The sequence below is a fragment of the Rhodococcus sp. C1 genome, from assembly GCF_020809065.1.
Lineage (GTDB): Bacteria > Actinomycetota > Actinomycetes > Mycobacteriales > Mycobacteriaceae > Rhodococcus_F > Rhodococcus_F qingshengii.
Map to the genome: position 1 here is coordinate 57672 of NZ_CP078080.1, position 114357 is coordinate 172028.

Sequence of the window (114357 nt, forward strand, 5' to 3'; positions counted from 1 at the left end):
ACGAGCAGTCCGGCGAGGGCGATCCGGTCAAGGGCGGCACCCTCACGTTCAGCGGGTACTCCGCCGTCACCAATCTCGATCCGGCGAAGACTCAGATCGCCGGTTCGGTCGCCGGTTCGGAGTTGGGCGCGATCTACGACACGCTCCTGCGGTACGACCCGGCGTCCAAGGAATTCGTTCCGAAGCTCGCAGAGTCGATGGAGCCGAGTTCCGACTTCAAGACGTGGACCCTCGAACTGCGTGACGGTGTGAAGTTCAGCGACGGGACGCCGGTGGATTCGGCGGCCGTCTCGGCGAGCCTCAATCGCTACGTCACCAACAAGGGACCGCAGTCGAGTCTGTACGCGTCGAAGGTCGCGTCGGTAGACACTCCGGATCCGTCGACGGTCGTCTTCAATCTCGTCGACCCGTGGACCGGTATCGAGTCACTGCTCTCCACCGGCCCCGGCATGATCGTCGCGCCGAGCGCCCAGCAAGGTGATCAGTTCACCCCGATCGGCGCGGGTGCCTTCACCCTCGAGAAGTTCGCTCCCAACGAGGAATTGATCCTCGACGCTCGGGAGGACTACTTCGACGGTGCCCCGAACGTGGACAAGCTGCGGTTGATCAGCATTGTCGGTTCGCAGTCCACCACTGAATCGCTCAAGAGCGGCGGCACGGACGTCGCATACATGCGTTCGCTACCGAACGTGCTGGATCTGATCGACTCCGGCTACCCGGGCTTCGTCGACATCCCCTCGCTGTCCTACCTGTCGCTGGTCAACACGGCACCCGGTCGTCCCGGTGCCGACGTGCGCATCCGTCAGGCATTGGCGCTCGCAACCGATCCCGTCGCACTCGACAACCGACTCAACGAGGGCAAGGGTCTGCCCGGGCAGGTCATCTTCCAGGACACCTCTCGCTGGCACAACGACGTCGCTCCGATCGGCGTCGACACGGCCAAGGCGAAGCAGCTTCTCGACGAGGCCAAGGCTGACGGTTACGACGGCAAGATCACATACCTGACGCTGCAGGAGAATTCGGCGCAGGCGATGGCTCTGGCACTGCAGTCGATGGCCAACGCCGTCGGTTTCGATTTCCAGATCGAGTACGTCAACTCGGTTGCCGACGTCGTCAAGCGTTTGTACGCCGACCGCGACTTCGACATGGCAACAGGTTCCGCCAGCCTCGCGGAAGCCGATCCTTTCGAGCGTCTGTACTCGAATCTCAAGTCGGGTGGACGGAACAACGCCACGAGCTTCTCCGACCCCGAGATGGATACGCTGCTCGACCAGTTGGGTGTAGCGACGTCGAACGACTCGAAGATCGAGGTGCTCGCCAAGATTCAAGAGCGCGCCAATGAGGTTGTGCCGTGGCAGGTTTACGGCAACACCCCGTGGCTCGGTGTGTGGGGACAGAACGTCCACGGCATTCAGCAGAGCCTGGACGGAATCATGTTCTTCGACAAGGCCTGGAAGAACTAGACACCTGAATGACTGACTAGACCCGAGAAGCGTCCCTGCGGGGACGCTTCTCGGCATCAGAGAGTGTAATTGGTCAAGAAGTGAGATCGAGGGCAGCGCGGACGATGCTGTCGGAGTCGAGGCCGTGGTACCGGTAGACGTCCTCGAGCGAACCGACCTGACCGAACCGGCTCACTCCGAGCGCAGCACCCGGAACGTTGTTGATTCCCGTCAGGAACGCGAGGGTGTGCGGGTGCCCGTCGAGAACGGTGACCATCGGCGCGGACCGGCTGCTCGGAAAGACCTGATCCAGGATCCACGACGGACCGTCCGCGAGACCGCGCCGAGACTGGAGCGCTTCGAAGAGCAAGCCGGGGCTGGTCACGCACACGACGTCGGCGGAAATATTTTGCTCGCCCAGTCTTTCGGCTGCGACCAGTGTTTCGGTGACGGTGGCACCCATGCCGACCAGGGTGACGGCCGGATCAGGATTGTGTCGCAGTGTGTATGCCCCGGCGACCACCTGACGTCGACGGCGTTCTCGCGCAGCCGGATCCGTCGGTACCGCGGCCAGGGCCTGATCGACCGGACGGGTCGACAGACGCAGGTACGACGAGCTGCCGTCCGGGCGACCGAGGCGTCCGATGCTGTCGAGGAGCGTCCACTCCACGTCGACGGCGAATGCCGGTTCGAAACTGATGCATCCCGGCTGTTCCAGTCCGATGGACGGGGTCTTGATCGATTGGTGCGCACCACCTTCGGCAGCCAAGGTGACGCCCGACGGAGTGCCGACCATGATCGACTGTCCACCGGCGTAGATGCCGTACGACCACGGTTCGAGGGCCCGCTCGATGAAGGGGTCGTACATCACGCCGATAGGGAAGAGTGGCTGGCCCCAACGACTCCACGTCGCGCCGAGTTCGCCCATCAACCCGACCAGGTTGGTCTCGGCGATACCGAGTTCCATGTGCTGACCGGTGGGCTTCTCACGCCAGTGCATGATCGTTTCGGCGTCGTCGGCAAACCAGTTGTGCCGCTCGTCGGGGGACCAGACCCCGACCTTGTTCAGCCAGCCTGCGAGGTTGGTGGTGGAACTGACGTCCGGGCTCAGTGTGACAACACGTTTCGCGGCGTCCGGCGCTTCGCGGCTGAGGTCGAGTAGTACCCGGCCGAGAGCTGCCTGAGTGGTGGACGTGCCGGAGGGCGTACGGCCGATGTCTTTCGGAACTGCCGGGGGCACCAGATGCTCCACCTTCGGGCGAGTCAGGCGCCCAGCGGTTTCGGCGCAGATGCGGCCGGACGGGCTGTCGGTCTCGAACCGTTCCCAGGGCTTCGACGGATCCATGCCGAGTTCCGCCGCCAGGTGCTCGAACTGCTCGGCGGTGAGCAGCGACGAGTGGTTCTGCGGATGACCCTGCGTCGGCAGACCCCGACCCTTGATCGTGTACGCGATGATCACGGTGGGACGGGTGTCGTCGATCTGTGCGTACGCCTCTCGCAGAGCGTCGAGGTCGTGGCCACCGAGATTGCGGATGGCCTCGAGCACCGTGGCGTCGTCGAGGTCGTCGATCAGCGCCGTGATCGCGTCGGCGTCCGCCGCGTCGCCGGGCAGTCTCAGACGTACCTCGTCGGCCGTGCATCGCAGCAGGCGCTGGTACTCCGGATTCGGCATGTCCAGGATTCGTTCGCGCAACGCGGTGCCGCCCGGCCGGGTGAACAGTGATTCCAGCAGCGCACCGAACTTCACGGTGATGACCTGCCAGCCGGCACCCGAGAACATGCGCTCCAGGCGGGTTGCCGCGATGTTCGGCACCACCCGGTCGAGTGATTGGCGGTTGAGGTCGACTATCCACACGATCTCACCCAGTTCGGCAACCGAATGATCGAGAACTGCTTCCCACACCGCGCCCTCGTCGAGTTCGGCGTCACCGACCAGGGAGTACTGACGCCCGGTTCCGGCGCCGCCGAGGGAGGCGTCGACGTATCGGCGAGCGATGGCGCCCCAGATGGGAGCCGTCGCGCCGATACCCACCGAACCGGTCGAATAATCCACCGGATCAGGATCTTTCGATCGACTCGGGTAGCTCTGCAGGCCCCCGAATTCGCGCAGAGTCGTCAGGTAGGACTCGTCGAGTTCGCCGAGCAGATAGTTGATGCCGTGGAGCACCGGCGCCGCATGCGGCTTGACGGAAACCCGGTCGCCGGAACGAAGTTGGCCGAACCACAGCGACGTCATGATCGAGACCATCGACGCGCACGAGGCCTGATGGCCGCCGACCTTGAGCCCGCTGGGATTCGGACGGACACGGTTGGCGTGATGGATCATCGCGGTCGACAACCACAGAACGCGCTTCTCGATCTCCGCCAGTGACTCGGGAGCGTTCTGGTCGATGTTGGGGCTGTTCACGGCCGGTCCTGCCTTCAGTAGTGGACATCGATCACCGCACCGCCCGTACCCCAGATCGTGGGGCCGACGATGTGGTTGTGATGTTTGGCAGGACTTCCTGAGGCCGAACCGTTCGGTGCGGCAAAGTCCAGCCGCACCTGTCGATCTGTTGTGCAGATTCTGCGTCAAAGTCCATCATCGGCATACAGATTGAGCAATAGCTACCCGGTGGATTGAGCAATGTGCGCAACACCGAGGGCTGTGCGCCGTGACAGGTGGGCACTATGCGCAGTGCACCGCCAGTCGCGCGCGGTCAGTCCATCAGGTCGTGGACGTAGCACCAGCGCCAGGATTCGCCGGGCTCGTGTGAGCGCATGACCGGGTGCCCGGTTTCGCGGTAGTGTTTGGTGGCGTGCTGATGAGGGCTGGAATCGCAGCATCCGACGTGGCCGCAGGACAGGCACATGCGCAGGTGAGACCAGTTATCCTCGCCCAACTCGGCGCACTCCTGGCAGACGCCGGGCGTAAGCGCCGCCGGGTCCGTTTCGGGCGCATTGGTTAGTTCCTCGCAACCGGTGGGAGCGGGTGCGGGCTGCTGTGTGCGAGCTGCTGCTCGCTTCAGGATTTTCTTCATCGCCTTCCATACTGCATGCTGCCAGGGTGAACGGCATATTACTGGGGGTTGTAGTAGCGGCGTTGCTGGTGGCGGCGGTCGCGCGAAGGTTCGGGCTGTCTTCGCCGCTGATCCTCGTCCTGGTCGGTTTGATCGCCTGTCAGATACCGGGTGTTCCGGAATTGGAACTCGATCCAGACCTCGTCCTGTTCGTCGTGTTGCCTCCACTTCTGTACTCGGCAGCACTGGACAGTTCATACCTGGCTTTGCGCTCGAATCTGCGTCCGATCGGATTTCTCGCGGTGGGGCTTCCCCTGGCGACGACGGCTGCGGTGGGCTTTGTCGCCTACCTGATCGTGCCGGAGTTCTCGATAGCGGCTGCTCTGGTTCTCGGCGCGATCGTGGCGCCGCCGGACGCGGTGTCCGCGAGCGCAATCGGACGCAAGCTCGGCCTGCCGCGCCGGATCATGACCCTGCTGGGCGGGGAGAGCCTGCTCAACGACGCCACCGCTCTGACGGCGTACAAGGTCGCTCTCGCGGCTGCCGTCGGTACGGGTGCGACGCTGATCGGCGGCTTCGAGACCTTCCTCGTCGCGGCGGTCGGTGGAACGGTGATCGGCCTCGCGGTGGGGTTCGTCATCTCGAAGGTTCGCGGCAAGCTCCAGGATCCGGTGATGGAGAGCGGAATCGGATTGGTGGTGCCGTTCTTCACCTACCTGGCTGCGGAAGAGGTCCACGCGTCGGGCGTCATCGCGGTCGTCGTAGCCGGATTGTTCCTCGGCCAGCGCTCCACCCGCGCGAGTTATGCGACGCGTTTGCAGGACACGGCAGTGTGGAGGGCCGTCGACCTGATCCTGGAGTCGTTCGTCTTCCTGTTGATCGGTCTCCAATTGCCCAGTGTCGTCAACGGATTGCAGGGGTACAGCACTTCGATCGTCGTCTGGGCGTCGGTTGCCGTTCTCGTGACCGTCGTGGTGGTCCGAATCGCCTGGGTGTTCCCGTTCACGTACGTACCGCGCTGGCTGTCGCCGCGTATTCGAGCGAGGGAGCCGGAGATTTCGGCGCGGGCGGTGTTCGTCGTGTCGTGGGCCGGTATGCGAGGGGTCGTGTCGCTGGCAGCTGCCTTCGCCATTCCGCTGACGGTCAACAGTGGGGAGGACTTCCCGGGGCGGTCGCTGATCCTGTTCCTGACGTTTGTCGTCGTGGTCGGCACGCTGTTGCTGCACGGCCTGACGTTGCCGTGGGTGATCCGTGTCCTCGGCGTGCAGGGGGACGAAGAGCAGTCCGACGCCCGCGCCGAGGCGGCCGCTCAGGACAAGGCTGCACGGGCCGCTGCGGCGCGGCTGGACGAGTTGGTCGGAGCCGACGCCGACGACGTCCCTCAGGTCCGCAATCGTGCCGCGGACATCTTGCGAAGCTGGAACACCCACCGCGCGAACTCGGCGTGGGAGCGACTGGGACGCAGCGACGAGGATCTGGGGGAGAGCCCGTCGAACGCCTTCCGCTCGCTGCGCCTCGAGATGATCGATGCCGAGCGAGACGTCTTCATCGCCGAACGCGATGCCGGCCGGATCGACGACGAGGTCCTCCGGAAGGTACTTCGCGAGCTCGATCTCGAGGAAGCGACGCTCGACCGGGACTAGACCGGCTGGTCTGCTGTCCACGAAGGTAACCGCTGGCCAGGGTCGGTTTACCTGACTGTTGAGGCCTGCAACTTAACCGATTCCACTGAGCGAGACTCGATCCAATTTTCTGTGCCTCCCATCACAGACTGTTTCGTGTTCAACATCACGTCACGGTCTTACCCCGCCTTGGAGGCATTCGAATGAGTCGTAGTTCCCGCCGCGGAAGTCGCAGATTGGCTGCGGCTGCGCTGGCGATCACCGCAAGTATGTTCCTGGCGTCGTGCGCCGACAACGGCTCGAGCAATGGCGGCGGCGAATCCGCTGATTCCGGTTCCTCACTGAAGATCGGCATGGTCAACGAGCAGGCCGATCCCGGCACTCCCACCAAAGGCGGCACGCTGACGTTCAGCGGCTACTCGGCGGTCACGACTCTCGATCCCGCGAAGGCTCAGGTTGCCGGCGCCACCGGTGGCAGCGAGCTCAGTGCCATCTACGACGTGCTCATGCGTTACGACCCCATCGGGCAGAAGTTCGAGCCCAAGCTCGCTCAGTCGCTCGAAGCGAGTTCGGACAGCAAGACCTGGACGCTGAAGCTCCGCGACGGTGTGAAGTTCAGCGATGGCACAGCTCTCGACTCGAAGGCCGTCGCCGACAGCATCAACCGCTACGTCACCAACAAGGGACCTCAGTCGAGCCTGTGGGCTTCCAAGGTTGCCTCGATCGACACCCCCGACGCGACGACCGTAGTCTTCAACCTCGTTGATCCGTGGACAGGCATCCAGTCGATGCTCGCCACCGGACCCGGCATGATCGTCGCCCCGAGCGCCCAGCAGGGTGACCAGTTCACCCCGATCGGCGCCGGCGCCTTCACCCTCGAGAAGTTCGCTCCCAACGAGGAACTGCTGTTGGCTGCTCGCCCCGACTACTACGACGGCGCACCGAACATCGACAAGCTCAAGCTGATCAGCATCGTCGGCGCTCAGCCCACCGCCGAAGCACTCAAGACGGGCGGCATCGACGCCGCGTACATGCGTACGCTCACCCCGATCCTGGATCTGATCGAGTCGGGTTACCCCGGCTTCGTCGACATCCCGTCGCTCGGTTACATCGCCAACGTGAACATGGCCCCGGGCCGCCCGGGCTCGGATGTCCGTGTCCGCCAGGCGATGGCGCTGGCCGTCGATCCGGAGACGCTCAACACCCGCGTCAACAACGGCAAGGGACTGCCCGGCCAGGAAATCTTCCAGGACACCTCGCGCTGGCATAACGACGTCGCACCGATCGGCGTCGATCCCGCCAAGGCGAAGGAACTGCTCGATCAGGCCAAGGCCGACGGCTACGACGGAAAGATCACCTTCCTCTCCATTCAGGAACCGTCCGCACAGGCAACGGCTCTGGCCATCCAGGCGATGCTCAACGCAGTCGGCTTCGACGCTCAGATCGAATACGTCACCGGTGCAGGTGATCTGGTCAAGCGGATGTACGCCGATCACGACTACGACATGAGCACCGCAGCACTGAGCCTCGCCGAGGCCGATCCCTACGAGCGTCTGTACACGGGCATCAAGTCCGGTGGCCGTAACAACGCGACCGGCTACTCCGACGCCGAAATGGATGCTCTCCTGGACAAGTTGGGCGTCGCAACCACCGACGAGGACAAGAAGGCAGTCCTGGCACAGATCCAGGAACGCGCCAACGAGACCGTCCCGTGGCAGGTGTGGGGCAACGTCGCCGCACTCGACGTGTGGAACCAGAACGTTCACGGACTCGAGCAGAGCCTCGACGGAATCGTGCTCTTCGACGGAGCTTGGAAGTCCTAGAGAGCCTGAAGTTCACAGCCGGCCCCGCGCCCGTATTGCAGCGGATCGGGGCCGGCTGCGAACGAAGAAATGAAATCAGAGGAACTGCTGTGTATTGCGAGCTCGCTGTCCGAAGGAGACGAAATCGATGAACATCGGCGCAATAGGTAAGAAATTGGGCCAGCTCGTCATTGTGATCCTGATCGTCAGCTTCGGAACCTTCGTGCTGGCATCACTGATCCCCGGCGATCCCGCTGTCTCCGTTCTCGGTGAAGGCCGAACGCCTGCCGAGTACGAGGAAGTTCGGCAGCAGCTCGGACTCAACGATCCACTCCTGGTTCGCTATTGGGACTGGCTGACCAGCGCTCTCCAGGGCGACCTCGGCAACTCGCTCGTTCCCCCGCAGCAGGACGTCCTCACCGCGATCAGTTCCGCTCTCCCCGTCAGCGTTCAGTTGGCAGTGATGGGTCTGGTCATCGCACTCGTCGTCGCAGTTCCGCTCGCACTCTGGTCGGCGCACCACGAAGGCGGCGTCATCGACCGCGTCATCAGCGCCGCGACGTTCGGTGTTCTTTCCGTCCCGAGCTTCCTCGCCGGTCTGTTGCTGATCATGGTCACCGTCAACTGGCTCGGCTGGTTCCCGCGATCACAGTGGGTGCGCATCGGCGACAGCCTCTCCGGAAACCTCTCACACGCAATACTTCCCGCGATCACCATCAGCCTCCTCGAGATGGCGATGTTCACTCGCGTTCTCCGATCCGACCTGGTGACGACGCTCCGTGAGGATTACATCCTCGCGTCGAAGGCCAAGGGAATGCCCACGCTGCGAGTGCTTTTCAGTGACGCGCTCCGCCCGTCGTCGTTCTCGCTCATCACGATGATGGGTCTGGCTCTCGGCGGCATGATCGGCAGCACCGTGATCGTCGAGACGCTGTTCTCGCTGCCCGGAATGGGCACGCTCATCGTCCGCGCAGCGCAGCAGGGTGATTCGCCGATGCTGCTCGGCGCGGTGGTCGTGATCGCGGTCATCTACGTCCTCGTCAACAGTGCGATCGATGTTCTGTACACCTATCTTGACCCGAGGAGTCGTCGTGTCCATGTCTGAAGTGACGCCAGACGGAGCGGCCCCGTCGCCGGCCCCGTCCGAGGTGATGACATACCGGCAGCAGACAGTCCTGCTGGCTCCCGGTCCCGTCGAGACGCTGGAACAGCCCAAGAATCTGGTCCTGATCGGATCGATTCTCACAGTGGTCGGCGTTGCGCTGCTCGGCACCGCACTCTTCGGTTCAGCGATCATGATGACCGTCCGCATCGTGCTCGCGCTCGTTGCCCTGGTTTTCCTCTTCAAGGGGCTCGGCAAACTCGGTACGTCCAAGTGGGGCAGTCAGTTCGATCTCTCGTACTGGTTGGCGTGCATCTGGCTGGTCGCGCTGATCCTGGCCGCGATCTTCGCGCCGCTGCTGCCGCTCGGTGAGTACAAGGACACGGTCAAGACCTTGGCCGAGCCGGGCTTCGCATCGCCGAGCCTGCTCTCCGATCATCCGTTGGGTACCAACAACTTCGGTCTCGACCTGCTTGCCCGCGCCCTGTTCGGTGCTCGCGCCTCCTTGACTGTCGCCATCTGCGCCGTGCTGATCGGCATGATCATCGGCGGCACCATCGGCGTCATGGCCGGCTATTTCCGTGGCAAGGTCGACGCCGTGGTCGGAATCCTGACCAACTCGCTGCTGGCCATTCCTTCTCTGGTGCTGCTCATCGCACTGGCCGCGGTGCTCACGTCGAACCTGCGCAACATCACCCTCGCACTGTCGATTCTCTGCATTCCCAGCATGGTTCGAATCGCCAGGGCAAACACCATCGTCGTAGCCCAACGCGAGTTCGTGCTTGCCGCGAGAGCCATGGGCGCCACCAAATGGCGCGTCATCTGGCGCGAGCTGGTTCCCAACGTCCTCGTTCCCGTCGCCGCGCTCGGCCTGGTGGCCGTCTCCGGCCTGATCGTCGCGGAAGCATCACTGAGCTTCCTCGGACTCGGTATCGCACAACCTGATCCGACCTGGGGCAACATGATTGCGGAAGGTCAGGGCGGGATCGTGGAGAAGCATCCGTTCATCGTCCTGGTACCAGGCGTCTTCCTCTTCCTGACGGTGTTCTCCTTCAACCTCATCGGCGAGAAGTATCGGAGTAAGCTGTGACCACTTCAGCTCAGAACGGCGTTCCGCTGCTGCAGGCGGACAACATCAGAACCGTATTCGCCACTCCCCGTGGCCAGTTGCGAGCAGTCGACGGTGTCTCGATCCACGTCTCCGCCGGCGAGACTCTCGGCATCGTGGGTGAATCCGGTTCCGGCAAGTCGGTTCTCGGGCGCACCATCATGGGGCTGCTCCAGAAGGGTCCGGCTCTCGACATCAGCGGGACGGTGACGTTTGCCGGCCGCGACATGTCGACGATGAAGAAGTCGGAGATGAAGCACTTCTGGGGACCCGAGATCGCCATGGTCTTCCAGGATCCGATGACCTCGCTCAATCCGTTCAAGCGCATCGGTACCCACATCACCGAATCCTTGAAGTTCCACCTGGGTCTGAAGAAGGACGCGGCCCGCGATCGCGCAGCGGAACTCCTGTCGATGGTGGGTATCCCCGAGCCCAAGCGTCGGCTCGACCAGTACCCCCACGAACTTTCGGGCGGTATGCGACAGCGCGTGGTCATCGCGATGGCCCTGGCCTGCGAGCCGAAACTGCTGATCGCGGACGAGCCGACCACCGCTCTCGACGTGACGGTGCAGAAGCAGATTCTCGATCTGCTCGCCTCACTCAACGACAAGCTCAACATGGCCGTCATCCTGATCAGCCACGACCTCGGTGTGGTCTCGGGCCGATCCGATCGTGTCGCCGTCATGTACGCCGGTTCCGTCGTGGAAACGTCGGCAACCGAAGAGTTGTTCACTCGTCCTCGCCACCCGTACACCGAAGCGCTGATGGCCGCGATTCCGCGACTCGAGTCACCGACGCACACAGTGCTGCAGACAATTCCGGGTGGACTCCCGGACATGACGAAGCCGATCACCGGTTGCCGCTTCGCGGCTCGCTGCCGTTACGCCCAGGACGACTGCCTGACCGGCGACCCGGCCCTGGCTCCCGGCGGACCGGGGGACAACACAACCGAAAGCCACACGTTCGCGTGCCACTACCCGGTCGACACCCCTGAAGGCACAACGGCATTGGTCGCCAACGAGAAGGCCGGCACTACCGCAGCGGGCCTGACGCTCGCGGTGAAGGAGATGGTCTGATGACTGCAGCAACCGATACCAGGCAGTCCGAGACGGTGGACGCGGCCTTGACGGTCGAGGACTTGGTTGTCGAATTCAACGTCGGCAAGGGGCAGACGGTTCACGCCGTGTCCGGAATCAGCTTCACCGTCGCGCCGGGCGAAACCTTGGGCGTGGTCGGTGAATCCGGCTGTGGCAAGTCCACGGCGGGCCGGGCGATCATGCAGTTGCCCTCACCGACGTCGGGCTCGATCCGCCTCGGAGAGACGGAAATGACGGCACTGGGCGCGGAAGAATTGCGTCGCAGCCGTACTCAGCTGCAGATGATCTTTCAGGATCCCATCTCCTCCCTGAATCCCCGTCGCAAGGTCAAGGCTCTCATCACCGAGGGTCCGTCGATCTGGGGTGGAAAAGACAAGGCCGCCATCGACGCTCGGGCACGCGAGGTTCTTGCCGAGGTCGGGCTGGACCCGGACATGGTGTGGGATCGAACCCCACGCGAACTCTCGGGTGGTCAGTGCCAGCGCGTGTGCATCGCCCGCGCATTGATGCTCGACCCCAAGGTCCTGATCTGTGACGAGCCGGTCTCGAGCCTCGACGTCTCCGTGCAGGCGCAGATTCTGAACCTGCTCGAGGACGCGAAGAAGCGTCACGGGCTGTCGCTGCTGTTCATTGCGCACAACATGGCCGTCGTGAAGAACATCAGTGACCGCGTGATGATCATGTACTTGGGCCGCGTCTGCGAAATCGTTCCCGCAGAAGAAATGCAGAACCGCGCGCTGCACCCGTACACGCAGCTACTGCTGGCGTCGATTCCCGATCCCGACGCCACCGTCACTGCGGCGCAGAACGTCGAGCAGAAGGTCATCGAACTGCCCTCGCCGCTCAATCCGCCCAGTGGCTGCCGCTTCCGCACGCGGTGCCCGCTGGCTACTGATCTCTGCGCCGAGGTAGTTCCCGAGCTGCGTCTCGTCGAGGGCGGCCATCAGGTGGCGTGCCACAACGTGTGACTACACGCGAAGCATGTTGCGTACGTGACCGGTTTCGTTGATCGACCCGACCCTGCGGCTTCCGTTTCGCGACACGAGAATGCGCGTGACGGACACGTACTCGATCGGGAAGGTCAACGGGCGCTCCAGTCCGAGCAGTTCCTGCAGAACGATGTTGACGACGCCGCCGTGGCAGAAGATCGCCACGGTGGCGTCGTTGTCCGTTGCCGCGACTATCTCGTCGATCGCACCGAGGACTCGCGCACGAAAGGCGTCGCCGTCCACCGACTCGGGGAGCCAGCCGGCTTTGATTCGCGCATAGGTTTCCGGCGCCCGCTCCAGGACCTCGTGCATCGGGATGTAGTGCGGCTGCTCGTAGTCGTATTCCGCCAGACCCTCGCGCTGGGTGACCGGAAGGCCCAATATCTGCGCTACCGGGGCTGCGGTCTCGAGTGCGCGCTTCTGCGGGCTGCTGAAGAGTCCGGTGATCCGGTACGGCGCCAGTGCTGCGGGCAGCCGTAGTGCCTGGGCACGACCTTCGTCGGTCAGCGAGGGATCTGCGCGGCCTTCGGTGACCTCGGCCAGTTCGGGGAGCGCGTGTCGGATCAGGAGTAGTTGCACCTACGTCACCTTGCCATGTAGAGATCGAACGCCACCACGAGGTTTCGGCCGTCGCGTTTTGCCTGGTACATCGCGTTGTCGGCGATATCGAGCAGAGTCTCCATGCCCGGCATCGCGCGATCGGCCCAGGCGACGCCGATACTGACCGTTCCCGCGAAACCGCGAATGGATCGCGCGTGGGCCTCTTGCGCCTCTCTGATGCGCTCCGCGAGCTGGATGGCTTCCTCGAAGGTGCAGTCGGCGGCGGCGACGGCAAATTCCTCACCACCCAGTCGGCCGGAGAGTCCCAGCCCTTCGGTAGCGGCGAGGAGGGTGTTTCCGAACTGTTCGAGGACCGAATCGCCGGTGAGGTGGCCGAGGTTGTCGTTGATCGATTTGAAGTGGTCGAGATCGAGCATCATGACGGCGATCGGTCGTTGTGCCGCGTGCTGGGCGTCGAGGAGTTCCTGCGATTGGGTCCAGAACGCGTGGCGACTCAGCGTTCCGGTGAGGGCGTCGCATTCGGCGATGCGTTGGAGTTCTCGCTCAGCGCGCCGCTGTGCGCCAGTGGCGACGGCTACGGCGATGGGGGAGAGTGCCATCAAGATGACGGAGATCCGGGTGGTCACCCCCTCACTGAGTAGGTGCACCGGATCTGCCAGTGCCAGACGTCCCTTACCCGCCATGACCAGTGCCCACGCGCTCCATCCGGCTGCCAGGAGCGAAGTGCTGAACAGTGAGACACGCATTGCGCACCACAGGAGCGCCGGCATCGGCAGCAGCAGCGCAAGGGCTCCCTGGACCTCCAGGGCGAGTGGCAGACAGGCCAGGAGAGCGGCCAGAGGTGCCAGGATCTGTGCGAGCCGCCTCAAGCGCAGACTCTGCCGCACGGACGGCCCGCAGGTTCTTCGAATGTGTTCGAGCGTCGGTGCCGACAGAACGATCGGCAGCACGATCAGATACGTACACAGGTCGGCGAAGAACCACCCCACCAATTCCGTTGCCGCACCGCTTCCTTCGTGGAGTTGAGTGCGTAGTGCGCTGGCGGACCCGGCCGTGAACGACGCCAGAACCGAGATGAGGAAGATTCTGGCCGTGTACTTCGTCTCGGAGATTCGCCGTGGAAAGCAGCCGAGCAAGTTCGCGGCGATCAATCCTGTCGTGACGCCGACCAGATTGATCGCATTCAGTTCGAAGGCCCTCTGCACGGGGCTTCCGGTCGCAAGATCCGCCGTCAGCAGCGCTGCGCCGCCGACAGCGAGTCCGATCGGCGCAAACGAGCGTGGGTTACGGAGGAGAATGCCCAGAAGGATCGCGTTGGCGGGCCAGAAGGTCGACAGAAAACCGGGCGGACGGGCGGCGATGCCCGCCAGGGCGACAACGAGGATCGCCACGAAAATCAGGCACGAGCGCACCCGACGTGTCGAACGGTCCATGGTCAGCCTGTCGTAGAAAGCAGAAGCTGTCCGAGACTAGCAATGATCCGGCTACTGTCCGAGTTGTAACTTTAAGTGTCATCCCCGACGGTTCGGCTGCGTGAGGCGCCGAATCAAGTTCGCCAACTCCTCGGGCTGATCGATCATCGCGTGGTGATGCGCCGGGCGCAGGACGTGAAAACTCCCGCCGAGGTAGGTGGCGAGTTTCTGCTGCTTTGCCATCCAGGCGATGGACCAGGGAGTGGTGTGGCCAGTGTGTGCAGCAACGACGCTGAGGTCGATGTCGGGCAGTGGATGCTTGCTCGAGCGTCGTAAAGCGGTGAGCTCCAGCGCCATATCGGTGTACGCGACGTATTCGATCATCGCCGCTTCCAGATAATGAGGCTCGCGGTAGATCTTCCGCACCCATTCGAGAGTGGCTTCGGACGACCCGCTCGGCGGCACGGACTGGTTGAGGATTTTGCGCGTCGTCGTACCGAGGAGTCGTTGGAGCCCGGTGGTGCTGAACGAAGCCGCGGCGGCTCGGGAGGCGATCAGCAGCAGGTCGCGGGGGAAAAGACGTTTCGGCTCCTTCTCGGCACTGGAATCGAGGAGGAGCATCCCCGCCGCCCGATCGGGGAACAGGCGCGCGAAGCCTTCGACGTAGAAGCCGGCGATGGAGTGGCCGACCACCACGGCCGGACCACTCAGTCCCAGAATGTCGAGCACGTCGCGGATCCGCTCAGCTTCGCCGCGGACGGTCGGAACTTCGGAAGTAGGCTCGCTGAGCCCGAAGCCCGGGCGATCGAAGCGGACGACGGTGTGGTCCGACTGAAGATGACGCGCGCAGTCATCCCAGTCGAACCAATTGCCCGCCAGCCCACCGCACAGGACGACGACGGGGCCGTCGCCCTCGGCAAGAACATGCAGTCGGCTCTCGCCGACCTGCAAGATCTCGCCCGGTGGTTTCACGTGGAACAATTCCGGCACGCGAGAATCCGGACTACTGACGCGGTTTCGCGAGGGGGAAGGCCAGCGTCTCGCGGATGCTGCCACCCGTGATCAGCATGACGATTCGGTCGACGCCCATCCCGAGACCACCCGTCGGCGGCATCGCGTGTTCGAGGGCTTGGAGGAAGTCTTCGTCCAATTCCATCGCTTCCGGGTCGCCGCCTGCCGCGAGCATCGACTGCTCGGTGAGCCGGTTGCGCTGATCCACAGGGTCGGTCAGCTCGCTGTATGCGGTTCCGAGTTCGACGCCCCACGCCACCAGGTCCCACTTCTCGGCGACGCCGGGGATGCTGCGGTGCGGCCGGGTGAGCGGCGACATCGAGGTGGGGAAGTTGGTGTAGAACGTCGGGAACTCCGTGTAGTCCTCGACCAGGTGCTCGTACATTTCCTGCGCGATGGCGCCGGTATCCCAGCTGGACTGGTACGGGATCTCATTGGCGTCGCACAACTTCTGCAGGTCTTCGAGACTTGTCTCGGGGGAGACGTCGACACCAAGTTTTTCGGCGACGGCGCCGTGCATCGTCTTCACCGGCCACTCACCGGAGATGTCGACCTCGACCAGTTCGCCGTCCGGGCCGGGACGCATGATGATCTCGCGACCGAATGCTGCGACGGCCGCCGCCTGGATCAGCTCGCGGCACATCCGCATCATGCCCTCGTAGTCGCTGTGGGCTTCGTATGCCTCGAGGATCGTGAACTCGGGATTGTGTTTGAAGTCGACGCCCTCGTTGCGGAACACGCGGCCGATCTCGAACACCTTCTCCATACCGGCGACGCACAACCGCTTCAGGTACAGCTCGGGTGCGATGCGGAGATAGAGGTCGAGGTTGTACGCGTTGATGTGTGTCAGGAACGGAGCGGCATTCGCGCCGCCATGCACCTGCTGCAGAATCGGGGTCTCGACTTCGAGGTATCCGCGACCACCGAGTGAATCGCGCAGCGACTTCACGACGGCGCTTCGGGCCTCGAGCAGTTCGCGGGCCTTCTGGTTGAGGGCGATGTCGAGGTACCGCTGGCGGACGCGGGTCTCGGGATCCGAGAGGCCTTTCCACTTGTCCGGCAGCGGGTGCAGGCACTTGCCGTTCATGCGCCACTCGACGGCAATGAGCGACAGCTCGCCCTTGCGGCTGCGCCCGATGGTTCCGCTGACTTCGATCAGGTCACCGAGATCGAACTCGGCAGCGAACTCCGCCAGCTTCTCGCGGCCGACGTTGTCCTGGTCGACCAGGACCTGAATGTCGCCGGACCAGTCGCGCACGTCCGTGAACACCACTCCGCCGTAGTCGCGGACCCGCAGGAGGCGTCCCGCGATTCGCACGCGGGTGCCCTCCGGTGACTTCGCTGCGGCCGCGATCGTGTGCGTCGGTGGATAGGCGACGGGGTAGGCGGCGATCCCTTCGTCGGCCAGTTGCGCGAGCTTGTTCATGCGCACGCGGACCTGCTCGGGTCGACGCGGACCGTTGGTCGTGAACGTCGGCGCCGAGTCCGGCGGGCTGCCGTCGGCGTGCAGTCCTTCGGAAGTCACCAGAGCTGCGGGCACTGCCGCATGCGTACCGGTGTGCTTGACGACCTGGCTGGACTTGCGCCCGAAACTGGGCAGCACCACAAAGCCTTCGGCGATGGCCGACGCGAATCCGACGCGCGGCAGTTCGCGGTTGTCCTCGAAGCAGAGGAAGCGCGGTGCCCAATCCGGCTGGTATTTCACGTTCGAGCGGTACAGCGCTTCGAGCTGCCACCAGCGGGAGAAGAAGACGAGCACCGAGCGCCAGATGCGGAGGATCGGGCCGGCGCCGATGCGCGAACCTTCCTCGAACACCGAGCGGAACACGGCGAAGTTGAGCGAGACTCGCACGACGCCGATCTCGTCCGAACGTGTGGCCAACTCCGAGACCATCAATTCGACGACACCGTTGGGCGCCGTCGGCTTACGGCGCATCAGGTCGAGCGAAACACCGTTCGGTCCCCACGGCACGAGCGAGAGCATGCCGACGACGCTTTCGTCCTCGGTGCCTTCACCCATGACGGCTTCGACGAGGAGGCAATCGCCGTCGAGGTGATCGCCCAGTCGGCCGAGCGCCATGGAGAAGCCGCGCTCGGTGTCGGTGTCGCGCCAGTCGTCGGCGCGGATGATGACGGCTGCCATGTCCTCGGGCGGGATGTCGCGATGGCGTCGCATCCGCACGGTGACGCCGTGACGCCTCACGCGAGTGACGGCCTGGCGCACCGGGCGCATGTCGCGTCCGTTGAGATTGAACTCGCGGGTGCGCAGGATCGCTTCGTCGCCGAGCTGCAGGACGCTCAGGCCCGCCTTCTTGTATGCCGTCGCCCCGGTTTCGCTGGCGCCCATGACGGCCGTCGCCCAGCCGTACTGCGACGCGAGCCCCTGCCACGCTTCGATGGCGTGCGGCCACGCTTCGGGATCACCGATGGGATCACCACTGGCGAGGCAGACGCCGATCTCGACGCGGTACGTGATCGCGGCCTTGCCGCTCGGCGCGAAGATGACCGCCTTGTCGCGGCGGGTGGCGAAGTAAGCGAGAGAGTCGTCGGCACCGAAGTTCTGGATCAACCCGCGGATCGCGGACTCGTCATTTCCGGTGAGGGCGTTGTTGGAGCGTTGCGCGCGGAAGAGCGTCATGACGGCGGCGAGGAGCGCGATGGCGCCGAGCAGACCGAGGACCGTGTTGACGAAGACGCGCGGGTGGCCGTCGAACACCTCGTTGTCGACCGAAGCCGCCGCGGTGACGCGGTTCAGGGCCCACAGGAATCGCTGGTTCTGCGGTAGGTCACCTGGGAAGAGTTCGACAAGGCCCCAACCGATCACGGTCGCGACAGCCATGCCGCCGATCAGCACGCCGAGTGCTTTCCAGCCGGCGCCGCGCCGTACGCGTGTGTAGAACTCGGGCCTCGCCGCGATGAGGATTCCGATCACGACAAGCAGAACGACAACCGCCACGGCGTTGTTCGGGTTCTTGTCGACGATCGCGGAGGCGATGTTGGTGAGGGTGATCAGTGACAGGTAGATCGTCAACAGCCACCAGGCGATGCGCTTGCGGCTCGCGAGGGCGGCGGCGAGCAGGGCGACGACGAGCGCCCACGACAGGCTCGTATCCGGTGCGTCGAAGTAGTAGCTGTCGATGTATTCGCGTGGGACGCGGAGGATGTGCCGCAGTACCGGCGAGATGCTCCACAGGAACACCAGTACGGAGAAGACTCCGAGGATCAGTCCCGAGATATGGGGAACCTGGCTGAACCGCCCTTTGCGGAATCGACGCGCCTGGCGCGGATTTTCGGGTGGCGATTCCACCAACTCTGCAGTGGTGTCCGATACCTCGGTCAATGGTGCCATCGAGCTTCCTCTCCTACCGGTCGATCAGATCCTCACGCTAAGTGTGGTCTGTCGTGTCCAGTTTTGTGGGAGGAGGAAGATGATTGACATGACCGACAACATTCCAGCAGTACCCATCCGCGACGAAATGATTCGGCTCGGTCAGTTTCTCAAGCTCGCGAACCTCATCGAATCGGGCGCGGAGGCCAAGGAAGTGATCGCCGACGGCATGGTTTCGGTCAACGGTGAGGTCGAAGATCGTCGGGGCCGCCAGCTTCGTGACGGCGATGTCGTCGAGATCGGCGGGATGGCCGCCAAAGTGGAAGCCCCCGCCTGATCCCGCGACTTCTGACTAGCTCTCGCGAACGACGACGCCGTCCGGGTCGCTGTAAACGATCTCGCCGGGGTTGAAGGTGACTCCGCCGATTTCGATCGGCACGTTCTTCTCGCCCGAACCGGTTTGCGTGCTCTTGCGCGGGTTGGTGCCCAAAGCCTTGACGCCGATGTCGAGGGTGCGCAGGATCGCGGAGTCGCGGACAGCTCCGTTGACGATGACGCCGGCCCAGCCGTTGTCGACGCCGCGGCCGGCAATGATGTCGCCGACCAGGGCGGTGTGGATGCTCGCGTCACCGTCGACGACGAGGACTCCGCCGTTGCCCGGTTCGCTGAGGGTCTGCTTCACGAGCAGGTTGTCCTGGAAGCACTTGATGGTGGTGATGGGGCCGGCAAAGACTTCACGTCCACCGAACTGGGTGAACTGCGTGTCGCAGCTACGGATGTCGGGTCCGATCTCGTCGGCAAGGTCAGCGGTCGCTACAGGCTCGGTCATGCCCCACAGGATAGTCGGCGGGGCTCGGGCCTAGTTGTCGTCGGGGAGTATGCCGTTCAGCACTATGTCGGCAAGAGAATCGGCAAACGGTCCCGGGTCCGAGACGTCACGAACCGACAGCGCGAAGATGGCTGCACCCGCCATGATGTCGAGAAGAGCGTCGGCGTCGACGCCGCTTCGGATGTCGCCGCGCTCTCTCGCCGCCTCGAGTCGACGGTTCAGCTCGACGCGGACTCCGGCCAGTTGCCGCACCACGAGAACGTCGCGTAATTCCGCGTTTGTTCGCACTTCGCCCATCAATCCGGGAGCAGCGGCTCGCGTGGCGGGAGCTGCGAACAGAGCAACCGCGCCGTGCACCAGCGCGCGAATCTGATCCGTGATCGTGCCCTCGGTGCCGAGTTCGGTGTCGATGTCCGCGCCCTGTTCGACGTCGAGTACGGGATAGATCGCGTCGTTGACGATGTGTGCCTTCGACGGCCACCGACGGTAGATGGCTGGACGTCCTACTCCCGCACGCGTGGCTATGGCGTCGATGGACGTGCCCGCGTACCCCTTTTCTTCCAACAGTTGCCTGGTCGCGTCCAGTACTGCGTCGTCGATTGCAGGGTTTCGCTGCGGGCCCAGGCGGTGCTGAGTTTCGGAATCTTTGGACATTTTGGGCAAATCCCTTGCGGTATCGCTGTGATGGCCGTTACATTCTGTCACGGCTTTAGTCGATACATATTGTATCGACAATCGGCACGTGCGCATCGGCGCCACCGAACCACGAGGAGTGGTGATGAACCTTCGAACCGAAACAGAAACCTCCGGCGAAGATCCCGACTACGCCGAATTTGCCAGGCCCGGCGAATCCCGCAACGACCCGGCGGAGATGCGGCGCAGCCTCGAAGGCTGGCTCGCGACCGTGCTGTGGCGAGGCTCGAAACCTTCCGTGACCTCGGTCGAGGTGCCGGCCGCGAACGGCATGTCCAACGAAACTGTGCTTTTCGATGCGACGTGGATCGAGGACGGGATTCGAGCCGAGCATCGCTTGGTCGCCCGTATCGCCCCGCGGGACAGTGCGGTACCGATCTTTCCGTCTTACAACCTGGACCAGCAGTTTCGGGTCATGAGCGCCGTCGCCGCTCACACGTCGGTGCCAATCCCGCGGGTGTACTGGTCCGAGAGCAACCCGGACGCGCTCGGCGGCGAGTTCTTCGTGATGGAACGGCGTGAGGGCGAAATCCCGCCCGATGTCATGCCGTACACGTTCGGATCCTGGCTCTCGGAAGCTTCGGCCGACGACTGTTCTCGACTCCAGCAGTCATCGGTCCGGGTGCTCGCCGAGCTACACGCTATGGCCGATCCGCACCTCGCACTCCCCGAGTTGTGCCGCGATGGTGCCGAACCGACTGGGGCAGAAGCACTTCGCGCGCACCTCGAGGACCAGCGGCGCTATTACGAGTGGGCAACAGCCGACGGACCAGGATCTCCTTTGATCGAGCGCGGTTTCGACTGGATCGAAGCGAACCTTCCCGTCGATGCCGGTTCCGCAGTGCTCTGCTGGGGTGACTCGCGGATCGGAAATGTCATCTACCGCGACTTCGAGCCGGCGGCGGTCCTCGATTGGGAGATGGCCACACTGGGGCCGCGTGAGCTGGACCTCGGCTGGATGATCTTCCAGCACAGGTTCTTCGAGGATCTCGCTGCCATGGCCGGACTCCCCGGAATGCCGGACTTCCTTCGTCGCGAGGACGTGGCAGATGCCTACGGCTCGCTTTCCGGCCACCAGGTTGCGGATCTAGATTTCTACATCCTTCACGCCGCGTTGCGGCATGCGGTGATCATGTTCCGAGTCCAAAGTCGCGCAGTGGCTTTCGGTCAGGCCGAATTCCCCGACAACCCGGACGAGATGATCCTGCACCACAAGACACTCGAAGCCATGCTCGACGGCACCTACTGGGAGTCGCTCGCAACATCCCCGCTCACAACAGGAGATGCACGATGACACTGTCCCCGCTCGACGACTACCCGGTACATCAGATCGCCGAGACCATCCGCCACGTGGGCACCTCGGATCGAAACTTCTACGACCGCTACTACTTCAACTGCCATGCCGGCGTCGACGGCGACACCGAGCCGCTGTTTCTCATCATCGGTCTCGGTCAGTACCCCAATCTTGGTGTATGCGACGGCTTTGCGGTTCTTCGGCGCGGCGAAGACCATATTGTCTTCCGGGCATCCCGAGCCTTGGGTGACGATCGTATGGACCTGTCAGTAGGCCCGCTGCGAATCGAAATCATCGAGGGCCTGCACCGCCTACGTGTGGTGTTGGACCCGAGTCCCGAAGCGCCGGACCTGAGCTTCGACCTCACCTTCGAGTCCGACGGCCCCGCCAATCTCGAGGCCAGACATTTCCATCGCCAGCTCGAACGAGTCACCTTCGACACGCAACGATTCGTGCAGACCGGAACATGGTCCGGATCCTTGACCGTCGACGGCGACGTCATCCCGGTCACCCCGGAGACGTGGCGGGGTAATCGCGATCGGTCCTGGGGTGTGCGACCGGTCGGCGAAGCGGAACCGCCTGGACGCAAGGCAGATCCGGCGATAGCCGGCAGTCAGAACTTCTTCTGGATTTACTCGATCATGCAATTCGGCGACTTCACCATCGTCACGATCGTCCAAGAAGATCAGCATGGACGCCGAATCCTCGAAGATGCGACTCGCGTCTGGGCGGACCGCTCGCGCGAGCCGGAGTGGTTGGGTCGACCGGACCACCAGCTCACGTTCATTTCCGGTACTCGCGAGGTGAAGAGCGGAACTCTGTACTTCCGGCGTCCCGGTGCACCAGGCGAATCCGACCACATCCTGGAGATAACCTGCGAACCGATTCTGCCCAACTACATCGGTGTCGGTACGGGCTACGGACTCGAGCAGGATTGGCGCCACGGGATGTGGCAGGGAGAACTGGTGGTTCAGGGCCTGCGAGAGAAGGTTTCGGACATCGAACCGTGGAAGAAGATGCTGTGCCCGGTCGACAACTTGGCTCGGTTCACCCTCGTCGAGGACGGCGTAACCCGCACCGGGACAGGCCTGTTCGAGGTAGCAGTCATCGGACCTCACCAGCGATACGGATTTACCGGCATCGGTGACGTCGCTCCGTAACTCCAGATCACCACACCACAAATCCCAAACTACAGAGAAAGACACTGCCACATGTCCACACGCACACGAATGTTGTTCGCTCGCACTGCAAAGGCCGCCGCATTAGTTGTTACAGGTGGTCTGATGTTTGCTGCTCCCGCCACGGCAATCCCGCTCGACCTGGGCTCTCTCAACACAGGCTCGCTTGGAGCGGTCGATCTCGGCTCGCTCGATCCTGTCCTCGCGCCGACACCGAATTTGGCCTCCGTGGCCAACTTTCGCGACGTTGCCGGCAACGACGGTAGGGGATACGCCACCGTCGACGGCTCACACCTCAAGCGCGGCGTCATCTACCGGTCCAATGCGCTGACCGCTACCACCGACGCAGACAAGACGACACTCACCGGCCTCGGGCTTGCCGACGCCTATGACCTGCGCGGCGCAACCGAGATCTCCAACCCGTTCATCGGTGGCGCGGACAAACTCCCGGACGGTGTGACGTACACGAACATCCCCATCGAGTTCAAGGATCTCACCCAGCTCGCGACGACGATCAAGTCGCCGGAGGAGGCCAAGCAGTTCTTGGTCGACACCAACCGCAGTTTTGTCACCGATCCCGTTCGCCGTGCCGGCTTCAAGCAGGTCCTCTCGGACATCGCTGCGAGTGACGGGGTGCAGTTGTTCCATTGCACCTCAGGCAAGGACCGCACGGGTTGGACCGCGATGTTGCTGCAGTCCATCGCCGGTGTCCCCGCCCAGACGATCATGGACGACTATCTGTTGAGCAACACCTACCTTCAGGCGACCAACGAGAAGATCCTTGCGCAGATCTCTCAGGCCCTGAGCCCGCAGGTGGCGACCAATCTCGAGCCGGCCCTCGGTGTCGACGCTTCGTACCTGGAAGCTGGACTCGCGCAGGTAGCCAGCGATTACGGAACCGTCGACGGTTATCTCACCGAAGGTCTCGGACTCACTGCGGACACGATCGCGCTTCTGAAGGCCAAGCTGGTCGGCTAGTTTCTCGCTGCTAAAACGCTTGAACGAACGAGTACCAGTCGCCGTCGAACTCCTGGTATCCGATCTCGCCGTCGCGGCGGGGCTTGCCGAGATATGGTGCGCCGTCAGGTAAGTACGCCAATCCGATCGAATCGATTAGACCACCCTCGATGTGGAAGCGGCACCCGTTGCCGACGGGCCAGACCTGCAGGACCCGGTAGACGCCAATTGTTCGGTTTTCCAACGACTTCTGGCAATCCGCGGCCACTGCTTCGAGCGAATCTTTCGACAATGCAAACGCAACATGCGAAGGGACGGACAAGGTCACGAGCGCACCGGTGACGAGCACGATCACCGGCGCGATCGTGCTCAAACGCAGAGTTTTGTACTTCATCCAGCCAATCAGGCTGAGTATCAACCACACTCCGCCCAAACCGAGCAGTACTGAGGCTGCGAGCGCAAAGAACGGAAAGTACACAACCGGCGGCATGAAGGACCACACGATGACGCCGCATGTGAGAGTGACAAGCACTGCGGTGACAATCGCTGTCACCTTCCACCAGGATGCCGGACCTCCACGCTCAGTTGTCGGATCACCGTCAGTCATCGGACAACCCTTGCACACCGCAGTAACTGCGGAGCGGCAACGAACGGAATCGTCCACTGATATAAGTCGGGGTCGTCGTGCGTAGATCCGCGAATTGAACATTTTCGGCGCCAGCCAGTCCTCTAATGTCTGAGGGTATGGTCGGATTGTGAACCAGGATCTGATCATTCGCCGCTACCAGCCCTCGGATGAGGACGTGGTCGTCGACCTGTGGTCGCGCGCTGCCCGTGAAGCCCATCCGTTCCTTGCGGGTGAGGGGACGGGCGAACGCGAGCAGAAGATGCGAGAGGTCTATCTGATTCAGGCCGACAATTGGGTCGCTGAGCACAACTCCGCTGTCGTTGGACTGTTGGGAATGATCGGCTCCGAAATCGGGGGACTGTTCGTCGCGCCGGCGTCACAAGGGTTGGGCGTCGGGCGGGCGTTGGTCGAACACGCCACAACCATGCACGGCGAGGTGACACTGGAGGTCTACACGCTCAACGATCGCGCCCGCAGGTTCTATGCGCTGATGGAGTTCGAAGAAGAGGGGCGTCGACACGACGCCGAGACGAACCATGAATTGATCACCCTGCGTCGCGCGGGTCGAGGCTCTTCCCTTTCCCAGGCATGAGAATTACGGATCAGCCCAGCACGGGCCTGACATTGTGCACAGATCTGGCGGCTACCGATTGGCTGGTCGATCAGGATCTTCCTTGGTATCAGTTGGCGGGGCGCGGCCCGATCGGATTTCCGAAGTATGCGCGCTTACGGTTCATCCCCGATCCGAGCTTTCCCGGTCAGAAATCCAATGATGTCGACTTCGATCAAACCGGGCCGGAAGAGAAAGTGCTGATCGGCTTCGCCCTGGATGTGTTGTCCAGTTACACAACCACACCCGACGAGTGCTATTTCTGCATGTGGACCGGGTGGGGGTCGGCAGTCGGTGATGACGTTCCGCGGTTCGAGATCCCCAATCGTGACTACTGGCTCTTTCGTGGAACGCTTGCCGACTACGCCGATTGGAGCGTGGAAAACTCAGCTCGTTGGCCGTGGGGTTCTTCCCCTGATCCGGCCTTCATCTGGCCGGCTGATCATTCCTGGTGCATAACCAATAATGTCGATCCACATTTCGCGACCATTGCGGCCCCCGAGGAGGCCATCATTCGAATTGTGGCTGATTCGCGGATCGACGCCGTGCTCGACGACCCGGATATCGATCCGCCGTATTGGCACTGACGCCCGATCACTTCCAAGTCTCGAGTTCGACTACCAGCGTGTTCCAGCGGACGCCGAAATCGGTAGGTACCCAACTCGTCTCGCAGTACACCGTCGGCCCGTCGAAGACGACGTTGAAGAGACCGGGATGAATTGTCGTCAAGAGTGTTTCGTGTTGAACGAGGTGGCCGGGCCGCTCTTTCACCCGCACGCGCCCGGTGGGCTGAGTGCGGTATCGAGTCCAGAGGTAGCGATCCCACACCAGGCAGCCTCTCAACCGCGTCTTGCCGACGGCTCCGACATCGTCGCCGATCAGTGTCGTAAATCCGTTTCTGAGATGGGCTATGTGCTCAGTGCGGCCGTCGATTGTCACGGTCGCGATGCGTGCATCGATTTCGCAGCACACCTCGGCGGGAAGGTCCAACATTTCGGGACTGGCCCAATAGGTCGTCGGTTCGCAAGTATCGCCAGGCATGGGGGTGTCGCGCCACGGTTCGAGATCCTCGAGCATCCAGAGTTGCGCCACCGTGCAAGTATCCCAGGTGCCTACGCTTGGGCCTGCTGGTCTGCCTGCAGGTGCTTGACCGGGCATCCCGTGGGGAAGGTGCCGAGGTCTTCGACCTTGTAACCGTTCGGGTAGCTGCGGATGTTGGGCAGCTCGCGGGCGAATTTCCGCTTCGTACGCACGGGGAAGAACCGCAGCAGGCGCGCGCGGACCTTCAGCGCACCGCGTGAGACGACGCGCATCGCAGTGCTCGGGTGCCTGTAGTGGAAGGCGTCGAGTAGGTGATCGTCCATGAGAGCGAAGGCGAATCCCTTGACCAGAGCCTTCGGTGCCAGGTTGTTGGGCGGGAAGGTGCACATCAGGTCGAGGGTGGAATCAGCGACGGCTCGGGCGCCGGGATCGAATGAAAAGTGTTCGCGCTCATAGTCGTCGAGAAGTTTGACGAAGCCCTCGTAGGTGTCCGGCGTGTCTTTGATGTTCATGTACCGACCCAGGTGGCGGTAATAATTCGTCGACCCGACGATCTCGTTGTCGGTCATCTTCCGCCAGCCGTACTCGTCGAGCCATCTGACCGGCGTGACGACGAAGGTGGCCAGGACATAGAGCATGTCGTCGTTGGAGATGTCGTACGAGCCGTGCATCTGATTCATTCGACGCACGCTCTTGCGGCCTTCGGTGCTGCTGAGGCCGTGCTCGAGGATGGCGTCGAGGATCAGGCTGGTGTCGTCGTAGCGCTTCTGAACCTTGTCGGTGAACTCGCCCGTGGAGAAGAGGAGCTTGCCGATCGAGGGGACAGCGTATGTACGAAACAGTGCGAAGCTGAGCGCCTGATTGATGTCCCAGGGAAACTCTTGCGCCGCGAGAATGCGCGACATCTCTTCGTAATCGGTTTCGGGATCGAGTTGATCCGTGCGACTGCGGAGGTCGTAGCGCTTCATCTGAACACTCCCTGGGACTGGTCTGCGCGCGGCAGAGATAGGTGTGAGCTGCACCACCGACTGTAGTTCTGACAACACGCGTTGTCTAGGGGGTGTGAATAGTCGTCTTTCCTTCGTTTCGGGCGTTGTACCAGGGGTATCCGGAAAGTGTTGTCGACCCGAGGAGCAGCTATGAGCGTCACACGCACGGCCGGGGTTTTTGCGGCCATCGGACTACCGATTGCCGCGAGCGTCATGTTCGCCGGAGTCGCCTCGGCTGATCCGCCCCACCCTTTCGGCGGCGCCGCCGTCACTATCGGGTGTCCGAATCAGGGGTCGCTGGCCTCGTTGACCGGACTCACCGGCCAGTCCGGGCCAGAATCCAATCCGCCCATCGCCAAGGGTGACATTCGCTTCGATTCGTTCCCGGCCGCTGCACCCATCCCGGCGGCGGGTCAGGTGACCGTTGCGTGGGTCAACACCGACACGGGCAAGTCCGGAATCGTCGACCTGGTCGGTACTTATCCGTACCTGTCCGCGACGGTGAACACCGGCGTCGGCAATGTCGTTGCGACGGCGTTCGGTTCGATCAACTGGGGCAGTAGTCCCATCTGCCAGTCGAATCCGACGATCGGCAGGTTCATAGCCTGATCTTGAGCCTCGTCGTCGCGGCCTGGACGGGCACAGGGTTGGCGGTATCGCGTGATTATCTGTCATCTCGGAGATACCGCCGGGTCCGCCCCATCCCATATTCTGAAACATGTTAGGTGAAAGCATATTTCAGGGATGGAAAAGGTGGCGACGTGAACGGGTCGAGCGCGCGTCAGTTGATGAGCCAGATGCTCGTCGAAAAACGAAACAGTCTTGCGCCCGAAAAGGTCGGCATGCGCTGCGAGGGTGCTCGCCGAATGCACGGCCTCAGTCGGCGCGATGTCGCGCAGATTGCCGACATCAGCTTCAATCACTATCAGCGGCTGGAACAGGGTACGTCCGTTGGTGTTTCGGCTCCGGTTATCGTGAGGATCTGCGACGCCTTGTTGATGGAAGACGACGAGAAGGCGCGCATGCTGGCATTGCACCAGGTATGGGCGCGCCCTCGTCGACCGCTGGCTGGATCCCGAGTTGCCGGATCTCAGGCTGCCGGTGAAATCTCCGGCAGGCAGCGGGCCAGTTCGTCCGGCGTGTAGAAGAAACTCCCGGCGCTCACCGGAGCGCACGGGGCAGCAAATGCTGTCTCGCGCTCGTTGTAGAGCATTCGGACCAGACGCTTACCCTCCGGTCCGGCGTAGACGTCCCACTGCACGTTCGCAGCCATCGGGCTGACCTGTGATCCGCGCCAGGGGTTGTTCGCATAGGTGTAGAGGTCGCCCTCCGCCTGCGAGACGGTGCTTCCCGGCAGTTTCAAGAGTGCTGCGAAGGGGATGATCGTTTCTGCGTGTGCAAACCGGAAATCCGCTCCCGGGACGGCGTCGTCGCCGGTATGTTTCTGCAGGCCGCGCAGGAACTCGTCGCGCAGGACAGTTGCCATCCGGTAGGTGACGTCTTCACCGGTGAAGCCCGGGCCCTTGGCGTAGAAGTCCTCGGCATCGTTCGTGTATGCGAGCCACTGCGCGTCAGCAGGTTCGATGAACCGCTCGAAATTCCACTTGCCTTCTTCGGCCATGCCCGGAGTGATGATGTACGTGTTGTACAGCATGTACGCGGCGTCGACTTCGTTGTCGATCGTGCTGGAACCCTTGCCACGGTCGACGAGTGAGAACTCGCCCGCACTCAGCCGGTTCACGAAGTCCTCCGAGTAGAGCCTGAGCATCATGTGCCGCGAGACCTCGCGGGTGCGGGGAAGATCGGCGATCTGGTCGTCGACGGCTTTCAGTCGAGGATCGGACTCTTCGTAGTCCTTGTAGTCGGCGTTTGCATCCGAGTCGTGGAAGTAGAGAAGGTCGGCATCCGTGGTCACCGGTGCAACATCGCCGGCGACGGCTGGAAACGCACCGGTCAGCCCTTGCGCGAAGTTCTCGGCGCTGTCCACGGCACGGTCCACACCCGACGAGGTCAAGGTGATGGTGCCCTGTTGCGCTGCGATGGCGTCGAACAGTTGGGGGAGGCGTTCAGTGACCCGCGCGCCGAGCTGTCTGTGTTCGGTGATCCCGCGTCCGCTGAGGTTGCCGTACCCCAGCTTCTTGTTGGCGGCCATGAGATGACGGAGGGCCGGGCCGAATTCCTTGCCGACGGGAGTCAATGCGTTCTCGGCTTCGGCGATTTCCCACAGCTGCAGGCTCAGGTCGTCGTACTTCAGGCTCGACAGTGCTCTGGAACCATGGCGCGCAACACTTTCCGTGTACACGGGGGAGTATCCCGTCGGCGGCGCCTGATAGTCGGCGATGCGCTGGCCGGGAGTGTAGGGCGTCTTGGACGTGAAGCCGCCGTCGCTGACGGTTGGTATCTCTGTCGAACCGGAGCTCGAACCGGCGTCGAGCGAACCGAACGGTGACGCCGTGGCGATGGACTGGACGCTGCTGGTGACAAGCACTAGTCCGACAGCGCCGGCAGCGGCCAGCACGCCGAAGCGTGAGCTTCGCATGGTGAGTTGATCCTCTCCGTCGGTGCCGAGGTGACACGACGGAAGGAAAGTTAGAACAGCTAAGCGTCCGAATTGCACCTATTTGCCCATGTGCAGATGGACGCGGGGTTACAAGTTTCGGATTCGCAGAGCTCAGGAGGGTTTGGCGGCAATCCCGATCGACACGGAGAGCGACAAAGCGATGAGGGTCATGGCCAGCCACTGGTAGCTCTTGGGCGTGGGCTGCTTCTTACGTCCGAACTTGCTCACTGATGTCTCCCGTTTGTCCGTGGGTACTCAGCACATATTACTGTTCCATTACCCCAATGGCGCGGTCGACCGGAAACTGTGCGCGATCAGACAGCAGGCGGACCGCGAAGTCCGCCCGCTGCCCCGCGATCAAGAGATCGTGCGCAGTTCCCGTCGCAGTATCTTGCCGGTGACGGTCTTGGGCAGTTCCTCCACCAGCACCACGGAGCGTGGGTACTTGTACGCCGCCATCCGCTGCTTGCAGTGATCGATCAGATCTTCCGGGGTGACGGACGCCCCCGCGACGAGGCTGACAAACGCCTTCACCGTCTCACCGCGGTATTCGTCGGCGATCCCGACGACTGCCGCCTCACGGACTGCGGGGTGCTCGGCAAGAACGTCCTCGACTTCGCGTGGCCACACCTTGTAGCCGGACGCGATGATCATGTCCTTCTTACGGTCGACGACGTAGAACCAGCCGGCTTCGTCCATGAAACCGACGTCGCCGGTGTGGAACCACCCGTCGCGAATGGCCGACGCACTCTCCTCCGGCTTGTTCCAGTAACCGCGCACCACCTGTGGACCTCGGACGACCAGTTCGCCGATCTCTCCGATCGGCAGGACCGCACCGCCCTCGTCTTCGATGCGGACCACGGTGTTGGGTACGGGAACGCCGACAGACAGTGCTCCGGATGTGGGGTCGACCGGCGTATCCGCACCAACGGGAACGGCATGGGTCGGCGACGTGGTCTCGGTCAGCCCGTAGATGTTGTGCAGCGCAGCACCGGTCATGGCGCGGACGGCCTCGGCGGCAGTCGGCGAGATGGGTGCGCCGCCGGAATACAGCAACCGCATGGAGGAGAAGTCTTCCGGCGCGCAACCCGGAGTGTTGAGCAGTGCCGTAAAAGCAGTGATGGCGCCGACTGTGAATGTCGGTTGGTGCTCACGAATCGCGTCGAGCATCACCTCGGGCTGGAAGCGATAGGCAAGCACCAGCGGCATTCTCGCCAGGACGGACACCGCGATGTGACCGATCAACCCCGTGATGTGGAAGAGCGGTGCAACTCCGAGAACCGTGTCTTTCGGGGTGAGCCCCAACCAGTCCCGGTACACCTGGGCGTTGAAGGTCATATTCGCGTGAGAGGTCATCGCTCCCTTCGGCGGACCTGTGGTTCCCGACGTATACGTCAGTACCGCAATGTCTTCCGGTGCAGCGTCAGTGGTGATCGGATCGCCGAGACGATGTTCGTCGATCAGCGTCGCGAGATCGTCGGTACCGAGATCCTTCTTGACGATTCCGTCGAAAATCCTCGGATCGTTGCGACTTTGGTACTCGAGTTCCGAGGTGGTGATAACTCGCCTGACCGGCGAGTCGGAGACGACATTGCGGCCGACGGACTCGTAGAGCCCCTCGAGAGCGATCAGAACCGCTGCTCCGGAATCTTCGAGTTGGTATCCCAGTTCTCGTTCACGGCTCATGGGATTGATCGAGACTGCGACGCCGCCGGCTTTCCAGATTCCGGCGAGCGCAAGCACGAACTGCGGAACGTTCTGGAGGAACAGAGCGACGCGGTCACCCTTCACCAGTCCACCGGCTCGGAGTGCTCGGGCCAGGGCGTCACTCTGCTGATCCAGTTCGGCGAAACTGAGTTGACCGTCGAAGTACTTCACAGCCGTGGCGTCCGGATCAGAGCGGACCGCCGCTGCCAACATTTCGAGCATCGTGGGGTGCTCGACGTCGATGTCGGGGGGAACGTCGTTGCGGTACAACGCCAACCAAGGGCGATCTTCGTATGTCATTTGATGGCAACCGGATTCACGGGAGAGCCGCTGGCCTTTGCGACCTTGAGTGGCGCGGCGACGTACAGGAACGTGTACTGGCCGTCGGCCGCGCAGTCCGCGGCCAACTTCTCCAGATCGCAGATCTCGGTGAACACCACTCCGAGGTTGCGCATCAATGCGTTGTGGAGAACCAGTGCCACACCGTTTTCGGGGTCGGTGGTGACCTCGTTGGCAATGGTGTCAGTGACAAGGTTGGGGATCTCCATGTCCTGGAACCACTGGACGAGTTCGGGGCTGTAGATCAGGCCGGGCTCGCAGAAGCCCTCGTAGAAGGCTTCGCCCTGGTCGAAGAACAGCTTGAGGAAGTTGGTGCGGATGACGAGGATGTCACGCTTCTCGATGGTGACGCCCTGCGCTTCGGCACAGGCCAAAAGATCATGGTGCGTGAATGTTTCGGCCTTGTCGAGGTTTTCCTTGCCGCGGAACTTCGCCATGTCGAGAAGTACTGCGCGTCCGACGACGCCACGGTCGGCAATCGGTTCGACGCTGGCCTTCTCGAGGCCGCCGACAGTCGTGTCAGCGGAGTATCCGTTCCACAGCGCGCCGTCGTACCAGACGTGGCCGAGTGCGTCGTACTGCGTCGAACCCTGGAGGAAAGCGTCGATCTTGTCGTCCGCGTAATGCAGACCGCCGGGGAAGTTGGGGGCGTCGTCGCCGTCCCAGCTGCTCTCGTCGAAGATCTGTGTGCGCTCGGCAGGGCTGCGTCCCGGCCACACCGGATCACCCTTGGGGTCGCCGATGAGCCGTTGAAGCGTGAACACGGAACCCTGCTTGATGGTTCCGACGCCACGAAGCACCTGTCCGGCGTCGAGGTAGTTCAGTGAACCGACCTCGTCGGACTCTCCCCACTTGCCCCAGTTGCTGGGCGCGTCGCGCAGGAGTTCTCCAAGATATGGCGCCTCGGTCATGGTGATTCGATCCTCTCGCTACCGACACCGAACGATCGCTCGGGCGGACCTGGGTCTTTGTGATCCACATCATGTTCAGGCCGATAACTAGTAGTCAACACGTTCATAGATTTCCGTGGTCATCGCATTGTTGGAAATCCAATGTTCGGTAATACTGAACACTGTGACTGAATTTGAGAATGCTGTCCTGATCGGGGCGTCGATCCGGCAAGCGCGGCGTCACAGCGGGCTCTCGCTGCGTGAATTGGCCAGGCGTCTCGATGTCAGCCCGGCTACCCTCAGCGCTGTCGAGACCGGAAAGACCAGAGTCAGCGTCGACCGGTTGGCGGCAATCGGCGGGATTCTCGGAGTGCGTTTCGACGCTCTGCTCCCGGCGGCGATAGTGCGTCCGCCGGAACAGCCGCGATGGGGAGGCGACGACGCCGACCCGGACGCACATTCTCGGCCGAACGAGTGGCGAAGGTTCGGCCCGAGTCCGTTCGATCCGGTGTTGGCGGCCGCGCTCGCGGAGATGGTGAAGACCGGATATCACGGCGCTGCGATGCGTGAGATCGCCAAACGTGCGCAGATGAGTGTTCCAGGTCTGTACCACCACTATTCCACCAAGCAGCAGATGTTGGCCGAAATTCTCGACCTCACCATGGATGAACTCAACACGAGATCGTTGGCGGCAATCGACGAGGGCGAAAGTCCCTCCGAAAGGCTGGCTTTCCTCGTCGAATGTGTGACCTTGTTCCATATCTATCGGCGTGATCAAGGATTTCTCGGTGCCAGCGAAATGCGCAGTCTCACAGCCGAGAACAGGTTGCGCATCACGGAATCACGCAACTACCAGCAATGGTTGATGACGAAGCAGGTCGACGACGGAATCGCTGCCGGTGTGTTCGGGACGGATCGGCCGCGACAGGCCGCGCGTGCAATAGTCGTGATGTGTGTCTCTGTCGCGCAATGGTATCGGCCGAGCGGACCACAAACGCCCGAGGAAATTGCACGCGACTACGCGCGTTTTGCACTGGATCTGGTGCGCCTTCAGCGACCGTGACGGACGTCATCCGGTTCGGGTGATGCGCCAGCGGGCAAAGGGGTCCATGCTTGGAAGGTATCCGTACCGCGACTCGAGTAAGGAACGAAACCCAATGTCTTCCAAGCTGTCTCACAAGGCCTACATGATCGGTGCCGGCATCGGAAACCTCTCGGCTGCCGTCTATTTGATTCGAGACGGTGAGTGGAGCGGTGAGGACATCACCATCATGGGGCTGGACATGCATGGAGCGAACGACGGCGAATCTGCCGCTACCTTCCAGCACCAGTACGGTCATCGCGAGCTGGGCAACGACGCGGGCTTCATCAATCGTGGCGGTCGCATGCTCAACGAGGAGACCTATGAGAACCTCTGGGACGTGCTGAGTGTGGTTCCGTCGCTGGACAACCCGGGAAAATCGGTGACGGATGACATTCTCGATTTCGACCACGCACATCCGACGCACGACGTCGCACGATTGATCGATCGCGACGGTATTCGCAACAAGGGTGAAAACGACTACAAGCACATGCAATTCGACAACAAGGATCGGTACTTGTTGACGAAGCTGATGACGATGCCGGAGTCGGACGAGGCAAAACTCGACGACATCAGTATCGAGCAGTGGTTCGAGGACACTCCGCACTTCTTCACCACCAACTTCTGGTACATGTGGGAGACCACATTTGCTTTCAAGCGGGTGAGTTCGGCGATGGAGCTGCGCCGGTACATGAACCGAATGATTCTCGAGTTCAGTCGCATTCAAACTCTTGCCGGTGTCACCAGATCCCCGTACAACCAGTACGAGAGCATCATTTTGCCGATGCGGGCCTTCCTCGAAGGCAAGGGCGTGAAGTTCGTCAACGAACTGAAGATCACGGAGTTCGTGTTCAAGGACACCCCGCTACGAGACGAGATCATCGTGACGGGACTCGATTACGAAAACGTCCGCACCGGTGAGAAGGGCCGAATCGACGTGGCGGAGGGCGATTTCGTCTTCGACACCAACGGCAGCATCACCGACAGTTCTTCGATCGGCGATCTGGATACCCCGATCGTCGAAGACATGAGATACGCACCGAGTGCGCTGCTGTGGAAGCAGGCCACCGAGCATTTCTACGATCTCGGGAATCCCGACAAGTTCTTCGGGGACCGGGCGCAGAGTGAGTGGACCAGCTTCACCGTCACCACTTCGTCACACGAGCTCATCAACGAGATTTCCCGAATCACCAAGCAGCTCCCCGGAAATGCGCTCAACACATTCGTGGACTCGAACGTGCTTCTCTCGATCGTGGTCCACCATCAGCCGCACTACCACGCGCAGAAGGAGAACGAAGGAGTCTTCTGGGGTTACTGTCTGTTCCCGCGCAAGGACGGCGACTACGTGAAGAAGCCGTTCATCGAGATGACCGGGCGGGAAATGCTGGAAGAGACGCTCGGACACCTCGAGGCGCTCGACGAGAGCGGTGCGCTCGCCGCGCGTCGACAAGAGATTATGGACAGCGTCGTGAATTCGATTCCCAGCCATATGCCTTACGCCAGTGCGCTGTTCAATCGGCGCGCCGTCGGCGACCGGCCGCTGGTGGTGCCGAAGCACTCCAAGAACCTGGCGTTCATCAGTCAGTTCGCGGAGCTGCCGTTCGACATGGTGTTCACCGAGCAGTACTCGGTGCGCTGCGCTCAGGTAGCCGTCTACAAGTTCCTGGGGATTCCGGAAGACAAGCTCACCAAGATGCATCACTACGAGAAGGATCCGAAGGTCCTCGCCAAGGCCGCAGTGACGATGTTCCGCTGAGGGGTGCTCAGCGACCGTGCCGCTTCTCGTAGTCCTCGCGAGTGCGATCGGCACGGCGTTGGGCCTTCTCGTCGAGCAGTTCGGGATCGAGTCCGTGGCTCAGCAGGCGGTGACGGCGGTAGATGGTCCCGAGCGCCACGACGAAGTACGCGAGCGGGATGAGCAACAAGGCCATCATGGCCAAGGGAATCCAGATCGGTCCCGGGATCAAGAGGAACAGCAGAAGAATCAGCGTCGCCGGCACGGTGAAGCGGATGATGTAGCGGGCCTGGGCGCCCGGGCCGACCAGATCGTTCCGTACCCAGTCCTGATACCGGTCGGGGAGCGTCTTCCCCAGGAGGTATCCGCAGTACTGAGGAAAGTTCGGGCGAGTCTGTTCGGCCATGGCATCCAGGATAGTGCCTGGTACTGCCGCTTACACCGGTGCCTTGAACGTGCGTCGGTAGGCGCTCGGTGAAACGCCGAGCGCCTCGTTCATGTGTTGACGCATGGATGTCGCAGTCCCGAAGCCGGTTCGAGTAGCAATCGCATCGATCGACAGATCGGATTCCTCCAGTAGTTCCCGCGCCCGATCGACACGTCTGCTGGTCAACCAGCGGTTCGGTGTGGTTCCGACTTCGTCGCGGAATCGACGGCTGAACGTGCGGACGCTCATGTTGGCGCGCGTCGCCAGGTCCGCCAGGGTGATCGGGTCGTCGAGATGTTCGAGGGCCCAGTGCCGAGCGTCGGCAGTCGATTCCGAAGGCTTGTCGGCCAGGGGGCGTCGGATGTACTGAGCTTGGCCACCGTCGCGCCACGGCGGTACGACGCAACGCCTCGCGACGGTGTTCGCCACTTCCATACCGTGGTCACGCCTGACGATATGCAGGCAGAGGTCGACTCCCGACGCCACCCCGGCCGAGGTCAGGATGTGGCCTTCGTCGACGAACAGCACGTCCGGATCCACGTTCACCTTGGGATAGACACGCTGGAAATGGTCGGTGTTACGCCAGTGCGTCGTGGCGCGGAGTCCGTCGAGCAAACCCGCCGCGGCGAGGATGTACGACCCGGTGCAGATCGAGACCAGCCGAGTGCCCGGCCGGATGTGTTGGAAAGCTGCGGCCAACTCGGGGGAGAGGTAACCGTCTTCGTAGGCCGGACCCAACTCGTACGACGCGGGGATGACGACGGTGTCGGCGGTGGCGAGCAACTCGCTCCCGTGGTCGACCGAGATGCTGAAGTCTGCGTCGGTCTGCACGGGATTGCCGTCGACGGTGCACGTCAGGATCTCGTACAGCGGCCGATCCTCGACGTCGAGGGCACGTCCGAAGATGCGCGCCGGGATGCCGAGTTCGAAGGGGATGACTCCATTCAGAGCCAGTACGACGACGCGATGCGGACCAGACATGGCTTGATTCTTTCATATATTGGCAATCTGGCCACTGTTCTCGATCGAATCCGAACTGCAGAATTCTCTCTGTGACTTCTGAGACCGCTCTCCCCGAATCAGGCCAACAGCAGGTGAGCCCGCCGCGCTTTCACCGCGCCTGGTCCGTCGCGATCGTGGCATTCCTGGCATTGGTCGGTGCGGCGAGCTTCCGCGCCGCCCCATCGGTGCTGATCGATCCGCTGCACGAGGATTTCGGGTGGTCGCGCGCCAGCATCTCGGCGGCCGTCTCGGTCAACCTGATTCTGTACGGGTTGACCTCGCCGTTCGCTGCTGCCTTGATGGAGAGGTTCGGTATCCGGGCGGTCGTCACCTCGGCGTTGGCGCTCATCTCGCTCGGCAGTGGTCTCACCATCTTCATGACCTCGAGTTGGCAGCTCATTCTGCTGTGGGGTGTCTTCGTCGGTCTCGGTACCGGTTCGATGGCGCTGGCGTTTGTCGCCACCGTCGTCGATCGCTGGTTCGTCGAGAAGCGTGGTCTCGTGACCGGCATCCTGACGGCCGGTGGTGCTGCCGGTCAGCTGGTGTTCCTCCCGGTCCTGGCGAAGATCGCCGAAACGTACGACTGGAAGAGCGTCGCCTTCACAGTTTCGTTTGCCGCACTGGCCGTTGTGCCGTTCGTTCTGCTGTTCCTGCGTAACTATCCGTCAGACGTGGGTACGACGCCTTACGGAGCGCCCGCCGATTACGCCCCACCAGCCAAGCCTGTCTACCAGCGCGGCGGTGCCGGAGGCCGGGCGATCTCGGTGCTGGTGATGGCGTCGAAGACCAAGGTGTTCTGGCTTCTCGCCGGTACCTTCGCGATCTGCGGCGCGAGCACCAACGGCCTGATCGGCACGCACTTCGTCCCGGCGTCGCACGACCACGGAATGCCGATCACCACGGCCGCGTCCCTCTTGGCGTTGATCGGAATCCTCGACATGGTCGGCACCATTGCTTCGGGTTGGTTCACCGACCGGATGGACTCGCGAAAACTTCTCGGCATCTACTACCTGTTCCGCGGAATCTCGCTGCTCTTCCTGCCGCTGCTGCTCGCCAACACCGTGAATCCACCGATGATCGCGTTTGTCATCTTCTACGGGCTCGATTGGGTGGCGACGGTTCCGCCGACCGTCGCGCTGTGCCGTCAACACTTCGGCGCCGACGCCCCCATCGTGTTCGGTTGGGTGCTGGCATCGCACCAGATCGGTGCGGGTCTGGTGGCCTTCTTGGCCGGCCTCGTTCGTGATCAGATCGGCTCGTACGACGCTGCCTTCTTGGTGGCCGGCGCGCTCTGCGCGATCGCCGCAGTCATGTCGTTGTTGATCGCAAAACGTCCGAAAGAGGCAGTATTGGTTGACTCTGTCTGATTCGGCACTGTGATCGGTACCACCGACGGGGTAAGTTGTGTGTAACTCCAAGAACTACTCACCAGTAGGGGTACTGAAATGCCTGCTCCGTCCGCTGCGACCTTCTCGCGGCTCGCCGATCTGATCGCCATCGACAATGTTGCCGATCGCCCGACGAAGTCCATCACCGAGGTGTTCACCGGCAAGGAGCTGGCGACCATCCCCGTCGGCACCGCCGACGACGCACTTGCGGCCATCGCCCGTGCCCGCGTCGCCCAGAAGGAATGGGCCAAGCGCTCCGTCCTCGACCGCGCCGCCGTCTTCCACCGCTACCGCGATCTCATCCTCGAGAACCGCGACGCCCTCATGGACATGGCTCAGGCCGAGACCGGAAAGTCGCGTACCGCAGCTCAGGAAGAAGTCCTCGACATCTCGATGACGTCGCGGCACTACGCACGTGTGGCTCCGAAGCTGCTGCGTCCGCGTCGCGTCTCCGGCATGCTCCCGGGCCTGACGAAGACCGTCGTCCGCTACCAGCCCAAGGGCGTAGTCGGCGTCATCTCGCCGTGGAACTACCCGATGACGCTGGCCGTGTCCGACGCCATCGCCGCGCTGCTCGCCGGTAACGCCGTTGTCCTCAAGCCGGACAGCCAGACACCGTACTGCGCGCTCGCCTGCGTCGAACTGCTCTACAAGGCGGGTCTGCCTCGCGACCTCTTCGCCGTGGTTCCCGGGCCGGGCTCCGTCGTCGGCACCGCCCTGGTCGAGAACACCGATTACCTCATGTTCACCGGTTCCACCGCGACCGGTCAGCTCCTCGCCGAGCAGGCCGGCCGTCGACTGATCGGCTTCTCCGCCGAACTCGGTGGCAAGAACCCGATGATCGTTGCCGCCGGCGCAGACCTGCGCGAGGTCACCGACGCCGCTGTGCGTGCGTGCTTCTCCAACTCCGGTCAGCTGTGCATCTCCATCGAGCGCATCTACGTCGAAGAGTCCATCGCACCCGAGTTCATCCGCATGTTCGGTGACCGCGTCAAGAAGATGAACCTCGCCGCCGGATACGAATTCGGAATCGAGATGGGCAGCCTCGTCTCCGAGGCGCAGGTCAAGGCAATCTCCGCTCATGTCGACGACGCAGTGGTCAAGGGCGCCACCGTCATCGCCGGTGGCAAGGCTCGGCCGGACATCGGACCGCTGTTCTACGAGCCCACCCTGCTCACCGGGGTTCCCGAAGACGCCGAGTGCTACCGCGACGAGACCTTCGGGCCGCTCGTCTCGATCTACCCCGTCAAGGACGTCGAAGAGGCCATCGCTGCGGCCAACGACACCGAGTACGGCCTCAACGCCAGTGTGTGGGCGGGAAGCAAGGCTGCCGGCGAAGCCATCGCAGCGCGCATCCACGCCGGCACCGTCAACGTCGACGAGGGTTACGCACCCACCTGGGGCAGCACCGCAGCACCGATGGGTGGCATGGGTGTCTCGGGCGTCGGTCGTCGTCACGGCGCCGAGGGGCTGATCAAGTACACCGAACCGCAGACCGTTGCCACCACTCGCGTCATGAATCTCGGTGGACCGCGCGGACTTCCGGCCAAGGTGTGGGCAAAGCTCATGCCTCACGCCATCAAGATCATGTCCTGGGTTCCGGGCCGGTAACGGGTGGAAACCGCCAGCGCGTACATCGAGGCAACGCCGGTATCGGTGTGGAAGGTTGTCAGCGACATCGAAGGTATGGGTCGCTTCAGTCCTGAAAACACCGGTGGAACATGGACTTCCGGAACTCCGGGCACTGTGGGTGCAAAGTTCAAGGGCACCAACAAGCATGGTCTGATTCGGTGGAGCACGCACTGCACGGTGGTCGACGTGGTCGACTGCCGGAGGTTCTCCTTCGAATCGGACGAGCCGAAAGCGCGGTGGACCTATGTGCTCGAGCCTTCGGGAACGGGCACCGTGCTTACCGAGACTCGTGAGATCTATGCGACGCCAGCGCTTTACGTGCGCATGATGTCGGGTAGCGGCCTACTCGGTCGGGGTCGAGATCAGCTGATGCAGACCGGAATGGAAACCACCCTGGCGCGCATCAAGGCGTTTCTGGAGAGCTAGAAACTGACACAAGTGGGGCTGCACTCGATTCGAGTGCGGCCCCACTTCTGTTGTTGGAGATCTAGTTTGCAGTGCTGATGAGCGCAGCGTCGATGAGCGCGGTGTAGACACGCTCCGGTTCTTCGGCGATGCGATTGAGTACGTACAGCCACCACTGTGTTCCGAAGATGACGTATTCGCGTGTGGTGAAGCCCGCTCCTCGGAGTGCGTCCAGTTGCTCGGTGCCGAGGCCGAGCAGCATCTCGAACTCGACGTGCTCGCCTCTGAGCTTCGAATCATGCTCGGCGCGTAGTGCTTCGAGGATGTCGCGGTCATGTGTCGCGATGGAGACCTGGTGACCCGAGTCGACGATTCGGGCTGCGTAGTCGAGATACGCGCTTCGCAGTTCGGCACTACCGCGCGGGTAGGCGACGGATTCGGCTTCGAGGAAGGCGCCCTTCACGAGACGGATGCGGCCGGGTCGGTCCAGCAGAGCGGCGAGATCCTTTGCGGTCCGGTGCAGTCGGGCCTGAACGGTGATCCCCACGTGAGTGAACCGCTCGGCCAGTCGCGCGTGCATGTCGAGGACCAGGTCGGTGCGGTCGGACGCTTCGGCGGAGATGATCAGCTCGGCACCGGCGCGTTCCGTGGTCTCGGCCAGGCGCACGACATTGCGAAAGCACTGCTCCGGATCGATGACCAAGCCGATGTGCGAGAGGTCGAACGACACGGTGCTGTCGACGCCCGACGTTCCGATCCGTTCCGCCAATTCCACGAACACATCGGTTTCGGCGTTCGCGAGTTCGGGATCCCGGACGCTTTCTCCGGTGTATTCGATGCTCGCCTTGTGTCCTCGCGCGAAGATCGAGGGGAGTCGGTCGAAAGCGTCGTCGATGGTTTCGCCGCCGATGTAGCGAGCGGCGACTTTCCGTGCGAGTGCTGCCGTCGCGGCGTCCGCCATGGTGCGTTCTTTCAGGGATTCGTCGAGTGCGAGGCGGCGTAGGACGTCCGCGGCCTGGGCTTGTAGATCCGTGTTCACGGCTTCAGCGTATCCGGACGAGGGTGCGGGAATTATTCTACGAACCCTTGCGTTCGATCTATTGTCGATATATCGTCGATACGTCAAACAAACACAGACAGTCCAGGAGGACAACATGTACGCCCCACACAACAACCCAGAAATGCAAGAACGTCGCGAGCATGGCCGCCGAGGCCCGCATCGTGGACACGGTTTCCGTCGAGGATTCGAGGGCGAGCGACCCGAGGGTCGCTTCGAAGACCGAGCAGAAGGACGCCCCGAAGGCCGGCGCGGTCGACTTGACCAGCGCGGACACGGTCGGCCTCACTTCGGTGAAGCAGGCGCAGCGCTCCGTCCCGCGATGGGCCTACTCCGAGGTGCCGCTGTCGCGGTAGCCGCAGGTGGGACCGCTGAGCAGGTAGCCAAGGCCGAGGCAATTCTCGCCGAGGCGCGCCGAGCACTGTTCGAGATGCTGGCGGAAAAGTCGGCTGACGCGCAGCAGGCTCACACAGAATCTACCGACACGCTGCCGGCAGAGTGATCACGGCGCTCAGGCGCCGACGGTGACTTCCTCGCTGTTCATGCCGGAAACGTGGCCGTCGGCGCCCTCTCGCCAGTACCCGACAACATTGTGCTTGTCGCGAGCAATTCCTCGAACTTCCCTCAGATGCTTACGAATGCGACGGCTTGTTGCGCTTTCGCACGCCACCCACGCGTAGATGTCGGCCGATTCGGATTCGGGAAACTCGACCTTCTCCACAGCCTCGAACAGTGCGCTCGGCGCCTTTCCGAGGCCACTCCCCACGAGCCACGTGTACGTGACGTCGCCGCGAGTGACAAATTCCTGTCGATCCTCTTCGGTTTCGACCTCGATGATCGCCTGTGCGACATCGCCCTTTCGAAGTTCTTCGACAATCCTGCCCAGTCCGGGGAGACCCGTGGCGTCTGCGACCAGCAGCTGCCAGCGAGGACCCGCCGGTGCTTGGTAGTGGGACCGCGAACTGTCCGACCAGAAGACGCCTAGTAGGTGACCTGGTTCGGCCCGCAGGGCCCAATCCGCTGCAATACCGCCAGGGTGCACGACGAAGTCGATGTCCAGACGTCGGCCGCCGTCGTGCACCTTGCGCACGGTGTAGTGCCGCCACGGTGGCTCGGTTCCGAGATCGGCCTTGCCGTAGTCGGGATTGTTGAAGTAGTCGTATTCTGCTTCTGTTTCACCGGGTTTCGGGAACGCGAGGTCGATGCGCTCGTCGCCTTGTCCGCCGGTCGGCCAGTGCCAGTCGCCTTCTGCCTCGATGCTGATTCGCCGCATGTGCGGGGTCAGGGACGTGACGGTGACAACGCGGGCGGGTTCGCAGAAAGACATGCCTCGACCCTATGGGTCCGGCGTGTCGAAGTGGAGACAGATGCTGTCGCAAGACGGACATCGAGCGCAGCTGAAAACGCCAGCGTATGCCCCGGGGCATGATTCTTCCCCGGTGCACACGCTGGCCTTTTCAGTTATGTCGGTTCACGCCGCTGTCGGTGGGCTGTTCCCGCCGATCGGCTGTTGATACGGATCAACCGACATCGGTGGATAGAACACCGATTTCCGATCCGGGCCGATCTCCACCCGCCACTCCGTGTGGTGCAGCGTCCGGTGGTGATGACCGCACAACAAGATCAGGTTGTCGAGATCTGTTGGGCCACCATCGTTCCAGTGAACAATATGATGGGCATCGCACCACCCCGACGGAGTTCCGCACCCGGGAAACGCACACCCGCCATCACGAACCGCCAACGCTCGCCGCTGCGGCACCGTCGCCGTTCTCGCTTCCTTACCGCAGTCGAGCGGAACACCATTCTCATCCAACAAAATTCGCGTGACCGTGCAATCGCAGGCCAACATCCGGGCAGTGTCGATACTGATCGGGCCCACCCAATCCGTCCACGCGAAACCCAGTTCCTGAGTCGACGGCAACATATCCTTCATTGCTTTGAGGTCGGTCATGTCTTTCGCCGACGCAGTCACCGTGATGTGCGGTTTCACCCCGCCCTCGATCGGACCCAACCCCGCCCGCTCATACCGCCGCAGTAGTTCGCAAAACCCGTCCGCCCGCCGTAGCGCCGGCGTGCGGGTGTCCTTGACCCCGTCCTTCTCCGGTGTCGGAGCCGACAGACTCGACAACAACGTGATCAGACGGGCCCCGTTCACAGCATCCAGATCACCCTTCACCGACACGCGCCCGTACAGGCCTTTCGAGGCGTAGAACTCGTTACGTTCGGAATCCTCACCGACCGGGACGCCGTCTTCGCGTTTGCCGTACTGCTTCTCGATCCGGCGGATCGCCGCCCGCACCGCATCACAATCAGCAATGTTCTTCGACGCCAGGCCAAGCAGAATCCCGCGGGCCTTGTCCACATCCGCCGGCGTCATGTTCTTCGGTGGATGCTGACAGAACGACGCAACCTGACGGGCTTTCAACGCATCCACGTCACCGCGGTGAAACGCATCGCCGACAACAGGTTCGAGCATCAGCAACCGCGCCAACCCGACCAGCAGACTGCACTCACCGATCTCCAAATTCGTCGACCCGTGCAACCACTGCGCGATCGCCCGAAAACCCTTCCCACCGAGAACCTCCCGGGAAAACATCTCCACGATCAGCAACACCAACCGCGACTGCAACTCGTGCCGGACACGCACCAGATCGAGAACCTCACTCTTGAGGCCCTCGCCATCCAGCTGCCACGCTTCCCGACTGTCCATGCCCAAAGTCTAATCGAACAAAGTTTCGAACACAGAAGAATTGCGAGCGAAAATTGCTGCTGTCCAGCTACTTTCGACAATTCGGGCAAATGTCAGATCGAACCCAGCTCCCGCGCACGAGCTACCGCCGACGTCCGCGACTTCACTCCCAACTTGCCGAAGATGTGAACCAGATGCGATTTGACCGTGGTCTCACTCAGGAACAGTTCTTTGCCGATCTCTCGGTTGGAGCGACCCGCCGCCACCAACTTCAGAACTTCGATTTCCCTTGGGCTGAGGCTGGTTTCGGGTTTGCGTACCCGAGTCATGAGCTTCGACGCGATGGCGGGGGAGAGAACGCTGTCCCCGCTCGCAGCGGCACGGACGGCTGACAGCAACTCGACCGGTGGTGTGTCCTTGAGTAGGTACCCGCTGGCCCCGGCCTCGACAGCGCTCAAGATGTCTGCATCCGTGTCGTAGTTGGTCACGACGAGTACGTGCGGCGGATTCGGCAGCGCGCACACCGCGCGGGTGGCGTCGACGCCCGTCTTCCCGGGGCCGAATCGCAGGTCCATGAGCACGAGGTCGACCGGCGTGGTGGCGCAGAAGGCTATGGCTTCCTCGGCGGTGCCCGCTTCGCCGACTACCTCGATGTCGGCTTCGCTTTCGAGCAGCGCTCGTAACCCGGCGCGCACGATCGCGTGATCGTCGGCGAGCAGCAGGCGGATCACGGTTCGCCGACTTCGAGAGGAAACGTCACTGCGACGGCCGTGTGTCCCGGCTCGGACTCGATGGAGAAAGTCCCGCCCTGCAGTTCGACGCGTCGGCGAATTGCATTGAGGCCGAAAGATTCCGCCGGGCCACGTTCGAGAACTGCCACGTCGAAACCGCGACCGTTGTCGACCACGTCGAGGCTGACGGTGTCATCGGAATAGGTCAGTGTCACAGCCATTCTGGTTGCATCGGCATGGCGGAGAACATTGGACACCGCGCCCTGAGCGATGCGTACCAATGTTGCTTCGAGGGGCATCGGCAGCCGCACTGCCTCGCCTTCGACCACGGAGCGCGCTTCCAGTTCAGGACTGCTCGCGCGTTCGCAGATTCGACGAAGCGCGTCGGCGATCGACTGACCGTCCAAGGCCGCGGGCGTCAATTCGGCTATGAGTTGGCGGGTTTCGGCAAGACTGTCCGCGGCAGTTTCCCGTGCGAGGCTGATCTGACGGATGGCCGGGCTGTCCGGATCGGCGCGTTCGGCAGCGTGAAGGAGCATCTGGATGCTCGAAAGTCCCTGGGCCACGGTGTCGTGAATCTCGGCGGCGAGTCTTTCACGTTCCGCGAATTTTCCGGCATCGCGAGACGTCGACGCCAATTCTTCACGAGTATTCATCAACTCGTCGATGAGACGACCGCGCTCGGCTGCCTCGCGGTACAGCGCTTGATATCCGAGGCCGATTGCAACCGCTACGGCAGCGCCGATGATCGGGCCGACGGCGCCGGCAATCGTCCATCCACGATGCAGGCCGGTGCCGACCACGGCGACAGCCGTTGCCGCGGTGACGGCGAGAAGACTCCAGGGGCGTCGCAGAATATGGAGATAGAGGAAGAAGAGTCCGAACGCGAGGTAGGCGGCGTCGGCGGATACCGCCATCGTCGCGATCCAGACGAGGGTCAGCACGGCCAGCCACCAGCGGGCAGCGTTGCCGCGCAGCCTTTTGGCGACCCCGAAAAGATAGACGGCAACAAAGATCACGGCCAACGCGATGATTGTTGCGGTCAGGTCGGATTCGTCGATCAGCGCTCGAAGAAACACCACACCGGCCAGCGCCATGACAAGGACATGCAGGCCCAGTTGTAGGCCGGCGAAGACAGGCGTGAGCGGAGATCGGTGCATCTCGCCCAGCTTAGCGAGGTTCGGGCCTGGTTCATCCATCAAAAGTTGTAAACCGGGATGGTTCTTTCGAGCGCTGGAATGTCGATCCGAGGTGCGATGGAAAGAGTCTGCATCCGCGAGAGCGTAGAGGCAAGCACAGGAAAGGAATTCACAGTGTTTGTCGCAATGAGGGACTTACGGGCAGCGCGAGGTCGTTTCGCGCTGATCTCCGTCGTGGTTCTGTTGGTTGCACTTCTGGTCAGTTTTCTCAGCGGGTTGACTGCAGGACTTCGCCATCAGAACGTGTCGGCCATCGAGGCCATGAATGCCGACACGGTGGTGTTCGCCGACACCGGAGCCGGGGCGTCGTTCGACGAGTCGGCGCTCACGCAGGACCAGGTCAACGCTTGGACCTCCACGTCGAAGGACGTCGATCCCATCGGAATCGGTCGCGGGAAAGCGGGATTGGCCGACGGAAATCAGAAGTCGGTGGCCCTGTTCGGCGCTGATGGCGGTTTCGGTGACGTGACGCCGTCGGCGTCAGGCACGGTGGTGTTGAGCGAAGGTGCCGCCCGCGAACTGGGGGCGGGCGCCGGCGATCAGGTGAGCGTCGGTACGAAGCAGTTCACCGTCAGCGCCGTTCGCGGTGACGACTGGTACAGCCATTCGCCCGTCGTCTGGATGACGCTCGACGACTGGCAGGCGGCCAATCCACGCGGCGGAGTTGCGACAGTACTGGCTGTCACCGGAGCCTCTGACGCTTCCGCAACGGACAAGGCGGCTGCGACGACGTCGACGACGGTCAGCGGTTCGCTCGACGCGATCGGTTCGTACAAGTCGGAGAACGGGTCGTTGACGTTGATGACGCTCATGTTGTTCGCGATCTCAGCCCTGGTGATCGGTGCGTTCTTCACGGTATGGACGATCCAGCGAACTCCGGACATCGCGACGCTGAAGGCGCTCGGTGCGACTACCGGTTCGCTGGTGCGCGACGCACTGGGTCAGGCGCTCATCGTTCTGATTGCCGGTGTCACCGTCGGAATCGGGCTGACGGCCGTGGCCGGATCGCTGATCGGTGACGCCATGCCGTTTGTCCTGGACGCATCCACCACCGTCGTACCTGCCGTGGCATTGATCGGGCTCGGTCTGCTCGGCGCGGCCTTTGCACTTCGATTCCTCTCGACCACCGATCCACTCACAGCATTGGGGAGCGCACGATGACCATGACAACCGGCACCACAGTTCTCGACATCCAGAACGTCGATCTGACGTTTCCCGACGGGCAATCGCGGGTGACGGCGCTGGACGACGTGTCTCTGCGACTGCACCGCGGCGAGATCGCCGCGATCACCGGGCCCTCGGGTTCGGGCAAGTCCAGCCTGTTGGCGGTGGCGTCGACGCTGATCCGTCCGGATTCCGGGCACGTCTATCTTCGGACGCCGGAAGGCAGCACCGACATCGCGGCGCTGAGTCGGCGGGCGGCGTCGGAGCTGCGACGCTCGTCGATCGGCATCGTCTTCCAACAGTCGAACCTGGTGTCTTCGCTGACTGCACTGGAGCAGCTCCAGGTGATGGCGCATCTGGGGCAGTCCGTGTTCACGTCACGGGCCCGTCGCAAGGCCGTGAAATCAAAAGCGATGGATTTGCTGGACGCTGTCGGGCTCGCGGATCAGAGCGGAAAACGGCCGTCCCAGCTGTCGGGCGGGCAGCGACAGCGCGTCAATCTCGCGCGAGCATTGATGAACGATCCGCAGCTTCTCGTGGTCGACGAGCCCACGAGTGCGCTCGATCAGGAGCGCGGTGCCGCTGTCATGGATCTGATCATCGGGGTGGTGCGGGAACGCGAGGCGGCAACCCTTCTCGTGACACACGACCGAAGTCACCTGTCTCGGATGGATACTGTCTATCGTGTTGTTGACGGTTCCTTGGCGGAGGATCAGGAGGCGCTCGCGGCGTGACTCAGGCGGGCACGATTCGGGCATTCGTCACTGCATCCGGGCGGGAAGTCAACCCGCGATTTGCTGGGCAGTTAGACTGTTGTCGACTCGGGCAACTTGAGAGGACGTGTTATGGAACGCCGCCGCAACGTTGCGCAGCCGCCACAATCGCCGATTGCGGATCTGGAGCAGATGCCTGCCCTGATTCTCCTCGACAGGCTTCCGGTGCCGGTCATGGCCGTTCACCGCGATGGCAGCATCGTTTTTGCCAACCCGTCTTTCGCTGACATGCTGGGATATCCCAAGAAGGCCGTCTCGGCGTTGCGTCTGCAGGACATTCTCTACGACAAGGATGCCGACGACGTCAGTGCCGAGCAGGCTCATCGTGAACTGAGCTCCGAGCCGGGCTCGGTCAAGGAGTTCGTGCACTCCGACTCCACGTTGGTGCGCGCGACGGTCAGCCAGTCTCTGCTCCGACGGGACGACGACACGATCACCCTTGCCGTCCTCCACGATCTGACGGAGCGCCTGTGGAACAACCCACGGCACATCGACGACAAGCCCACCAAGTAATCCCAGCTACTTCCGGGATTTGACGGTTCGGTCCAGGCCGAGGGTGGCGGCAAGGGTGTTGACCACCCATTCTTCGTACTGTTGGCCGGTCCAACCCGCGCCGACCACGAGGTCTGTGTAGGTCTCGGGACTGAGCAGCGTGAGTGCGACGTTCACGGCTGTTTCGAGGTCGACGGTTGGCGCTTTTTCGACGATGCCGACCATCAGATGTTCCTGCACCGTGCGTCTCTGAGTGCGGTTGATTTGCCACAGGCGGGCGGCGTCCTCGTCGGCGGAAGCGGCAGCCCGCAGTGCCAACAGGATGTCTGCGGTGCGCTCCAGAATGAGCCGTCCGTGGTGAACCTGAATCCGGAGTTGCCCGAGTGGATGTGGGGCGCCTAGTGCTGCCGCCACCCACGGACGGTCGAGAGTTGCCGTCTTTTCCTCGTCGCCCGCAACGGCCACGTCGAGTAGTGCTGACAGCACGCTCGGCTTGTTGCCGAACACGAAATAGACACTCTGCACCGACACGCCCGCCGCCGCGGCAAGCTGCTTGATCGTGGCGGCCGCGTAGCCGGGATCGACAAAAACCTCACGCGCTGTCTCGATGATCTTGCGCCGCGCCGACGTGTCTTCCCGAAGAACCTCAGTCATGATTAGAGTCTAACTCTAGAGTCGAACTCTAGCGACTCGGGAGGCGAAGTAATGACGAAGGTTCTTGTACTCGGTGGCTACGGTGCCGTCGGGATTCCCCTGATGAAACAACTCGCGAAGGTCCCCGAAATCTCCGCGTACTCCGCCGGCCGTGATCCTGTCCGCGCGGACGTCGTCGTTGATCTTAAGGAACCAGGCGCGTATTCGACTGTGGTTCGAGACTTCAATGTCGTGGTGAATGCGTCGGGTTTCGAGGATGTTCGCCTGGCCGACGAAGCGGCACGCGGTGGGGCGGCATTCGTCGACATCACGGCGACCTCGAGCTACTGCGAAGAATTGGAAGCGGTCGACGGACCCGTTCTGATGGGCGTCGGGTTGGCGCCGGGATTGACCAGTGTCCTTGCAACCGAGGCGCATCGACTCGGCGACGGACCCGTGGACATCCTGATCGGCCTCGGCGGTGGAGAACTACACGGGCCGGCCGCAACGGCGTGGACGTACGGAATGTTGGGCACGAGGTTTCCTGATCCCGACGGACGATCGATTCGCAACTACACCGGGATGAAGACGTTTCGAATACCGGCCGATGCGACCGGCTACCGCACCGGTCCTGCTGTGCGGGCCGACTTTTCGGACCAGCATGCGTTGACGCGAGACCTCGGCGTTCCGGTCAGGACGTACCTGCGATTGGACACGTCCACCGCGACGCTCGGATTTGCGGCCATGACGTGGGCACCCGCGCTACAGAAGGTCGTGCCGAAGAAGCTGTGGGGCTCGGATCGTTGGGTAGCGATGGCCCGAGCGGATACCGGCCCGGCGCTGTGGGTTTCGGGGCGTAGCCAGTCGGTCGCGACGGCAGCTATCGCCGCGCGCGCCGTGCAGGTGATTCGGGATGCCGCGATCTCGAAGCCGACGTGGTTCCACGCGGTGGAAACCACCGAGTCGCTGCAAGCGGCGGTTCCCGAACTGTCAGTGCGGCAATGGGATGGTGCGAGCCGATCGTCCGGCAAGACTGTCCACTAGTCGGGGCGAGCCGAGAAACGGCAATCCGGCGGCCGCATTGGTGAGACAACCGGGTACGACGACGCGGACGACGTGCAGGCCGGCGTGGAGAACATCAGTTGTGGTGAGATCGACCCATGCCGGCCGGAAACCGGCTGCCGTCAGAGCGCTTTCGGTGCCGGCGGCTGATGTCAGAGAGTCGAGTCCCACCTCGCCGACGACGGCACCGACCAGCTCACTCTCGAATCGTGCTTGGATCTCCGGGTCCAGGTGGAGCTGCAGGTGGCATCCGTAGTCCATCACGTCGGCAAAATCCGATCGGTAGGCGCCTGCATAGCTTCGGTCAGCTCGCCAAGGCGCAAGCGGACTGGTCGGGGAGGCCGCGGCTCGACCGATGCCGCTCTGCGGGTTGTCGTAGTCGGCGGAAAGAAGTTGCAGCTGAAGCGCTTCGCCGAGTGACTTGAACGCAGCGGTCTGGGCGTCTTCGTGGCAAGCGGTACCCATGGTCGAGTATCCGGACAGTCGGTCGCAAACCAGGGCGCCCAGGACGGGGATCTCGAAATCACTCTCGAATGAAATCCACCTGGTCGAGAGGCTGTCGTGATTGCCCAGTCGAAGAAGCGCCTCGGGAATGCCGGTGACGATCCGAACGCCGCGTCTTCCGTTCCAGGACAACGTCATCGCGTCGCGCTCGACTATCTCGCGCAGTGCATTCCGTATCGCGAATTCCGTCGTGGGACCGGCGGCGAGACCCGCCTGAGCTACCGGAGAGATCGCCGGACCCGTCCGGGCGACGAAATGAGGATACGAACCCCAGACGAGTTCGGCCGGTACCCAGATATCCGAACCCGTGATCAGGTCGGCTCCGCGAGTCCAGTCCATCTCCAGATCGTCGGTTGGTTCGACGAACGGGAACTGTGGCCGCGCGTACTGGGCGGCGTCGAAACGCGCGAGTTGTGACAGGTCGATGCTTGCTCCGATCAACGCATCGGCCGACCCGCGGACGATCGGTTTGGCGACGATGTTGCCGCAATATCGTTCCACCGCTTCGCCTATCGCAGCTGCGGTAGGCCGCGCACGGTCACCCAGATCGAAGCAGTATCCGGCGCCGGCCGAGTCACTGGACCAGGGTGAAAAGCATTCTGAATCACTGACATACGAGTGAATCAGTTTGAACTCGGGCGGAAAGTGCTGGGGAACAACGGCGTCGACCAACTCTCGAATGATCCCAGTTCGGCGGTCGACGAGCGAAGATCTCATGCGAGAGGGACCGGCAGATGCAGATGGGTGGTCGATGCGCTGGTCAATCTGCTACCTCCAAGAAGGGGAAAGGCTGCCGGAGCGTTGTTGTACAGGCCCGGAGTCAGGACGCGGACGACGTGCAACCCGGCAATCGAGATGTCGCCGGTGGTGAGATCGACGGAAATCGGCTGGTGTCCCCGTGAGGTCAGAAGCGCTACGAGAGAAGCCAGATCCACCGGCGCTTCGACGGGAATCTCTGATACCGAGAGTGTTTCGGTGTAGTCGAAGAGATGTTCCTCCGCGGCCAGGGCCATCGTGGGATCAAGATAAAGTTGGGCAACGGTCGGCAGATCGACGACGTCTTTCCATTGCGGATCGAACTCGTCCCGGTAACGACGGTCGGCCCGAAAGGGTTTGTACAGGTGCACCGGCAGCGTTCCGTCCGCCACGCTGCGCCAGGTCGGCCCGTCGGGGTCGGCGAGGTCGATCGTGATGGCAAGTACCGCGTACGCCTCGACCAGTGCCTTCGAGACTGCCGCCTCCACCGTCGGTCGACAAGCTGTGCCCAGCGCGACCAGTCCACGTCGGTCATCGCGGATCCACGCTGCGGCGACGGGAATGCCGAAGGGGGAGGGAAGCAGCAGCACTCGAACGCTCCGGGTCTGGCTCTCCAGATCCCCGAGTTGGCGGTCCGCAGGCAACCGCTCCCAGTCGGAAAGCTCGATCGCCGGCTGTGACCGGTCCCCGCACCACCACAGCGCGGTGGCATCGCGTTCGAGAAGTTCCAGCAGAGCTGACATCTCGGCCTCGTCGCGTGAGCGTCCCGCTGCGATTCCGGCGTACTGCAACGACGCGATCGGTGGCTCGCAGCGACGGGTGCCTGTGTAGTACCCGAGATAAGTCAGGGCCGCAGGCACGTAGGTGGGCACCTTTTCGTCCATGGTGTGACCCAATGCCCAGCGAATGTTCAGATCAGAGGTGAAGGGAACAAAGGGGAATCCGGGAAGGCGGTACTGATCCTCGCTGTACAACGCAAATTCAGCGGGATCGACGACCCGTGAGCCGGCCAGTTCCAGCGCTGATGCACTGCTGCGGACCAGATCCTCGGGGACCACGTTGCCGCAATATCTTTCGACGGCCTCACCGGTCGCCGCCCCGCGAGCTGCTGCATCGTCGCGTATCGAAGCCCCGAATCCGTAAGGGTCCGCGCGAAACAGTGAACCGCTGCCGCCGAAGTTTCTGGTGTCGGCCACCCTCGCGGCCCAACCGACCCAGCCTGTCGGCATGTCCGAGCGAATGTGTGGTTCCAGTGAGGTCAGCACGCCGCTCCGGGCGTCGACCAGCAAGTCATCCACCGGCAGTTCCTCCGAGTATCGGCAGGGTCAACGACCCGGAAAATGATTGGTGCAGTGCGGTACTGCGTGTTCCTCGATAGCGATCACCGTCTCCGAGATTGCGTGCGAGTCGTGGGAAGTCCGAGCCGGCGATCCGCAGCGTCAAGACATCACCCGCGCGCACAGTGTGCAACACGGGATCCAGATCGATGGTCACCATCGTCGGCTGCAGGCTGACACCCGCGCCCCGTGCGATCGATCTGGTAACTCCAGCGGGATCGACGACGCTCAGTTCGGCGATCCAATCGGCTTCGCCCTCGGGTGAATACACTTTCAGCTCCACCGATGGTGTTCCGGAGAGTACGGAGTCGTGCTTGATATCGAAAGTCAAGACAACACAGTTGTTTCGGTCCCGTGAGGCGTCATACAGGAAGCTGTAGGCCGCATCCTTCCGATCTGGTTCGAGATGAACGCGATTCGCACCCGTGACAAACGGTTCGGTCGACCATTCGCCGACACCCCGGTCGAATACCCGATTGATGGTCAGGGGCCGCGCAGCGAATACCGATTCCATCCACTCGACCTGAAGGCGGCCGAAACTTGTCTCGCCGACCATTCCAGGGCGGAGGTCGTGCGCCCAGGGGCCCACGATCAAACTCTGCGGCCCGCGCCCCACGGACGTGAAGTGCCGCAGTGTCTCCCGAATCATCGCATCGTCCCAACCGCCGATGTGCAGCCCGGCGATGTCGAGTTCGGAGAGTTCGTCCGCGGACACCAGATCATCGCCACCGAAGTCTTCGCGTTTACGAGCGCGAAGGATCGGCGTCAACCAGCCCGGTGAATCGGAGGTCAGACCGACTTTCTCGATCATCGACTGCACCGGGAGATGTTCCAGCAAAGCTGAATCCGAACGCATCAGTTCAGGGATGAAACCCTCACGGGAGGAAGACGAATCTCCGTGCTCGCCCCACCACGCCAGATGCTCGGCGAGGAGGAGTATCCCCGAGGGATCACGTTTGACGCGGTCGCTTCCGATGGTCGGCACCTTGGAGACGACGCCGTCTACACGAAATGACCGATCGGCGCTGTTGGTCTCGGCAGCAAATGCCCAGGCGGTTCCGGCCGCATACGAAGCCCCGCTCGCGATGACGCACTCCGGTGTCCACGGCTGATCCTGCAGCCACTCGGCCAGGGCGGCGGCGTCCTCGCGCTCGTGGACGTACGGTTCCCAAGAGCCGGTGGAATCGTGCCGTCCGCGTACGTCCTGCGAGATGAATGCAGTTCCTCGCAATCGCCATTCGATCCCCTCCGCCAGATGCCATCCACGCCCGTACGGGGTGCGGATCACGATCAGTCCCCGCGGTGAAGAATCCGGTGGGAGAAGCACATCCGTAGCCAACGAAGAACCGTCTGCTGCCGGGATCTTCACTCCGAGTGAGATCACCGGAGCGTCGGCGCGGGTTCGAGAACGCCGCCGGGCAGTGGTAGCACGGGATGGCGAGTCATCATGAGGGTTCGCGGATTCATCCGGATCTGGTGGTGAAGGTGTGATGGCGGTGCGCCATGTACACCAGCCACGACGTCCGAACATGCAAGCGCACTGGCCATTGCGGCTGCGGTGGGTTCAAGTTCGAGCGGGCGAGGTTCGCTGCCGGCGAGGTGATTCCACAGTGCCTGCAGATGATTCGGGACGCGCGACGCGGCAAGCCGTCGACCGCAGACGTCCCGGTAGCTTGCGCTGCCGATACCGTCGAAGAAGGGTCCGATGCAGATCTCACCCAGCTCCGCGTGGACGGTTTGCCACGGTGTTTGGTTTCGGCGGCACCAGGTATCGAGTTCCGACCACTCGTCGTGAGGAGGAGCCCCGGCAACCGACAGTACGAGGTCCGACGACGCAACGTCGTCTTCGATTGGCGCAGTAGTGGATACGACCTCGAGATGCGGAAGAGCCTTGGAGAGCAGGGCGATGCAAGCATCGGCAACGGGCCCGATCCCGTCCATCAGCACACGCTGTGGGCGCGGAATCTCCGGCGCTTGACCCGGAACAACCAGCACGCCGCGAGAGACGAGGGCGTCGGCGATCTCGATAGCTCCCGGGCCGAGCACCGAACCAGAGCGCCTGAGAAAGTTGTCGAGTTCCGCGAGGTCTTCGGCCGGCGCGCCGATCGTGACCGCGTTCTCGTCCGGTGTCAGGTAATGCCAAGTGCCGTCCGGGGTCGGATACAGCTGGTGTCCGTCGGCGAGGGCGTACACGGATCTCCTTGTCGGTGCCCGCACCCGACGAGTCGGATGCGGGCGGGGTCATCGGCAGATCAGACTGTCGAAACAGTCTGGATCAGGGGAGGTTTCAGCTCTGGAAGCTGAACGGGTTGTCGACGAGGGCGTTGGTGCCCACACCCTGCAGGGCGTGTGCGGACGTTGCCTCGGCAACCGGCTCGAAGGTGAACGGGTTGTCGACGAGAGCGTTGGTGCCGACGCCCTGGAGTGCATTGGTCGGAGCCGAGTTGGAGATGCTGTCGAACGAAATGTTGCTCATTGTCATCCCTTCCGTAATGGAAACCATTTCCATTACGATGCCACCGTACGAAAGATCGCCACGGAGAGCAACAGGTACAAGAGAGTGCATACATGAGCGAGACCCCGACGACGGGATCCGTCGAAGCGCAACCACATGTCTTTCGGGACAGATCGTTTCGATTGTTCTTCACGGCTCGCACGATTGCCGTAGCCGGTGCGGCGGTCACCGGAGTGGCCATGCCGATCCTGGTGTTCGACATCAGCCGGTCTCCGTTTCTCACCTCGCTCGCGGCTGCGGGGACGGTTCTGCCGTATCTCGTGTTCGGCTTGTTCGCCGGCGCCGTGGCAGACCGAGTCAACCGACGGACGGTCATCCTGTGTGCGCAGGCCGTTGCTGCACTTGCCTTGGCGAGTATTCCGGCAGCGCAGGCACTCGGCGTATTGACGGCGTGGCATGCCGTCGGCGTATCGATGTGCATCGGAACGTGTTTCGTGTGGTTCGACGCCGCTGCTTTCGGAGCGCTGCCTGCTCTGGTCGGTCGGCAGAGGATACCGGCGGCCAACAGCGCGCTGTGGACGTCCAGCACGCTGATCGATGTTGTCTTTCCGGCGATAGCCGGCGTGCTCGTGGCCTCGATCGGCCCGGCCTACGCATTGGGTGCTGATGCACTGGCTTACGTACTGGCCGGGCTGGCCATGGCCTCGATCGGAGCCTCGTTTTCGATTACTCCTGCGGCGCCGAAGAAGTCGGGAACCGGAATTGCGCGTGACATACGCGAAGGCCTCAACTTCCTCTGGCAGTCGCCGCTTCTGCGGGCCTTGACCGGCGTCGGCTTCGTCAATTCGCTGACGCAGGGTGCGGTTACGGCTCTCCTCGTGGTGTACGCGTCCGAGAGGCTGGGGATTGCGACGTCGAGTCCGATGATCGGTGCCGTGTGGACGGCCGTCTCCGTGGGTGGAGTGGTCGGCGCACTCGTGCTTCCACGGCTACCGGCGCGGTGGCCGGTCGGGGCGATCACGGTCGGGGCGCTGACCATCGGCCCGGTGGTGCTGTTCGTCGTTGCGACAACCGGCAATACCGGCGCCGCGATCACGGCGCTCGTCGTCTACTCCGGCTGTGCGACCGTCACCATCCTCAATGGCATCGGTGCACGTCAGCGCCTGACTCCGGATCGTCTGCAGGGGCGCGTGAACACCACGGCGAGGATGGTCGCCTGGGGTGGTTCGCCGGTCGGCGCCTTGATTGCCGGGGCAATCGCAGGACGCTGGGACATCGGCACTGCCTACCTCGTTGCGTGCATCTGTGCGCTGGTCGGGGCGTTCTTCGCGTGGGCGAGCGCGCTGCGGACCGACCCTTACCCGCACAGATGAGCATGTGACTATTAATGAAAACGACTGTCGTTATGGTTAGATCCACCTGTTCATGACTGCGAACCCCACCTACTCAGGAGTGCGATGACGCTGACCAGCGAGGCAGCACGACGAGTGCCGTCGCGTCCACATCCCGTCGGCGAGCGCGGGTACGTCCCGTTTCTGTTGGCCACGGCGGTTGTGCTTGTCGCGGTCTCCACCGTCGCGGTGTGGTCGGGTGCCGCGTCGGTGTCCTTTGCCGACGTGTTCGCGGTGTTGTACGCGCACGCCGGTGGTCCGCCGGTCGACCCGCTGCTCGATCGGATCGTGTGGGGATTGCGGGTACCGCGCATTCTGATTGCGGCATTGGCGGGCGCCGGATTGTCGTTGGCCGGCGCCGTGCTGCAAGCGTTGGTGCGCAACCCGATTGCCGATCCGTACATTCTGGGCGTGGGTTCCGGAGCATCCTTCGGTGCAGTACTGATCATGACGACCGGCATCGGCACCGGCCTGTCGATCGGTGTCCCGGTGGCAGCCTTCCTGGGGGCCATGGTCTCCCTGATCGCGGTTCTCGTACTGGGTCGGCGAGAGGGAATGCTCGTCCCGCTGCGCATGGTCCTGGCCGGAGTTGCCATCGGCTATCTGCTCTCGGCTGCAACAAGTTTTGTGCAGTTGCGCGCCGATCCGAGTCAGCTTTCGGGAGTGCTCTTCTGGTTGCTGGGCTCGGTGAGCGGGGCCAGTTGGTCGGATCTCGGTGTGCCCGCCGCGGTGATCACCGTCTGTGCGGCAATTCTGTTGACACAATCGCGCCAACTCAACGCGTTGGCCATGGGAGACGAGAGCGCGCAATCGGTCGGCGTGGACGTGCGCCGTACCAGGTTGCTACTACTGGTGATCGCGTCGTTGCTGACCGCGGTTGTCGTATCCGTCGCCGGGGGAATCGGTTTCGTGGGGCTGCTCGTGCCGCACGCCGTACGACTTCTGGTCGGTTCCGATCACGGCAAGCTGCTCCCCGCGACCGCGTTGGTTGGTGCCACCTTCCTGGTGATCGTCGATCTTGCGGCTCGGATGTTGGATGCGCCCAACGAATTACCACTCGGGATCATCACCGCCGGATTGGGTGCACCGTTCTTCCTCTGGTTGCTTCGACGGGACGGCGGTGCGCAGTCATGAGATTGTCGGCCAGCGGAATTCACGTCGTTCGGGGCGGACGCCTCGTGGTTTCGGGTGTAGACCTCGAAGCGCCCGAGGGAAGCGTGGTCGGACTCGTCGGACCGAACGGCAGTGGAAAGTCCTCCCTCCTGCGCGCGTTGTATCGCTCGATGAAGCCTCGAAGCGGAATCGTGAAGGTGGACGAGGTGAATGTTTGGGACGATCTCTCACCTCGATCGGCGGCACGCATCATCGGTGTTGTGGGGCAAGAGCATTCATCCGATTTCTCGTTCAGTGTCCGCGAGGTGGTTGCAACGGGTCGGACGCCGCATCACAGCGCGTTCTCTCGACTCGGCGAGATCGACCGAGACATCGTCAGCGCAGCACTGGTGCGAACCGGCATGCAGGGCTTTGGATCACGTCTCTTCGCCGAACTGTCCGGCGGAGAAAAGCAGCGTGTGATGTTGGCCCGGGCGATCGCTCAACAACCGTCGGTGCTGGTCCTGGACGAGCCCACCAACCACCTCGACATCCGTGCTCAACTCGAATTGATGGAATTGGTCGCCGAACTCGGTACCACGACGATTGTCGCGATCCATGAACTCGCCTTGGCCGCAGCGTATTGCGACTACGTCTGTCTGCTCTCCGGCGGGGTAGTTGTCGCGACAGGACCAACGGCCGAGGTCCTCACCGAGGACCTGCTGTCCGAAGTATTCGGGGTTCAGGTGCATCTCGGCACTCATCCGTTGACCGGGCGCCCCCTGCTCTCGTTCGCCCCTCCGCTCCTACACACGAAAGAAGCAGTGTCTTGAAATCCTCGATACGTACTGCCGCGCTGTTGTGCTCGGCCGTTACCGCCACCGCAGTACTGGCCGCATGCGGAAACTCCACGGCGGATTCGGCGGCGTCGTCGTCCGAGAAGATCACCGTCACCAATTGTGATCGCGAGGTCACGGTGCCCAAGACGGCGGAGCGGATTGTCTCGCTGTATCCGTCGATGACGGAACTTCTCATTCAGCTCGGCGCCGCCGACCGCATTGTCGGACAATCGAATACCGACCTCTCTCCTCCCAGCCCCGAACTCGCTGATCAGTTCGCGGCCGTGCCGGTACTGAGCGCCGGAGTTCCCGCGAAAGAAGCATTGCTCGACGCCCGTCCGGATCTGATCGTCTCCGACGGGGAATACTGGTTCGACGGTGACCGATTGCAGACCATGGACGAATTGCGTGACCTCGGCATCCCGATCTTCGTGAACAGCGGCTACTGCCACAAGGCCGTCACCGAGGGGCGGATCGACGACGTCTGGTCCGACCTCGACGGTCTCGGCGCCTTGACCGGAACAAGTGACGCGGCAGCAACCCTCCTGGCCGACGGCAAGAAGTCCCTCGCAGCAACCGAGGCATCTGTCGCCGGGCAGGAGCCGGTTCCCACTGTGATGGTTCAGGTTTCGGAGGGACAGTCCTATGCTCTGGCCAGGGGCCTCTACAGCAGTGTGCTCGAGGCCGCCGGGGGAAGCAATCTTTTCGAGAACGACCTTCCCGACGGAAAGTACTTCGGCCAGGTAGCCACGGAATCGGTGCTCGCGAAGTCGCCGAAGGCTGTCCTCGTCGTCTACTCCACCGAGTCGGCTCGGGAATCCACCCTGGATGCTGCGCGGACGGCATTTGCCGGAACCCCCGCCGCGGCGTCGAATGCGATCTTTGCCGTTCCGGAGGCGTGGTTCGCCGGCGAGTTGGTCTCGATCGACGGGGCCGGCGAGGTGTCTCGCCTGCTGCACCCGGGTTCGTGACCGCACTCGAGCGAATCGAGGCCGTCGTATCGCTGCATGCAGTGTTGGACCGGACGGTGAGTCCGTCGGAGCTACCGTTCGACGAGCACGCACTGCCGCCGGTGACGTGTGAATCCGTGGAACTGCCGGCCGCGACGCCACTGCCGGCCTGCGGGTTCGCGGACGTCTTGCAGGCACGACGGAGCCGCTACGACCCCGCACAGACGGCACTCCGAGCAGGCGAGCTGTCAAACGTGTTGCACCACAGCCTTGTCAGCAGCCCGACGGCGGGCGGGATGCGCGAACTGACGCTGTCGTTTGTTCTCAGCCGACCCGGAGACGAGCTCGGAGTCGGGGTATACCGATATGCCCGAGGCCGTGCCGAAGCTGTCCGGCCAGGCGACGTGCGAGAGCACCTTCGAGCGAGCCTTCTCCAACCCGAGTTCGTCGACGTGTTCCCGGTTCTTCTGTTTGTGGTCGCCGACGTCGAAGCTCCGCTCGAGAAGTACGCGATGCGGCACTACCGCACGATGCACGTGGATGCCGGTGTGCTGGTTCAGAATCTGTACCTCGTGACCGAGGCGATGGGACTTGCGGGCTGCGCCATCGCAGGATTCACGGATGCGCGAGTGGCATCTCTGTTGAATCTCGCGACGACGCAGCTTCCCGTCATGGCTTTTGCACTCGGGAGGCGCAGCTAGGTCAGGCGAGAATACGTGCCTTCTGGGTCTCGAACTCGGCCTCGGTCAATACTCCCGCATTCTTGAGTTCGCCCAGCTTGGTGAGCTGTTCGAGCTTCAAGTCCATCGATGCTGCCGGAGCTGCCTGCGGTGGCAGGGGTGGTAGATCGGGAATCGGCGGCACCGGCTGGGCCTGCGCTGCGCGAGCCTGATCTTCGGCGGCCCAACGGGTCCGCTGACGGCGCTGAACATTGCCGTGAATGGAGCTTGCGACGGCTACCCGGCCGGCTCGCCTCAAGAAACTCATGCGTCCTTCTCCGTATTGCCTGGTGCGGTGTTGTCGAGTGCGGTGGCAAGTTCGTCCAAGCTCAGGTGACCTTCGGTGACAATCTTTGCGCCGCTGCGTGTCCACGCGTCGATCACCGGCAGTATGGCCAGTTCCTCGTAAACGAGCACGGCGGCAACACTACCGGTGGCCAACTCGTCACCAACGGCGGCGATGTCGCCGGCGTCGAGCAGTCCGGAGGCTGCGCCGTCGAACTGCGCCAGATCGAAATCTGCGAGTTCGAAGGTCGATGCCGGTACGACGGCCACTGATCCATCGGCGGCTTTGGTGACGAACTCGAGGTCGAGGATGCGGATCACGCCGGAGTCGACGAGAGTGAGCAGCTGCTCGAATCCTGCGGAGGTCGGTGCACCGCCGGGAAACTCGACAGCAACGTATTCGATCGGACCGAATTGGTCTTGGTTGGACATCGGTTACTTCTTGCCCTTCGTGGGTTGCGGTTCTTCCAGAGCAGGTACTTCGTCGGGCATGCGGCCGGCCGGAATGATGGCGAGCAGGGAGAGTCCGGCGAGGACGAGTAGCGAGGTTCGCAGGGCGCGCAAGCGCGCTTCGGTGTTGATCCGGATGGCTTCGTCGATCTGTGCCTGTGTCGCGGAGGTGTTTTCGAGCGTCACGACGAGTTGATCGTTGGGGACGAAGTTGACCTGGTCGAGATTGATCCCGGATTCGACCTTGAGCGATGCCGGGATGGTGGGGTTGTCGATCAGCTGCGAGCTGACGAGGGTACCCAGGATTCCGACGGCGAACACGCTGGCCACCGCGATGCCGACGCTGCCGGACATGTTGTGTACCAGTCCTCGCCAGGCGCCGACGTCGCCGGCCAGTTCCTTGGGGGCTGCGGTGAGGAGGGTGTTGAACACCAGCGCAACGATGGCGCCCTGCCCGAGGCCGAGGGTGATCAGTCCGATGACGACAAAGATCTGATGCCAGTCGCCACGAATGGTGAAGGCCAACAGGATGAGTCCAGCGGCAACGACGACGAACCCGGCTCGTGCGATCAGACGCGGGGAGTACGTCTTGTACAGACGCGCGACGACGGTGCTCGCGATGAAGATCGAAGGTGTGTACGGGATGATCGAGAACGACGTCTGCAAGCTGCTGCGGCCCTGGATGATCTGCATGTACAGCGGAATGAGGAAGTTGGCCGCGGTTCCCACGAACATCATCGTCGCCATGCAAATCGTGGTGGCGCGCTCGGCGCCGGTCTTGAGGACGTCGAGGTTGAAGAGCTGAGGCTTGTTCTGCGCCTTGCGGCTTCGCGTCCACTGGAAGAATCCCTGCGCGCAGATGGTGCCGAGGACGATCAGGATGGCCGCGGGTGAAACACCGATGACCGAGAACGGCGCAGCGTCGGTGGCCAGGATGACGCCCCACGAGTTCAGGCCGCTGAAACCGAAGCTGAGCAGGATGACGGCAACGGCAGCAATGGCGGCGCCGGCCCAGTCGATGGTGATGTCCTTCTGCGGGGGAACAGGTTTGACCCGGAAGCTCAGGATCAGGTTGACCACCGCGAGAGCCACGACGAGGGCGAACGAGTATCGCCACCCGATCGTCGTCGCGAAGGAACCGGCGATGAGCAGCGCAAGCACACCGGCCGCCGGGATTGCTGCTGCCAGGTAACCGATGGCCTTTGCCTGCTGATCGCCACTGAAGTTCGTGGCGATGAAGACCGTCAATGCGGGAGCGATGAGGGCGATCACGGCGCCGGATGCAGCTTGGGCCACGAACAGCATTGCCGGGCTCTGACTCAGGGCGACCGCGGCCATTGCGAGGCCGTGAATCGCGACGGCAATCTGGAAGACCAGACGCGTTCCGTAACGGGCGCCGATCTTGGCCCCCAACAGAATGAAGGCAGCCATGGCGAAGGTGCCCGCGGTGATCGCGGTGCCGACACTTGTTGCGGGCGTGTCGAGATCGGTGGTGATGCCGGCCATCGAGACGGTCAGGGCGTTGACGGCGAACGACGCCTGAATCTGGGTGAGGACCACCACGATGAGTGGTAGCCAGGAGGCGGTGCTCACGGCGGCCGTTGTGGCGGCCGCGCCAGGCTTTACGGACATGATGGGTCACGCCTTCCTCGACACTGCGTGTACTCGCGACGTGCCCGGATCAGCCACGCACGGCTACATTAGCCGGAATTGTGCTGAATGGTCGCCTGCAAGTGGTTGGTTTCTTCGCGGTAGACCACCATCTCCCGGTGCAAGGCGCGACGGAAGCGCGGTTGCTCGGCCAGGAGTACGGCCAGCACGGTCAGCAACAGCCACGTCGCGGCCGCGCTCGCGAGGAGCAGCAGGACCGGAATCCACGGACCGCCCATCTGCTCGAGCAGCGTCGTCTTTGCCCAGACGCGCCAGTAGAGCATCAGATTGACGATCAGTCCGACACCGTACGAGATGACGAAGGACAGCAGGAACTGCTTCCACGTGCCGTCGTGGCGCCGCGCCGTCATCGGTTCTGCCCGCAGCGGCAAGCTCACCGACATCACGTTCGCGACCCCCAACCAGAGCAGGATCATGGTCAGCACCTGGCCGCACGCCTTCACCAGGTCAGCACTGCTTCCGGAGCGCCACGCGAGGACGGCGCTGAGCAGGAACCCGGCGCTGCCGACGAGGAGCAGCATCACCGCGTTTTTCGCGACGAGCACGTGCCAGAGCCTCGTTCCACCGGACAACGCAGCGCGCACGCGGCCGGCGTCGAAGCTGAGCGCATTGGTGCACACGACGCTTCCGACCACACCCGAGAGTGCATACAGCGCAAGGTAAGGCAGTCGATCTTCCTTGGTGTCCCACTGGAAGAGGCGAATGAATGCCAGGTACGCCAAGCCCATTCCGAGGCTCAGCCCCAGCCGAAAAGCGATCGACCGAGGCTTACCACTCACCACGTGCCGTGCTTCCTCACGGATCCGGGAGCCGAGATCCTGCACATGCCGGACGACGGGGTTGCCCGAGTTCAGCGGGACGTAACCACGGATCGCGGCGGCGACGGTATCGGTGTCACCGGCATCGAGCGCGGCGACGCGTGCTTCGAGAACCGCAAGGTGGGCGGCGCGCAAGGCTATCCGTGCGGTGGTCACCGCGGCGACGGCGTCGGCCTCGGCCTGCGCGGCGGTGCCGATGCCGGCGTCGGCGGGCAGCGGCGGCTGCAACGTCGTGATCAGTTCGAGTTGGCGCGCCATGTGCGGCGACGGCGACAACCCGCTGTACGACGGTCGGCTCAGCGCTGATCGTTCGTCGTCGAGCGAATCACGGACGGCCGCGGCAGCCTTGCGGACGGCTGCCGGGTTGTGCCAGCGCACCGACCGGGCGTCACGCTCGGCGGCGACGGCCCGGGAGGCAACCTCGGTCAGATCCTCGACCGCTGTCAATGTCTGCTCCACTCGGTTTAGGTTGGTTTCATGACCACCAACTCGGAAAAGGAAGATCTCCAGCGGTACCTGCAGGCAGCACGTGATGCGCTCGTCTGGAAGCTCGACGGGCTGTCGGAGTATGACATTCGGCGCCCGATGACCCGGACAGGGACCAACTTGTTGGGTCTGGTCAAACACATGATCGGCGTCGAGCTCGGGTATTTCGGTCCTACGTTCGGCCGTCGGGTTCCCGATCTCCCCGCGTGGTTGCGTTCGGAGGAACTCAACGTCGACATGTGGGCCCGCGCCGACGAGTCCACTGCCGACATCGTCGAAACCTATCGCCGCACCTGGGCTTTCGCCGACGCCACGATCGAGGAGCACGATCTGGACGCCCCCGGCTTCGTGAAGCACTGGCCGGAGGATCGTCGCGACGTCATATTGCACCGGATACTCGTTCACGTTGTCACCGAGATCCATCGGCACGCCGGCCACGCGGACATCGTGCGGGAGCTGATCGACGGCGCCGCTGGGATGAAGGCGGGCCACAACAATCTGGCTCCCGGTGATGAGGCGTGGTGGGCCGAGTACACCGACCGTCTGGAGACGGCGGCACGCGAGGCCCACCACGCTTGAACTACTCGAATACCGCTGCTGCGCCGATCACCACGACAACGATCACGAAGTTGATCAGTAGCAGTGGCCAGACGAAGCGCAGGAACTTGTCGTAGCCGACCTTCGCCATGGCCAACCCGCCGACAACGACGACGTTGGTCGGGGCAACCATCAGCATCAGGCCGTGGCCCATCTGGAAGGCGGTGATGACGAGTGCTCGGCTGACTCCGGCAAAGTCGCCCAGCGGTGCGAGCAGCGGCATCGCCAGGGTGGCGTGACCGGAACTGGACGGGATCAGGAACGCCAGCGGGATGTTGACGAGCATCACCAGGATCGCGAAGACCCCCGCCGAAGCGCCGCTGACCAATTGCTCCATCGCGTTGAGGATGGTGTCGAGGGTTTCGGTGTTGGTCATGATCACCGAGACGCCGCGAGCGAGCAGGATGACGATCGCCGGTCCGACCATGTCGCCGGCTCCACGCGTGATCAGGGAGACGATTTTCTTCTCACCCATCTTCGCGACTATGCCGACGAGAACGGCGGCGAGGATGAACAGCATCGCCAATTGCGGGAACCACCAGTTCAACTCGAACCAGTAGGGCTCGGTTGCCGTGACGTGGTACGCGTCGTACTCGGCCGGACCGGTGGTGGCGCCGAAGATGCTCGACCACGGGATGACGGAGAAGATCATCAGTCCGAAGGTGAGTCCGGTGATGAGCAGTACCAGCTTCTGAGTTCCGGTGAGCTTGCCGTCGATGTCCACCGGCTCAGCCGGCTCTTCGTCTTCGGCGTCCGCGATGTCGAAACCGACAAGCGACTTGGACGGATCCTTCTTCACCTTTGCGGCGTAGCGGAGAACGAATACCACTGCCACAGCGGTCAATACGATCCACAGGATCACGCGCAGTACGATGCCGTCACCGATGGAGACGCCTGCCTCACCGGAGGCGACGCCGATCGAGAACGGATTGACGGTCGACGCCATGTTTCCGACCAGAGCGCCGAGGATGATCATGGTGGCCGCGACCATGCGGTCGTAACCCAGTGCCGTCATCAGCGGGATGAGCAGGGCGTAGAAGCCGAACGTCTCGACCGAGAAGCCCATTGTCGAACCGAGCAGCGAGAACAGCACCATGATGACGGTGATGAGCAACCAGCCCTTGTCGCTGAGCTTGGTAGCCAGCTGGGAGACAGCGGTTTCCAGGCTGCGGGTGGCAAAGCTGACCGAGATGAACGCACCGAGCGCCATGATGAAGAGGACTACGCCGACCGAACCGAAGAGCCGTCCGATGTTGTCGGTGTCGACGAACCCGGTGATCGAATCCTGTACGCCGTACAGGCCGTTCACGGGGGAGAGGATCAGTTGCTGGATTCGTTCCCAGAACGAGAGCGGAGACGTGACGGTCTCGAAGCTGCCGGGAACGGGTGAGCCGTCCACGTCGACGCCGAAGCGTCCGGCCGGAATGAACAGTGCCGCAACCCAGACCAGAATGGTGACGATCGCGAGCATCGTGACCGCACCGGGAAACTCGAACTTCTTCTTGGCGGGCGTTTGCGCGGATCCCGTATCGGTCTCGGTGCTCATTTCTTCCCCTCGAAGGTGTGTGCGTACTCCTGGAAGAACAGTGCTTTGGCGACGACGGCCTTCTCGAGCTCGTCGAGCAGGACGCGTTCGTTGGGGCCGTGGATGTTCGCGTAACCGTCGGTGGCGCCGAACAACAGCTTCTCGGCGGTGGGCACTGCTGTATCCAAGGCCATCACGAGGGGGATCGAGCCGCCGCCTGCCATCAGCCCGGCCGGCTCACCCCACGACTGCGATAATGCAGACAATGCCGCGTCGAAGGCCGGTCCACCTTCGGCTGCCGCAAACCCGTCGCCGGTTTCTCCCGCGGTGACAGTCAGTTGTAAACCGAAGGGGCGCAGGGCTTCCAGGTGCCGGACCAGAGCAGCCTGCGCCTCGATGGCAGGTTGGCGCGGGTGTACGCGCAGATTGATCACGGCGCGGGCAGTGCTTGCGACGGCGTTGACCGCACCGTCCACAGGGGGAGCGTCGATTCCCGTCACGGTGATGGCCGGGCCCGACCAGATGCGTTCGCCGATGCCGCCGGTTCCGAGCAGCGGAAGCCCGTCTTGGATCTCGGCGAGGGTGCGGAACTCGTCCTCGGTGTATGAACTGCCGGTCCACGGTTCGCGCAGGAGGCCGTCGATCGCCACGTCACCGTTGTCGTCGTGCAGCGACGCCAGTGCGCGGATGAGCGCGAGGCGGGCGTCCGGTGCGGCGCCGCCGTAGAGGCCGTTGTGCTTGTCGGCTCCGAGAGTGGTGAGTTCGACGATCACCTGGGCCGATCCGCGCAGTGCGACGGTCAGGGTCGGTGATCCGGGTCGAACGCTCCCGACGTCGGCGATGACCATTGCGTCGGCCGCAAACAATTCGGGGGCTTCCGGCGGATAGTTGTCGAAGGGGCTGCCGAATTCTTCCTGGCCTTCGATGACGAGCTTGACCGTCACTGGCGGCTTTCCGTCGAAGACGCGAAGCGCGCCGATCATGCCGATGACGTTTGCCTTCGAATCTGCCGTACCGCGGCCGTAAATCGCGCCGTCACGCTTGCTCGGTTCGAAAGGCGGTGAATCCCAGAGTTCGACGTCGTCGGCGGGAACGACGTCGTAATGCGAATACATCAATACGGTCGGGGCTCCCTCTGGACCGGGAACTGTTGCAATGATGACCGGCGCAGTTTTACCTGTTATTTCGAGTTTCTCTATCTTCGTGACTCCGGACTTCTCCAATAGAGAAACGATCAGGTCGTGAGCCTCGAACAGGGGCTCGCTGGGGAAACCTTCTGTTGCTATCGACGGAATACGAACAAGTTCGACGAGTTCCGACTCCAGTGCCGGCATCAAAGCTGCAACTGTTTCCTTGATTGTGGAATAGGAGGGCGAGGCGGATTCTTCCGGCACGGAATTGACTCCTTCTGGGAAAGGCGAAAAACATTAGAGGCAGAGTCTTACACCCGATATATGGGCTGTGAAAGGGCAACCCGAACAAAAGGCCGAAGTCGGTCGTCGGGGCTGCGGTTCTTGACATTGACGTCAACGTCAACACACACTGTGACGGTGACCACCAGCGAAACGCAGGAGCGAGCGCGGACCGCCCGCAAGCTCGGCGACGGTCCACGCCGTGCCGGACTGCTCGATACCGCTGCCCTCTGCTTCGGTGAACTCGGATACGACTCCGTGACCGTCGAGACGATCACGACCAGGTCTGATGTGTCCCGGGCGACCTTCTACGCGTACTTCTCGTCGAAGGACGAGGTCTTCCGCGCCGTCGCCGAGATGATGTGCCGACGCTTCCTCGACGCTCAGCACATGGAGGGCCCGGCGGCCGAGGATCTACGCGAAGTTCTCCGAACGACCACGTCGGCGTTCATCACGGCCGTGTACACCTACGGTGACCTGCTCGCGGTGATCGAGCATCGGGCGCGGGTGGATTCCGAGGTCGAGCGCAGTTGGTCGGCGGTTCGCGAAAAGCTCGTGAGCCGCTACGTCCGCTTTGTCGAACGGATTCGACAGGTTCACGACGTAGATCCCTGCGTTTCGCCTCCGGTGCTCGTTCAGATGATCTCGGATGCACAGATGGCCGGTGGAGCACGACTGAGTAAGGCGAGTGTCGAAGAGCAGAACCAGTTCATTGCAGATATGACGACGATGTCCGAGCGGTTGATCGGGTTCGAAGAGTCGAAATAGAGTTCTTTTACGAATGGAGTGATCGGTGGCAGAACAAGACGTGCTCGAAGCGGCTCTGGCGGAGATCTCTGCGCTGCAACAAGCGCATTGGCCCGCCGGCATTCCCCGCGCCGTCGAGTATCCGCTCGAAGGTGGGGGACTTGTCGATTACTTGCGGCATTGGGCGATCGAGCGGCCGGATAGTCCTGCCATCGTCTTCTACGGCCGGGTCATCACGTATTCCGAATACGACGAGCTTTCGGATCGTTTTGCCGGATGGCTGCTGTCACTCGGAGTCGAACGCGGCGATCGCGTCGGCGTTCACCTGGTCAATTGCCCTCAGTTCCATATCGCGATGCTCGGCATTCTCAAGGTCGGTGCGGTTCACGTGCCGATCAATCCACTCTTCCGTGAACACGAATTGATTCACGAACTCAACGATGCCGGCGTCAAGGTCCTACTGACGCAGAACACCTTCTCGAAGTTGGTGAAGAAGGTTCGCTCACAGACTCCACTCGAACACGTCGCGAAGACTGCAGTGTCGGACATGCTGACGGCGATCCCGACCGTCGAACTGCCCTTCGAGGTCGACGATCCGCGCCTGAGCGACTGGCAGTCGATCATCACCAGTGAGCGGGCGACTCCTGTCGCCACCGAACTCGATTCCCTCGCCGCCCTGAACTACACGGGCGGAACGACGGGAATGCCCAAGGGCTGTGAGCACACTCAGCGCCACATGGTTTACACCGCGGCCACCGCGACGCTTGCGGGCGGTGACCAGGTGGGTGCCAATCCGCCGGTGTCCCTGGTGTTCTTGCCGATCTTCTGGATCGCAGGTGAGGACTTCGGCATCCTGGTTCCGCTCGTCAACGGCGGAACCGTGGTCCTGCTGAATCGTTGGGATGCGGAGACCACGCTCGACGCTGTCGAGGCTTACGGCGTGACCTCGCTGGTCGGAACTGTCGACAATTACGTCGAACTGATGGACACGCCAGGATTCGCGGAGCGAAATCTCTCGACACTCCAGAAGGTCATGGCAGTTTCGTTCGTTCTCAAACTCGATCCGGCCACGCGCCAGCGGTGGCGCGAGGCTACCGGCGGCGTTCTGCGCGAAGCGAGCTACGGCATGACCGAAACCCACACCGCGGACACGATCACCCTCGGCTTCCAAGACGGCGACTACGACCTGAAAAGCGAGCCGGTGTTCTGCGGAATTCCGGTGCCCGGCACCGACGTTCTGATCGTCGATCACGACGGCAGGCCGGTTCCCGTCGGCGAGCACGGGCAGATCATCGTGCGCAGCCCATCCATCCTTTCCGCGTACTACCGCAACGAGGCGGCCACCGCCGACGCCATCCGTGACGGCTGGCTGCAGACCGGTGACGTCGGAAAGTTCAGTGAGCGTGGCGGTTTGCACTATTTGGCGCGGAACAAGGAAATGATCAAGACCAACGGCATGAGTGTCTTTCCCTCCGAGGTGGAAGCGCTGCTCATGCTGCACCCGGCGATCGAAAAGGCTGCGGTGGTGCCGAAACCGGACCCGGACAAGGGGCAGGTGGCTTTTGCGTTTGTCCAACTGGTCGAGGGTTCCGACACTGCGGCCGACGAGATCGTCTCGTGGGCGAAGGAGAACATGGCCACGTACAAGGTGCCCGAAGTGGAAGTGCTCGAGGCGCTTCCGATGACAGCGACAGGAAAGGTGCGCAAGGGCGATCTGTTCGAGCGCACTCAGGGGGACAAGTGAGACTGCTGATTGCGAACCGCGGCGAAATTGCGCTGCGGATCATTCGAACTGCCCGTGAACTCGGGATCGAGACGGTGTCGGTGTACGCCGAGGACGACGCGTCCAGTCCGCACGTCGCGGCGGCCACGGAGTCGGTGCCGCTCGGAGCGTCGGGCGCATCCGCGTATCTCGATCAGGGGGCTTTGCTGAAGATCGCGGCCGAAACAGGCGCCACGCACGTGCACCCGGGTTACGGGTTCCTCAGTGAGAACGCCGAATTCGCGCAGGCGTGTACCGAGGCGGGCATCGTCTTCGTCGGCCCGGACGCCCAGGTTCTCCGGACTTTCGGCGACAAGGCCAGTGCCCGCACCGCGGCTGTCGACTCAGGAGTGCCGGTCCTGCCGTCGACATCGGCGAACGCCGACCTCGACGAGGTGCGTGAATTCTTCGAGCGCAATTCCCGCGGGATCATGATCAAGGCGCTCAGCGGCGGCGGTGGCCGCGGCATGCGCGCGGTGCGTGACCCGAAAGCACTCGACGACGCGTACCGTGTGTGTGCGGCCGAAGCCCAGTCGGGATTCGGCAGTTCGGCACTGTTCGCCGAGGTACTCAGTGAGCACGCTCGGCACATCGAAGTGCAGATCGTGGCGGCACCGGGGCAAGGTGGAACCCACGCGCTCGCTCTGGGTGACCGCGATTGCAGCGTCCAACGTCGCCATCAGAAGTTGATCGAGGTTGCGCCCGCGCAGGGGCTGTCGGGGGCCCTGCGCGATCGTCTTCACGCTGCGGCGGCGAGGCTGTGCGCCGAGGTCGGCTACCGCGGCATCGCGACGGTCGAGTTCCTCGTCGAGGAACGCGGCTTCGTCTTCCTCGAGGTCAATCCCCGAATTCAGGTGGAGCACACGGTGACCGAGGAGGTCACCGGAGTCGACCTCGTCTCCGTGCAGCTCGCGATCGCGGACGGAGTTCCGTTCGAGAACTTGGACTTGCCAACAGGGATCATCGCTGTCGAGAAGGGCTCGGAGACAGTCGGATCCGTGGCAAACGCTTCGGGAATCGCGATCCAGACCCGCGTCAACATGGAAACCATGACGCCGGACGGCAATGCGTTGCCCTCGTCGGGCACGCTCGACAACTTCACTCCTCCGGGCGGGCCCGGCGTGCGAGTGGACACCTTCGGTACGGTCGGACTCTCGCCGAGTGCGCGTTACGATTCGCTCTTGGCAAAGGTGATCACCCACACGCGTCGATCGGATTTCCCTGCCGCGGTGCGCAAGTCGATTGCCGCTTTGAGTGAGTTCGCCATCGACGGCGTAGCGACCAACATCGAGTTCCTGCAGGCAATACTGTCGGACAAGGACTTCCGCGACGGCCTGGTCGACGTCGACTGGTTGGGTTCTCGATTGGCGGACCTCGTCCCCGACGTTGGCCCACAAACGCCCTCCTCGTCTGTGGACGTGGCACCGGACGAGGATGTGGTCCGTGCACAGATGGCGGGCATCGTCGTCGAACTCGCGGCAGTCGGTGACGGCGTCCATGCGGGTGGCCAGGTTGCCGTCCTCGAGGCGATGAAGATGCAGCATGTTCTCTCGGCGCCCGGTGATCTCGAAGTGGTCCGGGTCCTGTCGTCACCGGGGAGGTCGGTGGGTGCGGGCGAACCGTTGCTCGTCGTCCGTAGTGCAAGCGCGGGATCGAAGCTCGCTGAGGTCGACGAGGTGGACCTCGACGACGTGCGTCCCGATCTCGCGGAGATCATCGCTCGCCACGAGGTGACCCTGGACCCGGCCCGGCCCGCAGCCGTGGCGAAGCGTCACAAGCTGGGACGCCGGACTGCTCGCGAGAACGTCTACGACCTGGTCGACGACGACAGCCTGGTCGAGTACGGCGCTCTCGCGCTGGCGGCGCAGCGGAGTCGGCGAAGCGAGGAAGACCTGATCGCCAACACTCCTGCCGACGGGTTGATCGGCGGAGTGGCGACCATCAGCGGCGGCGAGAGCGTCGTGATCTCGTACGACTACTCGGTGCTCGCCGGTACCCAGGGCATGCGCAATCACGCCAAGACCGACCGCCTGCTCGAGATCGCCGATCGCAAGCGAGTTCCGGTGGTGCTGTTCGCGGAAGGTGGCGGCGGTCGCCCCGGTGACACCGACGCCGGCGCCGGGGCGGGCCTCGAGCTGGGAACCTTCCGCGCCATGGCGGCGCTGAGCGGGCGGGTGCCCATGGTCGCCGTCGTGTCCGGGCGCTGTTTCGCAGGCAACGCGGCCCTGGCCGGCGCGTGCGACGTCCTGATCGCGACACCGGACGCCAACATCGGGATGGGTGGTCCTGCCATGGTCGAGGGCGGCGGGCTCGGAAACTTTCGCCCCGAGGACATCGGCCCCATCGACGTGCAGCGCCGCAACGGCGTCGTACACCTGGTCGCTGACGACGACGCTCATGCGGTGGCGCTGGCCAAGCAGTACCTCGGCTACTTCCAGGGTGCGAGCGGAGAGTGGACCGCTCCGGATCCGCGGCTCTCGCGGCATGTGGTGCCGGAGAATCGCCTGCGCTCGTACGACGTTCGTGGAGCGATCGACGCAATCGCGGACGTCGACAGCGTCCTGGAACTGCGTCGAGACTACGGACGCGGTGTAGTAACCGCACTCGTTCGTGTCGAAGGAGTTCCGTACGGTGTGCTGGCGAACAGCAGCGAGCATCTCGGCGGCGCGATCGACGCGGAAGCCTCGGACAAGGCTTCGGATTTCCTGGAACTGCTCGAAGCGCACCGCATCCCTCTGGTGACGCTGTGCGACACACCGGGATTCATGGTGGGCCCGGATTCGGAGGAGGAGGCGACGGTTCGAAGGTTCGGCAGGTTCTTCGTTGCCGGTGCTCGCCTCACCGTGCCGTTCGGAACGATCATCCTGCGCAAGGGTTACGGGTTGGGCGCCATGGCAATGGCCGGTGGTTCCTTCCACGCCCCCGAGTTCACGATCGCGTGGCCGACGGGCGAGATCGGGCCGATGGGTCTGGAAGGTGCTGTGCGTCTCGGTTTCCGCAAGGAACTCGAGTCCGTCGAAGATCCGGTGGCTCGGGAAACGCTGTTCGGTCAGTTCGTGGAACTGGCCTACGCACAGGGCAAGGCGCTGATGGCGGCGACCACGTTCGAACTGGACGACGTCATCGATCCGGCCGATACCCGCGGATGGATCAGACAACTCGGCAGAAACAGTTGAGATCCTGCTGATTCGAGCTGTTGCCGCACGTGGGCGGGGCAACTAGCCTTGCCCACGTGTCGGCTGCGCGAGATAACGTCCTGATCATTCATTGGCACGACCTGGGGCGGCACCTCGCGAGTTACGGTGTCGCCGGGGTCAACAGCCCCCATCTCGACCGGCTGGCGGCAGAAGGCATCCGGTTCACCGACGCACACGCGACGGCGCCGCTGTGCTCGCCTTCGCGCGGATCGCTCTTCTCGGGCAGGTATCCGCACAACAACGGTCTGATCGGGTTGGCGCACCACGGCTGGGAGTACCACGCTGAGGTGCAGACGCTCCCGCAGATCCTCTCCGACAACGGTTGGTACACCTCGCTCTTCGGCATGCAGCACGAGACTGCGTATCCGAAGCGACTGGGCTACCACGAGTACGACGTCACCAACTCGTTCTGCGACTACGTGGTTCCGCGTGCCCAGAACTGGCTACGACGCTTCCCGCCCGAGCCGTTCCTGCTCACCACGGGATTCTTCGAAACGCATCGCCCGTACCCCGCCGATCGCTATACCCCGGCGGACACCGCAGCCCTGGAGGTCCCCGGATACCTTCCGGACGTGCCACAGGTGCGCGAGGATCTGGCCGAATTCCACGGCAGCGTAGAGGTGGCCGACGCCGCGGTGGGGGAACTGCTCGCGACCCTCGAGGAAGAGGGGCTCGACGAGAACACCTGGGTCTTCTTCCTCACTGATCACGGCGCGGCGTTCCCGCGTGCCAAGTCGACGCTCTACGCCCCGGGTACCGGTATTGCCTTGATCGCTCGGCCTCCCGCGCGGTATCGCAGTGGCGGAAAGGAATACGAGACACTGTTCAGTGGTGTGGATCTTGTTCCGACCATTCTCGATCTGCTCGGAATCGACGTCCCCACCGAGGTGGAAGGGCGCTCGCACGCCGATGCCCTCGTCGACCGCGGAACTGAACCGTCCGAACCCGTTCGTACTTCCCTGTTCACGGAGAAGACCTTTCACGACAGCTTCGATCCCATTCGTGCGGTGCGCACCAAGGACTACAGCTACATCGAGAACTACGCCGTCCGCCCGGCTCTGGATCTACCGCTCGACATCGAGGACAGTCTTTCCGGAAAAGCGCTCGGCACCGAGCATCTTGCGGTACGCGCACCCCGGGAGCTGTACGACCTCCGTGCCGACCCGGACGAGAAGATCAATCTGATCGATCGACCGGAAGTCTCGGCAATACAGGCGGAATTGTCCTCGCAGCTTCACACGTGGCGCGCCGAAACCGACGATCGTCTCCCGGACGAGGCATTGGGAAGCGCGATGGCGGTGCACCGCATGGCGGCGTACCTCGAGAAGATCGGTGTCCGACCCAACGTGCGGTCCGCCTACAGTGCGGACCGCGGTTACCTCGAGTCGGACACCGAAAATCCCTAGGGCCTTGCGGCTTCGCGCCCTTCCAACAATGCGATGACCCGCTCGACCAGCTCGTTGATGTCAGCGCCGGTTGTGTCGAATGCCAGGTCCGGGTCCTCCGGCGTCTCGTAAGGCGCGTCGATTCCGGTGAGCCCCTTCAGTTCACCCGCCCGCGCACGAGCGTACAGGCCCTTGGGATCTCGACGTTCGCATTCTTCGACGGGAGTGGTGACGGCAACTTCGAGGAAGGTGAGTCCGGCAGCTTCGTTGAGAGCGCGCGCAATTGCTCGATCCGAACGCAGTGGCGAGACCATCGACGCGATCGCCACGACGCCGGCGTCGGCGAACAGTCGAGTGAGATGCCCGACGCGTCGGATGTTCTCGGCTCGGTCTCCCGGCGAGAACCCGAGATCGTCGGAGATACCGTGGCGGACGTTGTCACCGTCCAGCAGATACGCGGTGCGTCCCGCGTCGACGAGCGCACGTTCGACAGCGACTGCGACGGTGGATTTTCCGGATGCAGGTAGGCCGGTCAACCAGATCGTCGCGCCCCTCTGGGTGGTAGACGCCCATCGCCGTTGACGTTCGAGTGAGGACGGATGCCACTTGATGTCGTTGCGGGTCTGCTCGCCGGGAACGACGACGCGTGGTTCGAGAATGGTGCCGGCGCCGACGGTGTCGTTGCTCTGCTCGTCGATCAGGATGAAGGCGCCAGAGTCCCGATTGTGGTCGTAGGTGTCGGCGACCACCACGGAACTGGTTCGGAGCGTGACCGTTCCGATGTCGTTGAGTCCCAATTCGACTGGGCTGTCCTGCTCGTCGAGCGTTTCAGGATCGAGACGGGTGTGCAGTTCTTGGACGGTCGCTCGCACGGTCCTGGACGTGTGTTTGAGCGCTATCCGATCGCCCGCGCGCAACGGTGTGTTGGACAACCAGCAGATCGTGGCTTCGAGTTCTCGGGCCAGAACCGGCAGATGAGCCTGCGCACCGCCACTGACCAGAACGTCGCCACGTCCGACGTCGATGTCGTCGGCCAGTTCCACCGAAACCGACAGTGGTGCAACGGCAGTACTGCGGTTGTCGTCGAGAGTATCCAGACTGATCACGGTGCTCTTCGATCCGGACGGCAGGACCACTACCTCGTCTCCGACGCTCAGTGTGCCTGCCGAAATTCGGCCGGTGTACCGGCGCCGATTCTGCGGATCGGGGCGCGAAACCCACTGCACGGGAAGCCGAAGTTCCTCGATGTGGGTCGCGGGCGCATGGAGTTCGACGCCTTCGAGGTACTCGAGGAGCGTCGGCCCCTCGTACCACGCGGTGTTCGCGGACCGCGTCACGACATTGTCGCCGGCTTTCGCGGAGACCGGTATGGCGAGTACGTCCTCGCGTCCGACTTGCCGTGCCAAGGCCCGCAATTCTTCCTGCACCTGAGCGAATCTCGCTTCGTCGAAGTCCACCAGATCGATCTTGTTCACCACGGCTACAAGGTTCGGAACACCGAGCAGTGCGGCGATTCTGGCGTGCCGACGGGTCTGACGCAGCACGCCGGTCCTCGCGTCGACCAGCAGGACCGCTACGTGAGCATTGGATGCTCCGGTGAACATGTTGCGCGTGTAGCGTTCGTGCCCCGGGGTGTCGGCGAGTACGTAACTTCTGGTCGGAGTGGAGAAGAATCGGTACGCGACGTCGATCGTGATGCCCTGTTCACGCTCGGCACGTAGTCCGTCGGAGAGTGCAGCCAGGTCGGCGACACCGTGCTCGTCGGTCACGGAATCGAGGTGATCGGTTGGCAGACTGTCGGTGTCATGCAACAGTCGGCCGATCAGCGTGCTCTTGCCGTCGTCGACGCTACCCGCCGTGGCCAGTCGCAGGAGTTGGCGAGTGATGGTGGTCGTCATCAGAAGTAGCCCTCACGCTTTCGGTCTTCCATCGCGGCGACCGACGTTCGGTCGTCTGCGCGAGTCTCGCCTCGTTCGGAAACCGTCGCGGCCGAGATTTCGGTGACGACGTCGTCGATGGTGGTGGCGTGCGATCGAACGGCGCCGGTGATGGTCAGATCGCCGACGGTTCGATATCGCACCCACTCGGTCGTTGCCGCGGCGTTCTCGGCGTCGGTGCTGAATTCGGAAGCAGCGAGGAGCATTCCGTCGCGCTCGAATACCCTCCGCTGGTGCGCGAAATAGATGGGCGGCAGTTCCAGTTCCTCCTGGGCTATGTAGCGCCAGATGTCGAGTTCGGTCCAGTTGCTCAGCGGGAAGACACGAACGGACTCGCCGCGTCTGATCCGTCCGTTGTAGAGCGACCACGGTTCGGCCCGTTGCGCTCGCGGGTCCCACTGGCCGAACTCGTCACGGAAGCTGAGGACTCTTTCCTTGGCGCGCGCACGTTCCTCGTCCCGGCGGGCGCCACCGAACGCGGCGTCGAACCTTCCAGCTTCGAGAGCGTCGAGCAGGGTTCTGGTCTGCAGGCGGTTTCGCGATCCGCTGGTCTCGGTCGACTCCTGCACTCTGCCCTGGTCGATCGAATCCTGAACGGAAGCAACCAGAAGTGTGTGCCCGCCCTCCTTGATTCGACGGTCGCGAAATTCGATGACCTCCTCGAAATTGTGACCGGTGTCGACGTGCAGGACCGGGAAAGGGAGTGGGGAGGGCCGGAACGCCTTCTCGGCCAGACGAAGCAGGACTATCGAGTCCTTGCCGGCCGAGAAGAGCAGTACCGGTCTCTCGAGTTCTGCCACCACTTCTCGAATGATGTGAACCGCTTCGGATTCGAGAACTCGGAGTTCGTCGACGACATCGGTGACGGTGCTCATGTGACGGGATATCCGTTCTGTTCGGCGTCGATGCGATAACGCTGCACCCATTCGCGGGATCGTCCGTCGCTCTGACGACGCAGCGGCGGTGGCGGGGCCAGTTGTCCGTCGAGGCCGAGGGAGATGAGGGTTTTTGCGACCACGGATTGCGGGTCTTCGGTGAGATCGCGGAACCCGACTTCGATGGGAGAGATGTCCTCTTCCTCGAACCAGCGCTTCCATTGGCGTTCCTGCTCACCGAGAATCGTCACCAGGTGCGCGATTCCGACTGCGCTGTACTGCGCACCGTCCGAGAGATTCGGTGGAGTCGCGTCGTCGCGCCAAACCTGTGTCTGCACGGCGCGCCACATCGACACAGCTTGAGCGACGACATCTTCTCGATAGACGTGGATGAACTGCAGGTCGTGATCGAGGGTGTCGTGGAGTGCGGAACGTAGGTCCGTCCCACTGCGCCAGGGCAATCCGGCCGCGCGATCGAGTAGGAGCGGCGTCTGGTTCCACATCAGCTTGCCACCCCAGACTCCGTTGGGGGTTCGGCCGAGTTCGAGAAGTTGTGTGCGCCACTGTTCGGAGGTGCGAGTGTCCGGCGTGCCCGGGTGGAACGGGGCGAGCAGACCCAGGACGGACTCGTCCGTGACGTCTTCGAACCACTGCCTCGGTTGCGGCGATCGCGAGGTCTCGGGGAGGTACTGGAAGAACTCTTCCGGCTCACCCGCGACCCCGGTTGCTCGCAGGGATTCGACCAGCAAAGTACTGCCGCTGCGCTGCGAAGCGCAGACGAGAAACGAGCGTTGGGCCTCCGTCATGCGAGCAACGCTAAGGGGGGCCGGAAACCGCCGCAAGCTGGGGAAATAAACTCACGTAGAGGTTAAATCTCGACGTGAAACGTTAAATGTGCGGGTCACGAAATGTCGCGCTGAGGCACGTCTTACGCAGTTGTCGCAAGGGCCGCGGCAAGCCCGAATGCGATGGCCATGAAGACAACTTCACCGATGGCGCGACGCAAGGATCCGTCCGAACTCATGCGGTGTGCAGCGCTCGCGACCACCCATGTCCGGCGCCACCACCATCCCAAGGCGACGAGCAGTCCGATCGCCACAATCTTGGCGAGGATCACCCGGCCGTATGCGGTGTCGTAGAAGGCGGAGAGTGAGTCGAGTCGCACGACGGCGTTGACGATACCGGTGACGACCAGCGCGAGGACGCATCGCCAGGCGAGAGCGGAGTACTTGGGCAACCAGATCGCCCAGGCACCGCGCGACGGTACGGCAAGCGCGAGTGCGGCGAGCACGCCGAACCACAAGGCCGCAGCGAGGACGTGAACGGCGTCGAGGATCGATCCGAAGCTCTGCTGCGCCATGTGCCCGGTGATCGGGCGGGCAGCGAGCGCCAACGCGGAGACGACCAATGCCGGTGCGACGGGCACCGTCTCGGGATTGGTGAATCCGTAGATGCCGTAACAGACGACGGCAAACGCGCACGCGATGATCGCGACGCCGACGCGGCCGACGTTGACCTCGGAGACGAATGCGCCGAAGTGCCCGATGGTCAGCGAGGTGACCGGGGCGCCGTCGGCCGCTGCGGCATTGAGCACGAGGAGCGTGATCTCGGCGACGAGCCACACTGCTGCCACCGCGGTGAGCTGAGTCCACATGACGGCGGGGGTTGTTGCCGGGCGGCGTTCACTGCGGCCCATCCAGGCGAGCGTCGCGATGCCGAGCGTCAACGAACCACATCCGATCGCGAGAACGCGGACCGTGCTCGACGATTCGGGTCCCGATGGGCTGGCGAGGCCCCAGGCGATCAGGACTCCCAGCAGAGCTGTGGGTACGGCAAACAGCAACCACCACCTGTTTGCCGTACCCGTCACGCGATCAGCTCGACTTCGGCTTACGGAGCACGAAGAACAGCGCACCGCCGAACACGACGACGCCGGCGACGATGAAGATCCACACCGGCATGCTGCCGGACTCCGACTCACCCGTACTCGACGCGGCGGCAGCGCCGGGAGTGCCCGACCCCGCCTCGGTGAGGGTGAACGTCAGGGTTCCGTTGACGGGGTGACCGTCAGCGGAGGTGACGCGGTACGCGATGGTGTAGACGCCGGTCGGCCCGAGATCGCCGAGGTCTGCACTGACAGTGGGTCCTTCGACGGACGGATCGCTCTTGGTCCAGAGGTTGCCGTCGGGACCGGTGACGGTCAGCGCCGCGAACTGTGCCTGCAGAGCCTCGTTGAACGTGACCGAAACCGTGTCAGGCGCAACCTGAATGGACGCACCGTTTTCCGGGTTGGAGCCGACCACCGCGGAGTGTGCACTGGCCGTGCCCATTCCGAGCATCGTGGCCAGCATCGCGAGCATGCCGACGGCGATGACCTTGATCCGGGTACTCATCAGCGCTTGCTCCTGACCAGTGCGCCGAGGCCGAGTGCAGCGCCCAACGCGCCGAGCACCAGGCCGACGCCGCCGAGCCAGCGCGCGGTGTTGTCTGACGAAGAAGATTCGGAAGCAGCGGACGTCTCGGCAGTGTTATCGGCAGAGGGGGCTCCGTGGGCATCGCCGGTGGATGCGGCGAGAGTCAGCGTCGGCGCGGGCTTGTCCGGCTCGCTGCCGTCGGCAAGCTCTTCCTGATCCCAGTTGACGACGTTGCCGTCGCTGTACGTCTGCACGGCCTTGAACTCGACCTCTTCCTGCTCGGGCAGCGGGCCGGCGGAAAGGACGAACTGCTGGAACTGGCCGGGGGCGATTCCGACGCCGGGGTCGGCGGTCCACGTCACGGACTTGGCGACCAACGAGGTGGGGTCCTTCTCCACGACGGCGGTCCAGCCGGGCATCGGTTCGGTACGTGCCGACTTGAGGTCGGGGAGCGCCACCGTCAGCTTGGTGGTCGAAGCGGTGTCGGATTCGGTGGGCACGCGGAACGTGAGAACGGAGTATCCGCCCTGCGCAGCTCCTGGTGCGACGACGCTGACGTGTGCTGAAGCAATTCCGGCGGCCAGCAGCACGGCGCTGCCGGTAGCGACGGTCGTGACAACCGCGCGCGAAATCAGGGTGTTCTTCATGTCGGGAAGTGTCCTCTTGGTCTGGTGAAGGGGGGCATTCTACGAATCTTCAGACCAGGGCAGGAGGACCGCGCCGCGAGATGCTGGCGCGAAGTAGAGCGTCGACAGGTCCGTGATGGATTCCGGTCGAGACGGTGTGGCCGCGGGAAGTGACAGCGGCGGGAGCCAGAGACGCCAGGACGACGTGGAGAGCGTGGGTGACAACGCGGTAGAGGCGCTCGGCGGCCAGGACCGCCACCGCACAAGCGACGGTGGCACCGGCGTGAGCACCGAGCATCACCAACCCCGGAGCGGGCGAATGAGCGTGCTCGGAGAGCGTCATGGTGGTGTGCGCGGCCAACTGACCCAGACCCAGAGCAACGATCAAGGCAGCGGGCCCCCGTGAGAGGGCGGGAAGGGTGGCCGTCACGGCGCCGACGGTTGCGCAGACGGCGAGCAACAGGGTCAGCGACGACGACTGTGGCAGCTCGCCTCCGCCGATCCCGTGCGCGGCGACAGCGAGAGCAGCCGAAGCGGAACCGACAGCTGTCCCCCGGAGGGTCGAGGTCTGCTCGGCTGCTCTCACTGGCGTTCTCAGGTCTAGCGCACGCCGAGACGTGCGAGCAGATCTGCTTCGACGCCGTCGAGTTCGGAAGAAATCGCCTGGTGAGCTGCTTTACGGCGAGCCTGCGGCATCTGCTCGGCAGCGCGAACTGCCGTGCTGAGGTCGCCGAGGCGCTCACGGATGGCGGCGGCGAAACGCTGCGTCTCCGCGTCGTCGGGCTTGCGGCTGAGGATCTCGGTGACCGAGCTCTCGGCGCCGGCGATACGAGCGCTCAACTTCGCGCCGTGACCGGTGTAGTCACCGAGCTGGTCGACGGCGATGCCCATCTTCTGTGCACGCGTGGTGTCGAGCTGGGCGCGCACCGCCGTGGCTGCGCGGTAGGCGATCGGCAGGAGAACGGGGGCAAGCAGACGTGCCACTCCCAGGTACTTACGCACCTTGGCGACGGTCAGGCCCTGATTCGCAGCGGCCTTCTCCTGCGCCTTCAGGGTCGCGATCTGCGCCTTTTCGATCTTGTGCTGTGACTCGATCTCGGCTTTCTCCAGCTTCTTGAGCGACTTGGTCTCGACCTTGTCGCGCTTACGCTGGCTCTTGGCGTTGAGCTTCGCCTCGACCTCAGCCTTGTGCTTGAGAGCCTTTGCCTCCGCCTTGCGGGTGGCACGAGACTTTCGCTTCTTGAACAACCCCATCGAAAAGGACCCCGTTTCCAGGTGTTTGTGTGTTGCCAGGTACCTGCGCTTCGGCTTCAGCCTAGGGGAGCACATAATCTTCGTCATCGTGTGTTCCGTTAACAACCCCGCGCCCCAGCTCCCGATCATCGATTCGGGGGCGTTGACCCGATGCCGTCATCGGGTGCGTCTGGACGGGTTGTTTCCCGGGAAATCGGCTTCGGAACCCGTCGACACCGGCGTCAAGCAGCGCCAGGACGCCGCGATCGCGAAGCGCGCGGAGATCGCCGAACTCGTGATCGGCGCTGCTCCCGAGCGTTGGGTGAAGATCAACCCTGATCAATCGGCGTCGGCTCAGGCTCGCGACACCTTGGCTGCCTGTGAGGCCGGCGCGGACCGGATCTGGGGCGCGGTCTTGCCGGTCGAGCGCGACACCGGACGCAAGGGTCGCTGCGAAATGCTCATCCGTGACGACGAGGGTGGCGGGTACATCCCCGTCATTGTCGTCAATCACAAGGTGACCGATCCCGGCCAGGGCGCGATCACCTCGGGGCTCTTCGAATGGGAGCCCGCGGCCGATCCCAAACGCAAGGTCCGCAGTCAGGTCCGCGATCAGATGCGCGTCGCGCAGGTCTATCGGATGCTCGAGCGTCGTGGGCTGGCGAGCCCGTCGCTGACGGCAGGCGCGATCGGATACAACGGAGACTGCATCCTCGTCCACGACCTCAGCGCGATTCTCGACGATTACGACGAGCGTTTCGCCGACCGTATCGCTGTGGCCCGCGGTGAGGTGCTGACGTCTCCGTCACAGGTGAGCGAGTGCAAGTCGTGCCCGTGGTGGACCGAATGCAAGCAGGAGTTGGTTCGCAACCGCGACGTCAGCCTCGTCGCTGTCGGATCGCGGGCCGAGCTTCTGCGCGACGTGGGCTGCAACACGATCGATCAGCTGGCCGCCTGGGACGGTGAGCCGCTCGAGGATTGGCCGCACGGAAATTTCGACGACGCAGTCGTGATCGCCAAGGCGTGGTTGGCAGATGCTCCGTTGGTGCGGCGGTTCGAGAAGATCTCGGTGACTCGGGCGGACATCGAGATCGACGTCGACATGGAGAGCTATCAGGAGCACGGCGCCTACCTGTGGGGGACGTTGCTCAATGTCGGCGGCTTCTCGATGTATCGAGGATTTGCGACGTGGGATCCGTTGCCGACACGTGACGAGGCGCGGTCGTTCGCAGAGTTCTGGGGCTGGCTGATGGCGGAACGTGACGCGGCCGCCGCTTCGGGTAAAACCTTTGCCGCGTACTGCTATTCGCGTTCGGCCGAGGACAAGTGGTTGTTGGACTCGGCGCGCAGGTTTGCCGGTGAACCCGGGATTCCGAGTAAGGACGAGATCCGCGAGTTCATCGACAGTCCGCAGTGGGTCGACATCTATCAAGCAGTGAGTGATCAGTTCATCTGCCCGAACGGAAAGGGGCTCAAGAAGATTGCGCCCGTCGCCGGCTTCAACTGGCGTGACGCCGAGGCCGGGGGTGAAGCGTCGATGGCGTGGTACCGCGAGGCGGTCGGCTACGACGGTGAGCCGGACGAGACGCAGCGGACACGCATCCTGCAGTACAACGAGGACGACGTCATTGCCACCAAGGTCCTCCGTGAGTGGATGACGGACCGCGCGGAGAAGGAAATTCCGCTGGCTTCCGAGTTGTAGCGCTGATCCGTTCTGTCGCGATTGTCTGAAACATCCTATTTAACAATATGTTTCAACTCGTAGTTTCTCGTCATCGTGTGTCCGGAACCCGCATCCGCGCTACCTTCATCTGGTCGGCTCCACGATGGAGGGTGTTGCATGCTGAGCAGGCTGACTTCGAGTGCGAGCGACGCCGAACTGTCTGACGTCGAGCGGCGCGACCTCTTCGCACGCCAGATACTGCAGGTGACGACGGTCGCGCCACTGGCCAACATGGTCAATGTACTCAGCGTGTGCGCTTTGCTTGTGTATGTCGTACCCCCCGGTCACAACGAGTTTCGGGTGATCTGGGGTTCTGCGGCCTTCTTGGTCGTCCTCAATTCGGTGCGCGTCTGGATACCGCGAGTCGTCCTGAAGGGCCGGTACACGCCCAAACATACGACGAAGTACGACTACTGGGCGCTCATGCTCGAGGTGATCCTGCTCGGGCTTCTGCTTGTCGTTCTCGCCGCCGCGATGCTTCCCGTGACGGACAACTCGCGAAAGCTTGTGCTTCTAGCGACATTCGCCGGAGTCATGGGCGCCGGCGCCGTAGCATTGTCGACGGTTCGGTCGATAGCGGTAGCGTGGATTCTGGTGCACAGCATCGGATTGCTCGTCGTTATCCTGCCCAAGAGAACCACGGAATACGCTGTCCTCTCGTTCCAGTTGGTCGTGTACTCGGTGACACTGATTATCGGCGTCGTGTACCTCTGGGCGTCGTTCCGAAGTCGTTGTCTTGCCGAGTTCGAGGCTGCTGCCGAGCGCCAGACGGTCAGTTTGCTTCTCGACGATTTCGAGGGTGGGTCACGCGACTGGCTGTGGGAAGTCGACACCACCGGGACGTTGTCGCACACCTCCGCTCGGCTGTCGCAGATCTCGGGAGTTCCCGTCTCCGACTTGCGAACCCTGTCGCTGCGCGGATTGTTGGATCGGCTCGACGTGGGTTCGACGAAGAGTGGCCGAGCCGCGGTCCAGGTCATCGGAGATCACCTCGACCGCCTCATGCCGTTTCGAGAGGTCGTCATTCCCGTTCGTGTCGACGGCGTCGACCGATGGTGGTCTCTGTCGGGTCATCCCAGGCTATCCGAGGCCACGGAGTTCGTGGGTTGGCGAGGCGTGGGCTCGGACATCACCGAGAAGTACAACTACGAGCGGCGAATTCTGTGGCTTGCTGCAACCGACGGACTGACCGGGCTCCCGAATCGCCGGACGTTCGGCTCGGAGCTGTCCGACGCGCTCGGCACCGTCCGAACCGGCGAGGAAGTTCTTGTCGGAATCCTCGACCTGGACAATTTCAAGTCGGTGAACGACACGTTAGGGCACCCTGTCGGTGACAAATTGTTGATTTCCGTTGCTGCACGGCTCAATCGGGTGGTCGACGGCGCCATGTGTGCGCGAATCGGTGGTGACGAATTCGGCGTCGTCTTGCGGGGAACAGGGGACGGCGGAGAGGTGTTCGCTCGCTATCTGGATGCATTGCGTGAGCCGTTTTACGTGCGGGGGAATCGCATCGAGGTTCGTGCATCGATCGGCTATGCCGGAGCACCCGCAGATTCCGAAGACGCGGACACGCTTGTCATGTCCGCCGACCTGGCGCTGTATGCGGCAAAATCCGCCGGCAAGAACCGGGTAGGAAGATACTCACCGGTGCTGCGGGCGCGGGCCAGGGAGCGAGCATCGGCCCTGCAAGAACTTGGGCTTGCGATCGAGTCTCGGCAGTTCGAGCTGTACTACCAACCGCAGGTTCGTGCGGACACCGGCCGCGTCGAGGGTTTCGAGGCACTGCTTCGCTGGAATCACCCGGTACGGGGCGTGCTTGCACCGCACATTTTCATCGATGTCGCGGAGGAGACCGGCTTGATAGTCCCTCTGGGGCTTCAGGTACTGAACATGGCGTGCGCCGAAGCCGCGACGTGGCCCGACGACACTTACGTGACGGTGAACGTCTCTCCGGTGCAACTGATGTCGTCCGGGTTCGGATCGGCCGTGAACGATGCGCTGGAGGCAAGCGGTCTGTCCGGCAAACGGCTTCAGCTGGAAATCACAGAGACGGGAGCAGTGGAGGAGCTTGCCGTCGCCGAGTTGGATCGCCTGCGTGCCACCGGAATTGCGATTGCCCTGGACGACTTCGGAACCGGCTATTCGTCTTTCGAGAGTTTGAAGAAACTGCCGTTGGACATCCTCAAGATCGACCGGTCGTTCATCACCGAACTGAGCGAGGGTGATTCGGCAGTTGTCACTTCGGTGGTCGAGGTGGCGAAGGCGCTCGGTATGCAGTCATTGGCGGAAGGCGTGGAGACGGCCGACCAGCTGAGGCTCTTGCTTACCGCCGGTTGCGAATTGGTTCAGGGTTACTACATCAGCCGACCGATGCCGGCGAAGGAAGTAGCCGAGTACCTCAGCGCAACTGCCCACTCCAACGGTGGGTATTTTCATTCGTTCTGACAACTGTGCGCCTTTATTAACCGCGGGCGGTTAATAAAGGCGCACAGCAGGGAGGTTAGCGCGGCGCCATGCGCAGTGCGCCGTCCATGCGGATGGTCTCGCCGTTGAGGTAGTCGTGCTCGACGATCATCTGCGCGAGCTGCGCGTACTCGGACGGCTGGCCCAGGCGGGACGGGAACGGAACGCCGGCCTCGAGGCCCTTGCGGTACTCGTCGGTGACGCCTGCGAGCATCGGGGTGTCGATGATGCCGGGAGCGATCGTGTTGACGCGGATGCCGAACTGCGCAAGGTCACGGGCAGCCGGAACCGTCATGCCGTGCACGCCGCCCTTGGAGGCGGAGTACGCGATCTGGCCGATCTGGCCTTCGAAGGCAGCAACGGAAGCGGTGTTGATGACGACGCCGCGCTGGCCCGACTCGTCGACGGCCTCGGTCTTGGCGATGGCGTCGGCGGCCAGGCGCATGACGTTGAAGGTGCCGAGCAGGTTGACGGTGATGACCGTGCGGAACAGCTCGAGGTCGTGCGGACCCTTCTTGGACAGGATGCGTCCGGCCCAGCCGACACCGGCACAGTTGACGACGATGCGCAGCGGGGAGCCCGACTCGACGATCTGGTTGATCGCTGCTTCGACCTCTTCGCCGCTGGTCACGTCGGTGGGGATGAGGGTGACGCCGGCGGGGACGTTGTCGCCTGCGCGCTCGATCGACGCGGGCAGATCCAGGCCGAAGACGGTAGCGCCGGCGTCGGCGAGGCGCTTGGCTGTTGCGGCGCCGAGGCCTGATGCCGCTCCGGTGACCAGTGCTGCGGTTCCCTTGATTTCCACTTCGTGTGCTCCTCGAGTTAGCGATCGGTAAGGCGGTGGTACGTGTCGAGAACCATAACGCGAGGGTGTATGTGAGGGCGAACGCGCGAGACCCGCGTAGGGCTGGGTACCTTGGACGCGAGGTCTGAGAGCAAAGCACCGGACGAGAGGGGACCTGCGTGAGCAAGGCGCCTGTGCGTCCCGCCGCTTCTGTCGAGAATTTCGAGCGGTTGCAGCGCGACCCGCTCTTCGAAGATCTCGCCGAACTGATTGCCGAGGTTCTCTCCTACGCGTTCGACGCTCCGGCCGCCGTCGAGATCGAACAGTGGACGATCAGTTGCCTGCCGTCGACCAACCGATCCGCGGAGCGCCATCGCTTGTTCACGCTCAATATCGGTCCGATGGAGATTCTGAGCGTCGAGTGCCATCTGGTCGGCGGTAAGCCGATCGAGCACGTCATGTCCGTCTACGTATCCAGTTCGGCACTGGAATCGCGAACCGGCTGCAGCATCGAAGAACTCGACGCCAAGCACGATCTGGTCGCCATCAGACGCACCGAGTTGGCGTCCGCCGACGGCGACGGGACCGTGATCGACTGCAGTCTCGAGGACTCGGATGCGTTGGAACAGTTTGCTCAACTGCCCGTCGACATGACGACGGTTCGTCCGCTCGCGGAGCATCTTGTTGCCAAGGGCAAGGGCCCATTTCGGCAGTATCACAACGCCGGGTTCGCCAAATATGTACTGGAAAGGTCGCTCGACCATGGTTGATCAGTTGCCCATCCGACTCCCGCGTGTGCTGCGAGACGGGGACGATGACGGCGCGGTCGACGTGCTGCAGGAATATTTCACGAGGCCGCTCCGAAAGACCGGTTATCTCCGAACCGGTGCGTTGTGGGATTCCTGGGATCCCAGTGGCAATCGCGATCGTGATGCGAACATCTTCACCGCGGAAGATCTTGTTGCGGTGACTCTTCTGTCGGTTCAGGTTCCGGCGCAAGGAGCCTTCTTCCTGCTCGGGGAGAACAATGCCGAACTGAACCGACTCCTGGCGGACGTGGGCCCGGATCGCGATCTGTCGAACGAACCCGATCCCTTCACTCCGGAATCCCCGGTGTGGCGGTTGGAGACGGCGCTTCGAGAGATTCACGGTGTCGGGCGAACCATGGCGTCCAAACTGATCGCGCGCAAGCGTCCGCGACTCTTCCCGATCTACGACGACGTCATCGGGCGGGAGTTGGGAACGAAGTCGGCCCACCTGGAACCTGTTCGCGTAGCCATGCGGGAAGACGAGTTGCAGAGTCGACTCCTCGATCTACGTGCACGAGCAGGTCTCGACGAATCCGTTCCGGTCATCAGGGTGTTGGACGTGCTGGCGTGGATGCAGGGTAAGGGATACAAACCGGCACTCTAGCTTTCTTGTCGGTGGGTGGGTTTATTGTCGAATGTATGTTCGATAACGGATCGACGGGCGGTGTGGGCACATCCGTCGATGAAGGCCGTCCTGTCGTCGATCCACTCATGTTGCCGGACATGCTCTTTGCTACGGCGCAGAGCGAGAACATGCTTGCCGCGCAAAAGGTGCTCGGTGCATCCATGTTGTCGGAGTCGAGATTCAACGCCGAACTCGACGTGTCCGGTGATGTCGACAAGGCGTGGCGGATCGCATGCAACGAGATCGCGGTCATGCTCACGTGCTCGCGTCGTACTGCCGAAGTCCACATCGAGATCGGTGATGCCCTACGGGAGTTCCTTCCGCTCACCAAGGCCGCCTTCGCTGCCGGCGAGCTGGACTATGCGCGTGTGCGCAAGATTGTCGACGGACTCACCGGGGCCGACCCGGAGGCGATCGCAGCACTCGAGCGCCGGGTACTTGCCTCGGCGCACCGTCTTCCGCCCGGGCAACTGGAGCGCGACATCGAGCGCCAGGTCTTTGCCTACGATCCGGATGCTGCCGCCGAACGTCGCCGGAAGATGCTGGAACACCGCGATGTTCGCACGCGAGCAGACCGTCACGGACTCGCCCAGTTGCAGGCAACACTCAGCGCGACCGAGGCCGTCGAAGCGCTTGGCCTGATCAGCGAGGCCGCCGGAAGCGTCTGCAACCACGATCCACGAAATGTCTCGACCCGTAGGGCCGACGCACTGGTCGCTCTGCTGCACGGCGAACAGGGGCTGACGTGCCAGTGTGGCAGCGAAACGTGCGAGGCAGCATTCACAGCAGCTCGATCGACTGCGCCCTCACGTCGGAAGCCGTTGTTGCACATCGTGTGTGATCTGGCGACGCTCCTCGGATTGATGTCAGATCCCGCGAGCATCGACGGATACGGGCCGATCGATCCTGATTTCGCTCGCGAGCTCGCCGCTGATTCCACCTGGCAGGCCTTGTTTGTCGATTTCCGCGCCCAGGCCGCGGGGAACCGACCGCGTCGGCAGCATGCTCCGACTGTCCTGCCGCTTGTCACCCGACGTGATCGCCCAAGTCGCGAACCGAACGGGTTCCCTGGTTGTTCGGTGCCCGCGAACAGGTGCCAACTCGACCACATCACCGAGTTCGATCCTTCCGATCCGAGACGTGGAGGGTGGACCGTTGTGAGCAACCTCCAATGCCTGTGTCGTCATCACCATCAGGTGAAGACATACAGGTTGTGGACGCCGGTGATGCTGGAGGACCGTGCCATTCACTGGACCGATAAAACCAGCGGGTTGACGGCTGTCACGGTTCCGGAGAGGATCTGACTTCGAAGATGGTCTCCAGACCGTCTTCTTCGTCCCACTGCTCACCGACTTCGTTGAAACCGTACTGGCTGATCAGATTTCGTGATGCGATGTTGTCCGGACTGATGGTCGCTCGAACGGTGTGTACTTCGGATTCGCGACTTGCGACGTCGAGAAGTATCTCGAGGGCGGTTCGTGCGTAGCCCTGACGCCGGAACGCCGGGTCGATGCGATATCCGACCTCCACCATCCCGCGCGCATCGGGGCGACCGTGGAATCCGGCCAACCCCACCGGCGTCGAGGTGCGGGCATCGACTGCGATGCGGGTGATCCACGCGCTGTCGAGGGGATTCTCTGCTATCTGCTTGCTCCGGTAGCGCCACAAGCCCTGGCATTCTTCGCCGAGGAGATACGGGGTCAGGAGGTTGGGTGCGAGTTCCATTGCAAGAGTGGCGTTGTCTTCCCCCAGTGCGTGGAGGGCGAGTGGTGGAACCCGGACCAGTTGAAGTCCACGTCCGTCGAGTGTCCAGGGTAATTCGGTGACTGTCACAGGTCGGCGATCGGAGTCAACAGCGTTATGTCGACGCCGATGCTCCGGAGATTGCCGTCCAGAACCTGCCAGATGGAGCGCCCCAGGAACTCGGCCAATTCCGCACTGGACACATCGGAACCCGGCTGGCTGAGCCAACGGTTGACGCTGACGTCGACCAATCCGATGACGCCGAAAGCCAAGGGCTCAGCCATCTTCGACGGTTTGCCACGGCTGGTGAGGATCGTGCCCAACAAATTTCCCAATTGGACGGCGATTGCCGTCTTGGTTCCGGTCACCACTTTCGAACCGGTGGCCCGCGTACTCGGCGAACCCTTGCCTAAAAAGTGGTGCAGTCGTGGATATTTCACAATCCACTGGAGGTAGGTCTCGACGGCCCGTGAGATGGCCTCGCCGACGGTGCCTTGTGGCGTGAGGGTGGGGGTCAGGTCGGTCATCATCATCTCGAGGATGCGGACTCGCAGCTGCTCGTCGAGGTCGGCTCGATCCTTGAAGATCCGGTAGACAACGGAACGGGGGACGTCGGCGCGCTCGGCGATCTGCTGGACGCCGACGTCGGCGCCACCTTCGTTGACTGCATCGAGTGCTGCGTCGAGGATCCGCGCTTTGCGCTGCTCCTTGTGATCGTTCCAGCGAGTGCTGCGCCCGTCGGGCTGCGTCGACTCGGCTGTTTTTGTCATAAATCGAACGATACTCACCCCGCCATTGACTGGACAAGATGTCTCACATACTTTGGTGGGACAGCGTGTCACACACAGATACCGTTCTCTTCAGGAGTGGCAATGAGTAACAGGGTTTTTGTCGTCGGCGTCGGCATGACGAAGTTCGAGAAGCCGGGAGCCCGCGAGTGGGACTACCCCGACATGGCACGCGAGTCGGGTACCAAGGCGCTCGAAGACGCGGGTATCGACTACACCGAGGTCGAGCAGGCATACGTCGGCTACGTCTACGGCGAGTCCACCGCAGGTCAGCGCGCTGTCTACGAGCTCGGTCTGACGGGTATCCCCATCGTCAACGTCAACAACAACTGTTCGACGGGATCGACCGCGCTCTACCTCGCCACGCAGGCGGTCAAGAGTGGTCAGGCCGACTGCGCACTCGCGCTGGGCTTCGAGAAGATGCAGTCCGGGTCCCTCGGATCCACCTACGACGACCGCGAACAGCCCCTCATGCGGCACCTCCTCGCTCTCGCCGAGCTGCAGGAGTTCGCGATGCCGCCCGCTCCGTACATGTTCGGCGCGGCCGGCGTCGAGCACATGGAACGCTTCGGAACCACTGCAGAGCAGTTCGCGAAGATCGCCGTCAAGAACCACAAGCACTCACTGAACAACCCGTACGCGCAGTTCCAGGACGAGTACACCCTCGAGCAGATCCTCGAAGCACGCCAGATCCACGGGCCGCTCACCAAGCTCCAGTGCTCGCCCACCTCGGACGGATCCGGCGCGGCGATCATCGCCAGCGAAGCATTCGTCGAAAAGCACGGGCTCGCTGCTCAGGCGATCGAGATCGTCGGACAGGCCATGGTCACCGACATGAACAGCACTTTCGAGGACAAGAGCGCCATCAGCCTCGTCGGCGCAGACATGACCCGCAAGGCCGCCGAGAAGGTATACGCCCAGGCCGGGATCACCGCCGACGACGTCGACGTCATCGAACTCCACGACTGCTTCTCCACTAACGAGTTGCTGACCTACGAGGCGCTCGGACTGTGCGCCGAAGGTGACGGCGGCAAGCTCGTCGACGCCGACGACACCACCTACGGCGGACGCTGGGTGGTCAACCCGTCCGGCGGCCTCATCTCGAAGGGCCACCCCCTCGGAGCAACAGGCCTCGCGCAGTGCGCCGAACTCACCTGGCAGCTCCGCGGAACCGCGGACAAGCGTCAGGTCGACGGCGCGAAGGTCGCCCTCCAGCACAACATCGGACTCGGCGGTGCAGTTGTCGTGACCGCATACAAGCCCTACGCACGCTGAATCAAACCCTCAACCCGCTAGCTACCCACTAGGAGTTTCATCATGGCTTCCGTTTCCGTCTCCGCTGTACTGCCCGCATCCCCCGAGAAGACCTGGGATGCGCTCTCCGACCTGTCGCGCTGGGAGGAGTGGCTCACCATTCACCAGGGCTGGAAGAGTGAACTCCCCACCGAGGTCGCGTTGGGCGCCAAGTTCACCGAGGTCGTCTCCGTGATGGGTATGGCCAACAAGATCGAGTGGACCGTCGAAGAGGTCGAGGTTCCGAAGATGGTCAAGATTGCCGGTACCGGAATGGCCGGCGTCACCGTCGAATTCATCCTCTCGGTCGAGGCCGACGGTGCGGGTTCGAAGGCAACCGTCGACGCCAGCTTCAAGGGCACCATGATCGTCGGGCCGATCGGCAAGGCAGTTGCCAAGAACGCCAAGGCTGATCTCGAGGCCTCGCTGGCCAAGTTCGCCGAGCTGGTCGGGTAACGGCTCGATGACGACACCGAAGACCAACGCGGTCGAATTCGATACGTCCGGGCTGGACGTATGGACCGATCCGGAGCACTTCGAGGTGACAGCCGAGCGCATCGCCGAATATGCCGCTGCCACAAACGACCCCATCGAGCGGCACCTGAAAGGCGAGATCGCTCCGCCGGTCTTCGCGGTGGTACCCGTCTTCATGTCGATGGCACCCGCTGCGCTGTCGGTGGCGCCGGTCGAACTGCTGATGAAGCTCGTTCACGGTGAGCAGGACTTCCTGTTCCACCGTCCGATCTACCCTGGCGACCATCTGATCGCTCGCGCCAAGCCCATCGGCTTCGAGGGCCGGGACAACGGGTCCACCGTCGTCATCTACGTCGAAACCAAAACCGACAAGGGTGAATTGGTCAACGAGCAATGGATGACAGCGTTCTTCCGCAAGGTCGACGCGGGCCCCGGACTGGGCGAGAAGGCTCCCGAACACCGATTCGACGACGCTCTTCGCGCTGGTAGTCCCGCAGCGGTGGTGAACCAGCATATCGACGAGGACCAGACGTTCCGATACTCACCGGCTTCCGGCGATCCGATGCCGATCCACCTTGACGAAGAGATTGCTCGCATGTCCGGTCTCCCCGGAATCATCAATCACGGACTGTGCACGATGGCGTTCACGTCATGGGGAGCCCTGACCGAACTGGCAGGCGGCGAGACCGAGCGGTTACGCCGTCTCGCAGTGCGATTCGCGAAGCCTGTGCTCCCGACCCAGGACATCGAGACGGTGTTCTACAAGTCGGGTTCGGCAGACGGAGCCACGTCGTACTCGTACGAAACCAGCGCGGTCGGTGACCTGGTCATCAAGGACGGCCTCGCGGTCATCGCCGACAAATGAGTCTTCATGTCCGACAATTGAACTGATGGGAATTTGAACTGATGGGAAGTCTCGACGGTCGCGTAGCGATCATCACCGGAGCAGGACGCGGCATCGGCCGTGAGCATGCGCTGCTCTTCGCTCGTGAGGGTGCGAGCGTCGTGGTCAACGACCTCGGCGGCGCAAACGACGGTTCCGGTGCAGATGCCGGCCCCGCGCAGCAGGTAGTCGACGAGATCGTTGCCGCAGGCGGCAAGGCCGTTGCCAACACCGACAACATCGCCACCTGGGACGGTGCCGAGGGCCTCGTCAAGCAGGCCGTCAGTGAGTTCGGCCGACTCGACGTCCTGGTCAACAACGCCGGCATTCTTCGTGACGCCTTCATCGCGGGTATGGACGAGAGCCAGTGGGACGCAGTCATTGCCGTGCACCTCAAAGGGCACGCAGCGACACTGCACCACGCTGCCGCATACTGGAAGGACCAGAGCAAGGCAGGCGAGACCGTCAACGCTTCGGTCATCAACACTGCTTCGGCTTCGGGTACCTTCATGCCCAATGCGGGCCAGGGCAACTACGGTGCCGCCAAGGCGGGCATCGCAGCCCTGACGTTGGTGGCCGCTGACGAGCTCGATCGATACGGCGTGCGCGTCAACGCAATTGCGCCGATCGCGCGTACTCGACTGACGCTGGCGACACCCGGTATGGGTGCGCTCTTCGCGGCCGAGGTCCCCGAGGGTGAATTCGACGCGTTTGCGCCGTCCAACATCTCGCCGCTCGTGGCCTATCTCGCGGCGGCGGACTGCAAGCTCACCGGCAAGGTGTATGCCGTTCAGGGTGGGGCCATCACGGAACTCGCCGGCTGGCACGGTGTGAACACCATCGAGAGCGAGGGTCCCTGGACCACCGCCGACCTCGCAGAACGACTGTAAGCGCATGGCACGCAACGCATACGAACTCGGTCTCGGGCTGAGTGAGGAGCACACCGCGCTTGCAGATTCGGTGCGCTCCTTCGCCGAGCGCACCATCACCACCGAGCAGGTGCGCGCGGCCGTGGAGTCGCGGACCGAGGACAAGTTCCCCCAGTTCTGGACGGCACTCGTCGGGCAGGACCTTCTCGGGCTCGCGGTTCCGGAAGAGCAAGGTGGTCACGGCGCCGGCCTGCTGACCTTGGCAGTGGCACTGGAAGCATTGGGCCGCACAGTCTCTCCCGGCCCGTTCGTTCCGACGGTATTGGCAAGTGCCGTTCTCGGTGTCGCCGATTCCAAGGCGGGACCCGAGTTCCTGCCCGGTCTGATCGACGGAAGTCGTACGGCAGCAGTCGCCTTGGGTGCACCGTTTGCGGCCGAGTCGTCGGACGGTGGGTACAAGATCACGGGCGCACTCGACGGTGTGCTCGGTGGTGAGCACGCCGACGTACTGCTGGTTCCGATCCAGTTGCCCGAGGGCGTTCGCTACGCGGTGCTCGAGAGCAGCGCAGTCGCGATCACCGTTCAGGACAGCATCGACGTGCTGCGCGGTAGTGCGCGGATCGAAGCTGACAATGCTCAGATCAGCGCCGAACGGATACTCGACGGTCTCACCGAGGCGCGGGTACGGTCCATTGCCGCAGTCGTTCTCGGCGCCGAAGACGTCGGCGTCATGTCCTGGTGTGTTTCCACTGCGTCGGAGTACGCCAAGACACGCGTGCAGTTCGGGCGACCCATCGGCCAGTTCCAGGGCGTCAAGCACAAGTGTGCGCAGATGGGCATTGCGCTCGAGCAGGCACGCGCCGTTGTGTGGGATGCGGCAAGCGCATTGGACAAGGGCGACGACACGGCAGATTTTGCCGCCGACATCGCCGCAGTCATCGTGCCGGACGCCGCAGTGCAGGTAGCGCAGGACTGCGTGCAGGTTCACGGCGGCATCGGATTCACGTGGGAGCACGACGCACACCTGTACTACCGCCGCGCGCTCTCGATCCGCGGCATTCTCGGCACCCGCGAGGATCGAGCCAATCGTGTTGCGCAGCAAGCACTTGACGGTGTCAGCCGGGCTTCGGTTCTCGAACTGCCGCCGGAGGCAGAGGAGATCCGCGGCGGCATCGCGGCCGAGCTTGCCAAGTTGGTCGAGCTCGACGAGGACGACCAGCTGATCGCGCTCGGCGACGGCGGCTGGGTTCAGCCTCACCTGCCGAAGCCGTACGGGCGCGGCGCCGCTCCGCTCGAGCAGATCGTCATCTCCCAGGAAATCAAGGCTGCCGGTATCTCGATGCCGCAGCTTCTGATGGGAACGTGGGCAGTGCAGGCCGTCGTGGCACATGGTTCGGACAAGCAGAAGCAAGAGCTGGCCGTGCCTACCCTGCAGGGTGAGCTGGTGTGGTGCCAGCTCTTCAGCGAGCCCGGTGCTGGTTCCGACCTTGCGTCATTGTCCACGAAGGCCGAAAAGGTCGACGGCGGTTGGAAGATCACCGGTCAGAAGATCTGGACCACGGTTGCGCAGTTCTCCGACTGGGCAATGCTGATCGCCCGCACGGACGCCACCAAGCCGAAGCATCAGGGCATCACCTACTTCGTGCTCGATATGTCGACACCGGGCATCACCGTCCGCCCGCTGCGTGAGATGACGGGCTCGGCGTTGTTCAACGAGGTGTTCCTCGACGACGTGTTCATCCCCGACGAGAACGTGGTCGGTGAGGTCAACGACGGGTGGAACGTCGCCCGGACGACGCTGGCCGGCGAGCGCGTCGCGCTCAGCCAGAAGATGGAGGCGTACGCCTCGGACTCCGATCTGCTGAAGTTCGCGAAGTCGGCAGACCTGAGCCCGATCGGACGCTACCGTGTCGGCGAGCTGGTTGCGGAGAGTCAGGCGATCGATCTCATCGGTTCCCGCGTTGTGCTCAAGCAACTTTCGGGAATCGACGTGAGTACGACGTCGAGCGTCGGCAAGCTGTTGGCGATGAAGATCAGCCAGTCGATTGCCGAGTTCGTCGTCGCCGAACTGGGTGCTGCCGGAGCGGTCAGCATCCCAGGTCAGCCAAGCGACAAGGCGATGGAGCAACTCATTTCGGGCCGTGCCACCACCATCTACGGTGGCACAACCGAGGTGCAACTCAACGTGATCGGTGAGCGCATGCTCGGATTGCCGCGAGACTGAGGGTATTTACCGGCGAGGCTCAGTCCTGGATTCTTCTCCAGGGCTGAGCCTCTTCCAGTTCGAAGGCCAATTCGAGGAGCGTGCGCTCGTCGCCGAGATCGGCGGAGAAATGCGCAGCCAACGGCAAACCATTGCTGGTCTGATGCATCGGTAGCGAAATCGCGGGACCTCCGGAGATGTTGTTCAGTGGCGTGAACGATGTGTACGCGATCAGCTTGTCGAAGAGTTCCTCGAAAGGCTGAGCGGGAGAGAGGTATCCCAGCTCGGGGGTGGTGTGCCCCAGGGCCGGCGAGAGCACGACGTCGTACTTCAAGAACATGGCGCTGTATTGCTGCTGGAGCCGTCGCAGACGATAGAGCACGCGCGGCGTCTTCACCAGGTTCTTCCGGTACAGCGTGTAGAGGCCCTTGGTGAGATTGTCGGTGCCGGACTTGTCGAAGTCGGGTCCGAGCATTTGTTTGCCACCGGTGGAGATGGCAAACGACAGAAAGCCCCAGTAAATGCTGAAGTCGTCGATGAATTCGGGGCCGACGGGCAGTGCTGCGTCCTCGACATGATGGCCAAGGCTTGCAAGGAGTTCGGCCGTAGCTTCGACGGACTTGCGCGTCTCGTCGTCCGTCTTGGTGACGGTGACGGAATCGGCGATCACGCCGACGCGCAGGCGGGTTGAGCTGGGTCCTTCGATCAAGCGAACCGGTGCGAGTCGCGGATTGCGGTAGTAGTTCTCAGCCGCAGACATCCATCGTGCAGAGTCGCGAACAGTGCGAGTAACGGCGCCCTGGGCGATCAACCGGATCGGCATCGACTTGTCGGCCGGATCGGCGATGGTGCGTCCGCGAGTGGGTTTGAGTCCGACGAGTCCGCAGGCAGCGGCGGGAATGCGAATCGATCCACCGCCGTCGTTGGCGTGCGCGATCGGGAGTACGCCGGCAGCAACAAGCGCGGCTGCGCCTCCCGAGGAAGCGCCCGACGAGTACGCCGGATTCCACGGGTTGTGGACGGGTTCTTCCGTCATGTATTCGGTGGACGCACTGAATCCGAACTCGGGCAGTCGGGTCTTGCCGATCGAAATGGCCCCGGTGGAGAGGAACTGCTTCGCGAAATCGCTGTCGGCTTTGGCGGGGATCGCGGTGAAGGCGGTACTGCCCTGCTGGGTGGGAAGGCCGGCGCTGTCGGTGTTGTCCTTGATCGCGGTGGGGACACCGGCAAAGACGCCCTTGGCGGGCCGGTTGCTCCTGGCGAGGGCACGATCGAAATCAGTGCAGGCCAGACCGTTCAATTGCCCCTGCACTGCCTCGGCGCGGGCGATTGATGCCTCCATGACTTCCCGTGCGGTCACCTCGCCTGATTCGATCCGGGCGGCGACGCCGGTGGCGTCGAGGTCGCCCAGGGCGTCGTCGGTGAAAGCGTGGATGGGGGTGTTCGCGGTCATGGGGATCCTTGTCAGGCGGAGGCACTCAGGTCGTCCGTCCAGCATATTGGACGGACGACCCCTGAGTGGCGCTATCTGTGGATTGCGGTATCAGCTACCGAAGATCGTCACTGCATGCTCTGCTGCCTGCGGCGCCTGCTGGAACACTCCCTGTGGGATGAACTGCTGCGGAATGAACTGCTGGGGGCCCAACTGCTGGAAGTTCGTGACCATCGGGTGGATGACGTTGTTGAATACATCGTTGAACATGTGTTGTGTCCTTCGGTTACAGCGTTTTTCGAACTTCTGACTCCATCGACACTAAGCACGGTTCTGACGAGTTTCAACGAAAATTGCTGATACACAGGCAAGTTCAAGTTCATTGCCAGCTGGGGGCCAGGAATCGGTCTTCCTTCACAGCTTGGACGCTGCGCCGTGCAGGTTCTTGGCTGTCGGGGAGGTCTCGACGGATTTGGGATCGGGGTACGTGCCCAGTACTCGATCGGCAGTTCCCGCGGTGGTGACGGTGAACCAGTAGTGCTCGTTCTTGAAGTGGTGGTTGCGGTGGTTGCGCCAAACTGACCGGTAGAGAGCAGTTTTCGGCTTGTAGTCACTGTGGATGAGGAAATGTGTCCACTCGTAACCGAGGCCGAGCACGGAAATGCAGGTCAGGAACGTCAGACCGAGTTCGACGCGGGGAAATGCCAGGAGGGCGACGGCTGTCAGAACGGGAATCACGATCAGGAGCGTCTGCCACGGGATGAAGATGAGTGAGACGGTTCGCGGCGCAAAGTGGTGTTCCCGATGGCTGCGCGCCAGCCGTGAATCGAGTGTGACGCCGGCAATGGTTCGTGGCTTCCAATGAAGAACGAAGACGTGAATGATCCACTCCACGAAGGGGAATGCGGCAAGCATCACGAGCGGAACGAGGGCGTCGGTGATCTGCCAGTTGCCCACTGCGATGCGCGCCGCCGCGGCGGCCAGCAGCATGGTGCCGATCATCCACGGCGTCGGTGACTTGCGGAACGTCCGTGCGGCATCGGCGAGAGTGAGAGGCTTGCTCATGGTTTCAGTCCTTCCAGGAAGGTGAGAGCGTCGCCGATTGCCGTCGTGCCGGTGTGAAGGAGCTGTGCGGCTGACGTCTCGGCAGTTGGCTCGTCGTGTGAAGTGATGGCGGAGGCCAGTTTTCGATACAGGTCGGTCTGGCCGACTTCGGCGACCATGACGGATGCAAGTGCAGTCATAGCCGGCTCGTATGCAGCCCGAAGGCTGTTGAAGATCAAACGGAAGGCAATGGAATCTGCGCTGTCGACGACGACGTCCCAGAACGCCAGAGCGCGGTCTTGTAACTCCACTGGATCTTCGGTGGCGCCTAGTTGATCAACGGCCGTGTCGAGTTCTCGGGCGGATTCCGCGGAGATGCGACGGGCGGCCAGCACAGCGATCTGCGGTCCCATCAACTCGCGAGTTTCCAGGACGCTGCGCACCACGCTCAGGTCGGGGACGCCGTCGCGCACCAGCAGCTGGGGGAGAAGTTCGGGTCCGGCCTGGCGTCGAAAATCGCGCACCGACGTGGACTCGCCCTGGCGGACCTCGACGAGTCCGGCTTGGGCGAGCTTCTGAATTGCCTCGCGGACTGCGGGCCGCGAGACGCCGAATGCCTCGGCGAGCTTGCGCTCGCTGGGTAGTGCCTCACCCGCAGCCAGCTCTCCGGCCAGCACTTTCACCGATATCTGATCGAAGACTGCGCCGGAGGCCGAGGTACGTGCAACGGGTTGGAACATGTACCGACCTTAAGCGCTTGCTGGTGAGAGGTCAAGTGGTATTACCAGTTGAGCACTGGCGTGAAAGAGATACCCTTTGGCCAACAAGCTTTACCGTAACGGCGCAGGTGAGAGTAATTTTAGGCGACCCTAATTCGGAATACCGTCAGGAAGCCCATGACACCTCTCCTGTTACCGACGCTAGACACCGACGCAGAGTTCGCTCGCATCACCGCGGCCTTGACCCGACGCGGCTTTCTGGGCGGAAGTGCCGCCGCACTGTCCATGCTCGCCCTTGCCGGATGCAGCAGTGAGGACGGCGGTGACGGTGCGGAAGGCGAAACTCGGACGGTGCAGACGCATTACGGACCCGTGGATGTTCCCGTCAATCCGCAGCGCATCGTCGCCGTCTCCTACAACACCCCGTGGCAGTTGCAAGCCGTCGGCGCCCGACCCGTCGCGACGCTCGACTACAGCGCGTACATCGACCAGTTCACCCCGACACAGCAGAAGTTCATCGACGGCTTGTCCACGGTGGGGGTTTTCCTCGAGGTCAACCGCGAAGCCGTCGTGGCTGCCGCGCCTGATCTCATTGTCGGCGATGCGTACGAGATCGACGAGGACATGTTCCGCGAGCTCTCGAAAATTGCTCCGACAGCGGTGTATTCGGGCACGAACCGATCGGATTGGCGCGCTGTCGCCGAGGGTGTCGCAGACGCGGTCAACAAGGGTTCGGCATTGACGTCGAATCGCGAGAAGTATCAGGCGATGCAAGAGCGAATCCGCACCGAATACGCCGCGCAGCTTGGCGAGAATCGGTGGGCCCAGGTTGCTATCGGTGGTTCGGAAGGGCACTTCTCCATCTTGTATCCAACCGGAGTGACCGGCGCGATGCTCGCCGACCTGAACGTGACCCGCGGCGAATTCATCCCGGACCTGCGCCCAGCCACCGGCTTCGAAGCCTTCCCGCTCGAACAACTCGAAATGCTGCGGGACGTCACCGTCGTCATCTACCCGAAGCAGCCGAACGGAACTGATTCTGCAGGAATGAAATCCGTCTTCACCAGCCCGCTGTGGAGCCGCATTCCGGCAGCAGCTTCGGGCCGGGTATTCGGAATCAGCACTCAGGTCACCGACTACGGCACTGCAATCAACTGGCTCAACGAACTCGAAACCGGCGCTTTGGAGGCACTTTCATGACATCACTTCTATTGCCCACCGCTGACACCGATGCCGAATTCGCTCGCATCACCGCAGCACTTACCCGACGCGGTTTCCTCGGAGCCGGTGCCTTGGCGGGGATCGGATTGCTCACGGCCTGCGGAACCAGCTCCGGTGAATCGGCCGAGGGTTCGATGCGCACCATCAACACGGCTCTGGGGCAGGTGGAAGTGCCCACCAACCCGCAACGGGTGGTCAGCGCCGATTACTACACGGGCCCCGCGATGTTCGACGCCGGGTTCACACCGGTCGGATTGCCGGTCGACTACGAGAACGCCGACGGCGTCCCGGAACCCTATGCGTCCGCTCTGCGGTCTCTCCCGAAGGTGGGACGCTGGTACGAGCCCAACGCCGAGGCGATAGCGGCTTTGTCTCCCGACCTGATCGTGATGACCAACCTGCTGTCGGAGAACAACCCGGATCTTTACGAGCAGATCCGGTCGATCGCACCGACCGCGGTTTTTGCCGAGGACGGGCAGTACGCATGGAAGGAGCGCGCCTTCGGAGTCGCGGACGCGCTGAACCAGAGCGCGAAGGTTCAAGAGTTGGCAGATCGGTACGAGGCGCGGATCGCCAAGTTCCGCAGCGACAACGCTGATGTGCTGAGCAAGGTGAAGGTCGTCTACACCACGTACTTCGAGGAGAGTGGTTTCTCGCTGTACTCGCCGACCAAGTATCAGACGACGGTCATCAGCGAGGCCGGGTTCCAGTTCAACGACCGTTCACTCGCAATTCCCGCCGGCAGCAACGAGTGGTTCCCGAGGGAGCAGTTGGAGCTACTCGACGAGGCCGACGTCATCATCACGAACAGTGGCAAGGGCCCCATCAACGAGAAGTTGGCGAACGACACCATCTTCCAGCGTCTGCGCGCCGTCAAGAATGATCAGGTGTACTCGTTCGACTACGAGGGCGTCGCGTCCTTCGGTTGGGCCCTGACATTCCTCGAGCAGTTCCAGCCGATCGCTGAGGAGATCAGAGCCAAGCTCTGATCTCCTCAGCAATCAAGAGGACGCCGGCGTCACCACATTCAGCTTCGGTTGATGCTGGTCGGTGTATGCCCACGGGCGGATCTTCTCCAGTGCTTTGCCGATCCGGAACACGGTCGGTTCGTCGTACGTATGGCCGACGATCTGGACGCCCGTGGGAACGCCGTTGTGTGCGTGTCCACTCGGCACCGCCAATACGGGGCACCGATTGGCGACGTTGAACGGCAATGTGAGAAGTGCTTCGGCGGTGGTGTTCACGTGCTGACCCGCCACAGTGAGGCCGTCGAGCAAAGACTCGCCTGCCGGGAAGGCGATGGTGCCCGAAGTCGGGCAGATCAGCGCATCGAATGGAGCCATCGCCTCGGCGAGCTCTCGTTGCATTTGGGTTTCTTTGCGAAGGCCGTCCAGAAATGACATTTCCGCAGCGCCCTTCGACGTGATCGCGACGTTGTCGAGCGTGTAGTCGGCAAGAAGATCACCGTGGACGCGAGCAACTTCCGCGACGGATGCACCCATGATCGTTCCGAAATGGACTTTCACCGCTGCTGCCATCGAATCACGAGTCCACGGCAACTCGATCTCCTCGACGATCGCGCCGGCATCGACCAACGACTGTGCGAGAGCCCGTGTGTTCGCCTCGATGTCAGGTTCGATGGGGAAGTCACCGAGCCGCAGGCACAGGGCAATTCGCATTCCCTCGACCGACGGGTACTCGTGTGGCAGCGTGATCGCCGGCCTCAGGGAAGAATGGTCACGCGGATCCGGCCCGATCAGAACGTTGGCCAAAAGAATTGCGTCGTCGACAGTTCGGGCCATCGGACCGTCGCCACGGTAGGAATCCATGGACAGCGGGGCGACCCCGGCGATACGCCCGTACGATGCCTTGAGGCCGACGGTGCCGGTAAAGCCTGCCGGGCCTCGTGTCGACCCGCCGATATCGGATGCTGTTGCCAGAGTAGTAGTTCCGGCGGCGAGTGCGGCGCCCGCACCTCCGGATGAACCTCCGGGGCTGTAATCGAGGTTCCAGGGATTGCGGGTCACGCCCCACAAAGGAGAGTGTGTGAACGCCGCGACGCAGAATTCCGGTGTCGTCGTGCGTGCGTGAATCAGGCCGCCTGCTGCCAGAACTCGGTCGATCACGGGTGCGACCCTGGGCGATGTTGCCGCGCCCTGCCAGAGAGCCTTCGGTCAGCGACTTTCCGGCAATAGCGTGTTTTTCCTTGGCAGCTACCGGAATTCCCTCCAGTGGCCGCGGGTCGGGTCCTTGGCCGCGATACCGGCTCTCGGCATCCCGGGCGCCTGCGAGTGCCTCGTCGAACATCTCTTCGGTGAAGGCATTGATGTGAGGTTCGAACTTCTGAGTTCGGTCGATGATTGCCTGTAGCAGTTCGACCGGAGACAATTCCCGCGCGCGGAAGTGAGCAATGGCTTCGGTGGCGCTGAGGTAGTGCAGTTCGTCTGACATGACGTTATCTCCCTGGGACAGTATGTGTGGGAATCACGCGCTCCGCGCAAGGGCTCCCAGCGCGGCCGCGGTCATGGCTGTGACACCTTCGGGTAGGGCCGCGGCGGGATCTGGGGCGAAGCGCGGCGAATGATTCGACGGCGTGCCGGGTGGTATCCGTCCCTCGGCGAGCGCGGCAAGGGCGGTTCCGTCGAAACTTTGAAGTGCCGTTCCGCCGAAATGCCAGAATACGGAGGGGCATTGGGCGGCAGTGCCGAAGATGCCGAAGTCCTCGCTACCCGAAAGTGGTTGTGACAGAGTATGCATTCCCAAGCCGGCCTGTCGCAGGTCGGACATCACCGTGGACGTGGCGTCCGGAGTGTTGACCGTGGCTGGAAAGCTGTTGTACGCATGAACGTCCGGCGCGTCGGTGGCGCCTGCCCCGTCAGCTTCTGCGCGAGCGATCCTGCCCACCGATTCGAGCATGTGATCTCGCGACGATGCACTGAAAGTTCGCAGGCTGAGTAGCAGTTCGGCGTCGTCGGCAATGATGTTCGCAGCTGTGCCGGCGTGCAAGGCTCCCACCGTGAGCACCGGTGCTGTCGGGGTTGCCGCTTCATGAGCCACCAGACTTTGAATGCGCAGCGCGAAAGACGCTGCCATCAACAAAGGGTCGATGCATGCGTACGGTGAGGACGCGTGTCCGCCACGGCCGTGAAAGACCACTCGTATCGTGTCGGATGCTGCCATCAAGATGTCGGGTTTGCTGACCAACATCCCCGCCGGAGTCGGGCCTACGTGCTGTCCCAGGCAGAGGTCCGGTCGCGGGAAGCGGTCGAAGATTCCGTCGTCGACCATCGCACGAGCGCCGGAGCCGGTCTCCTCAGCAGGCTGGAAGACCGCGACAACAGTCCCGGTGATCGATGTCGGATCCGCGGAAAGTGCTGCGCACGTGGCAAGTAGCGCGGTTACGTGGACATCGTGGCCACACGCATGCATGACTCCATCAGTTCTGGAGGCGTAGGACAGCCCGGTGTCTTCTGCCACCGGCAACGCGTCCATGTCGGCGCGTAGCAGGATCACCGGACCGCTGCTCCCTTCGAGAACACCGACGACACCCGTACCGCCGACCCCGACCGTGACGTCCCAGCCACCGATTCGCCGAAGTTCCTCGGCAACAATTGCGGCGGTGCGAGTTTCGTCGCCGGACAACTCGGGGTGTGCGTGTAGGTCCCGGTAGAGCTCGAACCAGTGCGGCTCGACGGTTCGCAACCGCGACGGGTCTCCGAACTCGAGATTCGAAAGCAGTTGATTCATGGTTGATCTTCTTTCAGTTGGCGGTTTTCAGTTGCACCAGGTTCAGCATCTTTTCCCGGGTTTGTGGTGCTGCCATGACCGCGACGATCGCCACGACGGGCCCGAGTGCGAGCGATACGAACGCCGCTGACCAGGAGAGATGGTCCACGATGAATCCGAATACCAACGGCGCGACTATTCCGGCGACCATGCCGCCGAAAATGATCATCGACGAGGCTGCTCCGACCACCGACGAAGGCAGGCTACGAAGCGGAAGTGCAAAACACGGCATGAAAGCGAAAGAGGCAGCGGCAGATCCGAGGGTGACGAGAACGACGAACAATGCCGTGTTGGAGACGAAAGGAATCGAAACGAGCATCACGATGCACGCGAGCATGGACGGCACCACGACGACACGACTGTTGCCAGCCAGTCGATCGGAGATTCGCCCGCCGATGACGGTGGTCACGGCGGCCACCACGGTAGCCGGAATCAGAAGGAGGCTTGCACTCGAGAGGGCGATTCCACGTTCGTCATGGAGGTAGGACGGAACCCACGACGACATCCCCCAGATCACGAAGTCGTATCCGAAGAACATCAAGGCGAAGAGCCACATCGCGCGGGAGCGAAGTACGGTGCGCATGTTGTCCCAGGAGGAATCCGGACCGTGGTCGTTCTCCGCCGGAAGTGCCGGCGGGAGCCACAACTTGATGCTGACGAGCGAGAGTACGCCGAGCGCCGCGACGGCCAGAAACATTCCACGCCAGCCGATCAACGGGAGAAGTGCTGCCGCAACAACGATGGCGAGAAGCGTACCGACGGCGTTGGAACTGTTCATCCATCCTGTGGCAGTGGCACGTTGCTCCGGGATGCTCCGCTCGGCAACGAGCTTTACTGCAGCTGCCGGGAACACGCCCTGCGCGAGACCGAAGAGAAAGCGAACAATCAGAAGCGTCCCGAACGACCAGGCAAGGGCAGTGAGGCCGGTGAAGACACTCCACGCCACCAACCCGATCAGAGCCATCCGAACTGCGCCGTATCGATCGGCGAGCAGTCCACCAGGCAGTTGGGCCAGCGTGTATGCAATGAAGAACGTGGAGATGATCAATCCACGCTGGGAGTAGTCGAGATCGAACTCCTCACCGAGCAAGGGGAGAGCGAGGTTGATCGCCAGCCGATCTATGTAGTCGATCGCGTACGCGACGAACAGCAACGCGACCGTGACTTTGGTGGAGCGAAGCACTGGGCCTCCAAGTGGTGAACCTGTGAAGTGATTCACACATCTTTGGCAAACAGGCAGGGATCACCGACCAGAATGCAGTAATCCGGCAATACTTGGCCGATGAAGCCGGAATCCGACACATTTGTCATCGCGGAATCTGATCTGGAGATCATCAATGCACTTCAGCTCAACCCCCGCGCGTCGTGGACGCAGTTGTCGTCAGTGCTCGACCTGGATTCGACGACGATCGCCCGCCGGTGGCGTCGCCTCGTCTCGAACGGTCATTCGTGGGTCAACGCGGTCGCAATCGGTCGAACCCACATATTCGGCTATCTCCTGATCAGGACCACACAGGATTCCGTTGCCGACGTGGGGGAGCTGTTACGTCAACTCTCCTGTGCCTATCTGTTGGCCAGGACGGAAGGCGAGTACGAATATTTCGTCGGAGTCGTGGCCGCCGACCACAAGAGTTTGGACGCCTTGGTGTGTGAGCACCTTGCCGCCGATCCTGGAATTCTGTCGATCAGAAGCCGGGTCGGGGTGAAGGTGTACCGGGACGGGTTCAGCTGGGAGCCGGGCGCTCTGGGGCAAGCGGGTCGGGCTCAGCTGGCAACGGCATCGACAAAGGGCGCTGCGGTGCCGGCAGATCCGACAGAGTTCCGCGAGTCCGACGGTGCACTCTTGGAGGCGCTCGGCCGTGACGGACGTGCCAGCTACGCGCGCCTCGCCGCGATTTGTGGAACGAACGAGACTGCGATTCGACGGCGCTTGGCCCAACTGACTGCGTCGCAACAGTTGATTTTCCGCTGCGATGTCTCGCAACAGGCTGTCGGTTCACCGTTCGAAGTGATCTTCGACGTCGCTGTGGACGGTTCCACCGACGAACTCGGCAATCTTGTGTCGAGTTGGCCGGAGATCAGATTGTTGGTGGCGACCACCGGAACAGCGAACATGTTGATCAGCGTGTGGCTGAGCAGCCTCGCGCAGAGTCTTGTCGTCGAGGATCGCCTCCGTCGAATCGGTAGTGTGCGGATCCTTGATCGACGTGTCTCGTTGTACCCGATGAAGCGATTCGGACAGCTGCTCGGACCAAGCGGAGTGGCAGAAGGTCATGTGCCGGTCGCGATTTGGGGTGCCGGCGACCTTCTTCGCTGAGCGTCAGTCGATCGGCGTCCGATTGTCGTCGACGAGGTGCGTAGCGGAGTCGGTCGCACGGGAGCGCTTCCAGATCATCCGAGCCAGTGCGCCCAGCACGGACACGGCCAGGACAACGCAACCGCCGATGATGCCGGCCGACGAGTCCGGGAAGATGCCCTCGAGCAGCAGCCAGACACCGAAGACGAAGAACAGCACCGCGGCGCCGATCTTGATGAATCCGTCCGGAAGGTGCTTGCCCAGCACCGAGCCGACGATGATGGCGAGAGCGTCGGCCGCCACCATGCCTACCGTCGACCCGATCCAGACGCCGATCCAGTCGTTGTCGGTCGCAAGGGTGATGGTGGCGAGCATGGTCTTGTCGCCGAGTTCTGCCAGGAAGAAGGCCGAGGCGACGGCGATGAAGGCGGATCGCGTGACGCGACCGGCCTTGTTCTGCTCGTCGTCGGTGAGATCGTCACCGCGCAAGGTCCAGAGGCCGAAGATCAGGAAAGCGATACCGCCGACGATGGAAATCGCCGCGGTGGGGAGGGCGACGCCCAGGTAGTGGCCGACGGCGACCGAGACGAGGTGAACAAGGGTGGTGGCGACGGTGATTCCGCCGAGGACGACCCACCAGCGATAGCGCAAGGCAAACGTCATTGCCATCAGTTGCGACTTGTCACCGAGTTCTGCGACGAAAATGACGCCGAAACTCAAAAGTATTGCGGCAAGCAAGATTTACTCCTCCGGTCGGTGTAGGTCGGAGGAAAAATGCGAGCCTCCGGCCTGGGCAGGCGCAGTGGGTGCGCTTGTCCGGCCGAAGGTCTCGCCCACCGAGGCCACAGGACCTTCGGTTCGCCAGGCCGGGTGCTTCGCGATCCGCACCAGGCGGAGCGCGTCGAACCAGTATGTCGACACGGGCGATTGGGGGCTACTCCCCTTCGTTGCTGCCCACGTTAGCGCGCCTGAAACGAATTGGCAAAGCGCACAGCAAGTTTGGGAGTCCGAACTTATCGCTTACCGGGGCCGTCACGAGGCGAGGAGCATGGCTAAAACAGCGGTGTCGGGATCGCTGATCGGATCGATGCCGACACGACTGATCATGGAGACGACTGTGCCGTCCGGCTCAGCCTCGACCCACGCCGCACGATGCTCCAAACCCAGATAGGGAAGGCCTGGCAGCAGTACACACCCCGACGCGCTGCCCTCGCATTCCGGCAGGCTGGGCGTGGTTTCCGACGGTGGGTGCAGCATGATCAGCGCCGGTGGCTGATGGTCGGAGAAACGGCCGGGTGTCAAGGCGAAATCGCCGAGTACCGGACCTTCGGCGACCACCAGACCGACGGTGCCCGGCTGCGGATCTTCGGGAACGTCTTCACGGACCCCGAAGACCGTCGTGGTCGGCAACAAACCTGGCATCGAGGCCACGCGGACAGCCAATGCGAGAAGCTGCGCCCACTCCTGGGTGGTGTCCGGCCAACGACCGGAAATGACGAACCCCTGCAAAGACCCAGCGGCTTGGAACGGAGAAATGCCTATTGCTTCGTTTCTGTTCATTTCTGTTCCTCCCTCGGTGCTGGGGCAAATCTCGGGCAGACGCGCATGCGTCGGTCCGGCACACCTCGTTGGGTAATCGAAATATGCACCCATTCGGTACTGGCACACAAGAGAGGGAGAGTGCCAGCCAGGTTTGCGCTGGTGAGGGCGGTGGTATGCGCAGACATGACTCTGTCGAAGAACCGTTCTCGGCTGGAAGACCTGGCAACGCAGGCGTGGATCTTCGGATATCCCCTGTTGATTGCTGCGGTATCGCGGGATGTCATGACGGCGGTGCCTTCGCCGGTGGCGATGAAAGCCCCGCTCAACCAGTTCGCCTACGCGCGTACGACGCCGGATGCGACCTTCACCGATGTCGTCTCACCCAACGCGGACACTCTCTACTCGTCGGGGTGGCTGGACGTCTCGACGGAACCGCAGGTGCTCTCACTGCCGGACTTCGGCACGCGGTACTGGCTGGTCCCCATCCTCGACGCGTGGAGCGACGTGTTCACGGTGCCGGGATCTCGGACAGTCGGGCGGACCGGGGGACCGTACCTGGTGGCCGGGCCGAATTGGAAAGGCAACGTGCCCAAGGGTTTGACGCTGCTGCGGTCTCCGACGGCGATGAACTGGATAGTCGCCCGCTACGCGACGTCGGGGGGAACGGACCTGACAGAAGTGCACAGCCTGCAGGACCGGACGCGACTCACTCCTCTGTCGGAGTGGACGGGTGACCCGCAGGACTACACGCCCGGTGAAATGCCGGTGAACCCTGCCGTCGACACGCGGACGCCGCCGGTGGACCAGGTGGCCGCCATGGACGGCGAGGCATTCTTCACCAGACTCGACGCACTTCTCGACGACAATCCTCCGCGTCCGGAGGACACCGAGATGATGAAACAACTGTCCGACATAGGAATCGGCTCCTCCTTGCCCTGGAGGTCGCGTCCGCAGGAGGTACGTGATGCCCTCGATCGAGCTGCGCGAACCGGTATGGACGTGCTGAGCGAGATCGCCGAAGAGGCCGAGGGCAGTCCGAAGAACGGCTGGACGATGCACCGCGGCTTGGGACACTACGGAACCCATTACGCTCAGCGGGCCCTGATCGTCTGGCTCGGTTTCGGGGCCAATCTCGACGCTGATGCCGTGTACCCGCATGCCACGACGGACGTCGACGGGAAGCCGCTGACCGGGGCGAAGAAGTACGTCCTGCACTTCGAGAAGGACGAGCTGCCACCGGTCGAGGGCTTCTGGTCGCTCACGATGATGAACGAGCGGCAGTTCTTCGTGGACAACCCGATCGACCGATACGCGATTGGCGATCGAAGCGATCTAGTGTTTGCCGACGACGGTTCCCTCGACATCTATCTCCAGCACGAATCCCCTGGTGGTGAGAAGGAGCGGAACTGGCTGCCGGCTCCGTCCGGCGACTTCAACGTCTTTCTGCGCCTGTACTGGCCGAAGGCGGCAGTGCTGTCGGGATCGTGGACTGCGCCCGGTATTCGAGAAGCAAGTATTCGAGAAGCAGGCTGAAAGTCCCCTCGCTTCGTACCCGAAGAGCACAACTCGGTATCAGCCGCGCGTTTCGATGGGCGGAAAGGTCACAAGAGTCATACGATCTGTCGGTATTGCCCTGTTTGAAGAGCTGTTGAATCGGTCAGAGACACCCGCTTGTTTCGGAGGCTACTGATGGTCACGCAGAATCCGTTCGTGCAGTACGGCAAAGAGATCTGGTGGATGATCCTGATCCGCGGAATCTTCGGCGTGATCTTCGGAATCATCGCGCTCGTGTGGCCGGGAATTACCGTGGTGGCCTTGGTTTTCCTGTTCGGTATCTACTCCATCGCCGACGGTTTGATCACGATAGTTCGCGCCATTCGGGACCGCGAGCATCTGAGCTCGTGGGGTTGGTGGGTGTTCACGGGCGTCGTCTCGGTCGGAGCCGGCATCGTCGCGCTGGTCTGGCCGGGCATCACTGCGCTGGTGCTGCTGTACATAATTGCCTTCTACGCCATCATGTTCGGAATCTTCGGAATTGTCGGCGCCTTCAAGATGAAGGCGCTGCCCGGATCCAGTTGGGGATGGTTGCTCGCCGCATCGGTGCTTGCTGTCATCTTCGGCATCATTCTTCTCATCGCGCCCGGCGAAGGCATCATCAGCCTCATCTGGTTGTTGGGTTGGTACGCAATCCTGTTCGGCCTCTTCATGATCGTGGGAGCATTCCAGATCAGGAGCCGGGCAAAGGAAGCCGGTGTTCTCTAAGCCGGTGTTCTCTAAGAAGGGAAAGCCGGCCGTCGAGGCTCCCACTCCGATCCCCACGCTGTCCGGTAGTGAGAACTGGTCGATCCCGCGCGGTTTGATCGTCCTGCTCGGTATTGCCGCCACCGTGGTCGCCGTCGGCGGAATGAAGGTGTTCGGCGGCATCCTCGGACCGGTATTCCTGGCCCTGGTGCTGACGATTGCCGTTCAGCCCATTCAGGATTGGTCACAGCGCCGAGGGTGGCCCAAGTGGGTCGGGATGCTCGGTTCATTGGTCACCGTGTACTTGATCCTGCTCGGGTTGGCGGCGTCGTTGATCGTGTCGACGGCTCAGTTGGCGACGATCCTGCCGCAGTACTCCGAGGAGATGACCAACCTCCTCAACGAGGGCCGCGACAAGTTGGCCGACTTCGGAGTGAGTACCGAACAGATCCAAAGCACGCTCAGCAGTGTCGATCTCACGAAGGTTGTGGGCGTACTCGAAAGCGGGCTGGAGGGCCTGCTCGGCATCCTGTCGGATCTGGTGTTCATTCTCGCGTTGTTGCTGTTCATGGCCTTCGACGGCATGAGCATCCGCTCGCGGTTGCATGTGTTGTCCGAGCAACGTCCCGAAATCTCCTACGCGCTCTCCACCTTTGCCGCCGGAACTCGCAAATACCTGGTGGTCTCGACGGTCTTCGGCCTCATCGTGGCGGTACTCGACGGTGGCGCGCTGTGGCTCATGGGCATTCAGCTGCCCGTCCTGTGGGCGTTGCTGTCCTTCATCACCAACTACATCCCCAACATCGGGTTCGTCATCGGCGTGATTCCACCGGCGCTCCTGGGACTGTTGCAGGGCGGGCCGTGGCTGATGCTGTGGGTGATCGTCGTCTACTCCGTCATCAACTTCGTGATCCAGTCCATCATCCAACCCAAGTTCGTCGGCGACGCCGTCGGACTGTCGGTGACGATGACGTTCCTCTCACTTGTCTTCTGGTCGTGGGTTCTCGGGGCGCTCGGAGCGCTGTTGGCGATCCCGCTCTCGTTGTTGGTGAAGGCCGTCCTGCTCGACATCGACCCAGCCACGCGCTGGGCCGACATCCTGATCAGTGGCCCTCGGGACATGCCGAAGGAGGAACCCGAGGAGTCTGAGAAGCCGGCCACGCCCGCAGGCTAGGGCTCTCAGTGTTTCTACAAGTTGTTGCTTTATCGTCTCGCCCATGAGCGCCGAGAACACCACAGAAAACTCCCATCGCCGGCCGTCACGACTCGGTCGACGGCTGGCAGTCGGTGGTGTGGCCGCGATCGTCGCGGCTGCGGTGGCGGGGATCGGGTTCGTGATCTTCGCGGGCGGTGCCGACACCTCGAACACCGTCGCGATCGTGAACGCCGACGCGGGAACCACGCTCGACGGCAAGGAACTTCGGGCCGGCGACACGCTGGTGGACACGTTGGGCAAGAACGAAGACTTCGACTTCCAGGTGGTCGACAACCCCGGCGGGAACTACTTCGCGACGTTGACCGTGCCGGAGGACTTCAGCGAAACCGTCGCGTCGATGTTCGGCATGGATCCACGGCAGGCGAGCGTCGACCTCGAGGTGAAGGGCTCGGATTCGGAGAAGTCGGCCGAGTTGACTCGGGCCGTGTCGGCGCAGGTCGGCGCGGACGGCATCAAGGGCCTGCTGGCTCAGACGTCGGCCGCCAGACGCTCGATCGATCAAAACCTCACCACCGCACAGATTCTGGTCGCCGGAACCAACGAGGCCGGAAAGTCCATCGATCAGGTGAAAGCAGGCGCAGGCACTCTGCTGCCGTACCTCGAGACCGCACGGTCCGGGGCGTTGGAGCTGATCGGCGTCGCGGATCAGGTGTCCGGTGTTGTCGATCAGGCGTCGGGGTCGGCGGAAGAGCTGGCCACGCGCGCGGACTCACTGGGCCTGACGCTTGGGGAGGCGTCGTCCTCGACCGCGGAACTGAAGACACGAATCGACACGCTGCAGACTGCGCTGAACGGCCTTCCGATCCCGCCTGACGTGACAGCGCAACTGGCCGGTGTGAGTTCGGATCTCGGTGCGCTGAATGCGCAATTGGGCACCGTTCCGGCGCTGTTGGGTGGCTCGGTCGGGCCCGATACGGAGCTCGGGGATCTAGTCCGCACCGCTGTCGGGCAGCTGCAAGGCGCGAGCGATCAACTGAGCAGTGCTGCCGGACAATTGAACGACGGCCTCATTCCCATCGCTGATCAGGCGCCGCAGATGCTCGGTGACGTGACCGATCAGATCACCCAGGGATTCACGACGCTGCAAGGAATCGCCAAGTCACTGGTCACGGGCCTCGACGGCGCAAAATCCGGTATTCCCGCGATGACCACCCCGCAGCAGGTTCAGCTGACCTCGGTGCTGTCGGATCCGGTGGCCGTGAATCAGACCACCGCGGGCAGCGGTGACTCCGGAACTCGCACACTGGCATTGGTCTTCGGAGCCACGACGGTCCTGCTCGGTGGTGCTCTGCTGACACGAACGGCGGCGCCCCTGGTGAGGCGCCGCCGTTCGCAAGAAGAGCGTGACTAGACGATCAGACCTGCGGTCTGGGTACGTGCACGGTCGAAGCGAGCCGAAACGTCGTTCCAGTTGACGATGTTCCAGAATGCCTTGACGTAGTCGCCCTTGACGTTCTGGTAGTCGAGGTAGAAAGCGTGCTCCCACATGTCGAGGAGCAGCAGCGGCGTGAGGCCGATGGAGATGTTGCCCTGCTGATCGTAGAGCTGGACGATGATCAGACGCTGTCCGATCGAGTCCCACGCGAGGATGGACCAGCCGGAGCCCTGGATGGCGTTGGCGTTCGCGGAGAAGTGAGCGCGGAAGAGATCGAACGAACCGAAGTTGTCGTCGATCGCTGCGGCGAGTTCACCTTCGGGCTTGTCGCCACCGTCAGCGCTGAGGTTGTTCCAGAAAACGGTGTGGTTGGTGTGGCCACCGAGGTGGAACGCCAGGTTCTTCTCGAGCAGGTTGGCCTGCGCTGCGATGGTGTCGTTCTCACGAGCCTCGGCCAGCTTCTCGAGTGCAGCGTTGGCACCGGCAACGTAAGCCGCGTGGTGCTTGTCGTGATGCAGCTCCATGATCTTGCCCGAGATGTGCGGCTCGAGGGCTGCGTAGTCGTAGGGGAGTTCCGGCAGCGTGTAAACAGACACGAGGGTCCCTTCTTTGCGGGCTGGTGAGCCCTGGTGCTTTAGAGTGCGTCGATCACCGGTCACGGCGTGACGTCACTCGCGTATGTGCAAATCATTCTTCGGGTTTCCACCCAATAACATTCGTACACCGTCCGCAACAGTCCGGCTCAGGTAGTAATCACCAAAGAATAAAGTTTGGGAAACCGAACTTGCCCCGATCTAAGGGTAAGCTAATATGCGCAAATTCGTCGTAAAGGTGAACGGAACCTTAAACTTGCGCGATGCCCGCACCAGTTTTCCTCCCGGAATCACCAGAGGCGGCCGCGCCTCGGGTGAATCTTCCGGGCGCTGACCTGCTGCGAGCCCTGGCGGTTGCCGCCGTGATCTACTCCCACATCTCTTTTTACGTCATCGACGATCTCGGCTCGGGTTGGTGGGTGATCGACGTCGTCTACGGCGTTTTGATCGAGCCTGCCGAACTCAACCAGCACCTCTCTTTTGTCGGCGTCGCAGTATTCATGATGCTTACCGGCGCTCTGGTGACGCGATCCGCGATTCGCGACGGCCCCGGAAAGTTCTTGGCCAACCGATTCAGTCGACTGCTGCCCGCATTCTGGGTGGCGACCGCGATTGCCATTCTTCTGGTCCGCCTCGGAATCAACGGAATGTTCAGCGGTCAGGAAGGTATTTCCGATACCGAAGCGTTGATGAGCTTTTTTCTCGGCGGATTCTTTCTCAAGCCCGAGGTAGCAGTTCTGGGAGTGACCTGGACACTCACCGTCCAATTCCTCTTTTATCTCGCATGCGTAGCGGCTCGCCCGATACTGCGGCTGCGACCGATCGTCATGCCGCTCGCCGGTGGTGCGCTGTGCTCGCTGGTGCTGCTCTACAACGTCTACGCGCCGCTGCCGTACACCGTGCCGATGCTGTCCAAGATCGCCGCGACGCTGCCGGCCGTCTTCCTCGGCCAGATCATGTACCTCGCGTGGGCGAAGCTCGCTCCCGGCCGCTGGCTGATCGCGGCCGTCCTCGTCCAGATGCACGTCATCATCGTGGCGACCCAGTTCCGCGTCTACTGGGCCGGTGAGCACTATCTGTGGACCATTTCGGTAGTCGCCGCAGCGGTAGTTCT

The 114357-nt window shown here is 62.8% G+C and carries 108 protein-coding genes and 1 pseudogene (2 of these 109 running past the window's edge); 54 read left to right on the forward strand and 55 right to left on the reverse strand.

Features of this window, described 5'->3' with window-relative positions:
- Positions 1 to 1463, forward strand: partial view of an ABC transporter substrate-binding protein gene (locus KTR60_RS00245; RefSeq protein ID WP_007735803.1) — the 3' portion only. Its footprint begins 157 nt before the window's first position; only the last 1463 of its 1620 coding nucleotides appear in the window; the start codon falls outside the window, past its left edge; the stop codon is at positions 1461 to 1463.
- A gap of 73 nt (positions 1464 to 1536) precedes the next feature.
- Here KTR60_RS00245 and KTR60_RS00250 read toward each other — a convergent pair whose 3' ends face one another.
- Complete coding sequence (locus KTR60_RS00250; protein WP_228401601.1) at positions 1537 to 3849, reverse strand: transketolase-like TK C-terminal-containing protein; 2313 nt, start codon at positions 3847 to 3849, stop codon at positions 1537 to 1539.
- A 292-nt stretch (positions 3850 to 4141) separates the two neighbouring features.
- Entirely contained in the window at positions 4142 to 4462 is a 321-nt protein-coding gene (locus KTR60_RS00255) for a UBP-type zinc finger domain-containing protein (RefSeq protein WP_228401603.1), read from the reverse strand.
- Between the two features lie 26 nt (positions 4463 to 4488).
- On the opposite strand from KTR60_RS00255, the gene KTR60_RS00260 reads away from it, so the two are divergent.
- From KTR60_RS00260 to KTR60_RS00285, 6 genes are all read left to right on the forward strand, one after another.
- Complete coding sequence (locus KTR60_RS00260; RefSeq protein WP_116057485.1) at positions 4489 to 6084, forward strand: Na+/H+ antiporter; 1596 nt, start codon at positions 4489 to 4491, stop codon at positions 6082 to 6084.
- 182 nt (positions 6085 to 6266) lie between these two features.
- Positions 6267 to 7886, forward strand: coding sequence for an ABC transporter substrate-binding protein (locus KTR60_RS00265; RefSeq protein WP_003943605.1), 1620 nt, complete (start codon positions 6267 to 6269; stop codon positions 7884 to 7886).
- Between the two features lie 127 nt (positions 7887 to 8013).
- On the forward strand, positions 8014 to 8970 hold the full coding sequence (locus KTR60_RS00270) for an ABC transporter permease (protein WP_003943571.1): 957 nt from the start codon (positions 8014 to 8016) through the stop codon (positions 8968 to 8970).
- The gene (locus tag KTR60_RS00275) at positions 8963 to 10057 is read left to right on the forward strand and encodes an ABC transporter permease (RefSeq protein WP_007735813.1); all 1095 of its coding nucleotides are present in this window, start codon (positions 8963 to 8965) and stop codon (positions 10055 to 10057) included. Before KTR60_RS00270 ends, KTR60_RS00275 begins: the two co-directional genes overlap by 8 nt.
- Complete coding sequence (locus KTR60_RS00280; RefSeq protein WP_003943600.1) at positions 10054 to 11151, forward strand: ABC transporter ATP-binding protein; 1098 nt, start codon at positions 10054 to 10056, stop codon at positions 11149 to 11151. Before KTR60_RS00275 ends, KTR60_RS00280 begins: the two co-directional genes overlap by 4 nt.
- Positions 11151 to 12140: an ABC transporter ATP-binding protein gene (locus KTR60_RS00285; RefSeq protein WP_228401604.1), complete on the forward strand. Its 990-nt coding sequence runs from the start codon at positions 11151 to 11153 to the stop codon at positions 12138 to 12140. Before KTR60_RS00280 ends, KTR60_RS00285 begins: the two co-directional genes overlap by 1 nt.
- Here the strand turns inward: KTR60_RS00285 and KTR60_RS00290 are convergent, their stop codons facing one another.
- The 4 genes from KTR60_RS00290 to lysX all read right to left on the reverse strand — a co-directional run bounded on the left by KTR60_RS00290 (position 12141) and on the right by lysX (position 18494).
- On the reverse strand, positions 12141 to 12740 hold the full coding sequence (locus KTR60_RS00290; protein ID WP_003943544.1) for a histidine phosphatase family protein: 600 nt from the start codon (positions 12738 to 12740) through the stop codon (positions 12141 to 12143).
- 5 nt (positions 12741 to 12745) lie between these two features.
- Positions 12746 to 14155 carry a diguanylate cyclase gene (locus KTR60_RS00295; protein ID WP_003943555.1) on the reverse strand — a complete coding sequence of 470 codons (1410 nt, stop codon included), beginning with the start codon at positions 14153 to 14155 and terminating at the stop codon, positions 12746 to 12748.
- A gap of 78 nt (positions 14156 to 14233) precedes the next feature.
- Positions 14234 to 15124, reverse strand: a complete 891-nt coding sequence (locus KTR60_RS00300; protein WP_003943576.1) for an alpha/beta fold hydrolase — start codon at positions 15122 to 15124, stop codon at positions 14234 to 14236.
- Positions 15125 to 15137: 13 nt separating this feature from the next.
- Positions 15138 to 18494, reverse strand: a complete 3357-nt coding sequence (lysX, locus tag KTR60_RS00305) for a bifunctional lysylphosphatidylglycerol synthetase/lysine--tRNA ligase LysX (RefSeq protein WP_228401606.1) — start codon at positions 18492 to 18494, stop codon at positions 15138 to 15140.
- An 88-nt stretch (positions 18495 to 18582) separates the two neighbouring features.
- On the opposite strand from lysX, the gene KTR60_RS00310 reads away from it, so the two are divergent.
- Positions 18583 to 18810, forward strand: coding sequence for an RNA-binding S4 domain-containing protein (locus tag KTR60_RS00310; protein WP_003943569.1), 228 nt, complete (start codon positions 18583 to 18585; stop codon positions 18808 to 18810).
- Between the two features lie 15 nt (positions 18811 to 18825).
- Here KTR60_RS00310 and rraA read toward each other — a convergent pair whose 3' ends face one another.
- Together rraA and KTR60_RS00320 are read right to left on the reverse strand one after the other, a co-directional pair.
- Positions 18826 to 19302: a ribonuclease E activity regulator RraA gene (rraA, locus tag KTR60_RS00315; RefSeq protein WP_228401608.1), complete on the reverse strand. Its 477-nt coding sequence runs from the start codon at positions 19300 to 19302 to the stop codon at positions 18826 to 18828.
- A 30-nt stretch (positions 19303 to 19332) separates the two neighbouring features.
- Positions 19333 to 19956, reverse strand: coding sequence for a TetR/AcrR family transcriptional regulator (locus KTR60_RS00320; RefSeq protein ID WP_228401610.1), 624 nt, complete (start codon positions 19954 to 19956; stop codon positions 19333 to 19335).
- 124 nt (positions 19957 to 20080) lie between these two features.
- On the opposite strand from KTR60_RS00320, the gene KTR60_RS00325 reads away from it, so the two are divergent.
- Genes KTR60_RS00325 through KTR60_RS00335 form a run of 3 tightly spaced genes read left to right on the forward strand, consistent with a single transcriptional unit; the run spans position 20081 to position 23445 of the window.
- Complete coding sequence (locus tag KTR60_RS00325; protein WP_228401612.1) at positions 20081 to 21289, forward strand: phosphotransferase family protein; 1209 nt, start codon at positions 20081 to 20083, stop codon at positions 21287 to 21289.
- A complete protein-coding gene (locus KTR60_RS00330; RefSeq protein ID WP_228401613.1) occupies positions 21286 to 22449 on the forward strand; it encodes a hypothetical protein in 1164 nt (387 codons plus the stop codon). Before KTR60_RS00325 ends, KTR60_RS00330 begins: the two co-directional genes overlap by 4 nt.
- Before the next feature lie 51 nt (positions 22450 to 22500).
- The gene (locus KTR60_RS00335; protein WP_050794040.1) at positions 22501 to 23445 is read left to right on the forward strand and encodes a tyrosine-protein phosphatase; all 945 of its coding nucleotides are present in this window, start codon (positions 22501 to 22503) and stop codon (positions 23443 to 23445) included.
- 10 nt (positions 23446 to 23455) lie between these two features.
- Here KTR60_RS00335 and KTR60_RS00340 read toward each other — a convergent pair whose 3' ends face one another.
- Entirely contained in the window at positions 23456 to 24031 is a 576-nt protein-coding gene (locus KTR60_RS00340; RefSeq protein ID WP_064113858.1) for a hypothetical protein, read from the reverse strand.
- A 148-nt stretch (positions 24032 to 24179) separates the two neighbouring features.
- Between KTR60_RS00340 and KTR60_RS00345 the strand changes: the two genes are divergently transcribed.
- Positions 24180 to 24644 carry a GNAT family N-acetyltransferase gene (locus tag KTR60_RS00345; RefSeq protein WP_003943603.1) on the forward strand — a complete coding sequence of 155 codons (465 nt, stop codon included), beginning with the start codon at positions 24180 to 24182 and terminating at the stop codon, positions 24642 to 24644.
- Positions 24641 to 25249 (forward strand): hypothetical protein, encoded by a 609-nt coding sequence (locus tag KTR60_RS00350; protein ID WP_228401616.1) that lies wholly within the window; start codon positions 24641 to 24643, stop codon positions 25247 to 25249. The genes KTR60_RS00345 and KTR60_RS00350 overlap by 4 nt, the downstream gene beginning before the upstream one ends.
- Before the next feature lie 7 nt (positions 25250 to 25256).
- Here the strand turns inward: KTR60_RS00350 and KTR60_RS00355 are convergent, their stop codons facing one another.
- A complete protein-coding gene (locus tag KTR60_RS00355) occupies positions 25257 to 25754 on the reverse strand; it encodes a hypothetical protein (protein ID WP_064442920.1) in 498 nt (165 codons plus the stop codon).
- Between the two features lie 20 nt (positions 25755 to 25774).
- Positions 25775 to 26671: an oxygenase MpaB family protein gene (locus tag KTR60_RS00360; RefSeq protein WP_003943533.1), complete on the reverse strand. Its 897-nt coding sequence runs from the start codon at positions 26669 to 26671 to the stop codon at positions 25775 to 25777.
- A gap of 171 nt (positions 26672 to 26842) precedes the next feature.
- On the opposite strand from KTR60_RS00360, the gene KTR60_RS00365 reads away from it, so the two are divergent.
- Both KTR60_RS00365 and KTR60_RS00370 read left to right on the forward strand, forming a co-directional pair.
- Positions 26843 to 27301, forward strand: coding sequence for a hypothetical protein (locus tag KTR60_RS00365; protein WP_003943607.1), 459 nt, complete (start codon positions 26843 to 26845; stop codon positions 27299 to 27301).
- 152 nt (positions 27302 to 27453) lie between these two features.
- Positions 27454 to 27837 carry a helix-turn-helix domain-containing protein gene (locus tag KTR60_RS00370; RefSeq protein WP_058227381.1) on the forward strand — a complete coding sequence of 128 codons (384 nt, stop codon included), beginning with the start codon at positions 27454 to 27456 and terminating at the stop codon, positions 27835 to 27837.
- Here KTR60_RS00370 and KTR60_RS00375 read toward each other — a convergent pair.
- The 3 genes from KTR60_RS00375 to KTR60_RS00385 all read right to left on the reverse strand — a co-directional run bounded on the left by KTR60_RS00375 (position 27783) and on the right by KTR60_RS00385 (position 32209).
- Complete coding sequence (locus KTR60_RS00375) at positions 27783 to 29231, reverse strand: histidine-type phosphatase (protein ID WP_228401618.1); 1449 nt, start codon at positions 29229 to 29231, stop codon at positions 27783 to 27785. The two genes, KTR60_RS00370 and KTR60_RS00375, sit on opposite strands and share 55 nt — an antisense overlap.
- A gap of 378 nt (positions 29232 to 29609) precedes the next feature.
- The gene (locus KTR60_RS00380) at positions 29610 to 31259 is read right to left on the reverse strand and encodes a class I adenylate-forming enzyme family protein (RefSeq protein WP_054780982.1); all 1650 of its coding nucleotides are present in this window, start codon (positions 31257 to 31259) and stop codon (positions 29610 to 29612) included.
- Positions 31256 to 32209 carry a cyclase family protein gene (locus KTR60_RS00385; RefSeq protein WP_007735859.1) on the reverse strand — a complete coding sequence of 318 codons (954 nt, stop codon included), beginning with the start codon at positions 32207 to 32209 and terminating at the stop codon, positions 31256 to 31258. The genes KTR60_RS00380 and KTR60_RS00385 overlap by 4 nt, the downstream gene beginning before the upstream one ends.
- Positions 32210 to 32324: 115 nt before the next feature.
- Between KTR60_RS00385 and KTR60_RS00390 the strand changes: the two genes are divergently transcribed.
- Complete coding sequence (locus tag KTR60_RS00390) at positions 32325 to 33251, forward strand: TetR family transcriptional regulator (protein ID WP_228401620.1); 927 nt, start codon at positions 32325 to 32327, stop codon at positions 33249 to 33251.
- 94 nt (positions 33252 to 33345) lie between these two features.
- The gene (locus KTR60_RS00395; RefSeq protein WP_003943534.1) at positions 33346 to 35025 is read left to right on the forward strand and encodes an oleate hydratase; all 1680 of its coding nucleotides are present in this window, start codon (positions 33346 to 33348) and stop codon (positions 35023 to 35025) included.
- 7 nt (positions 35026 to 35032) lie between these two features.
- Here the strand turns inward: KTR60_RS00395 and KTR60_RS00400 are convergent, their stop codons facing one another.
- Together KTR60_RS00400 and KTR60_RS00405 are read right to left on the reverse strand one after the other, a co-directional pair.
- Complete coding sequence (locus KTR60_RS00400) at positions 35033 to 35410, reverse strand: DUF5313 family protein (RefSeq protein WP_003943558.1); 378 nt, start codon at positions 35408 to 35410, stop codon at positions 35033 to 35035.
- 30 nt (positions 35411 to 35440) lie between these two features.
- On the reverse strand, positions 35441 to 36412 hold the full coding sequence (locus KTR60_RS00405; protein WP_073512951.1) for a GlxA family transcriptional regulator: 972 nt from the start codon (positions 36410 to 36412) through the stop codon (positions 35441 to 35443).
- A gap of 71 nt (positions 36413 to 36483) precedes the next feature.
- Here KTR60_RS00405 and KTR60_RS00410 point away from each other — a divergent pair, with 71 nt between their 5' ends.
- From KTR60_RS00410 to KTR60_RS00420, 3 genes are all read left to right on the forward strand, one after another.
- Positions 36484 to 37800: an MFS transporter gene (locus KTR60_RS00410; protein WP_030536659.1), complete on the forward strand. Its 1317-nt coding sequence runs from the start codon at positions 36484 to 36486 to the stop codon at positions 37798 to 37800.
- Positions 37801 to 37878: 78 nt separating this feature from the next.
- Complete coding sequence (locus KTR60_RS00415; protein ID WP_003943578.1) at positions 37879 to 39432, forward strand: succinic semialdehyde dehydrogenase; 1554 nt, start codon at positions 37879 to 37881, stop codon at positions 39430 to 39432.
- Between the two features lie 3 nt (positions 39433 to 39435).
- Complete coding sequence (locus tag KTR60_RS00420; protein ID WP_030536658.1) at positions 39436 to 39879, forward strand: SRPBCC family protein; 444 nt, start codon at positions 39436 to 39438, stop codon at positions 39877 to 39879.
- A gap of 61 nt (positions 39880 to 39940) precedes the next feature.
- Here KTR60_RS00420 and KTR60_RS00425 read toward each other — a convergent pair whose 3' ends face one another.
- Positions 39941 to 40897 (reverse strand): proline dehydrogenase family protein, encoded by a 957-nt coding sequence (locus KTR60_RS00425; protein WP_054827482.1) that lies wholly within the window; start codon positions 40895 to 40897, stop codon positions 39941 to 39943.
- 161 nt (positions 40898 to 41058) lie between these two features.
- On the opposite strand from KTR60_RS00425, the gene KTR60_RS00430 reads away from it, so the two are divergent.
- Both KTR60_RS00430 and KTR60_RS00435 read left to right on the forward strand, forming a co-directional pair.
- Positions 41059 to 41271, forward strand: coding sequence for a hypothetical protein (locus tag KTR60_RS00430; RefSeq protein ID WP_047272698.1), 213 nt, complete (start codon positions 41059 to 41061; stop codon positions 41269 to 41271).
- A complete protein-coding gene (locus KTR60_RS00435) occupies positions 41238 to 41417 on the forward strand; it encodes a hypothetical protein (RefSeq protein ID WP_003943560.1) in 180 nt (59 codons plus the stop codon). The genes KTR60_RS00430 and KTR60_RS00435 overlap by 34 nt, the downstream gene beginning before the upstream one ends.
- Positions 41418 to 41426: 9 nt before the next feature.
- Here the strand turns inward: KTR60_RS00435 and KTR60_RS00440 are convergent, their stop codons facing one another.
- From KTR60_RS00440 to KTR60_RS00455, 4 genes are all read right to left on the reverse strand, one after another.
- Complete coding sequence (locus tag KTR60_RS00440; protein WP_047272699.1) at positions 41427 to 42242, reverse strand: siderophore-interacting protein; 816 nt, start codon at positions 42240 to 42242, stop codon at positions 41427 to 41429.
- Between the two features lie 144 nt (positions 42243 to 42386).
- The gene (locus KTR60_RS00445) at positions 42387 to 43625 is read right to left on the reverse strand and encodes an HNH endonuclease signature motif containing protein (protein WP_228401621.1); all 1239 of its coding nucleotides are present in this window, start codon (positions 43623 to 43625) and stop codon (positions 42387 to 42389) included.
- A gap of 92 nt (positions 43626 to 43717) precedes the next feature.
- Positions 43718 to 44335, reverse strand: a complete 618-nt coding sequence (locus KTR60_RS00450; RefSeq protein ID WP_003943536.1) for a response regulator — start codon at positions 44333 to 44335, stop codon at positions 43718 to 43720.
- A complete protein-coding gene (locus tag KTR60_RS00455) occupies positions 44332 to 45534 on the reverse strand; it encodes a sensor histidine kinase (RefSeq protein ID WP_228401622.1) in 1203 nt (400 codons plus the stop codon). Before KTR60_RS00455 ends, KTR60_RS00450 begins: the two co-directional genes overlap by 4 nt.
- A gap of 114 nt (positions 45535 to 45648) precedes the next feature.
- Here KTR60_RS00455 and KTR60_RS00460 point away from each other — a divergent pair, with 114 nt between their 5' ends.
- From KTR60_RS00460 to KTR60_RS00470, 3 genes are all read left to right on the forward strand, one after another.
- A complete protein-coding gene (locus KTR60_RS00460) occupies positions 45649 to 46695 on the forward strand; it encodes an ABC transporter permease (protein ID WP_042920776.1) in 1047 nt (348 codons plus the stop codon).
- Positions 46692 to 47432 carry an ABC transporter ATP-binding protein gene (locus KTR60_RS00465; protein ID WP_228401624.1) on the forward strand — a complete coding sequence of 247 codons (741 nt, stop codon included), beginning with the start codon at positions 46692 to 46694 and terminating at the stop codon, positions 47430 to 47432. The genes KTR60_RS00460 and KTR60_RS00465 overlap by 4 nt, the downstream gene beginning before the upstream one ends.
- A 111-nt stretch (positions 47433 to 47543) precedes the next feature.
- A complete protein-coding gene (locus KTR60_RS00470) occupies positions 47544 to 47984 on the forward strand; it encodes a PAS domain S-box protein (protein WP_003943598.1) in 441 nt (146 codons plus the stop codon).
- Between the two features lie 6 nt (positions 47985 to 47990).
- On the opposite strand, the gene KTR60_RS00475 is transcribed toward KTR60_RS00470, so the two are convergent.
- Positions 47991 to 48617 carry a TetR/AcrR family transcriptional regulator gene (locus KTR60_RS00475; RefSeq protein ID WP_228401626.1) on the reverse strand — a complete coding sequence of 209 codons (627 nt, stop codon included), beginning with the start codon at positions 48615 to 48617 and terminating at the stop codon, positions 47991 to 47993.
- Positions 48618 to 48668: 51 nt separating this feature from the next.
- Here KTR60_RS00475 and KTR60_RS00480 point away from each other — a divergent pair, with 51 nt between their 5' ends.
- Positions 48669 to 49640, forward strand: coding sequence for a hypothetical protein (locus tag KTR60_RS00480; RefSeq protein ID WP_228401628.1), 972 nt, complete (start codon positions 48669 to 48671; stop codon positions 49638 to 49640).
- On the opposite strand, the gene KTR60_RS00485 is transcribed toward KTR60_RS00480, so the two are convergent.
- The 5 genes from KTR60_RS00485 to KTR60_RS00505 form a co-directional block, all read right to left on the reverse strand.
- Complete coding sequence (locus KTR60_RS00485; protein ID WP_228401630.1) at positions 49587 to 50879, reverse strand: YcaO-like family protein; 1293 nt, start codon at positions 50877 to 50879, stop codon at positions 49587 to 49589. The two genes, KTR60_RS00480 and KTR60_RS00485, sit on opposite strands and share 54 nt — an antisense overlap.
- A complete protein-coding gene (locus tag KTR60_RS00490) occupies positions 50876 to 52216 on the reverse strand; it encodes a YcaO-like family protein (RefSeq protein ID WP_228401633.1) in 1341 nt (446 codons plus the stop codon). The genes KTR60_RS00485 and KTR60_RS00490 overlap by 4 nt, the downstream gene beginning before the upstream one ends.
- The gene (locus KTR60_RS00495; protein ID WP_228401635.1) at positions 52209 to 53639 is read right to left on the reverse strand and encodes a CocE/NonD family hydrolase; all 1431 of its coding nucleotides are present in this window, start codon (positions 53637 to 53639) and stop codon (positions 52209 to 52211) included. The genes KTR60_RS00490 and KTR60_RS00495 overlap by 8 nt, the downstream gene beginning before the upstream one ends.
- Positions 53636 to 54448, reverse strand: a complete 813-nt coding sequence (locus KTR60_RS00500) for a hypothetical protein (RefSeq protein WP_209910768.1) — start codon at positions 54446 to 54448, stop codon at positions 53636 to 53638. The genes KTR60_RS00495 and KTR60_RS00500 overlap by 4 nt, the downstream gene beginning before the upstream one ends.
- A gap of 94 nt (positions 54449 to 54542) precedes the next feature.
- Positions 54543 to 54731, reverse strand: coding sequence for a streptamidine-related RiPP repeat protein (locus tag KTR60_RS00505; protein WP_228401636.1), 189 nt, complete (start codon positions 54729 to 54731; stop codon positions 54543 to 54545).
- Between the two features lie 92 nt (positions 54732 to 54823).
- Here KTR60_RS00505 and KTR60_RS00510 point away from each other — a divergent pair, with 92 nt between their 5' ends.
- The 5 genes from KTR60_RS00510 (at position 54824) to KTR60_RS00530 (ending at position 59683) form a co-directional block, all read left to right on the forward strand.
- Positions 54824 to 56083 (forward strand): MFS transporter, encoded by a 1260-nt coding sequence (locus KTR60_RS00510; RefSeq protein ID WP_228401638.1) that lies wholly within the window; start codon positions 54824 to 54826, stop codon positions 56081 to 56083.
- Between the two features lie 84 nt (positions 56084 to 56167).
- Positions 56168 to 57235, forward strand: a complete 1068-nt coding sequence (locus KTR60_RS00515; protein WP_228401640.1) for a FecCD family ABC transporter permease — start codon at positions 56168 to 56170, stop codon at positions 57233 to 57235.
- Complete coding sequence (locus KTR60_RS00520) at positions 57232 to 58026, forward strand: ABC transporter ATP-binding protein (protein ID WP_042453274.1); 795 nt, start codon at positions 57232 to 57234, stop codon at positions 58024 to 58026. The genes KTR60_RS00515 and KTR60_RS00520 overlap by 4 nt, the downstream gene beginning before the upstream one ends.
- Complete coding sequence (locus tag KTR60_RS00525; protein ID WP_054780987.1) at positions 58023 to 59003, forward strand: ABC transporter substrate-binding protein; 981 nt, start codon at positions 58023 to 58025, stop codon at positions 59001 to 59003. Before KTR60_RS00520 ends, KTR60_RS00525 begins: the two co-directional genes overlap by 4 nt.
- On the forward strand, positions 59000 to 59683 hold the full coding sequence (locus KTR60_RS00530; protein ID WP_007735907.1) for a SagB family peptide dehydrogenase: 684 nt from the start codon (positions 59000 to 59002) through the stop codon (positions 59681 to 59683). The genes KTR60_RS00525 and KTR60_RS00530 overlap by 4 nt, the downstream gene beginning before the upstream one ends.
- Before the next feature lies 1 nt (position 59684).
- Here KTR60_RS00530 and KTR60_RS00535 read toward each other — a convergent pair whose 3' ends face one another.
- The 4 genes from KTR60_RS00535 to KTR60_RS00550 all read right to left on the reverse strand — a co-directional run bounded on the left by KTR60_RS00535 (position 59685) and on the right by KTR60_RS00550 (position 63384).
- Positions 59685 to 59969 carry an SHOCT domain-containing protein gene (locus KTR60_RS00535; protein ID WP_007735909.1) on the reverse strand — a complete coding sequence of 95 codons (285 nt, stop codon included), beginning with the start codon at positions 59967 to 59969 and terminating at the stop codon, positions 59685 to 59687.
- Positions 59966 to 60418 carry a DUF6325 family protein gene (locus KTR60_RS00540; protein ID WP_007735911.1) on the reverse strand — a complete coding sequence of 151 codons (453 nt, stop codon included), beginning with the start codon at positions 60416 to 60418 and terminating at the stop codon, positions 59966 to 59968. The genes KTR60_RS00535 and KTR60_RS00540 overlap by 4 nt, the downstream gene beginning before the upstream one ends.
- 3 nt (positions 60419 to 60421) lie before the next feature.
- Positions 60422 to 62068 (reverse strand): MFS transporter, encoded by a 1647-nt coding sequence (locus tag KTR60_RS00545; protein ID WP_228401642.1) that lies wholly within the window; start codon positions 62066 to 62068, stop codon positions 60422 to 60424.
- Between the two features lie 68 nt (positions 62069 to 62136).
- On the reverse strand, positions 62137 to 63384 hold the full coding sequence (locus tag KTR60_RS00550) for a hypothetical protein (RefSeq protein WP_042920625.1): 1248 nt from the start codon (positions 63382 to 63384) through the stop codon (positions 62137 to 62139).
- 18 nt (positions 63385 to 63402) lie between these two features.
- On the opposite strand from KTR60_RS00550, the gene KTR60_RS00555 reads away from it, so the two are divergent.
- The gene (locus tag KTR60_RS00555) at positions 63403 to 63990 is read left to right on the forward strand and encodes a DinB family protein (RefSeq protein ID WP_228401643.1); all 588 of its coding nucleotides are present in this window, start codon (positions 63403 to 63405) and stop codon (positions 63988 to 63990) included.
- A 1-nt stretch (position 63991) separates the two neighbouring features.
- On the opposite strand, the gene KTR60_RS00560 is transcribed toward KTR60_RS00555, so the two are convergent.
- Together KTR60_RS00560 and KTR60_RS00565 are read right to left on the reverse strand one after the other, a co-directional pair.
- Positions 63992 to 65554 carry a YfcC family protein gene (locus KTR60_RS00560; protein ID WP_228401645.1) on the reverse strand — a complete coding sequence of 521 codons (1563 nt, stop codon included), beginning with the start codon at positions 65552 to 65554 and terminating at the stop codon, positions 63992 to 63994.
- On the reverse strand, positions 65551 to 66927 hold the full coding sequence (locus tag KTR60_RS00565; protein ID WP_030535870.1) for a M20/M25/M40 family metallo-hydrolase: 1377 nt from the start codon (positions 66925 to 66927) through the stop codon (positions 65551 to 65553). The genes KTR60_RS00560 and KTR60_RS00565 overlap by 4 nt, the downstream gene beginning before the upstream one ends.
- 150 nt (positions 66928 to 67077) lie before the next feature.
- Here KTR60_RS00565 and KTR60_RS00570 point away from each other — a divergent pair, with 150 nt between their 5' ends.
- From KTR60_RS00570 to KTR60_RS00585, 4 genes are read left to right on the forward strand one after another with little or no spacing between them, the layout of a single operon-like run.
- Positions 67078 to 67713 carry a TetR/AcrR family transcriptional regulator gene (locus KTR60_RS00570; protein WP_054832270.1) on the forward strand — a complete coding sequence of 212 codons (636 nt, stop codon included), beginning with the start codon at positions 67078 to 67080 and terminating at the stop codon, positions 67711 to 67713.
- A gap of 25 nt (positions 67714 to 67738) precedes the next feature.
- The gene (locus KTR60_RS00575; RefSeq protein ID WP_228401647.1) at positions 67739 to 69436 is read left to right on the forward strand and encodes an AMP-binding protein; all 1698 of its coding nucleotides are present in this window, start codon (positions 67739 to 67741) and stop codon (positions 69434 to 69436) included.
- Positions 69433 to 72630: a carboxyl transferase domain-containing protein gene (locus KTR60_RS00580; protein ID WP_228401648.1), complete on the forward strand. Its 3198-nt coding sequence runs from the start codon at positions 69433 to 69435 to the stop codon at positions 72628 to 72630. The genes KTR60_RS00575 and KTR60_RS00580 overlap by 4 nt, the downstream gene beginning before the upstream one ends.
- Before the next feature lie 56 nt (positions 72631 to 72686).
- The gene (locus KTR60_RS00585; protein ID WP_003944134.1) at positions 72687 to 74057 is read left to right on the forward strand and encodes a sulfatase; all 1371 of its coding nucleotides are present in this window, start codon (positions 72687 to 72689) and stop codon (positions 74055 to 74057) included.
- Here KTR60_RS00585 and cysC read toward each other — a convergent pair.
- From cysC to KTR60_RS00625, 8 genes are all read right to left on the reverse strand, one after another.
- Positions 74054 to 75934 (reverse strand): adenylyl-sulfate kinase, encoded by a 1881-nt coding sequence (gene cysC / locus KTR60_RS00590; RefSeq protein WP_161121207.1) that lies wholly within the window; start codon positions 75932 to 75934, stop codon positions 74054 to 74056. The two genes, KTR60_RS00585 and cysC, sit on opposite strands and share 4 nt — an antisense overlap.
- Entirely contained in the window at positions 75934 to 76848 is a 915-nt protein-coding gene (gene cysD, locus KTR60_RS00595; protein ID WP_042453255.1) for a sulfate adenylyltransferase subunit CysD, read from the reverse strand. The genes cysC and cysD overlap by 1 nt, the downstream gene beginning before the upstream one ends.
- Entirely contained in the window at positions 76845 to 77654 is an 810-nt protein-coding gene (gene stf0 / locus KTR60_RS00600) for a trehalose 2-sulfotransferase (protein WP_228401650.1), read from the reverse strand. Before stf0 ends, cysD begins: the two co-directional genes overlap by 4 nt.
- 122 nt (positions 77655 to 77776) lie before the next feature.
- Positions 77777 to 78718, reverse strand: coding sequence for a copper resistance D family protein (locus tag KTR60_RS00605; RefSeq protein ID WP_003944164.1), 942 nt, complete (start codon positions 78716 to 78718; stop codon positions 77777 to 77779).
- 4 nt (positions 78719 to 78722) lie between these two features.
- Complete coding sequence (locus KTR60_RS00610; RefSeq protein ID WP_003944137.1) at positions 78723 to 79241, reverse strand: copper resistance CopC family protein; 519 nt, start codon at positions 79239 to 79241, stop codon at positions 78723 to 78725.
- Complete coding sequence (locus tag KTR60_RS00615; RefSeq protein WP_042453253.1) at positions 79241 to 79909, reverse strand: YcnI family protein; 669 nt, start codon at positions 79907 to 79909, stop codon at positions 79241 to 79243. Before KTR60_RS00615 ends, KTR60_RS00610 begins: the two co-directional genes overlap by 1 nt.
- Before the next feature lie 49 nt (positions 79910 to 79958).
- On the reverse strand, positions 79959 to 80474 hold the full coding sequence (locus tag KTR60_RS00620; protein ID WP_047272730.1) for a hypothetical protein: 516 nt from the start codon (positions 80472 to 80474) through the stop codon (positions 79959 to 79961).
- Between the two features lie 14 nt (positions 80475 to 80488).
- The gene (locus tag KTR60_RS00625) at positions 80489 to 81142 is read right to left on the reverse strand and encodes a DUF6474 family protein (RefSeq protein WP_003944178.1); all 654 of its coding nucleotides are present in this window, start codon (positions 81140 to 81142) and stop codon (positions 80489 to 80491) included.
- A gap of 124 nt (positions 81143 to 81266) precedes the next feature.
- Here KTR60_RS00625 and KTR60_RS00630 point away from each other — a divergent pair, with 124 nt between their 5' ends.
- Positions 81267 to 82823, forward strand: coding sequence for a TM0106 family RecB-like putative nuclease (locus KTR60_RS00630; protein ID WP_042453625.1), 1557 nt, complete (start codon positions 81267 to 81269; stop codon positions 82821 to 82823).
- Between the two features lie 138 nt (positions 82824 to 82961).
- Positions 82962 to 85289, forward strand: coding sequence for a putative bifunctional diguanylate cyclase/phosphodiesterase (locus tag KTR60_RS00635; RefSeq protein WP_064442941.1), 2328 nt, complete (start codon positions 82962 to 82964; stop codon positions 85287 to 85289).
- A 55-nt stretch (positions 85290 to 85344) separates the two neighbouring features.
- Here the strand turns inward: KTR60_RS00635 and KTR60_RS00640 are convergent, their stop codons facing one another.
- The gene (locus KTR60_RS00640; RefSeq protein ID WP_003944195.1) at positions 85345 to 86112 is read right to left on the reverse strand and encodes an SDR family NAD(P)-dependent oxidoreductase; all 768 of its coding nucleotides are present in this window, start codon (positions 86110 to 86112) and stop codon (positions 85345 to 85347) included.
- Positions 86113 to 86270: 158 nt separating this feature from the next.
- Here KTR60_RS00640 and KTR60_RS00645 point away from each other — a divergent pair, with 158 nt between their 5' ends.
- From KTR60_RS00645 to KTR60_RS00655, 3 genes are read left to right on the forward strand one after another with little or no spacing between them, the layout of a single operon-like run.
- The gene (locus KTR60_RS00645) at positions 86271 to 86861 is read left to right on the forward strand and encodes a hypothetical protein (protein WP_030535862.1); all 591 of its coding nucleotides are present in this window, start codon (positions 86271 to 86273) and stop codon (positions 86859 to 86861) included.
- Positions 86854 to 87504 carry a DUF6308 family protein gene (locus KTR60_RS00650; protein WP_030535861.1) on the forward strand — a complete coding sequence of 217 codons (651 nt, stop codon included), beginning with the start codon at positions 86854 to 86856 and terminating at the stop codon, positions 87502 to 87504. Before KTR60_RS00645 ends, KTR60_RS00650 begins: the two co-directional genes overlap by 8 nt.
- Positions 87505 to 87539: 35 nt before the next feature.
- Complete coding sequence (locus KTR60_RS00655; protein WP_228401652.1) at positions 87540 to 88829, forward strand: HNH endonuclease signature motif containing protein; 1290 nt, start codon at positions 87540 to 87542, stop codon at positions 88827 to 88829.
- Here the strand turns inward: KTR60_RS00655 and KTR60_RS00660 are convergent.
- Together KTR60_RS00660 and KTR60_RS00665 are read right to left on the reverse strand one after the other, a co-directional pair.
- Positions 88807 to 89358, reverse strand: a complete 552-nt coding sequence (locus KTR60_RS00660) for a GNAT family N-acetyltransferase (RefSeq protein ID WP_228401654.1) — start codon at positions 89356 to 89358, stop codon at positions 88807 to 88809. The two genes, KTR60_RS00655 and KTR60_RS00660, sit on opposite strands and share 23 nt — an antisense overlap.
- Entirely contained in the window at positions 89355 to 90038 is a 684-nt protein-coding gene (locus KTR60_RS00665; protein WP_228401655.1) for a TetR/AcrR family transcriptional regulator, read from the reverse strand. The genes KTR60_RS00660 and KTR60_RS00665 overlap by 4 nt, the downstream gene beginning before the upstream one ends.
- Before the next feature lie 102 nt (positions 90039 to 90140).
- On the opposite strand from KTR60_RS00665, the gene KTR60_RS00670 reads away from it, so the two are divergent.
- From KTR60_RS00670 to KTR60_RS00690, 5 genes are read left to right on the forward strand one after another with little or no spacing between them, the layout of a single operon-like run.
- On the forward strand, positions 90141 to 91331 hold the full coding sequence (locus KTR60_RS00670) for a lipid-transfer protein (RefSeq protein WP_007735955.1): 1191 nt from the start codon (positions 90141 to 90143) through the stop codon (positions 91329 to 91331).
- Positions 91332 to 91373: 42 nt separating this feature from the next.
- Positions 91374 to 91805, forward strand: a complete 432-nt coding sequence (locus KTR60_RS00675) for an SRPBCC family protein (protein WP_030535858.1) — start codon at positions 91374 to 91376, stop codon at positions 91803 to 91805.
- 7 nt (positions 91806 to 91812) lie between these two features.
- Positions 91813 to 92688, forward strand: a complete 876-nt coding sequence (locus tag KTR60_RS00680) for a MaoC/PaaZ C-terminal domain-containing protein (RefSeq protein WP_007735959.1) — start codon at positions 91813 to 91815, stop codon at positions 92686 to 92688.
- Between the two features lie 41 nt (positions 92689 to 92729).
- Entirely contained in the window at positions 92730 to 93596 is an 867-nt protein-coding gene (locus tag KTR60_RS00685) for an SDR family oxidoreductase (protein ID WP_007735961.1), read from the forward strand.
- 4 nt (positions 93597 to 93600) lie between these two features.
- A complete protein-coding gene (locus KTR60_RS00690; protein WP_030535855.1) occupies positions 93601 to 95799 on the forward strand; it encodes an acyl-CoA dehydrogenase in 2199 nt (732 codons plus the stop codon).
- A gap of 19 nt (positions 95800 to 95818) precedes the next feature.
- On the opposite strand, the gene KTR60_RS00695 is transcribed toward KTR60_RS00690, so the two are convergent.
- The 4 genes from KTR60_RS00695 to KTR60_RS00710 all read right to left on the reverse strand — a co-directional run bounded on the left by KTR60_RS00695 (position 95819) and on the right by KTR60_RS00710 (position 98994).
- On the reverse strand, positions 95819 to 97231 hold the full coding sequence (locus tag KTR60_RS00695) for an amidase (protein WP_228401657.1): 1413 nt from the start codon (positions 97229 to 97231) through the stop codon (positions 95819 to 95821).
- Positions 97232 to 97321: 90 nt separating this feature from the next.
- Positions 97322 to 97480: a hypothetical protein gene (locus KTR60_RS00700; protein WP_228401659.1), complete on the reverse strand. Its 159-nt coding sequence runs from the start codon at positions 97478 to 97480 to the stop codon at positions 97322 to 97324.
- A 144-nt stretch (positions 97481 to 97624) separates the two neighbouring features.
- A complete protein-coding gene (locus KTR60_RS00705) occupies positions 97625 to 98275 on the reverse strand; it encodes a sterol desaturase family protein (protein WP_020968076.1) in 651 nt (216 codons plus the stop codon).
- A complete protein-coding gene (locus tag KTR60_RS00710) occupies positions 98272 to 98994 on the reverse strand; it encodes a FadR/GntR family transcriptional regulator (protein WP_042920615.1) in 723 nt (240 codons plus the stop codon). The genes KTR60_RS00705 and KTR60_RS00710 overlap by 4 nt, the downstream gene beginning before the upstream one ends.
- A gap of 156 nt (positions 98995 to 99150) precedes the next feature.
- On the opposite strand from KTR60_RS00710, the gene KTR60_RS00715 reads away from it, so the two are divergent.
- Together KTR60_RS00715 and KTR60_RS00720 are read left to right on the forward strand one after the other, a co-directional pair.
- Positions 99151 to 100173, forward strand: coding sequence for an ABC transporter substrate-binding protein (locus KTR60_RS00715; RefSeq protein WP_228401661.1), 1023 nt, complete (start codon positions 99151 to 99153; stop codon positions 100171 to 100173).
- Positions 100170 to 101183: an ABC transporter substrate-binding protein gene (locus KTR60_RS00720; protein WP_003944194.1), complete on the forward strand. Its 1014-nt coding sequence runs from the start codon at positions 100170 to 100172 to the stop codon at positions 101181 to 101183. Before KTR60_RS00715 ends, KTR60_RS00720 begins: the two co-directional genes overlap by 4 nt.
- Positions 101184 to 101195: 12 nt before the next feature.
- On the opposite strand, the gene KTR60_RS00725 is transcribed toward KTR60_RS00720, so the two are convergent.
- From KTR60_RS00725 to KTR60_RS00735, 4 genes and pseudogenes are all read right to left on the reverse strand, one after another.
- Positions 101196 to 102320, reverse strand: coding sequence for an amidase (locus tag KTR60_RS00725; RefSeq protein ID WP_267132994.1), 1125 nt, complete (start codon positions 102318 to 102320; stop codon positions 101196 to 101198).
- Between the two features lie 73 nt (positions 102321 to 102393).
- Positions 102394 to 102645, reverse strand: a pseudogene (locus KTR60_RS29165) (amidase family protein); the annotation flags it as partial.
- A 33-nt stretch (positions 102646 to 102678) separates the two neighbouring features.
- The gene (locus tag KTR60_RS00730; RefSeq protein WP_003944182.1) at positions 102679 to 103941 is read right to left on the reverse strand and encodes an amidohydrolase; all 1263 of its coding nucleotides are present in this window, start codon (positions 103939 to 103941) and stop codon (positions 102679 to 102681) included.
- A gap of 13 nt (positions 103942 to 103954) precedes the next feature.
- Positions 103955 to 105163, reverse strand: a complete 1209-nt coding sequence (locus KTR60_RS00735; RefSeq protein WP_003944173.1) for an MFS transporter — start codon at positions 105161 to 105163, stop codon at positions 103955 to 103957.
- A 99-nt stretch (positions 105164 to 105262) separates the two neighbouring features.
- On the opposite strand from KTR60_RS00735, the gene KTR60_RS00740 reads away from it, so the two are divergent.
- Positions 105263 to 106297: an Lrp/AsnC family transcriptional regulator gene (locus KTR60_RS00740; RefSeq protein WP_003944192.1), complete on the forward strand. Its 1035-nt coding sequence runs from the start codon at positions 105263 to 105265 to the stop codon at positions 106295 to 106297.
- Positions 106298 to 106300: 3 nt separating this feature from the next.
- Here KTR60_RS00740 and KTR60_RS00745 read toward each other — a convergent pair whose 3' ends face one another.
- The gene (locus KTR60_RS00745) at positions 106301 to 107014 is read right to left on the reverse strand and encodes a TMEM165/GDT1 family protein (RefSeq protein WP_003944171.1); all 714 of its coding nucleotides are present in this window, start codon (positions 107012 to 107014) and stop codon (positions 106301 to 106303) included.
- Between the two features lie 294 nt (positions 107015 to 107308).
- On the reverse strand, positions 107309 to 107836 hold the full coding sequence (locus tag KTR60_RS00750) for a hypothetical protein (RefSeq protein ID WP_003944138.1): 528 nt from the start codon (positions 107834 to 107836) through the stop codon (positions 107309 to 107311).
- Between the two features lie 165 nt (positions 107837 to 108001).
- Here KTR60_RS00750 and KTR60_RS00755 point away from each other — a divergent pair, with 165 nt between their 5' ends.
- From KTR60_RS00755 to KTR60_RS00770, 4 genes are all read left to right on the forward strand, one after another.
- A complete protein-coding gene (locus KTR60_RS00755) occupies positions 108002 to 109351 on the forward strand; it encodes a DUF1254 domain-containing protein (protein ID WP_042453224.1) in 1350 nt (449 codons plus the stop codon).
- Between the two features lie 156 nt (positions 109352 to 109507).
- On the forward strand, positions 109508 to 110080 hold the full coding sequence (locus tag KTR60_RS00760; protein WP_003944155.1) for an HdeD family acid-resistance protein: 573 nt from the start codon (positions 109508 to 109510) through the stop codon (positions 110078 to 110080).
- Between the two features lie 4 nt (positions 110081 to 110084).
- Positions 110085 to 111233 carry an AI-2E family transporter gene (locus KTR60_RS00765; protein ID WP_042453218.1) on the forward strand — a complete coding sequence of 383 codons (1149 nt, stop codon included), beginning with the start codon at positions 110085 to 110087 and terminating at the stop codon, positions 111231 to 111233.
- A gap of 43 nt (positions 111234 to 111276) precedes the next feature.
- Positions 111277 to 112626: a membrane protein gene (locus tag KTR60_RS00770; protein WP_042453216.1), complete on the forward strand. Its 1350-nt coding sequence runs from the start codon at positions 111277 to 111279 to the stop codon at positions 112624 to 112626.
- Here the strand turns inward: KTR60_RS00770 and KTR60_RS00775 are convergent.
- Entirely contained in the window at positions 112623 to 113246 is a 624-nt protein-coding gene (locus KTR60_RS00775) for a superoxide dismutase (RefSeq protein WP_003944189.1), read from the reverse strand. The genes KTR60_RS00770 and KTR60_RS00775 overlap by 4 nt on opposite strands.
- 260 nt (positions 113247 to 113506) lie before the next feature.
- Between KTR60_RS00775 and KTR60_RS00780 the strand changes: the two genes are divergently transcribed.
- Positions 113507 to 114357 carry the 5' portion of an acyltransferase family protein gene (locus tag KTR60_RS00780; protein ID WP_228401662.1) on the forward strand. 328 nt of this gene lie beyond the right edge of the window, so 851 of the gene's 1179 nt are visible here — the first part of the coding sequence; it begins with the start codon at positions 113507 to 113509; its stop codon lies off the right edge, out of view.

Coding starts and splice junctions, on each gene's coding strand:
- KTR60_RS00695 (WP_228401657.1), bottom strand. CDS start 97,231: ATGACCGCGAACACCCCCATCCACGCTTTCACCGACGACGCCCTGGGC.
- KTR60_RS00470 (WP_003943598.1), top strand. CDS start 47,544: ATGGAACGCCGCCGCAACGTTGCGCAGCCGCCACAATCGCCGATTGCG.
- KTR60_RS00675 (WP_030535858.1), top strand. CDS start 91,374: ATGGCTTCCGTTTCCGTCTCCGCTGTACTGCCCGCATCCCCCGAGAAG.
- KTR60_RS00705 (WP_020968076.1), bottom strand. CDS start 98,275: ATGAGCAAGCCTCTCACTCTCGCCGATGCCGCACGGACGTTCCGCAAG.
- KTR60_RS00310 (WP_003943569.1), top strand. CDS start 18,583: ATGACCGACAACATTCCAGCAGTACCCATCCGCGACGAAATGATTCGG.
- KTR60_RS00375 (WP_228401618.1), bottom strand. CDS start 29,231: ATGCGAAGCTCACGCTTCGGCGTGCTGGCCGCTGCCGGCGCTGTCGGA.
- KTR60_RS00380 (WP_054780982.1), bottom strand. CDS start 31,259: ATGACATACGAAGATCGCCCTTGGTTGGCGTTGTACCGCAACGACGTT.
- KTR60_RS00670 (WP_007735955.1), top strand. CDS start 90,141: ATGAGTAACAGGGTTTTTGTCGTCGGCGTCGGCATGACGAAGTTCGAG.
- KTR60_RS00275 (WP_007735813.1), top strand. CDS start 8,963: ATGTCTGAAGTGACGCCAGACGGAGCGGCCCCGTCGCCGGCCCCGTCC.
- KTR60_RS00405 (WP_073512951.1), bottom strand. CDS start 36,412: ATGTCTGGTCCGCATCGCGTCGTCGTACTGGCTCTGAATGGAGTCATC.
- KTR60_RS00615 (WP_042453253.1), bottom strand. CDS start 79,909: ATGAAGAACACCCTGATTTCGCGCGCGGTTGTCACGACCGTCGCTACC.
- KTR60_RS00270 (WP_003943571.1), top strand. CDS start 8,014: ATGAACATCGGCGCAATAGGTAAGAAATTGGGCCAGCTCGTCATTGTG.
- KTR60_RS00555 (WP_228401643.1), top strand. CDS start 63,403: ATGACCACCAACTCGGAAAAGGAAGATCTCCAGCGGTACCTGCAGGCA.
- stf0 (WP_228401650.1), bottom strand. CDS start 77,654: ATGACGGAGGCCCAACGCTCGTTTCTCGTCTGCGCTTCGCAGCGCAGC.
- KTR60_RS00760 (WP_003944155.1), top strand. CDS start 109,508: ATGGTCACGCAGAATCCGTTCGTGCAGTACGGCAAAGAGATCTGGTGG.
- KTR60_RS00395 (WP_003943534.1), top strand. CDS start 33,346: ATGTCTTCCAAGCTGTCTCACAAGGCCTACATGATCGGTGCCGGCATC.
- KTR60_RS00520 (WP_042453274.1), top strand. CDS start 57,232: ATGAGATTGTCGGCCAGCGGAATTCACGTCGTTCGGGGCGGACGCCTC.
- rraA (WP_228401608.1), bottom strand. CDS start 19,302: ATGACCGAGCCTGTAGCGACCGCTGACCTTGCCGACGAGATCGGACCC.
- KTR60_RS00515 (WP_228401640.1), top strand. CDS start 56,168: ATGACGCTGACCAGCGAGGCAGCACGACGAGTGCCGTCGCGTCCACAT.
- KTR60_RS00545 (WP_228401642.1), bottom strand. CDS start 62,068: ATGTCCGTAAAGCCTGGCGCGGCCGCCACAACGGCCGCCGTGAGCACC.
- KTR60_RS00295 (WP_003943555.1), bottom strand. CDS start 14,155: ATGGACCGTTCGACACGTCGGGTGCGCTCGTGCCTGATTTTCGTGGCG.
- KTR60_RS00740 (WP_003944192.1), top strand. CDS start 105,263: ATGAAGCCGGAATCCGACACATTTGTCATCGCGGAATCTGATCTGGAG.
- KTR60_RS00560 (WP_228401645.1), bottom strand. CDS start 65,554: ATGAGCACCGAGACCGATACGGGATCCGCGCAAACGCCCGCCAAGAAG.
- KTR60_RS00510 (WP_228401638.1), top strand. CDS start 54,824: ATGAGCGAGACCCCGACGACGGGATCCGTCGAAGCGCAACCACATGTC.
- KTR60_RS00720 (WP_003944194.1), top strand. CDS start 100,170: ATGACATCACTTCTATTGCCCACCGCTGACACCGATGCCGAATTCGCT.
- KTR60_RS00715 (WP_228401661.1), top strand. CDS start 99,151: ATGACACCTCTCCTGTTACCGACGCTAGACACCGACGCAGAGTTCGCT.
- KTR60_RS00340 (WP_064113858.1), bottom strand. CDS start 24,031: ATGACTGACGGTGATCCGACAACTGAGCGTGGAGGTCCGGCATCCTGG.
- KTR60_RS00440 (WP_047272699.1), bottom strand. CDS start 42,242: ATGTCTTTCTGCGAACCCGCCCGCGTTGTCACCGTCACGTCCCTGACC.
- KTR60_RS00750 (WP_003944138.1), bottom strand. CDS start 107,836: ATGAACAGAAACGAAGCAATAGGCATTTCTCCGTTCCAAGCCGCTGGG.
- KTR60_RS00755 (WP_042453224.1), top strand. CDS start 108,002: ATGACTCTGTCGAAGAACCGTTCTCGGCTGGAAGACCTGGCAACGCAG.
- KTR60_RS00475 (WP_228401626.1), bottom strand. CDS start 48,617: ATGACTGAGGTTCTTCGGGAAGACACGTCGGCGCGGCGCAAGATCATC.
- lysX (WP_228401606.1), bottom strand. CDS start 18,494: ATGGCACCATTGACCGAGGTATCGGACACCACTGCAGAGTTGGTGGAA.
- KTR60_RS00335 (WP_050794040.1), top strand. CDS start 22,501: ATGTCCACACGCACACGAATGTTGTTCGCTCGCACTGCAAAGGCCGCC.
- KTR60_RS00330 (WP_228401613.1), top strand. CDS start 21,286: ATGACACTGTCCCCGCTCGACGACTACCCGGTACATCAGATCGCCGAG.
- KTR60_RS00360 (WP_003943533.1), bottom strand. CDS start 26,671: ATGAAGCGCTACGACCTCCGCAGTCGCACGGATCAACTCGATCCCGAA.
- KTR60_RS00665 (WP_228401655.1), bottom strand. CDS start 90,038: ATGACAAAAACAGCCGAGTCGACGCAGCCCGACGGGCGCAGCACTCGC.
- KTR60_RS00540 (WP_007735911.1), bottom strand. CDS start 60,418: ATGTCCAACCAAGACCAATTCGGTCCGATCGAATACGTTGCTGTCGAG.
- KTR60_RS00255 (WP_228401603.1), bottom strand. CDS start 4,462: ATGAAGAAAATCCTGAAGCGAGCAGCAGCTCGCACACAGCAGCCCGCA.
- KTR60_RS00465 (WP_228401624.1), top strand. CDS start 46,692: ATGACCATGACAACCGGCACCACAGTTCTCGACATCCAGAACGTCGAT.
- KTR60_RS00625 (WP_003944178.1), bottom strand. CDS start 81,142: ATGGGGTTGTTCAAGAAGCGAAAGTCTCGTGCCACCCGCAAGGCGGAG.
- KTR60_RS00455 (WP_228401622.1), bottom strand. CDS start 45,534: ATGGATGAACCAGGCCCGAACCTCGCTAAGCTGGGCGAGATGCACCGA.
- KTR60_RS00690 (WP_030535855.1), top strand. CDS start 93,601: ATGGCACGCAACGCATACGAACTCGGTCTCGGGCTGAGTGAGGAGCAC.
- KTR60_RS00325 (WP_228401612.1), top strand. CDS start 20,081: ATGAACCTTCGAACCGAAACAGAAACCTCCGGCGAAGATCCCGACTAC.
- cysD (WP_042453255.1), bottom strand. CDS start 76,848: ATGAGCACCGTCACCGATGTCGTCGACGAACTCCGAGTTCTCGAATCC.
- KTR60_RS00265 (WP_003943605.1), top strand. CDS start 6,267: ATGAGTCGTAGTTCCCGCCGCGGAAGTCGCAGATTGGCTGCGGCTGCG.
- KTR60_RS00650 (WP_030535861.1), top strand. CDS start 86,854: ATGGTTGATCAGTTGCCCATCCGACTCCCGCGTGTGCTGCGAGACGGG.
- KTR60_RS00350 (WP_228401616.1), top strand. CDS start 24,641: ATGAGAATTACGGATCAGCCCAGCACGGGCCTGACATTGTGCACAGAT.
- KTR60_RS00635 (WP_064442941.1), top strand. CDS start 82,962: ATGCTGAGCAGGCTGACTTCGAGTGCGAGCGACGCCGAACTGTCTGAC.
- KTR60_RS00365 (WP_003943607.1), top strand. CDS start 26,843: ATGAGCGTCACACGCACGGCCGGGGTTTTTGCGGCCATCGGACTACCG.
- KTR60_RS00320 (WP_228401610.1), bottom strand. CDS start 19,956: ATGTCCAAAGATTCCGAAACTCAGCACCGCCTGGGCCCGCAGCGAAAC.
- KTR60_RS00485 (WP_228401630.1), bottom strand. CDS start 50,879: ATGAGATCTTCGCTCGTCGACCGCCGAACTGGGATCATTCGAGAGTTG.
- KTR60_RS00400 (WP_003943558.1), bottom strand. CDS start 35,410: ATGGCCGAACAGACTCGCCCGAACTTTCCTCAGTACTGCGGATACCTC.
- KTR60_RS00480 (WP_228401628.1), top strand. CDS start 48,669: ATGACGAAGGTTCTTGTACTCGGTGGCTACGGTGCCGTCGGGATTCCC.
- KTR60_RS00535 (WP_007735909.1), bottom strand. CDS start 59,969: ATGAGTTTCTTGAGGCGAGCCGGCCGGGTAGCCGTCGCAAGCTCCATT.
- KTR60_RS00385 (WP_007735859.1), bottom strand. CDS start 32,209: ATGACCGAGGCGCCATATCTTGGAGAACTCCTGCGCGACGCGCCCAGC.
- KTR60_RS00770 (WP_042453216.1), top strand. CDS start 111,277: ATGAGCGCCGAGAACACCACAGAAAACTCCCATCGCCGGCCGTCACGA.
- KTR60_RS00285 (WP_228401604.1), top strand. CDS start 11,151: ATGACTGCAGCAACCGATACCAGGCAGTCCGAGACGGTGGACGCGGCC.
- KTR60_RS00655 (WP_228401652.1), top strand. CDS start 87,540: ATGTTCGATAACGGATCGACGGGCGGTGTGGGCACATCCGTCGATGAA.
- KTR60_RS00730 (WP_003944182.1), bottom strand. CDS start 103,941: ATGAATCAACTGCTTTCGAATCTCGAGTTCGGAGACCCGTCGCGGTTG.
- KTR60_RS00430 (WP_047272698.1), top strand. CDS start 41,059: ATGGCCGCCGAGGCCCGCATCGTGGACACGGTTTCCGTCGAGGATTCG.
- KTR60_RS00445 (WP_228401621.1), bottom strand. CDS start 43,625: ATGGACAGTCGGGAAGCGTGGCAGCTGGATGGCGAGGGCCTCAAGAGT.
- cysC (WP_161121207.1), bottom strand. CDS start 75,934: ATGACGACCACCATCACTCGCCAACTCCTGCGACTGGCCACGGCGGGT.
- KTR60_RS00610 (WP_003944137.1), bottom strand. CDS start 79,241: ATGAGTACCCGGATCAAGGTCATCGCCGTCGGCATGCTCGCGATGCTG.
- KTR60_RS00505 (WP_228401636.1), bottom strand. CDS start 54,731: ATGAGCAACATTTCGTTCGACAGCATCTCCAACTCGGCTCCGACCAAT.
- KTR60_RS00685 (WP_007735961.1), top strand. CDS start 92,730: ATGGGAAGTCTCGACGGTCGCGTAGCGATCATCACCGGAGCAGGACGC.
- KTR60_RS00415 (WP_003943578.1), top strand. CDS start 37,879: ATGCCTGCTCCGTCCGCTGCGACCTTCTCGCGGCTCGCCGATCTGATC.
- KTR60_RS00680 (WP_007735959.1), top strand. CDS start 91,813: ATGACGACACCGAAGACCAACGCGGTCGAATTCGATACGTCCGGGCTG.
- KTR60_RS00435 (WP_003943560.1), top strand. CDS start 41,238: ATGGGCCTACTCCGAGGTGCCGCTGTCGCGGTAGCCGCAGGTGGGACC.
- KTR60_RS00710 (WP_042920615.1), bottom strand. CDS start 98,994: ATGTTCCAACCCGTTGCACGTACCTCGGCCTCCGGCGCAGTCTTCGAT.
- KTR60_RS00700 (WP_228401659.1), bottom strand. CDS start 97,480: ATGTTCAACGATGTATTCAACAACGTCATCCACCCGATGGTCACGAAC.